The 101,363-nt window shown below is 73.8% G+C and carries 92 protein-coding genes and 1 riboswitch (1 of these 93 only partly in view); of the genes, 51 read left to right on the forward strand and 41 right to left on the reverse strand.

Going from position 1 to position 101,363, the window contains the following annotated elements; translation table 11 throughout:
- Together metE and Cch01nite_RS07840 are read right to left on the reverse strand one after the other, a co-directional pair.
- Window positions 1-902: the beginning of a 5-methyltetrahydropteroyltriglutamate--homocysteine S-methyltransferase gene (metE, locus tag Cch01nite_RS07835; protein ID WP_203750783.1), read on the reverse strand. 1,423 nt of this gene lie to the left of the window's left edge; the window shows 902 of its 2,325 coding nt (coding positions 1-902); its start codon is at window positions 900-902; the stop codon falls past the left edge of the window.
- Between the two features lie 15 nt (window positions 903-917).
- Window positions 918-1,931, reverse strand: a complete 1,014-nt coding sequence (locus tag Cch01nite_RS07840; RefSeq protein WP_239070038.1) for a methylenetetrahydrofolate reductase — start codon at window positions 1,929-1,931, stop codon at window positions 918-920.
- A gap of 49 nt (window positions 1,932-1,980) precedes the next feature.
- Window positions 1,981-2,077: riboswitch (SAM riboswitch) on the reverse strand.
- Between the two features lie 328 nt (window positions 2,078-2,405).
- Between Cch01nite_RS07840 and Cch01nite_RS07845 the strand changes: the two genes are divergently transcribed.
- The 6 genes from Cch01nite_RS07845 (at window position 2,406) to Cch01nite_RS07870 (ending at window position 7,792) form a co-directional block, all read left to right on the forward strand.
- The gene (locus tag Cch01nite_RS07845; RefSeq protein WP_203750786.1) at window positions 2,406-2,648 is read left to right on the forward strand and encodes a lactococcin 972 family bacteriocin; all 243 of its coding nucleotides are present in this window, start codon (window positions 2,406-2,408) and stop codon (window positions 2,646-2,648) included.
- 82 nt (window positions 2,649-2,730) lie between these two features.
- Window positions 2,731-3,360, forward strand: a complete 630-nt coding sequence (locus tag Cch01nite_RS07850) for a hypothetical protein (protein WP_203750789.1) — start codon at window positions 2,731-2,733, stop codon at window positions 3,358-3,360.
- The gene (locus tag Cch01nite_RS07855) at window positions 3,350-4,384 is read left to right on the forward strand and encodes a peptidoglycan-binding domain-containing protein (RefSeq protein WP_203750792.1); all 1,035 of its coding nucleotides are present in this window, start codon (window positions 3,350-3,352) and stop codon (window positions 4,382-4,384) included. The genes Cch01nite_RS07850 and Cch01nite_RS07855 overlap by 11 nt, the downstream gene beginning before the upstream one ends.
- Window positions 4,375-5,001 (forward strand): ATP-binding cassette domain-containing protein, encoded by a 627-nt coding sequence (locus Cch01nite_RS07860; RefSeq protein WP_203750795.1) that lies wholly within the window; start codon window positions 4,375-4,377, stop codon window positions 4,999-5,001. The genes Cch01nite_RS07855 and Cch01nite_RS07860 overlap by 10 nt, the downstream gene beginning before the upstream one ends.
- Window positions 4,998-6,068, forward strand: a complete 1,071-nt coding sequence (locus tag Cch01nite_RS07865; protein WP_203750798.1) for a hypothetical protein — start codon at window positions 4,998-5,000, stop codon at window positions 6,066-6,068. Before Cch01nite_RS07860 ends, Cch01nite_RS07865 begins: the two co-directional genes overlap by 4 nt.
- A 77-nt stretch (window positions 6,069-6,145) precedes the next feature.
- The gene (locus tag Cch01nite_RS07870; RefSeq protein WP_203750801.1) at window positions 6,146-7,792 is read left to right on the forward strand and encodes an ABC-F family ATP-binding cassette domain-containing protein; all 1,647 of its coding nucleotides are present in this window, start codon (window positions 6,146-6,148) and stop codon (window positions 7,790-7,792) included.
- Window positions 7,793-7,807: 15 nt separating this feature from the next.
- Here Cch01nite_RS07870 and Cch01nite_RS07875 read toward each other — a convergent pair whose 3' ends face one another.
- From Cch01nite_RS07875 to Cch01nite_RS07885, 3 genes are all read right to left on the reverse strand, one after another.
- Window positions 7,808-8,026 carry a hypothetical protein gene (locus tag Cch01nite_RS07875; RefSeq protein ID WP_203750804.1) on the reverse strand — a complete coding sequence of 73 codons (219 nt, stop codon included), beginning with the start codon at window positions 8,024-8,026 and terminating at the stop codon, window positions 7,808-7,810.
- A gap of 99 nt (window positions 8,027-8,125) precedes the next feature.
- Entirely contained in the window at window positions 8,126-8,710 is a 585-nt protein-coding gene (locus Cch01nite_RS07880) for a DNA-3-methyladenine glycosylase I (protein WP_203750807.1), read from the reverse strand.
- Window positions 8,707-9,975 (reverse strand): TetR/AcrR family transcriptional regulator C-terminal domain-containing protein, encoded by a 1,269-nt coding sequence (locus Cch01nite_RS07885; protein WP_203750810.1) that lies wholly within the window; start codon window positions 9,973-9,975, stop codon window positions 8,707-8,709. Before Cch01nite_RS07885 ends, Cch01nite_RS07880 begins: the two co-directional genes overlap by 4 nt.
- An 82-nt stretch (window positions 9,976-10,057) precedes the next feature.
- On the opposite strand from Cch01nite_RS07885, the gene Cch01nite_RS07890 reads away from it, so the two are divergent.
- From Cch01nite_RS07890 to Cch01nite_RS07915, 7 genes are all read left to right on the forward strand, one after another.
- Window positions 10,058-10,972 (forward strand): ATP-binding cassette domain-containing protein, encoded by a 915-nt coding sequence (locus tag Cch01nite_RS07890; RefSeq protein ID WP_203750813.1) that lies wholly within the window; start codon window positions 10,058-10,060, stop codon window positions 10,970-10,972.
- Window positions 10,972-11,772 carry an ABC transporter permease gene (locus Cch01nite_RS07895; RefSeq protein ID WP_203750816.1) on the forward strand — a complete coding sequence of 267 codons (801 nt, stop codon included), beginning with the start codon at window positions 10,972-10,974 and terminating at the stop codon, window positions 11,770-11,772. The genes Cch01nite_RS07890 and Cch01nite_RS07895 overlap by 1 nt, the downstream gene beginning before the upstream one ends.
- A gap of 138 nt (window positions 11,773-11,910) precedes the next feature.
- A complete protein-coding gene (locus Cch01nite_RS07900) occupies window positions 11,911-12,513 on the forward strand; it encodes an RNA polymerase sigma factor (RefSeq protein WP_203750818.1) in 603 nt (200 codons plus the stop codon).
- A 92-nt stretch (window positions 12,514-12,605) separates the two neighbouring features.
- On the forward strand, window positions 12,606-13,058 hold the full coding sequence (locus tag Cch01nite_RS07905; protein WP_203750840.1) for a peptidase inhibitor family I36 protein: 453 nt from the start codon (window positions 12,606-12,608) through the stop codon (window positions 13,056-13,058).
- Between the two features lie 93 nt (window positions 13,059-13,151).
- On the forward strand, window positions 13,152-14,024 hold the full coding sequence (locus Cch01nite_RS07910; RefSeq protein ID WP_203750869.1) for a hypothetical protein: 873 nt from the start codon (window positions 13,152-13,154) through the stop codon (window positions 14,022-14,024).
- Between the two features lie 34 nt (window positions 14,025-14,058).
- Window positions 14,059-15,264, forward strand: coding sequence for a peptidoglycan-binding domain-containing protein (locus Cch01nite_RS22695; RefSeq protein ID WP_239070041.1), 1,206 nt, complete (start codon window positions 14,059-14,061; stop codon window positions 15,262-15,264).
- 2 nt (window positions 15,265-15,266) lie between these two features.
- Window positions 15,267-17,162 carry an ABC transporter ATP-binding protein/permease gene (locus tag Cch01nite_RS07915; RefSeq protein ID WP_239070109.1) on the forward strand — a complete coding sequence of 632 codons (1,896 nt, stop codon included), beginning with the start codon at window positions 15,267-15,269 and terminating at the stop codon, window positions 17,160-17,162.
- 61 nt (window positions 17,163-17,223) lie between these two features.
- Here the strand turns inward: Cch01nite_RS07915 and Cch01nite_RS07920 are convergent, their stop codons facing one another.
- Both Cch01nite_RS07920 and hrpA read right to left on the reverse strand, forming a co-directional pair.
- The gene (locus Cch01nite_RS07920) at window positions 17,224-17,853 is read right to left on the reverse strand and encodes an ATP-binding protein (RefSeq protein WP_203750882.1); all 630 of its coding nucleotides are present in this window, start codon (window positions 17,851-17,853) and stop codon (window positions 17,224-17,226) included.
- 52 nt (window positions 17,854-17,905) lie between these two features.
- Window positions 17,906-22,438, reverse strand: coding sequence for an ATP-dependent RNA helicase HrpA (hrpA, locus tag Cch01nite_RS07925; protein ID WP_203750889.1), 4,533 nt, complete (start codon window positions 22,436-22,438; stop codon window positions 17,906-17,908).
- Between hrpA and Cch01nite_RS07930 the strand changes: the two genes are divergently transcribed.
- Complete coding sequence (locus Cch01nite_RS07930; protein ID WP_203750891.1) at window positions 22,437-22,934, forward strand: aminoacyl-tRNA deacylase; 498 nt, start codon at window positions 22,437-22,439, stop codon at window positions 22,932-22,934. The two genes, hrpA and Cch01nite_RS07930, sit on opposite strands and share 2 nt — an antisense overlap.
- 13 nt (window positions 22,935-22,947) lie before the next feature.
- Here Cch01nite_RS07930 and Cch01nite_RS07935 read toward each other — a convergent pair whose 3' ends face one another.
- On the reverse strand, window positions 22,948-23,340 hold the full coding sequence (locus tag Cch01nite_RS07935) for a PPOX class F420-dependent oxidoreductase (protein WP_203750894.1): 393 nt from the start codon (window positions 23,338-23,340) through the stop codon (window positions 22,948-22,950).
- Between the two features lie 161 nt (window positions 23,341-23,501).
- On the opposite strand from Cch01nite_RS07935, the gene Cch01nite_RS07940 reads away from it, so the two are divergent.
- From Cch01nite_RS07940 to Cch01nite_RS07950, 3 genes are all read left to right on the forward strand, one after another.
- Window positions 23,502-23,852: an STAS domain-containing protein gene (locus Cch01nite_RS07940; protein WP_203750897.1), complete on the forward strand. Its 351-nt coding sequence runs from the start codon at window positions 23,502-23,504 to the stop codon at window positions 23,850-23,852.
- Window positions 23,853-23,940: 88 nt separating this feature from the next.
- Window positions 23,941-25,107, forward strand: a complete 1,167-nt coding sequence (locus Cch01nite_RS07945; protein ID WP_203750899.1) for an exonuclease SbcCD subunit D — start codon at window positions 23,941-23,943, stop codon at window positions 25,105-25,107.
- The gene (locus tag Cch01nite_RS07950; protein WP_203750902.1) at window positions 25,107-28,265 is read left to right on the forward strand and encodes an AAA family ATPase; all 3,159 of its coding nucleotides are present in this window, start codon (window positions 25,107-25,109) and stop codon (window positions 28,263-28,265) included. Before Cch01nite_RS07945 ends, Cch01nite_RS07950 begins: the two co-directional genes overlap by 1 nt.
- Window positions 28,266-28,277: 12 nt before the next feature.
- On the opposite strand, the gene Cch01nite_RS07955 is transcribed toward Cch01nite_RS07950, so the two are convergent.
- A complete protein-coding gene (locus Cch01nite_RS07955; protein WP_203750905.1) occupies window positions 28,278-28,694 on the reverse strand; it encodes a hypothetical protein in 417 nt (138 codons plus the stop codon).
- Between the two features lie 261 nt (window positions 28,695-28,955).
- On the opposite strand from Cch01nite_RS07955, the gene Cch01nite_RS07960 reads away from it, so the two are divergent.
- From Cch01nite_RS07960 to Cch01nite_RS07970, 3 genes are read left to right on the forward strand one after another with little or no spacing between them, the layout of a single operon-like run.
- Window positions 28,956-30,056: a GmrSD restriction endonuclease domain-containing protein gene (locus Cch01nite_RS07960; protein ID WP_239070054.1), complete on the forward strand. Its 1,101-nt coding sequence runs from the start codon at window positions 28,956-28,958 to the stop codon at window positions 30,054-30,056.
- Window positions 30,057-30,098: 42 nt separating this feature from the next.
- Window positions 30,099-30,815 (forward strand): LmeA family phospholipid-binding protein, encoded by a 717-nt coding sequence (locus Cch01nite_RS07965; protein WP_239070055.1) that lies wholly within the window; start codon window positions 30,099-30,101, stop codon window positions 30,813-30,815.
- Window positions 30,816-30,864: 49 nt separating this feature from the next.
- Complete coding sequence (locus Cch01nite_RS07970) at window positions 30,865-31,587, forward strand: M50 family metallopeptidase (protein ID WP_203750911.1); 723 nt, start codon at window positions 30,865-30,867, stop codon at window positions 31,585-31,587.
- Between the two features lie 17 nt (window positions 31,588-31,604).
- Here Cch01nite_RS07970 and Cch01nite_RS07975 read toward each other — a convergent pair whose 3' ends face one another.
- Window positions 31,605-32,330: an HNH endonuclease family protein gene (locus Cch01nite_RS07975; protein WP_239070057.1), complete on the reverse strand. Its 726-nt coding sequence runs from the start codon at window positions 32,328-32,330 to the stop codon at window positions 31,605-31,607.
- A gap of 197 nt (window positions 32,331-32,527) precedes the next feature.
- Here Cch01nite_RS07975 and Cch01nite_RS07980 point away from each other — a divergent pair, with 197 nt between their 5' ends.
- From Cch01nite_RS07980 to Cch01nite_RS07995, 4 genes are all read left to right on the forward strand, one after another.
- Entirely contained in the window at window positions 32,528-33,547 is a 1,020-nt protein-coding gene (locus Cch01nite_RS07980; protein WP_203750914.1) for an aldo/keto reductase, read from the forward strand.
- A gap of 67 nt (window positions 33,548-33,614) precedes the next feature.
- Entirely contained in the window at window positions 33,615-34,145 is a 531-nt protein-coding gene (locus Cch01nite_RS07985; protein ID WP_203750922.1) for a MerR family transcriptional regulator, read from the forward strand.
- Complete coding sequence (locus Cch01nite_RS07990) at window positions 34,142-34,564, forward strand: DUF2809 domain-containing protein (RefSeq protein WP_203750925.1); 423 nt, start codon at window positions 34,142-34,144, stop codon at window positions 34,562-34,564. Before Cch01nite_RS07985 ends, Cch01nite_RS07990 begins: the two co-directional genes overlap by 4 nt.
- A 12-nt stretch (window positions 34,565-34,576) precedes the next feature.
- On the forward strand, window positions 34,577-35,314 hold the full coding sequence (locus Cch01nite_RS07995) for an MIP/aquaporin family protein (protein ID WP_203750935.1): 738 nt from the start codon (window positions 34,577-34,579) through the stop codon (window positions 35,312-35,314).
- 7 nt (window positions 35,315-35,321) lie between these two features.
- Here Cch01nite_RS07995 and Cch01nite_RS08000 read toward each other — a convergent pair whose 3' ends face one another.
- On the reverse strand, window positions 35,322-35,762 hold the full coding sequence (locus Cch01nite_RS08000) for a nitroreductase family deazaflavin-dependent oxidoreductase (protein WP_203750937.1): 441 nt from the start codon (window positions 35,760-35,762) through the stop codon (window positions 35,322-35,324).
- A 152-nt stretch (window positions 35,763-35,914) separates the two neighbouring features.
- Here Cch01nite_RS08000 and Cch01nite_RS08005 point away from each other — a divergent pair, with 152 nt between their 5' ends.
- Together Cch01nite_RS08005 and Cch01nite_RS08010 are read left to right on the forward strand one after the other, a co-directional pair.
- Window positions 35,915-36,550 carry an LppU/SCO3897 family protein gene (locus tag Cch01nite_RS08005; RefSeq protein WP_203750939.1) on the forward strand — a complete coding sequence of 212 codons (636 nt, stop codon included), beginning with the start codon at window positions 35,915-35,917 and terminating at the stop codon, window positions 36,548-36,550.
- Window positions 36,551-36,661: 111 nt separating this feature from the next.
- Window positions 36,662-36,853 (forward strand): DUF1918 domain-containing protein, encoded by a 192-nt coding sequence (locus Cch01nite_RS08010; protein ID WP_203750942.1) that lies wholly within the window; start codon window positions 36,662-36,664, stop codon window positions 36,851-36,853.
- A gap of 57 nt (window positions 36,854-36,910) precedes the next feature.
- On the opposite strand, the gene Cch01nite_RS08015 is transcribed toward Cch01nite_RS08010, so the two are convergent.
- A complete protein-coding gene (locus tag Cch01nite_RS08015; protein ID WP_203751180.1) occupies window positions 36,911-38,290 on the reverse strand; it encodes an MDR family MFS transporter in 1,380 nt (459 codons plus the stop codon).
- 129 nt (window positions 38,291-38,419) lie between these two features.
- On the opposite strand from Cch01nite_RS08015, the gene Cch01nite_RS08020 reads away from it, so the two are divergent.
- The 3 genes from Cch01nite_RS08020 (at window position 38,420) to Cch01nite_RS08030 (ending at window position 41,291) form a co-directional block, all read left to right on the forward strand.
- On the forward strand, window positions 38,420-39,718 hold the full coding sequence (locus Cch01nite_RS08020; RefSeq protein ID WP_373309877.1) for an alpha/beta fold hydrolase: 1,299 nt from the start codon (window positions 38,420-38,422) through the stop codon (window positions 39,716-39,718).
- Between the two features lie 78 nt (window positions 39,719-39,796).
- Entirely contained in the window at window positions 39,797-40,180 is a 384-nt protein-coding gene (locus Cch01nite_RS08025) for a VOC family protein (protein WP_203750943.1), read from the forward strand.
- Between the two features lie 82 nt (window positions 40,181-40,262).
- Complete coding sequence (locus Cch01nite_RS08030) at window positions 40,263-41,291, forward strand: DUF2510 domain-containing protein (RefSeq protein ID WP_203750946.1); 1,029 nt, start codon at window positions 40,263-40,265, stop codon at window positions 41,289-41,291.
- Between the two features lie 13 nt (window positions 41,292-41,304).
- On the opposite strand, the gene Cch01nite_RS08035 is transcribed toward Cch01nite_RS08030, so the two are convergent.
- Window positions 41,305-41,715 carry a VOC family protein gene (locus tag Cch01nite_RS08035; RefSeq protein WP_203750949.1) on the reverse strand — a complete coding sequence of 137 codons (411 nt, stop codon included), beginning with the start codon at window positions 41,713-41,715 and terminating at the stop codon, window positions 41,305-41,307.
- 161 nt (window positions 41,716-41,876) lie between these two features.
- Here Cch01nite_RS08035 and Cch01nite_RS08040 point away from each other — a divergent pair, with 161 nt between their 5' ends.
- On the forward strand, window positions 41,877-43,142 hold the full coding sequence (locus Cch01nite_RS08040; RefSeq protein WP_203750952.1) for an LCP family protein: 1,266 nt from the start codon (window positions 41,877-41,879) through the stop codon (window positions 43,140-43,142).
- A gap of 3 nt (window positions 43,143-43,145) precedes the next feature.
- Here Cch01nite_RS08040 and Cch01nite_RS08045 read toward each other — a convergent pair whose 3' ends face one another.
- From Cch01nite_RS08045 to Cch01nite_RS08100, 12 genes are all read right to left on the reverse strand, one after another.
- Window positions 43,146-43,892 carry a uracil-DNA glycosylase gene (locus tag Cch01nite_RS08045; RefSeq protein ID WP_203750955.1) on the reverse strand — a complete coding sequence of 249 codons (747 nt, stop codon included), beginning with the start codon at window positions 43,890-43,892 and terminating at the stop codon, window positions 43,146-43,148.
- Window positions 43,889-44,368 carry a TIGR00725 family protein gene (locus Cch01nite_RS08050; protein WP_203750957.1) on the reverse strand — a complete coding sequence of 160 codons (480 nt, stop codon included), beginning with the start codon at window positions 44,366-44,368 and terminating at the stop codon, window positions 43,889-43,891. Before Cch01nite_RS08050 ends, Cch01nite_RS08045 begins: the two co-directional genes overlap by 4 nt.
- 13 nt (window positions 44,369-44,381) lie before the next feature.
- The gene (locus tag Cch01nite_RS08055) at window positions 44,382-44,999 is read right to left on the reverse strand and encodes an L-threonylcarbamoyladenylate synthase (protein ID WP_203750960.1); all 618 of its coding nucleotides are present in this window, start codon (window positions 44,997-44,999) and stop codon (window positions 44,382-44,384) included.
- Between the two features lie 30 nt (window positions 45,000-45,029).
- Window positions 45,030-47,078, reverse strand: a complete 2,049-nt coding sequence (locus Cch01nite_RS08060; RefSeq protein ID WP_203750963.1) for an elongation factor G — start codon at window positions 47,076-47,078, stop codon at window positions 45,030-45,032.
- Window positions 47,079-47,235: 157 nt separating this feature from the next.
- Entirely contained in the window at window positions 47,236-48,183 is a 948-nt protein-coding gene (locus Cch01nite_RS08065) for an FKBP-type peptidyl-prolyl cis-trans isomerase (RefSeq protein ID WP_203750966.1), read from the reverse strand.
- 120 nt (window positions 48,184-48,303) lie between these two features.
- A complete protein-coding gene (locus Cch01nite_RS08070; protein ID WP_203750968.1) occupies window positions 48,304-49,998 on the reverse strand; it encodes an alpha-amylase family protein in 1,695 nt (564 codons plus the stop codon).
- 84 nt (window positions 49,999-50,082) lie between these two features.
- A complete protein-coding gene (locus Cch01nite_RS08075) occupies window positions 50,083-51,498 on the reverse strand; it encodes an ATP-binding protein (protein ID WP_203750970.1) in 1,416 nt (471 codons plus the stop codon).
- A 70-nt stretch (window positions 51,499-51,568) separates the two neighbouring features.
- Complete coding sequence (locus tag Cch01nite_RS08080; RefSeq protein WP_203750972.1) at window positions 51,569-55,108, reverse strand: TM0106 family RecB-like putative nuclease; 3,540 nt, start codon at window positions 55,106-55,108, stop codon at window positions 51,569-51,571.
- A 122-nt stretch (window positions 55,109-55,230) separates the two neighbouring features.
- Window positions 55,231-56,514: a glycosyltransferase gene (locus Cch01nite_RS08085; RefSeq protein ID WP_239070059.1), complete on the reverse strand. Its 1,284-nt coding sequence runs from the start codon at window positions 56,512-56,514 to the stop codon at window positions 55,231-55,233.
- Complete coding sequence (locus tag Cch01nite_RS08090; protein ID WP_203750976.1) at window positions 56,511-58,712, reverse strand: glycoside hydrolase domain-containing protein; 2,202 nt, start codon at window positions 58,710-58,712, stop codon at window positions 56,511-56,513. The genes Cch01nite_RS08085 and Cch01nite_RS08090 overlap by 4 nt, the downstream gene beginning before the upstream one ends.
- Before the next feature lie 163 nt (window positions 58,713-58,875).
- Complete coding sequence (locus Cch01nite_RS08095; RefSeq protein WP_203750978.1) at window positions 58,876-59,694, reverse strand: SCO4651 family lipoprotein; 819 nt, start codon at window positions 59,692-59,694, stop codon at window positions 58,876-58,878.
- A 118-nt stretch (window positions 59,695-59,812) separates the two neighbouring features.
- On the reverse strand, window positions 59,813-60,535 hold the full coding sequence (locus tag Cch01nite_RS08100; RefSeq protein WP_239070061.1) for a Pr6Pr family membrane protein: 723 nt from the start codon (window positions 60,533-60,535) through the stop codon (window positions 59,813-59,815).
- 241 nt (window positions 60,536-60,776) lie between these two features.
- Between Cch01nite_RS08100 and Cch01nite_RS08105 the strand changes: the two genes are divergently transcribed.
- The 3 genes from Cch01nite_RS08105 (at window position 60,777) to Cch01nite_RS08115 (ending at window position 63,533) form a co-directional block, all read left to right on the forward strand.
- Entirely contained in the window at window positions 60,777-61,883 is a 1,107-nt protein-coding gene (locus Cch01nite_RS08105; RefSeq protein WP_203750984.1) for a Gfo/Idh/MocA family protein, read from the forward strand.
- A 27-nt stretch (window positions 61,884-61,910) separates the two neighbouring features.
- Complete coding sequence (locus Cch01nite_RS08110) at window positions 61,911-63,077, forward strand: FAD-dependent monooxygenase (RefSeq protein ID WP_203750987.1); 1,167 nt, start codon at window positions 61,911-61,913, stop codon at window positions 63,075-63,077.
- A gap of 90 nt (window positions 63,078-63,167) precedes the next feature.
- Window positions 63,168-63,533, forward strand: a complete 366-nt coding sequence (locus Cch01nite_RS08115; RefSeq protein ID WP_203750990.1) for a hypothetical protein — start codon at window positions 63,168-63,170, stop codon at window positions 63,531-63,533.
- A 39-nt stretch (window positions 63,534-63,572) separates the two neighbouring features.
- Here Cch01nite_RS08115 and Cch01nite_RS08120 read toward each other — a convergent pair whose 3' ends face one another.
- Window positions 63,573-63,983 (reverse strand): ATP-binding protein, encoded by a 411-nt coding sequence (locus Cch01nite_RS08120; RefSeq protein WP_203750992.1) that lies wholly within the window; start codon window positions 63,981-63,983, stop codon window positions 63,573-63,575.
- 150 nt (window positions 63,984-64,133) lie between these two features.
- On the opposite strand from Cch01nite_RS08120, the gene Cch01nite_RS08125 reads away from it, so the two are divergent.
- From Cch01nite_RS08125 to Cch01nite_RS08140, 4 genes are all read left to right on the forward strand, one after another.
- Complete coding sequence (locus tag Cch01nite_RS08125) at window positions 64,134-65,252, forward strand: VIT1/CCC1 transporter family protein (RefSeq protein ID WP_239070070.1); 1,119 nt, start codon at window positions 64,134-64,136, stop codon at window positions 65,250-65,252.
- Window positions 65,253-65,312: 60 nt separating this feature from the next.
- Complete coding sequence (locus Cch01nite_RS08130) at window positions 65,313-66,167, forward strand: ABC transporter ATP-binding protein (protein ID WP_203750995.1); 855 nt, start codon at window positions 65,313-65,315, stop codon at window positions 66,165-66,167.
- Window positions 66,168-66,271: 104 nt separating this feature from the next.
- Window positions 66,272-67,264: an ABC transporter substrate-binding protein gene (locus Cch01nite_RS08135; RefSeq protein ID WP_203750998.1), complete on the forward strand. Its 993-nt coding sequence runs from the start codon at window positions 66,272-66,274 to the stop codon at window positions 67,262-67,264.
- A gap of 53 nt (window positions 67,265-67,317) precedes the next feature.
- The gene (locus Cch01nite_RS08140; protein WP_203751000.1) at window positions 67,318-69,375 is read left to right on the forward strand and encodes an iron ABC transporter permease; all 2,058 of its coding nucleotides are present in this window, start codon (window positions 67,318-67,320) and stop codon (window positions 69,373-69,375) included.
- 3 nt (window positions 69,376-69,378) lie between these two features.
- On the opposite strand, the gene Cch01nite_RS08145 is transcribed toward Cch01nite_RS08140, so the two are convergent.
- Window positions 69,379-69,759: a hypothetical protein gene (locus Cch01nite_RS08145; protein ID WP_203751002.1), complete on the reverse strand. Its 381-nt coding sequence runs from the start codon at window positions 69,757-69,759 to the stop codon at window positions 69,379-69,381.
- Window positions 69,760-69,870: 111 nt separating this feature from the next.
- On the opposite strand from Cch01nite_RS08145, the gene Cch01nite_RS08150 reads away from it, so the two are divergent.
- Window positions 69,871-70,845, forward strand: coding sequence for a siderophore-interacting protein (locus Cch01nite_RS08150; protein WP_373309883.1), 975 nt, complete (start codon window positions 69,871-69,873; stop codon window positions 70,843-70,845).
- Between the two features lie 52 nt (window positions 70,846-70,897).
- Here the strand turns inward: Cch01nite_RS08150 and Cch01nite_RS08155 are convergent, their stop codons facing one another.
- A complete protein-coding gene (locus Cch01nite_RS08155; RefSeq protein ID WP_203751007.1) occupies window positions 70,898-71,293 on the reverse strand; it encodes a hypothetical protein in 396 nt (131 codons plus the stop codon).
- A gap of 123 nt (window positions 71,294-71,416) precedes the next feature.
- On the opposite strand from Cch01nite_RS08155, the gene Cch01nite_RS08160 reads away from it, so the two are divergent.
- Both Cch01nite_RS08160 and Cch01nite_RS08165 read left to right on the forward strand, forming a co-directional pair.
- Complete coding sequence (locus Cch01nite_RS08160) at window positions 71,417-71,662, forward strand: helix-turn-helix domain-containing protein (protein WP_203751009.1); 246 nt, start codon at window positions 71,417-71,419, stop codon at window positions 71,660-71,662.
- On the forward strand, window positions 71,659-72,876 hold the full coding sequence (locus Cch01nite_RS08165) for a type II toxin-antitoxin system HipA family toxin (RefSeq protein ID WP_203751011.1): 1,218 nt from the start codon (window positions 71,659-71,661) through the stop codon (window positions 72,874-72,876). Before Cch01nite_RS08160 ends, Cch01nite_RS08165 begins: the two co-directional genes overlap by 4 nt.
- A gap of 257 nt (window positions 72,877-73,133) precedes the next feature.
- On the opposite strand, the gene Cch01nite_RS08170 is transcribed toward Cch01nite_RS08165, so the two are convergent.
- Window positions 73,134-73,751, reverse strand: a complete 618-nt coding sequence (locus Cch01nite_RS08170) for a LysE family transporter (protein ID WP_203751013.1) — start codon at window positions 73,749-73,751, stop codon at window positions 73,134-73,136.
- A 152-nt stretch (window positions 73,752-73,903) separates the two neighbouring features.
- On the opposite strand from Cch01nite_RS08170, the gene Cch01nite_RS08175 reads away from it, so the two are divergent.
- Window positions 73,904-74,713 carry an LppM family (lipo)protein gene (locus tag Cch01nite_RS08175; protein ID WP_203751016.1) on the forward strand — a complete coding sequence of 270 codons (810 nt, stop codon included), beginning with the start codon at window positions 73,904-73,906 and terminating at the stop codon, window positions 74,711-74,713.
- A gap of 18 nt (window positions 74,714-74,731) precedes the next feature.
- Here Cch01nite_RS08175 and Cch01nite_RS08180 read toward each other — a convergent pair whose 3' ends face one another.
- Window positions 74,732-75,895, reverse strand: coding sequence for an ROK family transcriptional regulator (locus tag Cch01nite_RS08180; protein WP_203751019.1), 1,164 nt, complete (start codon window positions 75,893-75,895; stop codon window positions 74,732-74,734).
- Window positions 75,896-76,037: 142 nt separating this feature from the next.
- Between Cch01nite_RS08180 and Cch01nite_RS08185 the strand changes: the two genes are divergently transcribed.
- The 9 genes from Cch01nite_RS08185 to Cch01nite_RS08225 all read left to right on the forward strand — a co-directional run bounded on the left by Cch01nite_RS08185 (window position 76,038) and on the right by Cch01nite_RS08225 (window position 84,492).
- Entirely contained in the window at window positions 76,038-77,096 is a 1,059-nt protein-coding gene (locus Cch01nite_RS08185; protein ID WP_203751022.1) for a substrate-binding domain-containing protein, read from the forward strand.
- A gap of 24 nt (window positions 77,097-77,120) precedes the next feature.
- On the forward strand, window positions 77,121-78,110 hold the full coding sequence (locus tag Cch01nite_RS08190) for an ABC transporter permease (RefSeq protein WP_203751025.1): 990 nt from the start codon (window positions 77,121-77,123) through the stop codon (window positions 78,108-78,110).
- Window positions 78,107-78,871, forward strand: coding sequence for an ATP-binding cassette domain-containing protein (locus Cch01nite_RS08195; protein ID WP_203751028.1), 765 nt, complete (start codon window positions 78,107-78,109; stop codon window positions 78,869-78,871). The genes Cch01nite_RS08190 and Cch01nite_RS08195 overlap by 4 nt, the downstream gene beginning before the upstream one ends.
- Entirely contained in the window at window positions 78,871-79,749 is an 879-nt protein-coding gene (locus tag Cch01nite_RS08200) for a sugar phosphate isomerase/epimerase family protein (RefSeq protein ID WP_203751031.1), read from the forward strand. Before Cch01nite_RS08195 ends, Cch01nite_RS08200 begins: the two co-directional genes overlap by 1 nt.
- 17 nt (window positions 79,750-79,766) lie before the next feature.
- Window positions 79,767-80,633: a sugar phosphate isomerase/epimerase family protein gene (locus tag Cch01nite_RS08205; protein ID WP_203751034.1), complete on the forward strand. Its 867-nt coding sequence runs from the start codon at window positions 79,767-79,769 to the stop codon at window positions 80,631-80,633.
- Entirely contained in the window at window positions 80,623-81,279 is a 657-nt protein-coding gene (locus tag Cch01nite_RS08210; protein WP_203751037.1) for a nucleoside/nucleotide kinase family protein, read from the forward strand. The genes Cch01nite_RS08205 and Cch01nite_RS08210 overlap by 11 nt, the downstream gene beginning before the upstream one ends.
- 77 nt (window positions 81,280-81,356) lie before the next feature.
- Window positions 81,357-82,670, forward strand: coding sequence for a sensor histidine kinase (locus Cch01nite_RS08215; RefSeq protein WP_203751045.1), 1,314 nt, complete (start codon window positions 81,357-81,359; stop codon window positions 82,668-82,670).
- A 32-nt stretch (window positions 82,671-82,702) separates the two neighbouring features.
- Window positions 82,703-83,362, forward strand: coding sequence for a response regulator transcription factor (locus Cch01nite_RS08220; RefSeq protein WP_203751197.1), 660 nt, complete (start codon window positions 82,703-82,705; stop codon window positions 83,360-83,362).
- A gap of 86 nt (window positions 83,363-83,448) precedes the next feature.
- The gene (locus Cch01nite_RS08225; RefSeq protein WP_203751047.1) at window positions 83,449-84,492 is read left to right on the forward strand and encodes a DUF3885 domain-containing protein; all 1,044 of its coding nucleotides are present in this window, start codon (window positions 83,449-83,451) and stop codon (window positions 84,490-84,492) included.
- Between the two features lie 28 nt (window positions 84,493-84,520).
- Here Cch01nite_RS08225 and Cch01nite_RS08230 read toward each other — a convergent pair whose 3' ends face one another.
- From Cch01nite_RS08230 to Cch01nite_RS08240, 3 genes are read right to left on the reverse strand one after another with little or no spacing between them, the layout of a single operon-like run.
- Window positions 84,521-84,967 (reverse strand): TA system VapC family ribonuclease toxin, encoded by a 447-nt coding sequence (locus tag Cch01nite_RS08230; protein ID WP_203751049.1) that lies wholly within the window; start codon window positions 84,965-84,967, stop codon window positions 84,521-84,523.
- Window positions 84,954-85,175 (reverse strand): antitoxin, encoded by a 222-nt coding sequence (locus Cch01nite_RS08235; protein ID WP_203751051.1) that lies wholly within the window; start codon window positions 85,173-85,175, stop codon window positions 84,954-84,956. Before Cch01nite_RS08235 ends, Cch01nite_RS08230 begins: the two co-directional genes overlap by 14 nt.
- A 37-nt stretch (window positions 85,176-85,212) precedes the next feature.
- On the reverse strand, window positions 85,213-86,199 hold the full coding sequence (locus Cch01nite_RS08240; RefSeq protein WP_203751053.1) for an aldo/keto reductase: 987 nt from the start codon (window positions 86,197-86,199) through the stop codon (window positions 85,213-85,215).
- Between the two features lie 160 nt (window positions 86,200-86,359).
- Between Cch01nite_RS08240 and Cch01nite_RS08245 the strand changes: the two genes are divergently transcribed.
- Complete coding sequence (locus tag Cch01nite_RS08245; RefSeq protein WP_203751055.1) at window positions 86,360-88,069, forward strand: GMC family oxidoreductase; 1,710 nt, start codon at window positions 86,360-86,362, stop codon at window positions 88,067-88,069.
- 3 nt (window positions 88,070-88,072) lie between these two features.
- Here Cch01nite_RS08245 and Cch01nite_RS08250 read toward each other — a convergent pair whose 3' ends face one another.
- The 8 genes from Cch01nite_RS08250 to Cch01nite_RS08285 form a co-directional block, all read right to left on the reverse strand.
- Complete coding sequence (locus Cch01nite_RS08250; protein ID WP_239070081.1) at window positions 88,073-89,251, reverse strand: winged helix DNA-binding domain-containing protein; 1,179 nt, start codon at window positions 89,249-89,251, stop codon at window positions 88,073-88,075.
- A gap of 46 nt (window positions 89,252-89,297) precedes the next feature.
- Window positions 89,298-89,762: a hypothetical protein gene (locus Cch01nite_RS08255; protein ID WP_203751057.1), complete on the reverse strand. Its 465-nt coding sequence runs from the start codon at window positions 89,760-89,762 to the stop codon at window positions 89,298-89,300.
- The gene (locus Cch01nite_RS08260; protein ID WP_203751060.1) at window positions 89,759-90,364 is read right to left on the reverse strand and encodes a hypothetical protein; all 606 of its coding nucleotides are present in this window, start codon (window positions 90,362-90,364) and stop codon (window positions 89,759-89,761) included. The genes Cch01nite_RS08255 and Cch01nite_RS08260 overlap by 4 nt, the downstream gene beginning before the upstream one ends.
- Before the next feature lie 214 nt (window positions 90,365-90,578).
- Window positions 90,579-91,265, reverse strand: coding sequence for a VTT domain-containing protein (locus tag Cch01nite_RS08265; RefSeq protein WP_203751063.1), 687 nt, complete (start codon window positions 91,263-91,265; stop codon window positions 90,579-90,581).
- Window positions 91,262-93,532 (reverse strand): PQQ-binding-like beta-propeller repeat protein, encoded by a 2,271-nt coding sequence (locus Cch01nite_RS08270; RefSeq protein WP_203751074.1) that lies wholly within the window; start codon window positions 93,530-93,532, stop codon window positions 91,262-91,264. The genes Cch01nite_RS08265 and Cch01nite_RS08270 overlap by 4 nt, the downstream gene beginning before the upstream one ends.
- Before the next feature lie 21 nt (window positions 93,533-93,553).
- Window positions 93,554-94,816: a PQQ-dependent sugar dehydrogenase gene (locus tag Cch01nite_RS08275; protein ID WP_203751075.1), complete on the reverse strand. Its 1,263-nt coding sequence runs from the start codon at window positions 94,814-94,816 to the stop codon at window positions 93,554-93,556.
- A complete protein-coding gene (locus Cch01nite_RS08280; RefSeq protein ID WP_203751078.1) occupies window positions 94,813-98,085 on the reverse strand; it encodes a non-ribosomal peptide synthetase in 3,273 nt (1,090 codons plus the stop codon). Before Cch01nite_RS08280 ends, Cch01nite_RS08275 begins: the two co-directional genes overlap by 4 nt.
- The coding region (locus tag Cch01nite_RS08285) for a non-ribosomal peptide synthetase (RefSeq protein WP_203751096.1) at window positions 98,082-101,363 on the reverse strand (3,282 nt) is incomplete at its 5' end. The genes Cch01nite_RS08280 and Cch01nite_RS08285, both read right to left, overlap by 4 nt.

Raw genomic sequence — 101,363 nt, forward strand, 5'->3', positions numbered from 1 at the left:
GTCTTCGTCTCCAGGCCCGGGACCGTCTCGGCCGGCGCGTGGCCGCGGACCAGGTCGATGCCGATGGCCTCGACGTCGGTGGACGCGAGCACCGGCAGCGCCGCGCCCAGGTCGCCGTAGGGGGCCGCGACGAAGATCGCCGGGCGGTCCGTGAGGTCGGTCGCGAGCGCGCGGTACGCCTCGACGACGGCGGCGAGCAGCTGGTCGGCCGGCACCTCGATCGAGTCGGACACGAGGGCGGGCTCGTCGAGCTGCACCCACGTCGCACCGGCGGCCTTGAGGTCGCGCAGGAGCTCGGCGTAGACGGGCAGCAGGTCCTGCAGGCGGTCGATGGGCGCGAAGCCCTCCGGCGAGCCCTCGGCGGCCTTCGCGAGCGCGAGGTACGTGACGGGGCCGACGATGACCGGGCGGGTCAGCACGCCGTCGGCCAGCGCCTCGGTGAACTCGCGGACCGGGCGGTCGCTCGCGTAGCGGAACGCGGTGTCCGGGCCGATCTCGGGGACCAGGTAGTGGTAGTTCGTGTCGAACCACTTCGTCATCTCGAGCGGCAGGTCGTCGCCGCGGCCGCGGGCCACCGTCGAGTAGCCCGCGAGGTCCAGGCGGCCGTTCTCGTCGACCAGGTCGGCGAAGCGGGCCGGCACGGCACCGACCACGGCCGACGCGTCGAGCACGTGGTCGTAGAACGAGAACGCGCTCGGGATGGCGGGGACGTCGGTGCGCAGGCCGAGCTCGGCGAGGCGGGTGCGCGTGCGGCGGCGCAGGTCGGCGGCGACGGCCTCGACCTCGTCGGCCGTGGAGCGACCGGCCCAGAACGACTCGATGGCCTTCTTGAGCTCACGGCGCGGCCCGATGCGGGGGTAGCCCAGGACGGAGCCGGCGGGGAACGTGGGGGTGCTGGTCATGGTGGTGTCGGTCCCTCAGAGGTCGGTCGTGATCGGGTTCGTGTGACGCGGGGTCCGGGCCCCGCCGTCGAGGTCGGCGCCCTCGAGCAGGTCGAGCGCGGCGTGGTGCTGGTTGTACGTGTAGATGTGGACGCCCGGCGCGCCTCCGTCGAGGACGCCCTGGACCAGGTCGACGCTGGCGCGGATGCCCCGGCGGTGCCGGTCGAGCTCGTCGTCCGCGGCACCGAGCAGGTCGAGCAGCGTCGCCGGCACCTGCACGCCGGTGAGCTCCTGCACGCGCAGCAGCCGGGCCGGGTCGGTGGTCGGGATGATGCCGGGGATGATCGGGATCGTGACGCCCGCCTCGCGCGCCTCCGCGACGAGCCCGAGGTAGGCGTCGGCTTCGTAGAACACCTGCGTGATGGCGAAGTCGGCCCCGGCCTGCTGCTTGGCGAGCAGGCTGGCCACGTCCTGGGCGCGGGTGCCCCCGGTCGCCGCGTTGCCGCGCGGGAACGCCGCGACGGCCACCGACAGCGGTCGGACCCGGGAGCGCATCGCCTGCGACGGGCTCTGGGCGCAACGCTCCTGCTCGAGCGTCCGGAGCAGCTCGACGAGCTCGCTCGCGGTGTGCAGCCCGTCGGGGTGCGGCTGCCAGGCGGCCTGGTCCGTGGGCGGGTCGCCGCGCAGCGCGAGGAACGAGCGCACGCCCTCGTCGAGGAACTCCTCGACGATCGTCGTGATCTCCGCGCGCGACGTCCCGACGCACGTGAGGTGGGCGATCGGGTTGAGGGACGTCTCGCGCAGCAGCCGCCTGACGAGCTGGCGGGTCGTCGTGCGCGTCTTGCCGGCCGCCCCGTACGTGACGGAGACGAAGTCGGGGTGAGCGGCCTCGAGCGCCTGGATGGTGGCCCACAGCCGCGGTGCGGCGTCGGGGTTGCGCGGGGGGAACAGCTCGAACGAGACGGTCGGCCGGTCCACCGCGGCACGGGGTCGCGGCGACTCGGCGACATGGACGCCGGGCACGCGCTCGCTCGCCGTCGCGGCGCTCACCGGTGACACCGGTGGGTGCAGGGTCGGGGGTCACGCACGAACATGTCTCACTCCATCGACCCTGGCGGAAGCACCCACACCCTCGTCGGGGAGGGGGGTTGCTGCGGCGTCGTCGAGCCAGGTCTCTCGGCCGCTCTGGATGGTTGCGGCGATGCTAATCGCCGGATCACATGGTGGGCAACCGTTCTCGTCTGTCGAGACGAGAACGTCCGCGAGGTGCTCCGCGCCGATCTGGCGCCGTCACAGGTCGTCACCCGGACGGCCTAATCCCACACCACGCCAGTCACTGTCAATATGACTCGCGACACGTCCAAGCCGCTGACGCGTGGTCCGGTTTGCCCCTAGCGTCGAACCGGCCGGAGTGACGGTCAGTCCGCTGGGAGACCCACGGGCCCCAGCCACACAATGAATGGTCGAGGTGGATCTGTGAACAAGGTGTCGAGAGCTGCCGCTGCAACGGTTCTTGCGGCAGGAATGGTGTGGGGTGCGGCTGGCGCAGCGAACGCCACGATCACCAGCCCCGGCGGTGGCACGTGGGATTCCGGCGCAAGCGCGAAGCTCGTCTGGTCCGACTACCACCACCCGAGCAAGACGCACCGGTCTTCTGTCGTGGGTGAGATCTACTACACGAGCGACTGGACGGCGCCCGGGCTGTGGTCCTACGCCGCCACGTACGCGAAGCTCTCCGGGAACAAGGCGTACTGGGACGTCAAGTAGTCACGCCCTCGACGGGTCCGGCGGCACACCACGTGCCGCCGGACCCGTCGGTGCTTCACATCCGCACGAGATCTGGAGACGCATGCGCACCGAACGACGGACGGTCATCGCCGGAGGTCTGATCCTCCTGTCGCTGGTCGTCTCCGCCTGCGGGGGTCCCGGCGACGATCCGGGCGACAGCCAGGCCCCACCCACCTCCGCGACCGTGGACGTGCCGGACTTCTCCGGCCCGTACGCCGCCGAGTTCGCCGAGACCTACCGGTCCGCGTCGTCGGACTTCGTCCGCTCCGCCCTCGAGGACGAGCAGATCTCCGACGCCGAGTTCGCCGAGATGACCGAGCGGTTCCGTCAGTGCCTCGCGGACGAGGGCATCGAGTTCATGGGATTCGACGGTGACGGCTACCAGACGTCCCTCGCTCCCCACGGCGGTGACACGCACGAGATCGTCTCAGGATGCGCCACCGAAAGCGGACAGGACGCCATCGGAATGCTCCGCGACATCATGACCGTCAATCCCGAGCACCGCGACATCCCGGCGGCCATGGCGGAATGTCTGGTCGGTGAGGGTGTGGTTTCCCCGGGATACGGTGCCGACGACTACGACGCCGACATGGCGGGCCGGTTCGCAGACCCTGCCAATATTTCCCAGGAATTGAAGGACGCGCTCATCTCGTGCTCGCGCGATCCGTTGGGAATCCTGGGTGAGAAGTAGGACGATCACGCCCACGCGGGTGGGCCTCACGATCATCGGCGCCGTCGCCCTCGTGGCGACCGGCGTGCTGACGGGCGTCGCCTACACGACGCATGCCGTGCCGACGGGTCTGCAGCCCGCGGTCGACGCCTCGGTGTTCCCGGTCTCCGCGACGGCCTTCGACGACGCGCGACCCGTCAAGCTGTCCGTGACCCGCGGGCCGAAGATCGCCCTGACCGCTCCCGTCGACGGCAGGGTCACGCGGTTCGCGTGCTCCCCGGGGGCGTCCATCACGTCCGGGACCTCACCGCTCGCGCTGGACGGTGCGCCGGTCATCGCCCTGGCGACCTCGACCCCGCTGTGGCGGGACCTGGCGATCGGCGACAAGGGCGACGACGTGACGGCCCTCCAGCAGGAGCTGGCACGGCTCGGCTACACCGCGGCGGTGACGGGGAAGGTCGACAGGGCGACGCTGCGGGCGTTCACCCGGTTGCGGGAGTCCGTCGGCGAGAAGGTGGAGCCGTCGGCCCAGGGGTCGATCGGCGGCGTCCTGTGGCTGCCCGCGGTCACGACCGGCATCGAGTCCTGCCCGGTCGCCGCGGGCAGCACCGTCACCGCCGGCGACGACGTAGCCACGGTGCCCGGCGCCCTGCTGAATGTGTCGATCATCGACCTCCCGCTCGACCTGGTCGACGGCGCACGCGTCCTGACGGTCGACGGGACGAGCGTGCCGTTCGTCCCGTCGACCGCCACCGCCGACCCGGCGACGCTGTCCGCGCTCGACGGTCTTCCGTCCCTCGGGGTGCAGGAGGAGGGCGACGAGCCGGTGAACGCGAAGCTCGTGCTCTCCTCGCCGATCCAGGTCTCCGTCGTCCCGCCCTCGGCGGTCTTCGGGTCGGCCGAGCAGTCCTGCGTCATGTCCGCCGGGCGCCCGACGAAGGTCCAGGTGGTCGGGTCCGAGCTCGGACAGTCATTCGTCCTCGTCGACGGACCGGCCCCGCAGGACGTCGACGTCACCCCGCCCGAGGACGCGGCGTGCGGGTAGACGTCTCAGGACTCGGGCATCGGTTCGGAGACCGGCCGTGGCTCTTCCGAGGTCTCGACCGGACGTTGCACCCGGGACGCGTCTACGCGCTCACCGGCCCCTCCGGCTCGGGGAAGAGCACGCTCCTCGCGATCCTGGCCGGGTGGATGACCGCGCGTGAGGGCAGCGTCGAGCATCGCCACGTCGACGACGTCGGGTGGGTGTTCCAGAATCCGCACGGGACGCCGCGACGCACGGCGATCGATCACGTCATGTTCCCGCTCCTGGCCGGCGGCGCTCGGGTGCGGGAGGCCGAGGCGGTCGCACGAGGTCTCCTGGAGCGGTTCCGGCTCGTCGACGTCGCCGACCAGCAGTTCCGCCGCCTCTCCGGCGGGGAGGGGCAGCGGCTGATGCTGGCCCGGGCCGTCGCCGCGCAACCGCAGCTCCTCCTGGTCGACGAGCCCACCGCGCAGCTCGACCTCTCGACCGCTCGCGAGGTCAACCAGGCGATCTCCCGGCTGGCCTCACCCCGGACCATCATCGTCGTCGCCACGCACAACCCGGAGACCCGGGACTCGTGCACCGACCATGTCGACCTCGGCGAGCACCAGGACGCGACCCGCGCCGGTGGCCGATGAGGGTCGAGGCGATCCTCCGCGAGGCGTGGCGCAACGTCTCCTCCGGCACGGTCCGAGCCGTTGCGCTGTCGCTCGTCCTGACCGCCCTCGGCCTGACGGCGGTCGCCGCAGAGTTCAGCTTCGTCTCCGGGGTCGAGCGGGAGGCCCAGGAGTTCCGGGACTCCGGCGGCTCGATCATCACGGTGCTGGCGCCCGGCCGCGTCGACGGCGCCCGGTGCGACGGCCTCGCGAGCGTCCGTGGTGTGCGGGCGGCCGGGGCGCTCGCTGTGCTCCACGACGAGCGCATCACCGCCGTGGCGCTCCCCGGAGCACCGCTCGCGCACGGCCGCGCCAGCGCAGGGTTCCCGGCTGTTCTCCGTGCCGAGACGGACGGCGGTCCCGGACTCATCCTGTCCGGAGACGCCGAACGCCTGCTGGACGCCACGGTCGGCGACGGTCTGCGGACGACGGACGGCACGACTCGGGTGTCCGGCGTCTACGAGTACCCCAGGGACGGCCGGCGTGACGGATACGGCTACATGGCGCTGGAGACCGACGGCTCCTCGACCGCCTTCGACGAGTGCTGGGTGGACGTGTGGCCGCAGGACGCCGCGATGAGGTCGCTGATCCTCACGACCCTGCGCCCGGGGACCGGGACCGACGACGAGCAGCCTGAGGTCGCGCCGCTGAACCTGACGCACGGCCTCGGGTTCGAGGGGTACACCCGGTACCGCGACAGGATCACTCGCTGGGCGGGGGTCGGGATCGGTGTCCTCACCGCGATCATCAGCTTCGTCGCGCTGCGTGCGCGCCGGGTCGAGATCGCCTCCGCGCTGCACGACCGGGCCTCCCGGATCGACCTGTGGGCCGTCACGTTCACCGAGACGCTGGTGTGGGCGGCGCCCCCGGTCGTCTTCTGCACGGTCGTGAGCGCGACCGTCTTCGCGGCCCGTGGCGAGCTCGTCGTCGGTGTCGTCCTCGGAGCACGCGTCGCGATGCTCATCGCTGCCGGTGCCGTCCTCGGCGTGGCGACCGCGCTGCTCGCGACCCGCGAGCGAGACCTGTTCCTCTACGCGAAGGACAGGTGACCGCGAGATGGCACGGGCCGCCTCACCGACCGGAAACAGGTCGCCGAGGGGTGGGCCGCCCGGGAGAGGATGGGCGCATGTCAGCCACGGTCCAGGTGAAGGGTGTCAGCGCGGGGTTCGGGGACCGGGAGCTGTTCTCCGGTGTCGACCTCGTCGTCGCGCCCGGTGACGTCGTCGGGCTCGTCGGCCCGAACGGCGCCGGCAAGTCGACGCTGCTGCGCATCCTCGGCGGGCATCGGGCTCCCGATGCCGGCGCGGTCGCGGTCTCCCCGCCGCAGGCGCAGCTCGGGTACCTGGCGCAGGAGATCGAGCGGGTCCCCGGGGAGTCGGTGCGGGAGCACCTCGGTCGGCGCACCGGTGTCACACCCGCGCACGAGGCGATGGACGCGGCCGCGCACGCCCTCGCGGCCGGCGAGCCGGGCGCCGACGACACGTACGCGGACGCCCTGGAGCGGTGGCTGGCGCTCGGTGGCGCCGACCTCGACGCGCGGCTGGGCACCGTCGCCGACGACCTCGGCCTGAGCGTCGACCTCGACCTGGAGATGACCGCGCTGTCCGGGGGGCAGGCCGCGCGCGTCGGGCTGGCCGCGCTGCTGCTGTCCCGGTACGACGTGTTCCTGCTCGACGAGCCGACGAACGACCTCGACGCCGACGGGCTGGAGGTCCTGGAGGACTTCGTGCGGCGGGCCGAGGCACCGATCGTGCTGGTCAGCCACGACCGCGAGTTCCTGTCCCGCACGGTCACCGCGGTCGTCGAGATCGACCGCAGTCTGCAGCGGGTGTCCGTGTACGGGGGGTCGTACGACTCCTACCTGGAGGAGCGCTCGATCGCCCGGCGGCGGGCGCGCGAGGCGTACGAGGACTACTCCGGGCGCCTCTCCGAGCTGCAGGCCCGCGCGCGCCGGCAGCGTGCGTGGATGGAGAAGGGCGTCCGCAACGCCCGGCGCAAGGCCACCGACAACGACAAGTTCATCCCGGCGTTCCGGGCCGAGTCGGCCGAGAAGCAGGCGGCGAAGGCACGTCAGACGGACAAGATGATCGACCGGCTCGAGGTCGTCGAGGAGCCGCGCAAGGAGTGGCAGCTGCAGCTGACGATCGCCTCGGGCCCGCGGTCCGGTGACGTGGTCGCGGTGGCCCGGGCGGCGTCGGTGACCCGCGGGGACTTCACGCTCGGGCCCGTCGACCTGCAGCTCGACCGGCAGGACCGCGTCGCCGTCACGGGGCCGAACGGCTCGGGAAAGACGACGCTGCTGGCGCTGCTGCTCGGCCGGCTCGCTCCGACGTCGGGGGCGGTCTCGCTCGGGTCGGGGGTGCTCGTCGGGGAGGTGGACCAGGCCCGTGAGGCCTTCGAGGGGCCGGAGTCCCTGGTCACCGCGTTCGCGCGCGAGGTGCCCGACTGGACGACGGCCGACGTGCGGACGCTGCTCGCGAAGTTCGGGCTCGGCGGCGACCACGTGCACCGGCCGGCCGCCTCGCAGTCGCCCGGTGAGCGGACGCGCGCGGCGCTCGCGCTGCTGCAGGCCCGCGGTGTGAACCTGCTCGTGCTGGACGAGCCGACGAACCACCTGGACCTGCCCGCGATCGAGCAGCTCGAGCAGGCGCTCGACGCCTTCGACGGGACGATCCTGCTGGTCACGCACGACAGGCGCATGCTCGACACGGTCCGGCTGACGCGCCGCTGGCACGTCGAGGACGGCCGCGTCACGGAGGTCACGCCCGACTGACGGCGGGCGGGTGCGTCAGCGGGTGCGGCGGTTGTTGAGGCTGCCCGCGGGACGGGTGCGGTTGCGCTGCGTCGGCACGTCGAACCACGAGTTGGGGTGACCCGCCGGGACGGCGTCCAGCCCCTCCCGGACGGCAGCCAGGATCTGGGCGTCGGGGTCCGTGGGGACCCGCAGGGCGTCCTCGGCCGCACGGATGGCGTCGAGTCGCCCCTCAGGCTCGGGCATCTCGCTCATAGGGGTGGACTGTAGTCGGGGCGTCGTGATCTGCCGATATCCGGCGAGCCGCTTCACCCAACCCGTCACCCCGTGGGAGTAGCCGCCCGGGAGCAGCGGTCATCGGTCGGCGAGGGCGACCGGGCAGCTCGCGAGGTGGTCGTCGACGAGCCCGCAGGCCTGCATCGCGGCGTAGGCGGTCGTGGGCCCGATGAACCGGAACCCGAGGCTCTTGAGCTCCTTGGCGAGCGCCTTCGACTCGGGCGTGGAGGCGGGGACGTCGACCCAGGTCGACGGCCGGACGTGCCCGGCGCGGTCGGGTGCGTGCGACCAGATGACCTCGTCGAGCGTGCGTCCGGACTCGTGCAGCGCGCGCAGCGCCCGGGCGTTCGCGATGGTGGCCTCGATCTTCGCGCGGTTGCGCACGATGCCCGCGTCGGCCATGAGGCGTGCGACGTCGTCGTCCCCGTACTGCGCGACGACGTCGGCGTCGAAGTCCGCAAACGCCGCCCGGAACGCGGGCCGCTTGCGCAGCACGGTGATCCAGGCGAGGCCCGACTGGAACCCCTCGAGGGCCAGCCGCTCGAACAGGGCGTGCTCGCCGTGGACGGGCTTGCCCCACTCCTCGTCGTGGTACTGCTCGTAGAGCGGGTTGCCGTCGCCGAAGCAGCGGCCGGCCGGGTGGTGCGGGAGCGCCGTGGTCATGACGTGAGTGTGCCGGGGCGGTCCGACACGGCAAGGATCTCGGCGGCGTCCGGGGAGCCGGGCGGCAGCGCGGCGGGCTGTGGGTGGCTCGACGCACGGGCGATGAGCTGCTCGATGCCGTCCAGCAGGAGCACGGTGCCGAACCCGAGGGTCTCCTCGTCGTCCGCCACCGGCGCCTCGTCGAACGCGCCGCCGTCGACCGCGCGCAGCAGCGCGGGGTGCGTGCCCCGGTCGGCGAGCATCCGGATCACGTCGCCCATTGCGGCCACCTCGTCCGTCGTCGCCCGCGCGCGCTCGGTCATCGCCGCGACCAGCCGGAGCTCTTCGAGCATGTGGCTCGACAGCGCGCCGACGGCCAGCAGCTTCTCGGCCTCGGTCAGCGGCACATCGTCGAGCGCCGCGAGCATGGCCTCCATCCACGTGAGCCGGTTAGGGCCGAGGGTGTGCAGCACGGACGTCGTCTGCGCCATCCACGGGTGCGCGCGCAGCACCGGCTGCGACAGGGCGACCAGCAGCTCCAGCCGAGCGCGCCAGTCGCCGACCTCGGGCCCGACGGACGGCGCCCGGCCGCCCGCCCGGTCCGTCATGAGGGCGAGCACCTCGTCCTTCGAGGCGACGTACCGGTAGAGCGACATCGTCGTGAAGCCCAGCGACTCCGCCAGCCGAGCCATCGACACCGCGCCGATCCCTTCCGCGTCGGCCAGCGCGATGGCGGCGTCGGCGATCTGCTCGAGCGTGAGGCCGGGGCGCGGCCCGCGTCGGGCGGGCTCGGGGGTGCGCCACAGAACCGCGACGTCGGCGGGGAGCCGGCTCAGGTCCGTCGGCTGGACCGGCGGGGCGCCGTCCTGCTCGGCGCGCTGCGCCTGCCGCCGGGCGTTCTCCGCCTCGCGGGCCGCCCGCTGCTGGGCCAGGGCCGCCGCGCGCTGGGCCTTCTCGGCCTCGCGCAGCGCCCGACCGGCCTCACGGGCCGCGTCGCGGGCGGCGCGCTCGCGCTCGTTCTTGCGCCGCTCGGCCTCCTTGACCTGCTCCTGCTCGGCCCGTTCGCGCTCGCGGAGGATGTTCTGCTCGGCCTTCGCCAGGTCGCGCTCGCGGCGCTCGGCGTCCTGCCGGCGCCGGGCCTCGTCACGCTCGGAGTCTCGCGCGGCCTTCTCCCGGTCCTTCTGGGCCTTCTCGGCCTCTCGACGGGCGAGGCGCTCGGCCTTCTCGCGGTCACGGCGCAGCGCGTCGGCCTCCCGACGGGCGTCCTGGTCCTGCTGCTCGTCCACGCGTACCTCCTTGACGGCCGATCCTATAACTGTGTATGACTTACACACACAGTTTACGTCATACACAGAAGGGGACACCGAGATGACTGCTCCCGTCGTCGTCGCCCGGGGCCTGCGCAAGGCCTACGGCGACGTGACCGTGCTCGACGGCGTCGACCTCGACGTCGGCCGCGGCGAGGTGCTCGCCCTGCTGGGCCCCAACGGCGCCGGCAAGACGACCACCGTCCGGATCCTGTCCACGCTCCTCAAGCCCGACGGCGGCACCGCGCACGTCGCCGGCGCCGACGTGCTCCGCGACCCCGGCCGGGTCCGGGCCGCGATCAGCCTCACCGGGCAGTACGCGGCGGTCGACGAGCTGCTCACCGGAGAGGAGAACCTGCGGCTCATGGCCCGGCTGGCCCACCTGCCGTCGCGGGAGATCCGCACGCGGTCCGCCGACCTGCTCGAGCTGTTCGACCTCACCGACGCCGCCCGCCGCGTCGTCAAGACCTACTCCGGCGGCATGCGTCGCCGGCTCGACCTCGCCGTCAGCCTGCTGAGCCGCCCCCAGGTCGTCTTCCTCGACGAGCCGACCACCGGCCTCGACCCGCGCAGCCGCAACGACCTGTGGGACGTCATCCGCGACGTCGTCGCCGGCGGCGCGACCGTGCTGCTCACCACGCAGTACCTGGAGGAGGCCGACCAGCTCGCCGACCGGATCTCCGTCATCGACCACGGCCGGATGATCGCCGAGGGGACCGCATCCGACCTCAAGCGGTCGGTCGGGTCCGCGCACGTCGAGGTCGTGCTGCGCTCCGGGGCCGCCGAGCAGCTGCCCACCGACGGGTCCGTGCCCGACGTGCGGCGGATCCTCGCCGACATCGAGCGGCGCGGCGTCGACGTCGAGAGCTGGCAGGTCCGCTCCCCCACGCTCGACGACGTCTTCCTCACCCTCACCGGCCGGCCCGCGGACGCGTCCGACGCGCTCGTCGGCGCCTCCACCTCTCGGGAGTCCTGATGACCGCCACCGCGCTCGCCCCTGCACCCCTGACGACCCGCGTCCCGCGCGGGCAGGTCACCCGCGACACCAACGCCCTCATCTGGCGCTGCGTGCGCCGGTCGACCCGGCAGGTCGACTCCGTGTTCATCTCGGTGCTGCTGCCCGTGATGCTGCTGCTGATGTTCGTCTACGTGTTCGGCGGGGCCATCGACTCCGGGGGCGACTACGTCGACTTCGTGGTGCCCGGCATCATCCTGCTCACCGCCGGGTACGCCGCCGCGAACACCGCCGTCGAGGTCGCGACCGACACGACGAACGGCATCATGGACCGCTTCCGGTCGATGCCGATCCGCGCGACCGGCGTCCTCACCGGCCACGTCGTCGCGAGCATGATCCGCAACGCCGTCTCCACCGCGCTCGTCATCGGCGTCGCGTTCCTCGTCGGGTTCAGCCCGCACGCGTCGGCCCTCGAGTGGCTCGGTGCGCTCGGCATGATCGCGTTGTTCGTGCTGGCCCTCACGTGGGTCGGCGTCGCCATCGGGCTCGTCGCGTCCGGGCCCGAGGCGGCCAGCGGGTTCACGTTCGTCATCCTGTTCGTGCCCTACCTGTCCTCGGCGTTCGTGCCGATCGACACCATGCCCTCCGTGCTGTCGACCATCGCCGAGTACAACCCGATCACGCCTGTCACCGACACCGTGCGGGGGCTGCTGCTCGGGATGCCCGTCGGGTCCGCCGCGTGGCAGGCGATCGTGTGGCTCGGCGCGATCTTCGTCGTGGCCCGGGTCGCGTCGGGGGTGCTGTTCCGCCGGGCCGCCTGACACCCGTGCTGGACGACGCCCGCCCGTGGACCCGTGCCGCGGGCGGGCGACCGCGTGTCGGCCGGCCGGTCCGGCGGCTCGCTCACCATCCCGCCCAAACGGTGCATATGCCGCGCTGAGCACGGACATACTCCTCGCGTGGCACCTGAGGTGGGAACGCCAGAGACCGGCGAGAGATCGATACAGCGCGGGTCGGCGCGAGAGTCCGACTCCTGGTTCGACCAGATGGTCGTCGACCTGCGACCCGACCTCGACGCGTATGTGCGCCGACGAAGCGGCCACTGCGACATGGACGACGTGGTCTCCGCGGTCCTGAGCGCTGTGTGGACGGTCGGGGAGCGCATGCCCGCCGATGCCGGCGAGCGTCGGGCATTCGTCTTCGGGGTCGCCAGGAACAAGCTGGTGGACTTGTCGCGGTCCCGTGCTCGTGCGGCCCGAGCAGCGACGATGCTGCGTCCGCTCCGCGCGGGCGTCGTCGACGATCCCGCCGAGCTCGTCGTTCTCACCGACACCGCCGGGCGGATGGTCACGCGGCTGCCCGCAGCCGAGCGTGACGCGATGCGGCTCACCCTCGCCGGGTTCTCGGCCTCTGAGGGGGCAGCGGTGCTCGGGTGCACGCCGTCCGCGTTCTCGAGCAGGGTGGAGAGGGCGCGCCGCAGGATGCGCTCGTGGTGGGACGACGACGGCGTCGCCGAGCCCGGCGCCGGGGCCCGTCGGCGTGAGTGTGAGGCACCTCACTGAATCGTGGGGTGACGGGTGGCCGACCTCCAGCGATGTGTGGGCGAGCCCCGGAGAACCACTGGGGTGCCATCCGCAGGAAGGGGAACGTCGACATGGTTCGACGACTTATCGGCATCGGCGCGGTCTTCGCGACCTTGGCGGGCGCAGGCCTGGTCACGGCCGGCGCTGCCGACGCGGCCTACACCGACTGCCCGGTCGGCCGCGCGTGCATCTGGGGAGACAGCCAGTACCAGACCGGCGGCAACGGAGCGTCGCTCCTCAGCTTCTTGTACTCGTACGAGAACTTCGGTCGCGGCACCTACCCGGGCACGACCAGGAACGGCAACGACTCTGCGTCGTCGGTCGTCAACAGGGGGCGGGGCGACTACGCGCTCTTCTACTACGACAACTACTGCCAGGTGCAGGTCTTCACCCTCCAGCCGAACGGGGAGCGTGACCCGGACCTCAGCAACGGGATCTCGACGAACTCCTTGTACAAGGTCGGCCCCGAGGTGAACGACAACCTCACCGGCGCGAAGTTCTTCGGCCAGGTCTGCAACCCGTGACGTCGTAGTACCGGTGCGCGGGTGCCACCCGAGAGGTGTCACCCGCGCACCTCCCGTAGGCGCAGAACCGAGTGAGTGGACCAAGGAGCAGGCGTGGATCGTCGTATTGCCGTCGTGGCGGCCGCAGCAGCAGTGATGGGCCTCGCGGCCTGTTCGTCCCCCGGCGACGCGGAGCCGCATGCCGACGTCGAGTCGATGTTCACCAAGAACGTGGCTCACTGGGTGATGCCGCTGGACTCCTTCGTGCTGGCGCCCGAGTCGCCGAAGCAGTCCACGGCGCGGTGGGCGCTCGTGCGCACGTGCATGGTCGACAAGGGCCACACCGACTACCCCGCGCCGCCCTACTCCTCCGACGTGGACTCGCAGACCCGCAACTCGTCGTCGCGGATCCTCTTCGACGGGCCGAGAGCGGCGCGCTGGGGCTATCGCGACGAGCCGATCGTCGACCCCGACGTGCTGCAGGCCGCTCACGCCCAGCTCGACGCCATCGCCGACGCGGCGCCGGCCGACTTCGAGTCGTGCGACGACTCGGCGGCGGACGCGATGGGCCCGCCACCGCAGAGCACGCTGGACGTGGCCGCGGTCGGGGTCGGTGCCTACGCCGCAGCCAAGCAGGACCCCGCGGTCCTCGCGGCGGTCGACACGTGGAAGAAGTGCATGGCACCCCAGGGCGTGGTCGACCTGCCCGACGACCCGTACGCCATGCCCTCCGACTCCTTGCGGACGCGTTTCGGCTGGTCGTCCGACGCACGCCCGTCGCAGGCAGGGGCCGACGAGATCGCTGTCGCGACCGCCGACGCGGCCTGCCGCGAGTCGAGCGGGTTCACCCAGGTGCGCTACGACGCCGAGTGGGACCGCCAGCTCGCCCAGGTCGAGGACAACCTTGCTGCGCTCGAGCGGGCGAAGGAGGCCTGGGACGACTACGAGGCACGGCTCGACGGGTTGATCGCCGCCAATGGGGGCTGACGGGACGGCACCGGAGGGTCGCCGACCGCGCCGGGTGAGCGCGACGGCCGCTGGTACTGCGGCCGTCGTCGTCATGGCGATGTGCATCGGCGCCGGATGGGCGCTCGCGCACCGCTTCGAGTCGCCGGAGCAGAGGCAGGCCGCCGCGACGCCGCCGGCCCCGCTCGACGTCGTCGTGCAGGTGCGCGCGGGTGTGCTGGAGGAGCAGACGACCGCCGTGGCAGATGTCGGCGACGCGGCGACCACGTCGGTCCGGGTGACGGGAGCCTCCGGGCTCTCGGTGGTGACGGCCGCACCGCTCGCACCTGGGGCGAGCGTCGTCCCAGGCACGGTGGTGCTCGAGGTCAACGGGCGCCCCGTGTTCGCACTCCCCGGCGCGTTTCCCTTCTACCGCGACCTGTCGACAGGTGACACGGGGCCGGACGTCGAGCAGCTGCAGCGCGCACTGAAGGGCCTGGGCCACCTGCGTGGTCGGACGACGGGCACCTTCGACGCCGCTACCGAGGCTGCCGTCCGGCGGATGTACAAGGCGGCGGGCTACGACCCCGCGCTCGTGGCGGTGACTCCGCCGGCCGTCGAGACACCCGCGCAGGGAGCGGACGGTGCACCGCAGGACGAGGCGTCGGCAGCGGACGGTGCACCCCAGGACGAGGCGCCGACGGGGCAGGAGGTTCCGACGGCCGCCACGCCTGCAGCCACCACGGTGCCGTTGAGCGACCTCACCGTGGTGACGGACCTGCCACAGTCCTTCGTCACGGGACCAGGAGTGGGCGCCGTTCTCACCGCCGAGAGCGTGTACGTGCTCTCGAACGGTGCCCTGACGTCGTCGAGCGCCGTCCCGGCGGGCATCGCGCTGCAGATGAAGCCGGGCAGTGCGGCGACTCTGGTCGACGCCGAGGGCACCACCGTCGTCGGCCGTGTCGGCCCGGCCGTCCAGGACGGGGCCGACGGAGCGATGCGCGTGTCATACCTGACCGAGGCGGCACTCCCCGCGTCGTGGAGGGGAACGCAGGTCATCGCCACGGTCACGCTCGAGACCGTCGGTCAAGAGTCGCTGATCGTGCCCAACCGTGCCGTCGTCACCGCTGGTGGCGGCGCCCTGACGGTGCTTCGGCGCACATCGGGGAACGAGTTCGCCAGCGTCCCTGTGAAGCGCCTGGGTGCGCTGGCGGGCCAGAGCGCCATCACCCCTGTCGAACCAGGTGCGCTCAAGGCGGGCGACGAGGTCCGGGTGCGCTGACGATGGCAGATCTCGAGCTGAGCGACGTCACCCAGACGTTCGGCGGTGACTCTCCCGTGCGCGCCCTCCGAGGGGTGTCGTTGACGATTCGCCAAGGCGAGTTCGTCGCGATCGAAGGGCCCTCGGGCAGCGGGAAGTCGACGCTCCTCAACCAGCTGGCGCTGCTCCAGGCACCGACCAGCGGCGACTACCTCATCGACGGGGTGTCGATGACCCGGGCGAGCGAGCGCCGGCGCGCCCGCGCGCGCAGCAGGCTGTTCGGCTTCGTGTTCCAGTCGTTCCACCTCCTCGACGCCAGGCCCGTCGTGGACAGCGTGGAGCTCGGCCTCTTCTACCGCGGGGTGCCGGCTCGCGAGCGTCGGCGGCGGGCCCTCGAGGCGCTCGCAGCCGTCGGGCTCAGCGACAAGGCGTGGCGCCTCGCTCGTCATCTCTCGGGCGGTGAACGTCAGCGCGCGGCGGTGGCCCGCGCGCTCGCGGTCGGCGCCCCGTTGATCGTCGCGGACGAACCCACAGGCAACCTCGACAGCCGGACGAGCGCATCGGTCATCGGCCTGCTGTCCGCGTTGTCGGAACAGGGACGCACGGTCGTGCTCGTCACTCACGACCATGACGTCGCCGCCGCGACGCCACGCCAGCTGGTCATGCGGGACGGCTGTCTCATCTCGGACTCCGGGCACGCAAGGGTCGACCTGGCTGACGAACCTGCCGGGATCCAGACCGCACCTGGACGTGACAGCCATGTGCGAGCGGTCGACCTGTGGGTGGACGCGCTTCGCTCGCTCGCCGCACGACCGGGGAAGACAGGTGCGCTGGTGGTCGCGGTCGGCGTGGCGGTGGGCCTCGCGATCGCGACGCTGGGCATCTCCGAGACGGCGGCAGGGCAGGTGTCGGACCGCTTCGACGCAGACCGGAACGTCGAGGTGACGGTCGTCGACAAGGGAAGGGCCGTGGATCCGTTCGTCCCTGCGGGTCCTGCCGAGGTCGCGGCGCGGCTCGGGCAGCTCACCGGGGTCCAGGCCGCCGGGGCGCTGGTCGACTACGGCCACCACGTGTCCGCAGGTGCGGGAGACCGAGGGGTCTCGACCGGACAGGTCTACGCGGCCACCGACGGGACCATCGAGGCGGCACGGTTGGAGGTCGACTGGGCGGCCCGCTCGCACGTGCTCGGCCCCGGGCAGGCGCTGCTCGGCACGTATGCAGCCGAGGAGCTGGACATCGGTCCGCTCGACGCCGGCGCGGTGGTCGCCGTCGACGGCCGCGAGCTCGAGGTCGTGGGTGTCATCACCAGGTCGCCGCGCGAGGAGAACCTGCTCGCGGCAGTCGTCCTCACCGACGCCGACGCGAACCGGCTGTTCGCGCCGCACGGCGACGTCGCCCAGCTGATCGTCACCGTGCCCGGAGCCGCACCGCAGGTCGCCCGCCAGGCGCCGCTCGTGGTGCGGCCGACGGATCCCGAGGCGGTGACGGTGGTCCTTCCGCCCGATCCGCAGCGCCTGCGCGCCGGAATCGAGTCGGACCTGCGTACGACGCTCCTCGTGCTCACCGCGGTGGCCGTGCTCGCGTCGGTCGTCGGCCTGGCGAACTCGATGGTGATGTCCGTGATCCATCGGTCGGCCGAGTTCGGGCTTCGCCGCGCGATAGGGGCGCGTCGAAAGCACGTGGTCCTCGGTGTCATCTCCGAAGCCATGCTGATCGGTCTGGCCGGGGCGCTCATCGGCCTGTTCCTCGGGATCGCAGCGGTGCTGGCGACGACCATCGCACAACGGTGGCAACCAGTGCTCGATCTGCGCCTCGTTCCGGTCGCGATCGCGACGGGCGTCGTCGTGGGTGGCGTCTCGGGCGTCGTCTCGGCCTTGCGTGCGGCCCGGATCCAGCCCGCCGACGCGTTGCGCACCTGAGCCGGGCCGACGGTCGGCGCGTTCTCGGCGTTGCGGCGCAGCGCAGGGCGGCGAGCGTGCGTCACCCGTCCGAGTCGGCTCGATCCCCGTGGTCGGCGTCGGCGCGGACATGCACCACGAGCTGCTCGGGCCAGGCGCCGGAGCCGAGGTCGGTCGTCGAGAGGGCGGCCGACCCGAGGAGCTTGGTGTCAGGCATGAAGTGGACCGTCGTGCCGGTGCGGCCGTCTGAGTCGACCGGCACGAGGTCGGTGACCGGGATCCCGTGCTCGTACCGCTGGGTCCAGGCGCCGTCGCGGCGGTGGTTGGTGTGCACGAGCCAGGCGCTGAGCGCGGCGACCACCGACATGCCGCGTCGGGGGTGGCCGTCCGGGAGCGGCGGCGCGTCGGGGGCGTCGAAGAACCGCAGGTCCTTGGTCGCCATGACGGGCTTCCTGATCGGCGTCCCGTCGGGGCCGAGGCGGGTGTCGGTGCCGCGCCCGTCGTCGCCGACGGACACCGAGCCGTCGGCGTGGAGCGTCACGACGCATCGACCGCTGCCCGTCTCGACGGCTTCCTCCGCCGGGTAGGCGATCGTCTCGAGCACGAGGTGCAGCAGCCCGCCCGGGGCGTACCTGGTGGGGTCGGCGCGCACCGTGTCGAGGTGCGCCACGTCCACGGTCGCCGCCCAGTCGTGCGTCGTGTTCTGCCACATCGTCGTGCTCGTCTCATCTCGTCGGGGTCCGGGCAGAGGGCCGAAAGGGCGGTCACGGCAGGGCGGCGAGGGCCTTGCGGATGCGCGTCGGGGAGACCGGGACCGGGGTGCCGAGCTGCTGGGCGAACAGGCTGACGCGCAGCTCCTCGACGAGCCAGCGCACGTCGTCGACCGCGGCCGCGCGGTCCGTGCCCGGGCGGGCCGCGGCCGCCGCGTCGTCGACGAGCTGCTCGACGTCGTGCACCTGCCAGGCGAGGTCGCCGTCCCGCTGCGGGTTGCCCGCCGCCTTCTCCAGCCGGACGCGGGCGGCCCGCAGGTACCGGGCGACGTGGGGGAGCCGGTCGGCGCCGACCTGCGAGACGAACCCGTCGTGCACCAGCCGGACGGACCGCTCGCGCAGGTCCTGGACCGTGGACAGCAGGGCCAGGCTCGCCGAGCGGCGCAGGTCCGCGTCGAGCTCGCGCCAGGCGGACAGGACGGCGACGAGGTCGGTGACGACCGTGTGGACGGCGTCCTCCAGGCCGACGCGGACCGCGGTGCGCAGGGCCGTGTAGGCGTCGGCGTCGCGGACGTCCACCGGGGTGCGGTCGCCGAGGTGCGCGCGCACCAGGCGGTCGATCGCGGCGAGCTGCACATCCGTGACCAGGGCGTCCGTGCTCGGGTACGGGCTCGCGGCGAGCGTGAGGGCCTGCGTGCCGGTCCATCTCGTCGTGATGCGGGCGGGCTGCAGGCCGACATCGAGGAGCAGGAGGCGGCGCAGGCCGAGGCGCGCGGCGGCCGGGCGGGCGCTCTCGTCGGCCAGGGAGCGGACGGCCACCGACGTGCCCTCGTCGACGAGCGACGGGAACGCGCGGACCTGCGGGCCGGCGTCGAGGACCTCGGGCAGGCGGCCGTCCCGGAGGTCGGTGGGCCAGGTGCGCAGTCCGGCGCGTTCGAGGGTGACGAGGGGCGCGGCGTTCGACGATGACGGCGCCGGTGCCGTCGCACGGGGCGTCGTACCGACGGCAGTCGACGGGACCTGCGGGCTCGTCGGCCGGGCGGCCGATCCCGCCGCCCTGGCCTCCTCCATCGCCGCCCGGACCGCCGTCCGCACGGCCGAGTCGACGGCCTCCTGCGTCCGGGCCGCGAGCCGGCGCTGCAGCACCTGCAGGTCCTTGCCCTCGTCGACCACTCCCCCGCGGTCGCCGACCACCCGGAAGGTCATGCGCAGGTGGGCGGGCAGGCGGTCGTCGTCGAACGCGTCGTCGGGCACGTCGACGTCGCGCAGCTCGCGGACGGCCCGGCGGAACATCTCGCGGAACGACGGCGCCGCGTCCCCCGCGCGGACGGTGTCCTCCCACGACGCGGTGTGCGCCGCGAGCCACGCCTCGACGCCGCGGGCGACGTCCGGAGCGGGCACGAGCTGCACGCGCACGGGCTTGGGCAGCGAGCGGATCGTGGCGGTGACGAGCTCCTCGCGCAGGCCCGGGACCATCCACCCGAAGCCGTCGGGCGTGAGCCGCGCGAGCGCCGTCAGCGGGATGTGTACAGTCACGCCGTCCGCTTCTGTACCAGGCTGGAACTGGTAGGTCAGCGGCAGGCTCAGGTCGCCCTGCAGCCAGCGGGACGGGAACGCCGACTCGTCGATCGCGTCCGCGCCGCCGCCGACGATGAGCTCCCGCGTGAACGTGAGCAGGTCCGGGTCGCGACGTCGGGCCGTCTTCCACCACTGGTCGAAGTGCCGGGCGGACACCACGTCGTCGGGCACGCGCTCGTCGTAGAACGCGAACAGCACGTCGTCGTCGACGACCAGGTCGCGGCGGCGGGCGCGGGCCTCCAGGCCCTCGGCCTCGGCGAGGAGCCGGCGGTTCTCGTGGAAGAACGCGTGGTGCGTCGTCCACTCGCCCTGCACGAGGGCGTGCCGCAGGAACAGCTCGCGGGCGTGCTCCGGGTCGACCTTGGCGAACAGCACCCGCCGCTGCGCCACGATCGGCACGCCGTACAGCAGCACCTTCTCGAACGCGACGGCCGCACCCTGCTTCGTCGACCACGCCGGCTCGGAGTAGGTGCGCTTCACGAGGTGCGCGCCGACCTCCTCGGCCCACTCCGGCTGGATGCGTGCCGCGTCGCGGGCCCACAGGCGCGACGTCTCGACGAGCTCGGCGGCCATGACCCATGCCGGGGGGCGCTTCGCGAGGCCGGAGCCCGGGAAGATCGCGAACCTGGCGCCGCGGGCGCCGAGGAACTCGTTGCGGGCGCGCCGGTCGGGCCGGCCACCGGCGCGCGACCCGCCGCGGGCCGGGGCCGCGACCTCCGTCGCCTCCTGCATGCCGATCTGCGACAGCAGCCCGGACAGCACGGCGACGTGGATCCGGTCGGCGTCCCACTCGAGCCGCAACGCGCCACGCACGGGCTGGTCCGCCGGGGCGGGCGCGTCGGCGGCGGGTGCCTGCGGCCGCGGCGGCTCGACCCGGATGCCGAGCGGCTTCGCGAGCTCGCGCAGCTGCGTCACCACGTCCTGCCACTCGCGGATGCGCAGGTAGTTGAGGTGCTCGGACCGGCACAGCCGCCGGAACGCGTTGCCGGACAGGTCCCGCTGCTGCTCGCGCAGGTACATCCAGAGGTTGAGGTACGCGAGCAGGTCGGACGTCGGGTCGGCGAACCGGGCGTGCAGCTGGTCGGCCTTGTCGCGCTCCTCGGCCGGGCGCTCGCGCGGGTCCTGGATGGACAGCGCGGCGGCGATGACCATGACCTCGCGCGCGACGCCGCGGTGGCCGGCCTCGACGATCATCCGGGCCAGGCGAGGGTCCATCGGGAGCTGGGCGAGCGCGCGTCCGGTGTCGGTGAGCCGGGTGGTGCCCTCGACGGTCTCCAGCGCGGCGAGCTCGGTGAGGAGCTGCACGCCGTCGCGGACCGCACGGACGTCCGGCGGGTCGACGAACGGGAAGCCCGTGACGTCGTCCGGCGAGGCCGCGACACCGACCGCGATCATCTGCAGGATCACCGACGCCAGAGATGTACGAAGGATCTCCGGCTCGGTGTACATCGGTCGGGACGCGAAGTCGTCCTCCGAGTACAGCCGGATCGCGATGCCGTCCGCGACACGGCCGCAGCGGCCCGAGCGCTGGTTCGCCGACGCCTGCGAGATGGGCTCGATCGGCAGCCGCTGCACCTTCGTCGCCTTCGAGTACCGGCTGATCCGCGCGGTCCCTGGGTCGACGACGTACCGGATGCCCGGCACCGTGAGCGACGTCTCCGCGACGTTCGTCGACAGCACGACGCGCCGGTGCGGGTGCCGCTCGAACACCCGGTGCTGCTCGGCCGCCGACAACCGGCTGTACAGGGGGAGGAGCTCGACGGCTTGCGGGTGCCGCGGGTCCGTGACCCGCGCGCCCAGCGACGTCCGCAGCGCGTCCTCCGCGTCGCGGATCTCCCGCTCGCCCGAGAGGAACACGAGGATGTCGCCCGGCCCCTCGGCGGCGAGCTCGTCGACCGCCTCCGTCAGCGCCGTCATGAGGTCGCGGTCCTCGGTCGCCTTCTGCCGGGTGCGCCGGGGCGCGTCGCCCTCGGGGACCTCGACGTCCGGGGACAGCGGCCGGTACCGGACCTCCACCGGGTACGTGCGGCCCGTCACCTCGACGACCGGGGCCGGGACGCCGTCGGGGTGCTCGTCCGTCGGCGGCCCCGCGAAGTGGCGGGCGAAGCGGGCCGAGTCGATCGTGGCCGACGTGATGACGACCTTGAGGTCCGGGCGGCGGGGGAGCAGCCGCGTGAGGTACCCGAGGATGAAGTCGATGTTGAGCGACCGCTCGTGCGCCTCGTCGATGATCAGCGTGTCGTACGACAGCAGCAGCGGGTCGCGCTGGATCTGCGCCAGCAGGATGCCGTCCGTCATGACCTTGACGAGGGTGTTCTCGCTCGACTCGTCCGTGAACCGCACCTGGTACCCGACGAGCTCGCCGAGCGTCGTGCCGACCTCCTCGGCGATCCGCTCCGCGACGGACCTCGCCGCGATCCGGCGGGGCTGCGTGTGGCCGATCTGCCCCGCCCGGCCGCGGCCCAGGTCGAGGGCGATCTTCGGGAGCTGCGTCGTCTTGCCCGAGCCCGTCTCACCCGCGACGACGACGACCTGGTGGTCGCGGATCGCGGCGGCGATCTCGTCGCGCCGGGCGCTGACCGGGAGCTGCTCGGGGTAGACGATCGCGGGCAGGACCACCGCCTCGCGATGAGCCGCGGCACGGGCCCGACGGGCGGCGGCGCGGTCGTCGTCCTGGCGCGGCGGGCGCCCCCCGCGTCCAGGCGTGCTCGCACGGGCCGCACGGTCCCCGGCCGGAGCACGGTCGGTCCGTCGTCGCGCGCCGCTGCCTCGTCGTCCGGAGCCCTCCCGCCGAGGCGCACCGGACCGCGCAGCGCCGTCGGGTCGAGGCCCGTCGCCCGGGGTGCGCCCGTCGCCCGAGCCGTGCGGCTCGGCGGGGGAGGCGGCGGAACTGGTCACGACGACCGATTCTCCCAGGTGCCCCGGCGAGGTCGCGCGCGTATTCGCGCCGGGCGCAGTCCCGCGGGCTCCCGTCCGTCCGGGAGAGGGCGCGAATACAGTGGCGCGCATGAGCGACGACGCCCCCGCCCAGGCCGCGACAGACGGTGAACGGCGCGCGCTCGCCGCGCTCGAGGCGTCGTCGATCGCCTTCACCGTCAGCCGCCACGGACCCGTGCGGTCGCTGGCCGAGGCGGCGCAGACACGCGGCATCGAGCCGTCCGGGATCGTCAAGACGATCGTCGTGCGGCGCGGGGACGACGACTTCCTGTTCGTGCTCGTCCCCGGCGACCGGACCATCTCGTGGCCCAAGCTGCGGGCGCTGCTCGGCGTGAGCCGGCTGTCGATGCCCGACGCGGCGACGGCGAAGGACGTCACCGGCTACGAGCGCGGCACCATCACGCCGTTCGGGTCGCTGCGCGACTGGCCCGTCGTCGCCGACTCGCGGATCCCCGGGCGCCCGGTGTCGATCGGGGGCGGGGCGCACGGGGTCGCGGCGACGGTCGACGGAGCCGACCTGGCGAAGGCCCTCGCCGCGACGGTCGCGGACGTGACCGACCCGGAGTGAGGGGTCGGCGCGGTCAGTGCGGGACGAACGCCGTCGGCCGCATCGTGAGGATCACCCGCACCGGTGCGTCCGGCGGGTCGTACGACGTGCCGTACCGGGTCATCAGCGAACGGTAGAACGACGCGTCCTCGTCGTCCGGCTCGATGCTCTCGACGACGCCGCGCACCTCGAGCGAGCGGTACGGGTTCTCCGGGTCGTGGATCGAGAGGGCGACCCGCGGGTCCGCCAGGAGGTTGCGGTACTTCTGCCGCGTCGTCGTGTGCGTGAAGCGCAGGACGTCGCCGTCGCGGACGAACCACATGGTGCTGGACTGCGGCGCGCCGTCGGGTCCGAGGGTGGCGAGGTGCGCGTACAGGGGGCGGTCCAGCAGGTCGGCGTGACTGGCGGGGAGCTCGGTGCGGGCCATCCGGAGACGTTATCGGGACCGACGACATCCGGCCCCCGGATGTGTGGGAAACGGAGGAATCGGGCCGATTCGGGTCGCGCGAGCGATACTTACCGGTACGGTCATGGCGCCGGTCCCGAGAAAGCGGTACCGCACGCGCTGGTGTCACGAGCCGAGGAGCCATGGAGCTGATCGAGCACTCTGCCGCCGCCGGCACGATCACGGTGGAGACGCAGGAGGGCCGGACGGTCGTCGTCCTGGCAGGAGAGATCGACGCGGCGCTCCGTGAGGAGGCGAGCGCGTCGATGGGGCTCGCCCTCATCAACGGCCTGCCGATCGTGGTCGACTCCTCGCCGGCCACGTTCATCGACTCGTCGGGCCTCGCGTTCGTCCTGCAGCTGCACCTCGCGGCCCAGGAGGCCGGGATCCCCGTCACGCTGCGCGACCCCGGCCGGGTCGTGCGCGACGTGCTGGAGATGGTCGGGCTGTCGAGCGAGCTGCCGCACGAGCCGGAGCGCGTCGCGTCCCGCTGAGCGATCCCGCCGGCGTGTCGCGCCGCGGGTCCGGGACAGGCCGGGCGGCCTCTCCGGGACTGTCGGACCCCTCGGTTACGGTCCGGGCATGCGGATGCTCCACACGTCGGACTGGCACCTGGGCCGGTCGCTGCACGGGGTCGACCTGCTCGACCACCAGGCGGCGTACCTGGACCACCTGGTCGACGTCGTGCGCAGCGAGTCCGTGGGCGTCGTCGTGGTCGCGGGGGACGTGTACGACCGGGCGATCCCGCCCGTCGAGGCCGTCACCCTGCTGTCGGACGCGCTCGCGCGGCTGACCGAGCACGCCACGGTCGTCGTGACGTCCGGCAACCACGACTCCGCGACGCGGCTCGGGTTCGGGTCGGCGCTCATGCGCGAGCGGGTACGCCTGCGGACGCGGGTCGCCGAGCTCGCGGAGCCCGTGGTGCTCGCCGACGACGAGGGCGACGTGCTCGTCTACGGCGTCCCCTACCTCGACCCCGACTTCGCGCGGGCGTCCCTCGCGGACGACGGGGAGCCGCCCCTCGCGCGGTCGCACGAGGCCGTGACCGCGGCGGCGATGCGGCGGATCCGGGCCGACGTCGGGCGGCGCCCGGGCGGGTCGCGCTCGGTCGTCGCCGCGCACGCCTTCGTCGTGGGGGGCCTGCCCAGCGAGTCCGAGCGGGACATCCGGGTGGGTGGCGTCGACCACGTGCCCGCCGGGGTGTTCGACGGGGTCGACTACGTCGCGCTCGGCCACCTGCACGGGCCGCAGCGGGTGGGCGGGGCGGACGGCACCGTGCTGCGGTACAGCGGGTCGCCGCTGGCCTACTCGTTCTCCGAGCAGCACCACGCGAAGTCCATGGTCCTCGTCGACCTGGCCGGCACCGGGGCGGTGCGCACCGAGCTCGTCGCCGCGCCCGTGCCCCGGCGGCTCGCGGACGTCACGGGCACGCTCGACGACCTGCTGGGCTCGTCCGGAGAGGCGCACCTCGAGGACTGGGTCCGCGTCACGGTGACCGACACGCACCGGCCGCAGGACCTCGTGCGGCGCGTCCGGCACCGGTTCCCGCACGCGCTCGTCGTGCAGCACCGCGCCGCGGACGGTGGCCCCCGGCCGAGCCGCGCCACCGAGGTGACGGGAGCGCACGACCCGGTCGACGTCGCGGCCGACTTCGTGCACCACGTCACGGGCGTGGCGCCCGCCGACGACGAGCTCGCGGTCCTGCGTCGTGCGTACGAGCAGGTCGCCGACGTGGAGCGGAGCGCCTGATGCAGATCCGTTCCCTGATGCTGCAGGCGATCGGCCCGTTCGCCGACGCGCACACCATCGACTTCGACGCGCTGGGCGCCTCCGGGCTGTTCCTGCTCGACGGGCCGACGGGCTCCGGGAAGTCGACGCTCATCGACGCGATCGTGTTCGCGCTGTACGGCAAGGTCGCCTCGAGCGAGGCCAGCGACGACCGGCTGCGGTCCGCGTTCGCGGCGGACCACGTCGAGAGCGTCGTCGACCTCGTGTTCGAGGTGTCGTCCGGGCTGTACCGGGTGCGCCGGACGCCCGCGTTCCAGCGCGCCAAGAAGCGCGGCAGCGGCACGACGACGGCCCAGGCCACGGTCAAGGCGTGGCGGCTGCCGGCGGACGCCGACGTGCACGGCGGCCCCGCGGTGCTCGACCTGGTCGGAGTGCCGCTCGGCAACCGGCTCGACGAGGTCGGCGCCGAGATCCAGCGGGCCGTCGGCCTCGACCGCATGCAGTTCGTGCAGACCGTCGTGCTGCCCCAGGGGGAGTTCGCGCGGTTCCTGCGCTCCGACCCGGACAAGGAGCGCCGGGTCCTGCTGCAGAAGATCTTCGGCACCGAGGTGTACGAGCGCCTTCAGGTGCGGCTGGGGGAGATGCGTGCCGAGTCGAACCGGGCGGTCGAGGCCGCCCGAGGGGCGCTCGACGAGGCCGTCGCCCACCTCGTCGGCGCCGCTCGGCTCGACGAGGTCGAGGCCGACGAGCTGCGTGCGGCCGTCGACGCGGCAGCGCGACGCGGCGGGCCGACGGAGTCGCTCGCGGCCGACGTGGCGGACGTCGTCGGGCTGTGGGTGGACCGGCTCGCCGGGTCGGCCACGGCCGGACGTGCCGCGGCCGACGAGGCGGAACGCGCCCGGCAGGCGGCCCGGACGGCGCTCGACGCGGCTGCTGCGACGGCCGCGCTGCTCGAACGGCGGGACCGGCTCCGGGCCGAGCGGACCGCGCTCGCGGCGCAGGAGGACATGCAGGCGGAGGCGGTCGCCCGGCTCGCCGCAGGCCGCGCCGCACGGTCCGTCCACCCGCTGCTCGTGGCCGCCGACGCGGCCGAGGTCGAGGCCCAGGCGGCGCGCAAGGCCCTGGCGGCGGCGCTCGACGTGGCGCCCGCCGACCTGGTGCGTCCGGGACCGGACGCGTCGCGAGGCGCCGTCGCAGGCGGCCCGGGTGCGGGGCGCCCCCTGGACGAGGTGGCGCTTCGGCAGGTCGTGCCCGACGCCGAGGAGCTGCGCGGGCGGTTGCACGACGCGCACCGGCAGGCCGTCGCCGATGCAGCCGTGCTCGTGCGGGTCGTGCAGGTCGAGGCCCGCCTGGAGGCGCGGCGGCGCGCGCTGCGCGCGGGGCTCGACGAGCTCGACGACCTGGCCGTCGAGCTCGCGGCGCACGCCGCGTGGCTCGCCGGCCGTCCGGGCGAACGCGAGGCTCTCGCGGGTCGGCTCGACGCGGCGCGGGCGGCGGCGGCGCGGCTCGGCGAGCACGAGGCGGCGCTGCGGTCCGCCGAGGAGCTGCGTGGCGCCGTCGAGGCCCTCGGACGGGCCCGCGACGCGCTGGTGGCCGCCGAGGACGTCCGCGCCGCGGCGGGGCGCACCGCCGTCGTGGCGGTCGAGCGCGAGCGGGACCTGCGGCGGGCCCGCATCGCGGGCCTCGCGGGCGAGATCGCCGCGTCGCTGACCGACGGGCAGGCGTGCCCGGTGTGCGGCGGCGTCGAGCACCCCGACAAGGCGGTGCTCGGGGCCGACCACGTGTCGGCGACGCAGGTCGAGGACGCCGAGCGGGACAGGGTCGCGGCGGAGGCGTCGCTCACCGGGGCCCGTTCGCAGGTGGACGTGCTGACCGAGCGGGTGGCCGCCCTGGCCGCACGGGTCGGCGACGCCACCGAGGCCTCCGCGCTGCGGGCCGTCACCACGGCCACGGCGCAGGTGGACCAGTGCCGCGCGCACGTCGCCGACGCCGCGCGGCTGGCACCCGAGGTCGACGGGTTCGACGAGGCGACCCGTGCCCGGGAGCAGGCCCGCGGGACCGTCGAGCAGGAGCGCACCGCGCGTGCCGCCACGCTCGACGCGGAACGCGCCCTGCTCGGCACGGCCGAGACCGAGGTCATCGACGCGCGTGCCGACCACCCGACGGTGGCCGCCCGGCACGCCGCCCTCGAGGAGCGGGTCGAGGTCACGGCCGACCTCCTCGCGGCGCTCGCCGACCGGGAGACGGCCGCCGAGCACGCCGCCCGGCGGGACGCCGAGCTCACCGCCGGGCTCGCCGACACCGGGTTCGGGTCCGCGTCGGCAGCCCGGGACGCGCTGGTGCCCCCCGAGGTCCTCACCGAGCTGGCGACGCTCGTCGACGCCTACGGGCGGGCGGTCGACCGGGTCGAGGCCGGTCTCGCGGAGCCCGCGCTCGCGGCCCTCGCGGACGACGCCACCGTGGACCTCGCGGCGGTGCAGGACGCCGAGCGTGACGCGCGGGCGGCCGCCGACGCCGCGGCGGCCGTGGCGTCGCTCGCCGCCGACCGGGCCGCGGCCGCCGCGCGTGCCGGCGACTCCGTCCGGTCCGCCGCCGGGACGCTCGTGCGGCGGCTGCGCGACGCCGCGCCGGTCGCCCGGATGGCGGGGCTCGCGGCGGGCAACGGCGGGGACAACGGCAAGGGCCTGTCACTCGCCACGTTCGTGCTGATGCGGCGGTTCGAGGACGTCGTCGCCGCCGCCAACGACCGGCTGCTCGTGATGTCCGACGGGCGGTACGAGCTCGAGCGGTCCGACGAGAAGGAGGACGTCCGCTCCCGAAACACCGGCCTCGCGATGCGGGTCCTCGACCACCACACCGAGCAGGCGCGCGACCCGCGCTCCCTGTCCGGCGGGGAGACGTTCTACGTGTCGCTGTGCCTCGCGCTCGGCATGGCGGACGTCGTGACGGCCGAGGCCGGAGGCGTGGACCTCGGGACGCTCTTCGTCGACGAGGGGTTCGGCTCGCTCGACCCGCACACGCTCGACCAGGTGCTCGCCGAGCTGGGGCGGCTCCGTGCGGGCGGCCGGACCGTGGGGGTCGTCAGCCACGTGGAGGCGCTCAAGCAGTCGATCGCGGACCGCGTGGAGGTCCGACCCACCCCGCAGGGGCCGAGCACGCTCGTCGTCCGTGCCGGCTGACCCGCCCGCTCGTCACCAGGTCCACCCGCGGGACGCGAGCTCGACCTCCTCGCGGAACCGCTCGGCGGGGTCACCCTTCACGCGCTGCTCGACCTCGACGCCCGCGAGGTGGCACGCCTCGGCGAGCAGCTGGTCGTACGCGAGCTGCGAGGCGATGATCCGCTCCGCCCGGGCGAACGTGCGCGGGTCGAGCTCGAGCGCACGGACGTGGTCGGCGACGACCCCCAGCCGTTCCTGCACCCGCAGCGTCGCGAACGGGTCGTACACCGGTTCCTTGTGCCGACGCAGCCGGCCGGCCAGCCGTTCCAGCCGGATCGCGAGCGCGACCCGCCACCTCGGTGGCTCGTCGGCGCTCGGGAACACTGCCCACAGCGCGCTGAAGACGAGCGCCGGGGCGAAGAGGACAACCAGAAGAAGCAGCCACCCCATCGTGCGGTCCCTCGTTCGAACGCTTGTCCCCAGGCTAGGTCTGCGGTGTGACACACGCCACAGAGTTTCGTCTCGGTTGGGCCACAGGTGGGCGGGCCCACGGCGGGGTGCGGATGAGCAGGCCCTGAGCCCCTCGCGGGCGGGCCGGACGTGCCGATGGGTCACACCGTGAGCGCGATGCGGAGGACCCCGACGAGGGCCCGGCAGGCAGTGGGGGCCGGGCAGGCAGTGCGGGCAGGGCAGACGATGCTGGCCGGGCGAGTGGCAGGGGCCGGACACCCGGGCGTGGGGGGCGGCACGACGGTCCCGCTGCGGCTGCGCGCCGCCGTGCTCGGGGTCGCCCTCGTCGCGGTCGCCGGGCTGACCACCGGCTGCGAGGAGATCGCGGCCCCCGACGCGCCCGCCGCGACCGAGGCTGCCGCGACGCTCGCACCGGAGGCACCCGCCGGTGCGACGACACCCGACGTCACGGTCGCCGGCGACGACGCCCAGGCGGCTGCCGCCGCAGCGGCGACCTCCCAGCCGACCTCCGCCCTCGGCACGGTCGCGCTCCTGACCGTGAAGGGTCGTGCCCCCAAGACGGGGTACGACCGCGACCAGTTCGGCCCGGCGTGGCAGGACGTCGACCACAACGGCTGCGACACCCGCAACGACGTCCTGCGGCGCGACCTCACCGGAGCGGTCCTCAAGGCGGGGACGCACGACTGCGTCGTCCTGTCCGGGACGCTGGCCGACCCGTACGGCGGGAAGACGATCGCGTTCGTCCGCGGCCAGGACACGTCGTCCGCGGTGCAGATCGACCACGTGGTCGCGCTGTCCGACGCCTGGCAGAAGGGTGCCCAGCAGTGGGACGCGGGGCGCCGGGCGGCGCTCGGCAACGACCCGCTGAACCTGCTCGCGGTCGACGGCCCGCTCAACGGGCAGAAGGGCGACGGGGACACGGCGACGTGGCTGCCGCCGAACAAGGCGTACCGGTGCGCGTACGTCGCGCGGCAGGTCGCCGTGAAGTACACGTACGGGCTGTGGGTCACGGCCGCCGAGCGCGACGCGATGGTGTCGGTCCTGTCGACGTGCCCCGACGAGCCGCTGCCCGCCGGATCGTCCGTCCCACCGGCCCCGGCCCCGGCTCCCGCCCCGGCGCCGGCAGCCCCCGTCCCCGCCCCGGCACAGGCAGCACCCGCGCCCGCACCGGCGGACCCCCCGGCGGCGATCCCGTCGGCCGTGCCGCCGGTGGTCGTCACGTTCGCGAACTGCACGGAGGCATGGGCCGCCGGCGCGGCCCCGGTGCACGTGGGCGACCCGGGCTACGCGTCGCACCTGGACCGCGACGGCGACGGCATCGGATGTGAGAAGCGCCCCTGACCCCTACCGTGGGCGCGTGACCCCGACGCAGGCAGCGCGACCGTGAGCGCCCGTGGCCCGATCATCGGGCTGGTCGTCGTGGTCGTGCTCGGCGCCGGGGTGGTGGTCGCCGACCGGGTCGCGGCCGCCGAGGCGGAGAACCGGGCGGTCGAGGCGATCGAGCAGAACCTCGACGTCGAGGGGACGCCCGACGTGACGATCGACGGGTTCCCGTTCCTCACGCAGCTGCTGAGGGGGTCGCTCAAGGAGGTCACCGGCACGGTCGACGGCATGACCCTCGACGGGATCGACGCGACGGACGTCGAGGTCGAGGCGCGGGACGTGTCGACGAGCGAGCCGTACACGGTGGGGACGGGCTCGATCGCGGCGACGCTGCCGACGGCGTCGATCGAGAAGGTCGTCGCGGACCGCACGGACCTCGACGTGCAGGTGGCCGTCGAGGGCGGCGCCCTGAAGGCGTCGGGTCAGGTGCTCGGGCTGACCTTGTCGGCGACGCTGACGCCGCGGGTCGAGGACGGGCGGCTGCTCGTCGACGTGGGCGGGCTCCAGCTCGCGGGCCTGACGATCACGGTGGACGACCTCCCGGCGAGCATCCGCACCCGCCTGACCGACCTGGAGGTCCCGGTGAGCGGCCTCCCGGAGGGTCTGGTGCTCAGCGACGCGACCGTGGTGACGGACGGTGTGCGGATCACCGCGACGGGCACCGACGTGACGGTGCCGCTGGAGCAGAGCCCCTCGGGGACCAGCACGAGTCGGTAGGGTCCTCCCACCCGTCACGCGGCGGGTGCCGACCGACGAAGGAACGCCCGTGGACTGGTTGACCGACGCCTGGCACGACGTGACGACCGCGCAGCCGGTGCCGTCGACGACGGTCGTGCTGCTCACCGCCGCGGGGGTGCTCGTGTGCCTGGCGGTCCCGCCGCTGTGGCACGTCACCCGGCACGCGCTGACGATCGTGCACGAGGCGTCCCACGCGGGTGTCGCGGTGCTCGTCGGGCGGCGGCTGTCGGGGATCCGGGTGCACTCGGACACGTCGGGGCTGACGGTGTCCGTCGGCAAGCCGCGCGGGCCGGGCATGGTCGCGACGGCGGCCGCGGGGTACCTCGGGCCGGCCGTGCTGGGCGTGGGGGCGGCGTGGCTGCTGTCGCACGGCTTCGCCGTGGCGCTGCTGTGGTCGCTGCTCGTGGTGGTCGCGCTCGTGCTGGTGCAGATCCGCAACTGGTACGGCCTGTGGTCGGTGCTGGTGAGCGCTGCCGTGGTGGTGGTCGTGACGGTGTGGGGGTCGTCCGCGGTCCAGTCGACGTTCGCGTACGCGGTGACGTGGTTCTTGCTGCTGGGGGCGCCGCGTGCGGTGCTGGAGATGCAGGCGCAGCGCCGCCGTCGCCGGGGTGCCGCGGACACGTCCGACGCGGGTCTGCTCGCCCGGCTCACCCACCTGCCGGCGCTGCTGTGGGTCGGCGTGCTCCTGGTGCTGTGCCTCGCGGCGCTCGCGGTCGGCACGGTGTGGCTGGTGGGGCTGCAGGTCGGCTGAGGCCGTCGCACCGCGGCTCATCGCACGACCACGCACCCGTCGACGGCCCGGCCGAGGGCGTCCCGTTCGGCGGGCGTGACCCACAGGCCGTAGGCGGCTTTCACCCGGACCTGCCGCAGCGCGTACACGCACCGGTACCCGGGGTCGGGAGGGAGCCAGCCGGCGGCGTCGGCGGCGCCCTTGTCCTGGTTGGCGGGCCCGTCGACGGCGAGCAGGTTCGCCGGGTCGTTGGCGAAGGCCTCCCGCCGGGTCGAGCTCCACCGCTGTGCACCGGTCCGCCAGGCGGCGTCGAGCGCGACGACGTGGTCGATCTGCACGTCCGCGGAGCCGGGTCCGCGGGCGAACGGCACGGTCGCGCCGGTGTAGGGGTCGGTGAGCGTGCCGTGCAGGACGACGCAGTCGTGCGTCCCGGCCTCGAGCACCACCCGGGTGAGGTCGCGGCGGAGCACGTCGTTGCGGGTGTCGCACCCGTTGCGGTCGACGTCGGCCCAGGCGGTGCCGAACCGTGCCCGGTCGTAGCCTGCGTCGGACGCGGGGGCCCGGACGGCGAGCGACGCGAGGGCGGCCCTGCCGTCGGCGACGTCCGGGGCGCTCACGGGGTACCGGGCCGACGCCCGCGCGCGGGACCACACGGGTGCACCGAGCCCGACCGCCAGGCAGCCGGCGAGCAGCACCGCCCAACCCGCCGCGGCGCGGCGTGCCGCCGGGCTGCCCGGTCCTTCGTCCTCCCCCTGCCTTGCCACGCACCCTCCCGCGCCCGCCGCCCGCCGCCCACCGGTACCCGGGATCCTCGCTCGGGCGTCGCGGCACGCGCGCCGCCGGGGGACGGGCCAGGGGACGCCGGACGGCAGGCGCGGGCTGTGGTCACCTCGACCGGGAGCGAGCAGCCTGGCCGGCACCGCTTGACTTCGAGCGCACTCGAACGACGAGGCTCGAACCCATGACCCTCCCCACCCGCACCCTCGGCACCGCCGCGCACGGCACGGCACTCGACGTCTCCGCCCTCGGCCTCGGCTGCATGGGCATGTCCGCCTTCTACGGCGCCAGCTCCGACGAGGGCACCCCCGACGAGCAGGAGTCGATCGCGACCCTGCACCGCGCGCTCGACCTCGGCGTCACGTTCTTCGACACGGCCGAGATGTACGGCCCGCACACCAACGAGCGGCTCGTCGGCAAGGGCCTGCGGGGACGGCGCGACGAGGTGGTCCTGGCGACCAAGTTCGGCATCGTCCGCGACCCGGACGACCCGGCGGGGCGCCGCCTCGACGGCACCCCCGACAACGTCCGGTCGTCGGTGGACGGCAGCCTGCAGCGGCTCGGCGTCGACACCATCGACCTCTACTACCAGCACCGGGTCGACCCGAAGGTGCCGGTCGAGGAGACCGTCGGGGCGCTCGCGGAGCTCGTGACCGCGGGCAAGATCCGTGGCTACGGCATGTCGGAGGCGTCGGCCGAGACGATCCGCCGCGCCCACGCGGTGCACCCGGTGACGGCGCTGCAGACCGAGTACTCGCTGTTCACGCGGGACGTCGAGGCGACGATCCTGCCGACGCTGCGCGAGCTCGGCATCGGCCTGGTGCCCTACTCCCCGCTCGGCCGCGGCGTCCTGACCGGTGCGATCACGTCGACCGACGCCCTCGCGGCGGACGACTTCCGGCGCAGCAACCCGCGGTTCCAGGGGGAGGCGTTCGAGGCGAACCTGCGCCTCGTCGACCGGGTCCGGTCGCTCGCGGCCGAGCTCGGGGTCAGCCCGGCGCAGCTCGCGCTGGCGTGGGTCCTGGCGCAGGGCGACGACGTGGTGCCGATCCCCGGGACGCGCCGCGTCGGCCGCCTGGAGGAGAACGTCGGGGCCGCGGCGGTGACGCTCACGGCCGACGACCTCGCGGCCCTCACGGACGCCGTCCCGGCGGGTGCCGCGGCGGGTGCCCGGTACGCCGACATGAGTGCCGTGCAGTCCTGACGCCGCCGGTTCCGCGCGCCGAGACGCCCGTTGACTTCGAGTGCACTCGAAGAGTGATCATCGAGCCATGAGCGTCGCGACCGCCGACACCGCCCTGACCATCGCCGAGGCGGCGGAGGTCACCGGCGTCACGACCCACACGCTGCGCTACTACGAGCGCGACGGGCTGATGCTGGCCGTGGACCGGGCGCCGTCGGGCCACCGCCGGTACACCGAGCAGGACCTCGGCTGGATCCGCCTGGTGACGCGGCTGCGGGCCACGGGCATGCCGATCCGCGAGGTCCGCGCGTACGCCGACCTGGTGCGGGCGGGCGACGGGAACGAGGCGGACCGCCTCGCGCTGCTGCGCGCGCACCGCGACCGGGTGCGCGCGCAGCTGGCCGAGGTGGCGACGCACCTGGACGCGATCGAGCTGAAGATCGCGGTGTACGAGACCCAGGCGCTGGCGTGCGGCGTGGAGGGCGGCGGTCTGACGAAGGTCCCGTCCTCCCGGCCGGCACGCCGCGCCGCGCCCGGTGGGCGGGCGGGCACCTGCGCAGGACCTGCACATGTCGAGGCGGGGGCCGGCACCCGCCGGCGCCTACCGTCGGGGGCGTGAACCCCCGGTCCCGTGCCGTCCTCGCCGGTGTCGCGGCGCTCGTCGTCGTCGCGGGCGTCGCCGTCGCGCGGCTCGGTGACGGGCCGTGGGCCGACCCCGCCGGGGACGCGCTGTACGCGGCGCTCGTGTACCTGCTGGTCCTGCTCGTCGCCCCGCGGGTGTCGCCCTGGGTGGCGGCCGGGGTGGCGACGGCGTTCTGCACGGCGGTCGAGCTGCTGCAGCTCACGGGCGTCCCTGCGGTGCTCGTCGGGCACGTGCCCGTGCTGCGGTACGCGCTCGGCACGACGTTCAACGCCGTCGACCTCGTCGTCTACGCCGCCGCGGCGACCGTGGCGGCCCTCGTCGACCGGGCCGCCACCCGGCACGTGGTCCGAGCGGACTCGCCGCGGCCCGGCGTGGCCCGGCGGGCCGCCGACTGACAGTCTGTCCCCATGGACCCCTCGTACTCGCTCGCCGTGCGGCTGGCCTGCGAGTTCATCGGCACGGCGATCCTGCTCATCCTCGGGAACGGCACCGTCGCCAACGTCCACCTCAAGGGGTCCAAGGGGTACGGCGGCGGCTGGTCGCTCATCGCCATGGGGTACGGGTTCGGCGTGATGATCCCGGCGGTGATGTTCGGGGGGATCAGCGGCAACCAGATCAACCCGGCGTTCACCCTGGGCCTCGCGGCGTGGGGGCTGTTCCCGTGGTCGGAGGTCGCGCCGTACATCGCCGCGCAGATGCTCGGGGCGATGGCCGGCCAGCTCGCGATCGTCGTCACGCACAAGCCGTACTACGACAAGACGACGAACCCGGACGACATCCTCGCGACGTTCTCGACGATCAACGCCGCGCACTCCCGGTCCAACGGGTTCCTCAACGAGCTGCTCGGGTCCGTCGTGCTGTTCTCGTGCGCGCTCGGCATCGTGCACTCGCCGCTCACCGCGAACGAGCCCGGGGTCGCGCACGTCGTGATCGGGTTCCTGGTGTGGGGGCTGGTCGCGGGTCTGGGCGGGCCGACCGGTCCGGCGCTCAACCCGGCGCGCGACCTGGGCCCGCGCATCATGCACGCGCTGCTGCCGCTGCGGCACAAGGGCCCGTCGGATTGGCGCTACTCGTGGGTGCCGGTCGTCGCCCCGATCCTCGGTGGGCTCATCGGGGTGGGCGGCTGGAAGCTGCTGCTCGGCTGACCCTCGGTCAGTCCGCGATCGGCTCCAGCACGAACACGGGGATCAGCCGGTCCGTCTTCGTCTGGTAGCCGGCGTACGCGGGCCACGTGACGAGCGCCCGGTCCCACCAGGTCGCCCGCTCCTCACCCGCGAGCTCGCGCGCCAGGTAGTCCTTCTTGACGGCCCCGTCCTGCAGCTCGACGTGGGGGTGCGCGACGAGGTTGTGGTACCACGCGGGGTGCTGCGGGGCGCCGCCCTTCGACGCGACCACGGCGTAGCTCCCGTCGTGCTCGACGCGCATGAGGGCGGTCTTGTGGAGCTTGCCGCTGCGCGCGCCGACGGTCGTCAGCACGATCACGGGCTTGCCCTGCAAGGTCGCGGCCTCGCGGCCGCCCGTGCGCTCGTAGGTCTCGGCCTGCGTGCGGGCCCAGTCGGAGGTGCTGGGGGCGTACTCACCGGTCAGAGGCATGTCGGTGGCAACCGGTCGCGGGCGACCGGCATTCCCGTCGACGCGGCGCACGAACCTGTCGTCCACAGGCGGCTCAAAGGCCGGACACAGGCCCGCGCCGCCCGCTAACCTCCAGCGACCCGCTCGCCGACCCGCCCCGAGGACCCCCGCGCATGAAGCTGAACCCGCCCCCGAACTGGCCGACCCCCGCCGAGGGCTGGCCCACGGACCCGTCGTGGACGCCCGACCCGTCGCTCCCCGAGCCGCCCCCCGGCTGGCAGCTGTGGGTCGACGACGACGCGCCGGTCGCCGGTGAGGTCGCCGAGGGCACCCGGCACCACAAGCAGGCCGTCGGGGCGTTCTGGTTCGGCGTGCTGCTGTTCCTCGGCGGCGCGATCTCCACGTACATCGCGTCGGGCGCCAGCGGCGGGGTCATCTGGTACGGCGGCATGATCTTCGGCGCGGTGCTGCTGTTCCGCGCGTTCGCCGCGTACCGGTCGTCGCGCAAGGAGGGTGCGCCCGCCCTGGGCGTGCTCGGCAAGGTCGCCGCGGTCGTCGGGGTCGTCGCGTGCCTCGGCACCGGCATCACCGCCGTGAGCGCGCTGATCGGGGCGGAGACCGTCGCGCAGGGTGTCGGCTCGTGCTGGGCGGTCGACGACGAGGACAACGCCCTGCCGGTGTCGTGCGACGACGAGCACCAGTTCAAGGTCGCCGCCGAGCAGGTCGACCCCGAGCAGTGCCCGGAGGAGTCGGCCACCTACCTCGAGAGCGACGACGGCGACAGCGTCCTCTGCCTCGTCCAGGACTGACCGCGCCGGACGGGCCCGTCGCGCACGTGCGACGGGCCCGTCCGTGCGTCCTGCCGCCCGTGTGCGGCCCCGAGGCCACCCGCCTACCCTGGACGGCGGGGGTGAGCGACGATGCACGCTGAGGTCGGTGACAAGGTCGTCATGCACGGCCGGACGGTCGGGACGGTGACCCGGTCGGGGACGGTCGTCGAGGCGCGCGGGCAGGACGGCGCACCGCCGTACCTGGTCCGCTTCGACGACGGGCACGAGGCCCTCGTGTTCCCGGGGCCGGACGTCCACGTGGAGCATCCCGCGGCGTCCTGACGCGCGAGCCACCACAGGAGCTCGAGGGCGAGCCTCACCCGCCGCACCGGTCGTCGGTCAGACGTCGGGCGGTGAGTCCGGGCGCGCGTGGGCCGCCGCCGGCGGGCCGTTCCGTGGCATGGACGCGGCGGCGAGGAGGGTGCCGACCGCCACGACGGCCACCGCGACGAACGCCGCCGTCACCGCCTGCTGGAACAGGTCGGGCGCCTGCGTGGCGTCGAGCCCGTCCATGTGCCCGTTGACGAGCGCGCCGAGCGCCGCGACGCCGACGGCGCTGCCCATCGACCGGGCGAACAGGTTGGCGCCGGTGACGACGCCGCGCTCGCTCCACCCGACGCTCGCCTGCGCCGCGATGAGGCTGGGCGTGGCGACGAGCCCGAGGCCGACCCCGATCAGGAAGCAGCACAGCCCCACGACCCACAGCGTCGGCCGGGCGGACGTGAGCGCCAGCGTCGTGGCTCCCACCACCACGACCGACGTGCCGATGAGCGCGGTCGTCCGGAACCCGAGCCGCAGGTACAGGCGGCCCGACTGGGACGCGCTGATCGGCCAGCCGATCGTGAGGGTCGCGAGCGTCAGCCCGGAGACCAGGGGCGTGACGTGCAGCAGCGCCTCGAGGTAGCTCGGCACGTACGACGTGAGGCCGAGCAGGACGGCCCCGACGCCGACCCCGACGAGGGCGGTGGACCGCAGCAGCGGCCGGGAGAACACCCACAGCGGCAGCACCGGCTCGGTGGCCCGCCGCTCGACGAGCACGAACCCGACCAGCAGCACCGCGGCGACGGACAGGGACACGATCGACGGCGCCGACGCCCACGCCCACGCGTTCCCGCCCTCGAGGAGCCCCAGGATGAGCAGGCTGAGCCCGGCGGTGAGCAGGGCGCCGCCCGTCCAGTCGATGCGGTGCCGGGTGCGTTCCACGGTCTCGTGCAGGTACCGGACGAGCAGCGACGCCGCCGCGACGCACAGCGGGATGTTCACGAAGAAGATCCACCGCCACGACAGGTACTCGGAGAACACCCCGCCGAGCGTCGGCCCGACGACGGACGACACCCCCCACACGCTCGCGATGTACCCCTGGGCCTTGGCCCGCTCGGCGACCGTGTAGATGTCCCCCGCGATCGTCACCGCCATCGGCTGCACCGCACCGGCGCCGAGCCCCTGCACCGCCCGGAACGCGATGAGCGCCGGCATGCTCCACGCGACCCCGCAGAGCACCGACCCGACGAGGAACAGCCCGATGCCCACGAGGATCACGGGCTTGCGGCCGACGGTGTCCGCGAGCTTGGAGTAGATCGGGACGGACACGGCCTGCGTGAGCAGGTAGATCGAGAACAGCCACGGGAAGGACGTGAACCCGCCGAGGTCCCGGACGATCGTCGGCACCGCCGTCGCGAGGATCGTCGCGTCGATGGCGACGAGGCCGGTGGTCGTCATGATGGCGACGAGGATCGGGCCGCGGTCGGACCGGAAGCCGACGCTCGCGCGCGTCACAGGGGCGGTGCTCACTCCACCTCCAGGTCGATGCACCGTGCAGGTATTCCCGCCGACCGTAGGCTGACCGGCGTGGACCAGCAGCGCGAATATCGGATGACCGGGTTCGTCGTGCGGGAGCACCGGGTGCCGGTGCCGGTGGACTGGACGGACCCGGCGCGGTTCGGGTCGATCGACGTGTTCGTCCGGGAGCTCGTCGACCCGCTGCGGGCGTCCGAGGACCTGCCGCTGCTGCTCTTCCTGCAGGGTGGCCCCGGCGGCCAGGGTCCGCGACCGCTCGGCGGCGGGTGGGTCGCGAAGGCGCTCGAGAAGCACCGGCTCGTGCTGCTCGACCAGCGGGGGACCGGCCGCTCGTCCCGGGTCGACGGTCGCAGCATCGCCCGGTTCGACGACGCCGCCACCGCTGCCGACTACCTCGCGTGCTTCCGCGGCGACGCGATCGTCTCCGACGCCGAGCACGTCCGCGCCACCCTGTACGGCGGCCGGACGTGGGCGACGCTCGGCCAGTCCTACGGCGGCTTCCTCACGCTCACCTACCTGTCCCGTCACCCCGAGGCCCTCACGGCCTGCTACGTCACCGGCGGCCTCCCGGGGATCACGGCCGACGCCGAGGCCGTCTACCGGCACACGTTCCGTCGTCAGGCCGCCCGGAACAACGAGCTCGCCCGCCGGCACCCCGGCGACGTCGTCGCGCTCGGCGCGCTCGCGGACCGGCTCGCCGGCGGCGGCGTCGTGCTGCCCAACGGTGACCCGTTCACGCCCGAGCGGCTCCAGACGCTCGGCATGGGGCTCGGCATGAGCACCGGGATCGACGAGGTGCACTGGCTGCTCGACACCGCGCTCGACGACCACGGGGAGCCCGCGCCCGGATTCCTCGCGAACGTCGCGCACCAGACGTCGTTCGACACCAACCCCCTGTACGCGGTGCTGCAGGAGGTCATCTACCACCAGGGCGAGCGGTCCGGCGGCTGGGCCGCGCAGGCGGAGCTCGAACGGTGGGAGTGGTTCGCGTCGTCCGCGCGTCCGCTGCTGCTCACGGGGGAGGCGATGTTCCCGTGGATGTACGAGCAGCACGCCGCCCTGCGGCCGTTCCGGGACGCCGCGCACCGGCTCGCCGAGCGCCGCTGGTGGCCGGACCTGTATGACACCGACCGGCTCGCGGCCAACGAGGTGCCCGTCGCGGCCGTGCAGTACTACGACGACCCGTACGTGGACCTCGACCTGGCCCTCGCGACCGCCGACGCCGTCGGCAACACCCAGGTGTGGATCACGAACGAGTTCCTGCACGACGGGCTGCGGGCGTCCGGGGACGTCATCCTGCCGCGCCTGCTCGACCTCGCCGCCGGGACGTGGTCGGTGACCGGGCGGTAGGCAGGGCGAGGCCGCCCCGATGTCGGTGGTCGGGGCGACGATGGACCGACCACTTGCCGCGCACACGGAGGCATCGTCATGGAGTTCAGGCTGGAGCTCGTGTTCGTCCCGGTCAGCGACGTGGACCGGGCCAAGACGTTCTACGCCGACCAGGTCGGGTTCCACGTCGACCACGACCAGACGGTCAGCGACGACCTGCGGTTCGTCCAGCTCACCGCCCCCGGGTCGGCGTGCTCGATCGCCATCGGCACGGGACTCATCGACACGGTCCCCGGGTCGCTCAAGGGGCTGCAGGTCGTGGTCGACGACGCCGACGCCGCGCGGGAGTTCCTGATCGAGCGGGGCGTCGAGGCGTCGCCGGTGCAGGACCTCGCGTGGGGGCGGTTCACGGGGTTCAAGGACCCCGACGGCAACGAGTGGACGATCCAGCAGCTCCCGGCCTGGCGGGGGTCGGCGGGCTGAACGGTGCGTCCGCAGGACGGGACCGGAGCCCTGACCTGCGCGGCAAGGTCAAGATCGGCCCTCGGCGTGCCGACGGATCGGTGTGGACGGTGAGACGGGCGTGCCCGCCGGGTGGTACGACGACGGCACGACGCCGGGCGTCCGGCGGTGGTACGACGGCTCCACCTGGACCGAGCACGTCCGGCCGGTCGACGGGCCGGTCGCCACGCCGGCGGCCCCGGCCCGGCACGTAGGTCAGGTCGCACCGCAGCCCACGGGGCCGGTCGCGGCGGCGTCGCAGGGGTGGTCGCCCGGGACGCTCGACCCTTCTCTCGACCTGCCCCCGGTCACGCACGACGCCGCCGTGCCCGCGTGGGCCGGCGCGCAGCACACCCCCGTCGAGAGCACCATCCGTACTTATGGCGGTCCCGGTGCGCCGGTCGGGCGCCCCGGCGGGGGCGTGTCACCTGGTGCTGCCGCGCCCGGCGCCCCGGTCGGGTTCGGCACCCCCGTCGGCTTCGGCAGCACCAGCGGGTTCGGCACCCCCGTCGGCTTCGGCAGCCCCGCCGGGATCGGAGGGCTCGGCGACGCCGGGCACCACCGGTCGTGGTCGATCGGCCAGTTCTGGGCCGGTCTCGGGGTCCTGACGCTCGGCGGGGTCACGGGTCTCCTGGCGGGCGGATCCCACGGCGGGGTCGTGTGGACGGGCGGTCTCGTGACCGGGACGGTGCTCCTCGTCCGCGCGGGCCTCTCGTTCCGGTCCGCGAGAGCCGCCGGGGCACCGGCGCCCAGCGGGCCGGGGATGGTGGTGGCGGCCCTCGGGACGCTCGTCGCGGTCGTCGTCGGCGTCAGTGGCCTGCTCCACTCCACGTCAGGCCTCGGCGTCGGTCCGTTCCGTGGGCTGCCGGGGCCGGTCGCGGGGTCGTGCTGGCGGACCGTGTCGGAGGCCGCGTCGCGGGCCGACGTCAGCGAGGTCGTCGAGGTGCGGTGCTCGGGCGTGCACGACTTCACGGCCCGGCTCGCCACCCCTGACCCGGCGGCGTGCCAGCTCCTGACGGAGACCCTGCTGGACCTGGACGACGGCACCTACCTGTGTCTCGTCCCGACGTCGACCGGCGGCTCCCCGACCTGACGGACGTCGCGCGTCAGTGCATCCAGGGCGTGTACGTGACGCCGACGAGCAGTCCCTCGGGGCTGAGCAGGCGGGCCGTCGTCTGGCCCCAGGGCTCCTCGGTGGGGTCCTTGAGCACCCGGTGACCCTGGGCGCGCAGCTCGGCGACGGCGGGCGCGATCTCGTCGACCGAGCCGAGGTCGAGCTCGAGCCACGCCTGCGGCTCGGGGACGTCGGCCGGCCACTGCGGGGTGCCGAACGTGGACTCGGCGGCCTGCGCGAGCGGCCACAGCGCGAACGCCTTGACGCCGTCGAGGGTGTCGTTCGTGAGGTAGCCCGGCGCGGGCTCCTCGAGCTCGATCCCGAGCCCGTCGGACCAGAACGCGCGGGCGGCGGCACCGTCCCGGGTGACCGGGCCGAACCCGGCGACGAACGCGACCTTCATGGCGATCCCTCCTTCGGCTGACGTCCCGACGCTAGCCACGGCCGCCCACAGCCGCACGGACGGGCCGCCGAGCCGACCACAGCACAGCGTGTGCACAGACCTTTCACAACCGGATCTCCGGACCGCCCACGCGCAGGAGCCGTCGTCGATAGCGTGGCGCGATGCCCGTCCGCCACCGGCGTCTGCCCCGTGACCTGCGGCCACGCCACTCCCGGTCCGTCCGGACCCACGGCGTCGCCCGCGGCTTCGCCCTCGTCCTCCTCGGCACGGTCGTCTTCGGCGCGAGCGGGGTGGCGGCGGTCGCGCTGAAGATGACGTCGAACATGGACCACTTCGACATGGACGGGCTCGTCGCGGCGTCGGCACCGGCCGAGACCAAGGCACCGGACCCCGACGACCCGAACGCGGGCACGCCCGTGAACATCCTGCTCATCGGCTCCGACCAGCGCGACGGCGCGAACGCGGCCATCGGCGGGGCCGACAAGACCATGGCGTCGGACACGACGATCGTCGCGCACATCTCCGCGGACCGGACCCGCGTCGAGCTGGTGTCGATCCCCCGCGACTCCATGGTGCGCATCCCGTCGTGCCTGTCGGCGGACGGCAAGACGTCGAAGGCGCGGGCGAGCTCGCAGTTCAACGGTGCCTTCGCCATCGGGTGGCAGCTCGGCGGTGACATGCGGACCGCGGCGGCGTGCACCGTCAGCACGGTGCAGGAGAACACCGGCCTCACGTTCAACCACGTGGTGATCGTCGACATGGCCGGCTTCCAGCAGATGATCGACGCGGTCGGCGGCGTCGACCTCTGCATCCCGGCACCGATGTCGGACAGGTACACCGGCCTCGAGATCCCGACCGCGGGGATCACGCACCTGGACGGCGTCACGGCGCTGCAGTTCGCCCGCGCGCGGCACATCAAGGGCACCGACGGCTCCGACCTCACCCGGATCGGGAACCAGCAGCGGCTGCTCTCGGCCGTGATGTCGACGGTGCTGTCGAAGAACATCGTCACCGACGTGCCGCAGCTGCTGTCCTTCCTCTCGGCGGCGACGGGCTCACTCACCGCCGACAGCGACCTCACGCCGCAGGTCATGCTCGGGCTCGCGTACAGCGCCCGCGGCCTCGGTGCGGGCGGCATCACGTTCATGACGATCCCGAACGCCCCGGACCCGGCGGACGGCAACCGAGTGGTGTGGACGAACGACGCCGCCACGGTCTGGTCGAACCTGGTGCAGGACCTGCCCGCGGTGGCCACGGAGGCCCCCGTGGTGCCGGACACCCCCGTCACAGCCCCGGGGACGGCGCCCGAGGCGCCGACCACGGCGGAGACGACCGCGCCGCCCGTGGTACCCGCCCCGGTGGAGACCAAGAAGGCCGGGCGGGAGCCGTTCTCCGCGGACGACGTCACGGCGACCTGCGCCGCCTGACGGTCAGCCCGCCGACGCTCCCGCGAGGTCATGGGCGCGCAGCAGCACCGCGTCGAGCATCGCCGGGGTCAGCCGGCCGGTGAAGGTGTTCTGCTGGCTCACGTGGAAGCAGCCGAGCAGCACCACGCTCGCGTCGCCCCGGTGCAGCCGGACCTCGGCGCCGTGCCCGAAGCGAGGGCGCGGCCGGGGGACGTCCCAGCCCTGCTCGTCGAGCGTGGCGAGCACCGCCTGCCAGCCGAACCCGCCGAGCACGAGGACGACGCGCGGCGCGACGAGCTCGACCTCCCGTCCGAGGAACGGCCCGCACGTGCGGCGCTCCTGCGGGGTGGGGGCGTTCGCGGGCGGTGCGCACCGCACGGGGGCGGTGATGCGGACGTCGGTGAGGACGAGGCCGTCGCCGTCCCGTACGGACGTGGGCTGCGACGCGAACCCGGTGCGGTGCATCGCGGCGAACAGGAAGTCGCCCGAGCGGTCGCCGGTGAACATCCGGCCGGTGCGGTTCGCACCGTGCGCGGCGGGTGCGAGGCCGACGACGAGCACCCGGGCCGCCGGGTCGCCGAAGCCCGGGACCGGCCGGGCCCAGTACGTGTCGTCGCGGAACGCGGCGCGCTTGGTGACGGCGACGGTCTCGCGCCACTCGACGAGCCGCGGGCACGCGCGGCAGGTCGGGACGACGGCGTCGAGCGCCGCCAGGTCGGGTGCGTCCGCGGCGGCGCGGGCGACGTCGCCCGCGCTCGTGGGTCCTGTCACGTCCCGCCGACGATCTCGTCGACCGCGGCCAGCGCCTCGGCCACGGAGCCCGCCCGGACGGGCGTCGGACCGGGTTCGGACCCGTCGGCGGCGAGCACCCGCCAGCCGTCCAGCGCCACCACCGGGACACCCGTGCGCAGCGCCAGCGCGACCTCGGACAGCGTGCCCCACGAGCCGCCGACGCTCAGCACCACGTCGCTCGAGCGCACGAGCAGCGCGTTGCGCATCTCGCCCATCCCCGTCGGCAGGGCCACCGTGAGGTGCGGCGACCCGTCGGCCCGGTCGTTCCCGGGCAGCAGCCCGACGACGACCCCGTCGCCGTCCCGGACCCCCGCCGCGACCGCGTCCATGACGCCGCCGAGCCCGCCGCACAGCACCACGTGCCCGCGGCCGGCGAGCCCACGGCCGAGCTCCCGGGCGTCCTGCTCGTCACGGGCGCGCGCGGAACCCGGTCCGACGACCCCGACGTAGGCCACGGCACCGGACCTCTCAGAACCGGTCCGGGTCCCCGGCGCCCACCCGGACGACCTCGGGCGCACCCTCGGTCCAGTCGACGACCGTCGTCGGCTCGCGACCGCAGTCGCCCGCGTCGAGCACGGCGTCGAGCTGGAGGTCGAGCTCCTCCTTGATCTGCCAGCCCTCCGTCATCGGGTCCTCCTGGCCCGGCATCAGCAGGGTGCTCGACAGGAGCGGCTCGCCGAGCTCGCGCAGCAGCGCGGCGACGACGGGGTGGTCGGGGATCCGCACGCCGACGGACCGCTTCTTCGGGTGCGCCAGCCGGCGGGGGACCTCGGGCGTCGCGGGGAGGATGAACGTGTACGGCCCGGGGGTCGCGGCCTTGATCGCCCGGAACGCGCTGTTGCTGAGCTGCACGAGCTGGCCGAGCTGGGCGAAGTCGGAGCAGACGAGCGTGAAGTGGTGCCGGTCGTCGAGGTGCCGGATGCGTCGGATGCGCTCGGCGCCGTCGTGGTTGTCGATCGTCGAGCCGAGGGCGTAGCAGGAGTCGGTGGGGTACGCGATGACCCCGTCGGACCGCAGCACGTCCACGACCTGCGAGATCGAGCGGGGCTGCGGGTTCTGGGGATGCACGTCGAAGTAGCGCGCCATGCGCCAGAGCCTAGGCCGACGGCGCGGCCGTCACGCGGGGACGAGGTGGTCCGGGCAGATCTCGTAGTGGTCGGGGACCATGGTCAGCTCGGCGCGGCCGCCGGTGATCGAGCGCAGGTCGAGCACGTACCGGGAGAGCTCCGCCTCGGGGACCGTCGCCTCGATGCGGACGCTGCCGTCGTCGAGCGACGTGGTGGCGCTGATCCGGCCGCGGCGCGCGGACAGGTCGCTCATCACGTCGCCCTGGGCGCTGCTGGGGACGACGACCTCGACGTGGCTGATCGGTTCGAGCACGAGCGTGCCGGCCGCCTGCAGCGCCTCGCGCACCCCCGTGGCGGCGGCCGTGCGGAACGCCATGTCCGAGGAGTCGACGGAGTGGGACTTGCCGTCGTACACCTCGACGCGCAGGTCGACGACGGGGTAGCCGTGCGGGCCGCCCGACGCCATCGCCTCCGTGACGCCCCGCTGGACCGCCGGCAGGTACCCGCGCGGGATCGCGCCGCCGACGACCTTGTCGACGAACTCGAAGCCCGACCCGTGCGGCAGCGGCGACACCCGCAGCTGCACCACGGCGTACTGCCCGTGCCCGCCGGACTGCTTCTTCACCTTGCCCTCGGCCTCGACCTGCTTGCGGATCGTCTCCCGGTACCCGACGGGGACGGGCGACGTGGTCACGTGCACGCCGAACACGCGCGCGAGCCGTTCGAGCGCGACCGCGAGGTGGGTGTCGCCGAGGCCGCGCAGCACCGTGCGGTCCGTCGAGCGGTCGATGCTCAGCGTCGGGTCCTCCGCCGTGAGGCGGGTCAGGGCGGCGGACAGGCGGTCGTCGTCGGACTGCGTGACCGGTTCGAGCGCGAGCGCGTACACCGCGGGCCGGTCGCGCGGCGGCACCGCCGTCATCGAGGCGCCGGGGCCGGTCCGGTCGGCGAGCAGGCTGCCCGACGGCGTGCCGGTGAGCTTCGCGACGGCTGCCACGTGACCCGCGGGCACCGAGTCGACGGGCAGGTGCTCCTTGCCGCGCAGGCGGAACAGCCCGGGGATCCGCTCCTCCGTCTTCGTCGTCGTGTTGACGAGCTTGTCGCCCGGCCGGACCGTCCCGGACAGCACCCGCAGCAGCGTGACCTGCCCGACGAACGGGTCCGCGAGCGTCCGGAACGCGTGCACCAGCACCGGGCCCTTCGGGTCGGGGGCGACGACGACGTCGGTCTTCCCGGCGCGGACGCTCTTCGGGCGGTCGTCGGCCGACGGGCCGAGCTCGCACAGGAGGTCGGCGAGCCGGTCCACGCCGACCCCCGTGACACCGGAGACGACGAGCACGGGGAACGCCTCGCCGTCGCGGACCTCGTGCGCCAGCGTCGTCTCGAGCTCCGCGGTGGTCGGCACCTCGCCCGACAGGTACCGCTCGAGCTGCTCGTCGTCGTGCGCGACGATCTCCTCGGTCACCTCGTCGTGCAGCCGGTGCTCCTCGTCGGCCAGTCCCGCGGGCAGCGCCTCCGTGTGGTGGTGCCCGTCGGGGTCGTACGCGAGACCCTCCTCGCTGAGCACGTCCGCGACCCCGGTGAACGCCTGCTCCTCGCCGAGCGGCAGCTCCAACGGCACCAGCCCGTCGCCGAACGCGGTGCGCAGGTCGTCGAGCACGTGCCGGAAGTCCGCCCGCGCCCGGTCCTCCTTCGTCACGACCACCATGCGCGGCAGCCCCGCGTCGGCGACCTGCCGCCACGCGCTCAGGGTGCCCGCCTGCACGCCGTCCACCGCGCTCACCACGACGAGCGCGAAGTCCGCCGCCGCGACCGCCGCGTCCAGCGCACCCGCGAAGTCGGCCGACCCGGGGGCGTCGAGCAGCGTGACGTCGTACGTCAGCCCGTCCGGTGCCGTCCACGGAAAGGGGGCGACGCCGAGGGACAGGGAGATGCCGCGCGCGATCTCCTCCGGCTCGTGGTCGCTGACCGTCGAGCCCTCCTCCACGCGACCCGGCCGGGAGATCGCCCCGGCCCGGTGCAGGAGGGCCTCGACGAGGGTCGTCTTGCCCGCGCCCGCGGCGCCGACCAGGGCCACGGTGCGGGTCGTCGCCTGGTCCATGCTCGCTCGCTTCGTCGCTCGCTGCTCCCACTGAAGGGACCTTGGCTCACAGTAGCCAGCACTCCGGGGGGACGGCAGGTCGGGAGACGCACGAAGGCCCGGGGCCGGCGTCCCTGCGTGGGACGACGACCCCGGGCCTCCGGGGGAGCGGTGCCGACTACGCGGCGTCGAGGATGTCGACGACGAACACGAGCGTCGAGTTCGGCGGGATCGTGCCCTTGTCCTGGTCGCCGTAGCCCTCGGACGGCGGGACGACGAGGAGCACCTGGCTGCCGACGGTCTGCCCGACGAGGCCCTTGTTCCAGCCGGAGATGACCTGCGCCTGGCCGACGTTCTCGACCGGGAAGGTCGAGTTGCTGTCCCACGACGAGTCGAACTTCGTGCCGTCCCACAGCCAGCCCGTGTACTTCACCGTGACGGTCTGACCCGCCTCGACAGCCGGGCCCGCGCCCTTGATGAGCGGCTGGATGATCAGGTCCGCAGGGGCGTCCCCGGCGACCGGCGTGATCGACGGCGCACCCGTGTCGTCGAGCGTGACGGCGGGCAGGCCGGCGACCGGCGGGACGGCCTCGCCCTCGGCCCGGGCGGGGATGGTCTTCGCGTCGACGATCTCGAGCGAGTACACCTGCGTGGTGTCCTGCGCCGCGAGCGCGAGCAGGATCCGGGCGCCGACGTGCGACCCCTTGATCACGTCGTCGAGCTCCGTGATCGTGGTGGCGCCGGCCGTGAGGGTCTGCGGCTTGCCGTCGGCGTAGGTGGACCCCTGCGTGGAGCCGTCCTTGCCGTCGACGACGAGCATGTCGACCGCGAGGTTCTGGCCGTCCTCGATCGCGGCGCCGTCGCCGTCCTCGACCATCCGCGCGACGAAGCTCGTCACGTTGAACGGCTTGCTCGGCAGCGTGATCGTCGGCTCCTTGCCGGGCTCACCCTCGAGCTTGACCTTGGCGAGCGCGGCCTTGTCGGCGGCCGCGTCGGCGCCGCCGGAGGCCGACGGGGAGGCGGACGGGCTGTCGCTGGAGTCACCCGTGCACGCGGCGAGCGAGAAGGACAGGGCGAGGGCGAGCGTGGCGGCCGCGAGGCCGCGGGCGGTGGTCGTGCGGCGCACGAAGGTCCTCCGTCTGTTCGGGTCCCGCCCGGGGAGGCGGCGGACCCACGCACGGTACGCGAGTTTCCTGGGGATGTGCTGAGCGGTTCATGAGGGGTTCCCGGCGAAACGATTCGGCTCTCAGAGCAGGCGGCGGTCGTCCTCACGGACCACCCGCAGCCAGTGGTAGCCGTAGCCACCGAGCTCGATGTCCGCCCGGCCGTCCTTCGCCACCGTGCACGACCCGTCGCGCAGCAGGTCCACGAGCGCGACGGTGTCGTCGCAGTCGTCGAGGCGCAGCGGGACCATGACGGGCTGGTCGGACAGGTTGTGCAGCGTGATCGTCGAGCCGTCGCCCCACGTGCTGCGGTGCGCGAGGACGCAGCGGTGCGGCTGGTCCAGGACGTCGGCCTCGCGGGCCCAGCCCAGCTCGGGGCTCTCGCGGTAGCGGCGGACGAGGAGCTGCACGAAGTTGAGCAGCGACTCCGGGTCGCGGCGCTGGTCGGCGACGTTGACGTGCTCCGGGCCGTACCCGCCCTCGGTGAGCTGCCGGACCAGGCGGCGCCGGGGCGCCCGCGACCAGCCGCCGTTCGCACCCGACGACCACTGCATCGGCGTGCGGACCGCCAGCCGGTCCTCGGCGGACAGGTTCTCGCCCATGCCGATCTCCTCGCCGTAGTACAGGACCGGCGTGCCGGGCAGGGAGAACAGGAGCGAGTAGACCATCCGGATGCGGCGGGGGTCGCCGCCGAGCATCGTCGGGAGCCGGCGGCGCAGACCGCGGCCGTAGAGCTGCATGTCGGGGTCGGGGCCGAAGGCGGCGAACACCTCGGCGCGCTCGTCGTCCGAGAGCTTGTCGAGCGTGAGCTCGTCGTGGTTGCGCACGAACGTCGCCCACTGCGCGTCGCGCGGGATGACGGGCCGCGCGGTCAGGGCGTCGGCGAGGGGCGTCGCGTCCTGCCGGGCCATCGCGAGGTACAGGTTCTGCATGCCGATGAAGTCGAACTGCAGGTTGAGCTCGTCGCCGTCCGACGTCCCGTCGCCGTCACCGTCGCCGAAGAACAGCGCCTGCTGCTCGTACGGGAGGTTCACCTCGCCCATGAGGATCGCGTCGCCGGCCCGACGGGTGAGGAAGGCCCGCAACGACTTCAGGTAGTCGTGCGGGTGGGCGACGTCGTCGTACGGGGTGTTCGCCGTGTCCGCGAGGAAGAACGGCACCGCGTCGACCCGGAACCCCGACAGGCCGAGCTCCGCCCAGTAGCCGATGTTCTTCGCGATCGCGTCCCTGACCTGCGGGTTCGCCGTGTTGAGGTCGGGTTGCTGGCGGTAGAAGTGGTGCCGGTACCACTCACCGGTGCGGTCGTCCTTCGTCCAGATGCCCTCCTCCTTGTCGGGGAAGACGGCCTCGTTCTTCGTCGACGGCGGCTTGTCCGACCGCCACACGTAGAAGTCGCGGTACCGGTTGTCCGTGCTCTTGCGGGCCTCCTTGAACCACGGGTGGTTCTCCGAGGTGTGGTTGACGACGAGGTCCGCGATGACCCGGATGCCGCGGTCGCGGGCCGTCCGGATCAGCTCGACGAGGTCGCCCGGGGTGCCCAGGCGCGGGTCGACGGCGGAGAAGTCGACGATGTCGTAGCCGTCGTCCACGTCGCCCGTCGGGTAGAACGGCATGAGCCACAGGCACGTGACGCCGAGGTCGGCCAGGTGGTCGAGCCGCTGGATCAGGCCCGGCAGGTCGCCGACGCCGTCGTCGTCCCAGTCCATGTACGTCTCGACGTCCAGGCAGTAGATGACGGCGTTCTTCCACCACAGGTCGCCGGTGTCGGTGATCCTCACGGGGCGCTCCTCGTGGCCGGGGCGGGAGCCTCGTGTCTACCGGTTCGCGCCGCCGTTCGCCCGGCGAGACCCGGGCATCGGACGTCAGCCCCAGGCGTCGAGGAGGTCGGCGGCGCCCCACACCGTCGCGAAGCCCTCGGTGTCCGCGCCACCTGGGCACACCCCGACGAGGGGCGTGCCGGCGCCCACACCGGGTACCGACGTCGCGTCCGTGCTGAGTGCGGCCACGTCGTCGGCCTTCAGCGGGTTCTGGCGCCACTTGATCGTGCCGACGAGCTGGACGTCGCGGTTCCACGTCGTGCCGACGAGGTCGATCTCCGGGATGTTCGTACGCGGCCACCATCCACCGACCTGGTCGACATGAGGCCAGGTGGCATCGGGCAGCAGGCGGGAGAGGGCGTCGCGGACGACGGGTTCGACGGCCCTGCCTCGCCACGCAGCGAACCCGCGGTCCACTCGCGCCAGCGCGAGGTCGGGCCGGCCACGGTCGACCTCGGCGAGTGCGGGTTCGACGAAGGCGAGCCAGAAGCGCAGCGCCGGGTCGGCGATCCGGTAGCGGACGTTCTTCGGGGCCGACCGTGCGGAGAGCGGCTCGTCGGCTGCCACCACCCGTTTGTCCCGAAGCATCCGCAGCGTGGCGGTGAGGGTGCCGGGGTGGAGGACGTCGCTCCCGCCGTCGGACTGGATGGCACTGAAGGTGCGCTCGCCCCGGCCGCCGATCGACGCCAGGACCCGGCGAGCGAGGCTGGTCTCCGGGAACTCGGAGTCGAGCACGCGACCGCCGGAGACGACGAGGGCGCTGGTGGATGTCCCGAAGGAGTGGTCGAGGAAGTCGCGCACAGACCACCCGGCCTCCCACTCCTGCGCGACCAGCGGAAGCCCCCCGGTGACGAGGTAAGCGTCGAAGGCGTCGAACGGGTCGGCGGCGCACATGCGCGCCACGTCAGCCGGCGTGAGCGGGTCGATGACCATCTCGGTCGCGCGTCCGTGGAACGGCTGCTCAGGGCCTGTCAGGTGCTCCATCATCGCGAGGTCCGACCCGAGGAGAAGGAGCAGGACGGGCTTCTTCGACAGGCGGGTGTCCCACACGCGCTGCAGCTCGCCCGCACCGCCGTCCACCTGCTCGAGCAGCCACGGCAGCTCGTCGATGACGACCACTGACGGCTCGTCGTCGGGCAGTGCTGCGGCGAGCAGCGTGAGCGCCGCTGTGAGGGTGCGTGGTGCGGCGTCGGCGGCGACCGTCGCGTCGGGAAGGTCTGACGTCGCGACGGAGTCCGCGAGCGTGGCGAGCTCGTCGGCGAGCGGAGCCTGGCGGGCGGCCTGGAAGTAGACGACCGGCGCACCGCAATGTCGTGTGAACTCGCCCACGAGGCGGGACTTCCCGATCCGTCGGCGACCCCGCAGCATGACGGCGACGCCGCGGTCGGCTCGTCGGCCGGCGCGCACGACGTCGAGCTGCGCGCTCAGCTGGCCCAGCTCCCGCTGTCGACCGACAAACACTTCAGCTCCGATGACTATTGGTAACAATACTATTGTGGACTGTAGTCATCGTCTGGAAGTTCAACAAGCGTCACTCGGGAGTGGTCAGGCCCAGGAACGCACCGAGCTCCGCGAGCTGGGCCGGGCCGGTCGGCAGGTAGTCGGTCAGCGTGTGGGAGCGGACGACGACCGCGCACCACTGGGCCCGGGAGATCGCGACGTTGACCCGGTTCCGGTTGAGCAGGAACTCCATGCCGCGCGGTACGTCCTCCGCGGACGACGCGGTCATCGTCACGATCACCACCGGGGCCTCCTGGCCCTGGAACTTGTCGACCGTGCCGACCCGGACCCCGGCGAGGCCCGCCTTGTCGAGCGTGCGGCGCACCACCCACACCTGCGCGTTGTACGGGGCGACGACGAGCACGTCCTGCGGCGTCAGCAGCCGGTCGGTGCCCGTGTGCGGGTCGTGCCAGCGGCGTCCCACCAGGTCCCGGACCGTCCCGACGACGACCGCCGCCTCCACGGGCGCGGAGACGGCATGGCCCGCGTGGTCGACGAGGACCGTCCGCACGCCCGGCGCGACGCCCTCGAGCGACCGCCGCGAGGTGAGCTCGACGGACGTCAGCCGGTCCTCGTACGACAGCCGCGACACCGCCGACGTCAGCGCCGGGTGCATGCGCCACGTGCGGTCGAGGAAGTAGCCGAGCTCGTCGGGCAGCGTGTCGTGGCCGTGCGCCAGCCACCCCAGCGCCGACCGGTCCACCGGGACGGGGTGGCTGCCCTTGCTGACCTGCGGGAGCTGCTGAGGGTCGCCCAGCAGCAGGAGGTTGCGGCCCGCGACGGACACGGCGACGGTGTTCGCGAGCGAGAACTGGCCGGCCTCGTCGACGACCACGAGGTCGAGGCTGCCCGGCGGGACACGCTTCGCGTTCGTGAAGTCCCAGGTGGTGCCGCCGACGACGAAGCCGCCGGCCTGCCGGTCGTAGAACGCCCCGAACTCGCGGTCCTCCTTGAGCGGCTGCCACACCGGGTCCGCCGGCGGGTGGTCCTTGAACTTCTTGGCGATGCGGGCCGGGTCCAGGCCGGCGCCCGCGACGGACCGCAGCATGTTCTCCACGACGGCGTGCGACTGCGCGACGACGCCGACCTTCCACCCCTGCGCCGCCAGCGCGGCGATGACGTGCCCACCGGTGTACGTCTTGCCGGTGCCGGGCGGGCCCTGGACGGCGACGTACGACCGGTCGAGGTCGAGGACGGCGGACGTGATCGCCTCCGGGGTGCCGATCGTCCCGATCGTGCTGGCTGCCTCGTCCGGGCTGTCGGGGCGGGGGAGCGGAAGCCCGCTGCGGGTGCGCGGCGGCACCCGCCGCAGGATGTCGACCGCCGGGTGGGCCGGGAACACCGGCGCGCTGTCCGCGACCTGCTCGGCGACGCGCCGGATCGCCGCGGCGATGCCGGTCGTCGGCGGCGGCTCGGCCGGGCCCAGCGCCATCGGGAGAGCGTCCGTCGGGGTGTCCGCCGTCCCGATGCCCTCCGTGACGAGCACGACGTCCCGGGTGCCCGACGGTGAGCGAGGGTCCGGCTCGGTCCGCGTCCCGAGCACGTCGACCTTCGACGTCCAGCCGCGGTGGCCGCCCGCCGACGTCTTCGCGAACGGCGGTGCCGGCTCGTACAACGCGTACGCCTTCTCGCCCTCGCGCAGGTCGCTGCCCGGTTCGAGGTGCCCGACGAACCGCAGCTCCCGGCGGTTCGCCTTCCCCCGCGGCGGCACGTACCAGTCCCGCACGACCGTCGGCGGTTCGTCTGCGAGCAGCGTCGAGCGGGCGTCCATCCAGTCCGCCGGGTCCGACTGGAGGCGGTCGAAGTGGGCCCACCAGAACGGCTTGTCCTCGCGGCGGTGGTAGCCGAGCGCCGCGGCGAGGAGGTCGAGGGCGGTGGCGTCGGCCCCGTCCGTCGCGGCAGCGGCCTTCGTCAGGCGTTCGACGAGCTCGTCGGACTCGTCGGACTCGTCGGTCGGCTCGGCCGCCCGCGCGGCGAGGGGGACGGCGCCCCGCTCGGCGCCGCGCGCCACCAACCAGTCCCGCAGCCGCAGCGTCGACACGCAGTCGTACCGGTTGTAGTCCGCGATGGCGTCGAGCCGCTCCTGCCACGCCCGCTCGTCGCCGCGCTCCCGCAGGGCGCACGCCTCCGCGTACTCGACGATCGAGTCGCCCGCCGTCGTCACCTCGCCGTCCCGGCCCTCGTCGCCCATGTACAGCGGTTCGAGCTTCTTCAACGAGTACGAGCTGCTCCCCACCCGCAGCCCACGCCGGACCGTGGCGTACAGGTCGACGAGCACACCCTCGCGCAGCAGCTGGTCGACGGCCTCCTCGCCGACCCCGTGCCGCGCGGCCAGCCGCAGCAGCGCCGACTTCTCGTAGGGGGCGTAGTGGTAGACGTGCATCGCCGGGTGCTTGCGGCGGCGCTCCGCCACGTACGCGAGGAAGTCGACGAGCGCCTGCTTCTCCTGCGCCCGGTCGTGCGCCCAGAACGGCCGGAACACCGGCTCGGCCGCATCGTCCTCCACGACCCCGAACAGGTACTCCAGGCCCCACTGCGCAGGCTCGCCCGGCGGGGTCGTGTCGTCCGTCCAGAGCGGGTCGCCCTCGAAGTCGAAGAACACGTCGCCGTCGTCCGGGGCGGGCAGGTCCGCGACGGCGCCCGGGTCGACGAGGTCGAACACCAGCGGCTCGTCGTGCGGCTCACCCTGCCGGACCTGCAAGGCCGCCTGCGCTCGCAGCCCCGCGAGCGTCCCGGCACCGATGCCGTCGACCGCCCCCGTGCTGCCGGCGAGCGCGTCGATCGTCGTCACGCCCGCGGCATGCAGCCGGACCCGCTGGGTGGAGCGCAGGCCCGCGACGAGCAGCAGGTCGCGGTGCCGCTCGACCTCCGGCGTGCACACGTCGCACCGGCCGCACGCCCGGTACCGCTCGTCACCCCACGCCGCCGCGACGCCTCGCGCCCGGTGCGCGTCGAGCAGCCGCTCCAGCCGGCGTCGACGGTCCCGGTACACCGGCAGCAGGTCCGCGAGCCGGTGCCGCGACGTCGTGCGGTCGCCCAGCACCAGATGCACCTCGTCGGCCGTCTCGATGCCCGCCGCACGCAGCTGGTCCGCGTACGCCGCGAGCTGCAGCAACGCCGTGACCTTCACCGTCCGGGCCAGCTTCGTGTCGTGCACCGCGTAGCGGCCGTCGTCGTCGCGGACCAGGAAGTCCGCGTAGCCGCTGAACCGGCCGTCGAAGAACCCCGCCTGGTACACGACGTCCGCCCCGGCGCGCAGCGCGTCGAGCGTCCGGTCGTGCACCGCGGTCAGCGACTCGCGGTCCCCGTGCGCCCGGCGGATCGTGACGACACCGCGCCCGCTCGCCTCGTCCCACGGCCCGAACCCGTCGAGGTAGCTCCGCAGGACCGTCCGCTCATGCTCCCCGCCGAGCGACGCGACCCGCTCCAGCATCGCGTCCGCGGCCGGGACGACGGCCGGGCCCCAGCCGAGCCGGCCGTCGAGCGCCCGGACCACGGCCAGCTCGCACGCCGCGGCGTGCGACAGGTCGCTCGGGCTGAGCACCAGGACGCCGTCGTCGAGCAGGAGCATGGGCCGAGGGTAGGCCCAGGTGAGGACAGTCCGCCGGGCGACGAACGCTCGGGTTCACTCCGACGAGCCGGAGACCTCCGTCACACCGGTCACCCGACCTGCGCGGGGGCCGCGGACGGTCGTCACCCGATCGAGGTCAGGGCCGCGCCCGACGCCCGCACCGCGTCGACCTGCGCGAGGATCCCGTCGAGCACCACGGCCCGGTCGAACTTCAGAGCGAACTCCCGGCCCCGCGCCTCCCAGTCGGCCCGCTCGGACGGGGACATGCCGAGCGCCCGGTCGAGGGCCGCGGCGATGGCGTCGGGGGCGTCGACCGGGACGATGAGCGCGGTGTCGCCGACGGCCTCGAGGATCCCGCCGGTGTCGGTGGTGATGACGGGCCCGCCGCCCGCGAGCATCTTCTCGGCGAGCGCGATCCCGAACGTCTCGACGAACTCGGGTCGCGGCTTGCTGGGCAGCACGAACGCGGCGCAGCCCGCCATGAGGTGCGGCTTCTCGTCGTCGGAAACATCGTCGAGGAAGCGGATCCGGTCCGCCGCGGGAGACGCGGCCGCGAGTTCCCGCAGCCGGGACGCGTCGGGCCCGTTGCCGGCGATCACCAGCGGGAGGTCGGCGCAGGCCGCGGACCGGGCGAACCCCGAGATGAGGTCGTCGACCCCCTTGGCGTGCGCGAGCCGGGACAGGAACAGCACGTAGCCGTCGCGGGTCAGGCCGCGGGCGCCGAGCACGTCGTCGTCCGAGCGGTCGAGGTAGAGGCCGACGTCGATGGCGGGGTAGGAGACCTGCACGCGCTCGCGAAGGCGCGCGGCGAAGGCGGTGCCGTGCCGGTGGTCCACCTCCTCGGCCTCGGCGATCACCAGGTCCTGCGTGTACCGGGACACCGCGAGGCACACGTCGTGGTCGAGGTACCCGGCGAGCACGTGCGCGGCGGCGCCGAACCGGTCGGCCTCGACGCAGGCCCGCACGACGTTCGTGACGTCGGACCCGACGGCCTCCGCGACGGTCACGACGTTCACGGGCAGGCCCGTGCGCCGGGCGACGTGCACCGCGTCCGCGACCGCCGTGGCGTGCGGCGACAGGTACAGCGACATCGCGACCGTCGGCACGCCGTCGGTGAACAGCTCGACGAGCCGGCCGGTGAGCCCGGCCAGCCAGCGCCCGTCGGGCACCTTGTAGTCGCCGACGGGCTCCGGACGTTCCACGTGGATCCCCGGCGAGTACGGCAGCACCCGGTCCAGCGGCTTGAGCGGCAGCCCGGTCTGCTGCAGCCGGTCGATCGGCCACGTGACGATCCGGACCTCGTCGAACCCGCGGTGCAGCGCCGCCTCGGCGAGGTTGCGCGCCTCGCCCGAGTGGCCGCAGATCACCGGGTCGGCGCGGACCACGATGACGAGCCGCCGGGTCACCACGAGGCACCCGGGGTGGTCGTCGACGGCGGGCGTTCTCCCCAGGCGGCGGGCCCCGGGCCGAGCTCGACGAGCAGCCGCCCGCCGCGGTGCACCTCGGCGCTCGTCAGCCACGTGCGGTCCAGCCGGGTGCCGTCGAGGAACACCTCCTGCACGTGCTGCGCCGGGCCGCCGGGCTCCGGCTCGACGAACCCGGCCGTCTCGATCGTCAGGGGCCGCCCGCCCACGTCGAGCTGCGCCTCCCGCCAGGCGGGTGCGTTCAGCAGGTACAGCCCTTGCCCGGCGACGGGGAACAGCCCGAGCGACGCCCAGACGTACCAGGAGCTCAGCCCGCCGGAGTCGTCGTTCCCGGGCAGGCCGCCGCGGCCCGTGCCGAACTGCTGCTGGACGACGTCGTGCACCACCTCGGCCGTCCGGTCGGGGCGACCGGCGTACATGTAGGCCCACGGCGCCTCCATGTCGGGTTCGTTGTTGAGGCCCTCGAAGCGGTTCAGCGCGTACCCGGCTGCCATCTCGTCGACCGGCGGCCGCACCCCGGGCTGCTTGACGGCGTCGGCGCCGTACCCGAAGAACCGGTCGAGCAGCGCCGTGAACGCGGCGTCCCCGCCGGCCAGAGCGATCCGCCCGGCCATGTCGTGCAGCAGCCGGAAGGAGTAGTTCCACACGCCGCCCTCGTAGAACGTCGAGTCCTTGAGGAGACCGGAGACCGGGTCGAACGCGTGCCGCCACTGCGCCGCGAGCGGCTCGAACTGCTCGACGAGCGTCCGGTCGCCGACGGCCGCCGCGACCACCGACGTGCACCAGTACCCGAACGCGAGGTCGAGCGTGTGGCTGATCGGGTGGGCCAGCCCGCGCAGCAGGAAGTCCTCGCCGTACGTGCGCCGCAGGTCGTTGTGCATGTGCACGAGGGCCCAGTCCCAGTCCATGCCGGGCAGCCCGAGCCGGCACAGGTCGGCGAGGAACGTGTGCGCGAGGGCGCTGCCCTGCCGGGAGAACTGGTCGGCGCCGCGGGCCATCCGGTAGCCGATGGGGAGGTTGCCCTCCTCCTCGCTGATGTGCAGCAACGCCGTCGCGAGCTCCACCGCGCGCTCGGGCATCAGGGCCGTGAGCAGGGGGAGCTGGGTGCGGTAGATGTCCCACATCGTCGCGATGTCGAACGCGAACGGGGTGTCCGTCGGCCAGAACGGGCTCTCGTCGGGCGCCAGGCAGGGCTTGACGAGCGAGTGGTAGACGGCCGTCGAGAGCACGGTCCGCTTGTCGGCCGACGCGGTGTCCACCTGGACCTTGTCGAGCTGCTCGCGCCAGACGGCGGCGGTCCGCGCCCGTCGGGTCGCGAAGCTCGTCGGGCCCTCGCCGCAGTCCTGGTACAGGTTGGCGCGCGCCTGCTCGACGCCGCGCAGGGAGAACCCGATGCGCAGCTCGACGACCTCACCGGGCTCCGACGGGCCCGCCCACATCAGCCCGAACGGCCGCAGCGTGGTCGGGCGGATCCGGTCGAAGTCGAGCCGGGTGCCGCCCGGCATGAGCCGCCGGTCGTACCAGAGCATCTGCCGCCAGTGCCGGGCGTCGCACTCCACGTGCACCGCGAGCGGGGCACCCTCGACGACGATCTCGCCCTGCGCGACGCCCGGCGCGACCGTCTCCAGGTGGGCGCGCAGCGGGACCGTGCGTCCGTGCGGGATCGTCAGGCCGCCCTGCGACAGGTCGATGACCAGCCGGGCGTCCCGGTGGGCGGGGAACGTGTACCGGTGGACCGCGCTCTTCGGGCCGACCGTCAGCTCGCACCGGATCCCGCTGTCGAGCGTCGCCTCGTACCAGCCGGGCTCGGCCTCCTCTTGCTCGATGCCGAACAGGCGGCCCAGGTCGTCGAGCGGCTGCAGCATCGGCGTCACGCGCACGTAGTTGTAGTACTTGCGGATCGCGCCCGTGCCCGACTGCTGGAAGTGCGTGAACCCGCTGGCCACCGCGCTGTCGTACATCTCGACGGGCAGCCCCTCGGTGCCCAGCTCGTACCGGCCGTACCCGGTGGGGTACGCGCCGCTGTACGCGCACGCGCTGACCATGCCCAGCGGGTACTGGGCTCCCGGGTGCGTGTTGCCGACCTGCGGCTTCGGCCACCACCACGTCGACGCGAGCCCCTGCTGCTGCGGGAGGGACGTCGCCTCCGTGCCGATGAACGGGTCGACGTGCTCGAACATCGGCACCGCTCCCTTCCGCTCCGGCGGGGCTCACGTGTGCCCGATTCGCCGGAACGTACGGCAGGAGTGTGTCGGGGAGATTGCGCGGCGGTGAAGGTTCCCCTGAACGCGCGCGCGCGCCGCCACCCTCGGGTGACGGCGCGCGCGGTGCGGTGCGGGAGCGTCAGGCTCCGAACGGGTTCTCCGTCGTGATCTGGTCGGCCGTCGGGGCGACGACCGGGGCGCCGGCGCCCCAGTTCGAGAAGGTCATCTCCGTCTTCGCGCCGATGTCGAAGGCGACCTTGTGGATGAGGTTCGCGGAGTCGACCCAGTACGTGTAGGTCAGCGTCGCCGGGAGCGGGACGCCCGCCGCGGCGGCCTCGTCGAACGGCTTGCGCTGCTCGGCGTCGAGCTTCGACGGGTCGACCACGACCACGTACTGCTGGACCTCCACGCCGTCGAGCTGCTCGGGCTCGCCCGTCTTCGTGACCTCCGTGATGGCCACCTTCTGGGCCGCCATGGTCTTGGCCGGGTCGATGTCGCCGGTGATGTCGCCGAGGCCGGCCGACAGCGGGTTCGTCGCGTCGTTCGGGTCGATCTGCAGGAACTTGCCGCCCGTCAGGTCGCCCATGCTCATGTACATGACGCCGCCGACGATGCGGATGTCGAAGTCGCCGGCGCCCGGGTACGACATGGTCATCGCGACGTCCTGGGCGCCGTCGGCGACGTTCGCCGAGCCGGTCGCGACGATCTCCTGGCCCTCGGCCGTGATCGCCAGGGAGAAGTCGTAGCTGCCCGTGCCGTTCTGGGCGGCGGTCAGCGTGTCGACGAAGTTCGCGAGGGTGAGCTCGGGGGCCTCGGGGGTGGCGGTCGCGGACGCCGTCTCGACGGGGTCCGGCGAGGCGCCCTCGGCGGCACCGCCGGCACCCCCGCCGCAGGCGGTCAGGGTCCACGCGAGACAGGCCGCGACGGGCAGGGCGAGAAGGCGACGGTACGACGGCATGGGGACTCCTGTGGGCGGGGCTGCGACCGGCTGCGCAGTCCGGGTGGGCACGGTAGGAACTGGCACGAAGCCTTCCAGGCTGTGAGGTCCCTGTGTGGCGGTTCGTGGGTGATCGTCCTCACGGTGCCGGCCCGGGACCCGACCCGCGTGCCGGCCCGGGTGCCGGTCCCGGTGCCCGGCCCGCGGTCCCGACGAGCGCGGCGGCGGGGAGCACCCGGTCGATCCCGACCAGCAGGAGCCCGAGCAGCCAGGACGCGCCGCCGAGCAGCGCGACCGTCCGGGCCCACCCGCCCCCGCCGACCTCCCGGACGTCGAGGAACGCGTACGGGAACCCGAGGGTCGGCCGGAGCAGCCCGCGGGCCGTGACGGCCGCGGAGTACGCGACGAGGTAGCCGAGCCAGGCGGCGGCGTGCCGGGGCCGCAGCCGCCGGTGGGCGTCCACCAGGACGAAGTCGACGAACGCCAGCACCGGGTCGAGCCGGTGCTCGGCGAACCCCGACGTGACGCGGAACCCTCCGGCCGCGCCGGGTCCGGGGGGCAGCACGAAGTACGCGACGAGCGCCGTGACCAGCAGGAACAGCGTGACGCCGCCTTTGAGCCAGCCGGGTGGCTGCGGGGTCCCCCGCAGGGTCGCGACACCGGCCCACACCATCACCACCGCCAGGAGCAGGCCGCTCTGGTTGGTGAAGTAGACGAGCCCGCCGAGCCGGCCGTGCCACCAGATGTCCTGCGTCCCGGCCAGCGCCGACCCCGCCAGGGCGAGCCGCAGCACTCCCGCGACGACGTCCGACCGCGTCCGCTCCACGGCGCCCACGACGACGTCCGACCGACTCCGGTCCACGACCATCCGCCCCCTCGCGGCCCGGCCCTGACCTTCAGCCGCCCGCTCCTTACCTTCCCTCCCGGGCCCGGCGGGTGCGACACCAGCGTGGAGGTCGGCGACGCTCAGGTTGGTCTCGCGGTGCCGGAGCCGATGGTCGGGGAGGGCGAGCCGTCGGAGGCGAGGGGCCGGGCGGTGGCTGGTGGCGTGGCGGGCGCGGTTAGGCTCGGACCGGTTCGATCCCCGACGGCGAGGACGGTTCATGGCCGAGCAGCAGCCCATCCGGTTCGGTGTCGTCGGCAGCGGCTGGCGGGCGGAGTTCTTCGTCCGGGTGGCCCGGCTCCTGCCCGACCGGTTCCGTTGCGTCGGCGTGGTGACCCGGACCGCCGAGCGGGGCGCCGAGGTCGAGGCCGCGTGGGGAGTGCCGACGGTACGGACCGTCGAGGAGCTCGTCACGGCCACCGGCCCGACGACGGACCGGCCCGAGCTCGTCGTCGTCTCGGTGCCGTGGCCGGTGACGCCCGAGGTCACCACGGAGCTCGTCGCGCTCGGCATCCCCGTCCTCGCCGAGACCCCGCCCGCGCCCGACGCCGACGGGCTGCGCGAGCTGTGGGCGCAGGTCGGCACGTCGGGCCTCGTGCAGGTCGCCGAGCACAGCCCGTCGATGCCGGCGCACGCCGCCCGGATCGCCGCGGTCGACGCCGGCGTCATCGGCACACCCACACATGTACAGATCTCGTCTACGCATCTGTACCACGCGGTCGGCCTGATCCGGCGCCTGCTGCGCACCGGCCGCGACGAGGTCACCGTCCGCGCGACGACGACCACGGCCCCCCTCCTCGACCCCCGCGGCCGCGACCGCTGGACCGGCGAGACGGAGCCCCAGGACCGGTGGCACATCCTCGCGACGCTCGACTTCGGCGCGGGCCGGAGCGCGTTCTACGACTTCACCGAGAACCAGTGGCACAACCCGCTGCGCACCAACCGGATCGTGGTCCGCGGCTCGCACGGGGAGATCGTCGACGACGCCGTGACGCGCTGGGTCGACGAGCGGACCGTCCTGACGTCGAGGTTCGAGCGACGCGTGTCGGGGATCGAGCAGAATCTCGACGGGTTCGACCTCGAGCACGTCAGCCTCGACGGCCGGGTCCTCTACCGGAACGCGTTCGACGGTGCACGCCTCGCCGACGACGACCTCGCGGTCGCCTCGCTGCTCGCCGCGACCGGGGCGTGGGTGCGCGGCGACGGCCCTGCGCCGTACCCGCTGGCCGACGGCTGCCAGGACCACCTGCTGGGGCTCGCCATCGAGGAGGCGTCCCGCACGGGCGCCCCCGTCCGGACGGCCCGGGAGGCCTGGGCGGACGCCTGACGTCGGCGACGAGGCAGACTGCTCGACATGACGTCCGCCGTGGTGGTCGGTGCCGGGATCGGTGGCCTCGCGGCCGCGGTGGCGCTCGTGCGTCGTGGCTGGTCGGTGACGGTCGCCGAACGGGCGCCCGCCCTCGAACCGGTCGGTGCGGGCATCGCGCTCGCGCCGAACGCCCTGCGTGCGCTCGACGCCCTCGGGGTCGGCGACGGCGTGCGGGGGCGGGCCCGGCTCAGCGGCGAGGTGGGTCTGCGACGGCCCGACGGGCGCTGGGTCGTGCGGGCCGACGCGACCGCCGCCGGGGAACGCCTGGGGGACACCGCCGTCGTGCTGCACCGCGCCCAGCTCGTCGACCTGCTCGCGAGCGCCCTGCCGGCGGGGGCGCTGCGGCTGGGGGTCGACGTCACGTCGGTCGCGCCGGGTGCGGCGGACGGCCCGCGGGCGCTCGTGACGACCGCGCGCGACGGGGAGCTCGCCGCCGACCTGGTCGTCGCCGCCGACGGGATCGACTCCGCCGTCCGCCGGGCCCTGTTCCCCGGCCACCCGGCGCCGGCGTACACCGGCGTGAGCGCGTGGCGGTTCGTCGCCCCCGCCCCGCCCGGCGGCGTCGCGCCCGCCGAGACGTGGGGGCGCGGGTCCATCGTCGGGCTGACGCCGCTCGCCGACGGGCGCGTGTACTGCTACCTCACCGCGGTGCTGCCCGAGGGGACCCGGTTCGACGACGACCCCGACGAGCTGCGCCGGCGCTTCGCGGACTGGCACGCGCCCATCCCCGACCTGCTCGCCACCCTGCAGCCGTCCGCGGTGCTGCACCACGACCTGCGCTGGCTCGCGACGCCGCTGCCACGGTTCGACGTCGGCCGGGTCGCGATCCTCGGCGACGCCGCCCACGCGATGCCGCCGAACCTCGGCCAGGGCGGGTGCCAGGCGCTCGAGGACGCGGTGGTACTGGCCGCGTGCGTCGGGGACGCCGGGTCGTCCGACGTGACCGGCGGGCTCGCCGCGTACACCGCGGCCCGCCTGCCGAGGACGACCCGGATCGCGCGGCTGTCCGCGCAGGTCGGGGCCCCGTCGGCGTGGACGTCGCCCGTCGCGGTGGCGCTGCGGGGACTCGGCGTGCGGCTGGCCGGACGGTTCGCCGGGCCGCTGATGGAGCGCCGGCTCCGCGACGTCGTCGGCTGGCGCCCGCCGGCCTGAGCACCGCGCGGCCGGCTCGGGGGTGGGGATGCCGACGGCCGGGGCGGGTGGCAGCGTCGGACGGACGAGGACGACCGAGAGGAGACACCCATGGCCGTGACCGCGTTCCAGGACCTCCCGCTCGCCGACCGGGACCGCGAGTGGGACGGCGACGCCGCCGAGAAGCGCGTCCGTGCGTGGGCCGACGCGCAGGACGGGCCGAACGAGAAGTACCGCGACGCGCACGTCTGGTACGACGCCGACGCGAAGGAGAACTTCACGGCGTACAAGCTGCTGATCGCGGACGTCGTCGACGGTCGGCTGAAGGCCGTCCCGCGCGGCGTGTTCGCGGCGGCGGCCGTGATGCAGGGCTCCCGGGGCGGTGTCGACCTCCCGGACAAGGACCGCGACCGCGTGAAGAGCCACCTGGCGAAGTACTACGCGAAGCTCGACGACACCCCGCCCTGGGACGACTGACAGGGAGGACCAGGCGGGACGACCGGCCGGGGGCGCGCGTCAGCGGGCGAAGCGGGCCAGGTCGGCGGGGACGTCGTCGTGGCGGAGCTCGAACCACACGGCCTTCACCGCTGCGCCCTCCTCGGGCGTCGTGCCCCAGGCGCTCGCGAGCCGGTCGACGAACATGACGCCGCGCCCGCCGAGAGCCGTCGGCGGCGGGTGCTTGAGCACGGGCACCTCGCGGGCGCCGTCGGTGACCTCGACGCGCGTGCGCTCGTGGTCCACGTCGACGCGCAGCACGACGGGCGGGTCGGCGTGCGCGACCGCGTTCGTCACCAGCTCGCTGACCAGCAGCACGAGCATGTCGAGGCGGTCCTGCTCCACGCCGGCCTCGGTGAGCCGCTCCCGCGCCCAGCGTCGCGCCGGCGCGACCGCCGACAGCTCGGCGGCGACGGGCGTCTCGGCTCGCATGGCAGGTCTCCCGACGGTGGTGCGGGGGTGGGGGGCGCCGCCGACGGGTTCCCGACGGTTCTCGCCACGGTCGTTCACATCCGATGATTCGGCAACTCGAACACGGCTCTGAGGGCCGGGACCGGCCCGATCGGCTGCGACCATGGACGGGTGCCGTCGTCAGCCCCTCTCCCGTCCGGTGACATCTCCGCAGGTCACAGCCCCACGAAGAGCCAGATCCGCCGGTGGCGGCAGTACCTGGCCGACGAGCGGGCCGAGGCCGCCGTCTACCGCGACCTGGCCTCCCGGAGGTCCGGCGAGGAGCGCGCGATCCTGCTCGCGCTCGCGGACGCGGAGGGCCGTCACGAGCAGCACTGGCTGGACCTGCTGGGCGACGAGGTGGGCAGGCCGCTGCGTGGCGACGTCCGCACACGGGTGCTCGGGTTCCTGGCCCGGCGGTTCGGCTCGGTGTTCGTGCTGGCGCTCGCGCAGCGGGCGGAGGCCCGGTCGGAGTACGCGGACGACGCCGACGCGACGCCGACGATGGCGGCCGACGAGCGGATCCACGAGGAGGTCGTCCGCGGGCTGGCGCTGCGTGGCCGCAACCGGATCTCGGGCACGTTCCGGGCGGCGGTGTTCGGGGCGAACGACGGCCTGGTGAGCAACCTCGCGCTGGTGCTCGGCATCGGCGCGAGCGGGGCGTCGAACCAGGCGGTGCTGCTCACCGGCCTGGCGGGGCTCCTCGCGGGGGCGCTGTCGATGGGGGCGGGCGAGTACGTGTCGGTGCGGTCGCAGCGCGAGCTCCTCGAGGCGTCGCGCCCGAGCGACCAGGCGCGGGCCGCGCTGGTGCACCTGGACGTCGACGCGAACGAGCTGGCGCTCGTCTACCGGGCGCGGGGCATGGCGCCGGAGGACGCGCAGGCGCGGGCCGACGCGGTGCTGGGTTCCCCAGGCACGTCGGCGCTCACCCTGCCGCCGCCGGAGGGGGTCGAGGAGGTCGACGAGCACGAGGCGATCGGCACCGCGTGGGGCGCCGCGGGGGCGAGCTTCTGCTTCTTCGCGTCGGGCGCGCTGATCCCGGTGCTGCCGTACCTGCTGGGTGCCGAGGGTCTGACGGCCGTGGTGTGGGCGGCGGTGCTCGTGGGGGTCGCGCTGCTCGGGACGGGGGCGACGGTCGGGGTGCTGTCGGGGGCGTCGCCGGCGAAGCGGGCGCTGCGGCAGCTCGCCATCGGGTACGGGGCGGCGGGGGCGACGTACGTGCTGGGCTTGGCGTTCGGGTCGACGGTCTGACCGTCCGCAGGGTGAACGAAGGTTTGGCAATCCTTACTTAGGTCAGGCTAATGTCGGGCCGTGCCCACGACGACACCTGCCGACGAGCCCGCGCTGCGCGGTGACGACCTGCGCCTCGCGTACCACGGGACCGTCGCCGTGCAGCGGGCGGGCCTGCGCCTGCTGCCCGGCCAGGTGACCGCGCTCGTCGGCCCCAACGGTTCCGGCAAGTCCACGCTCCTGCGTGCGCTGGCGCGGCTGCACAAGCCCGACGACGGCACGGTCGCCCTCGCCGACGTGCCCGACGCGCTCGCCCTGTCCGCCAAGGACTTCGCCCGCCGGGTCACGCTGCTCTCGCAGTCGCGACCGACGCCGTCGGGCATGAGCGTGCGTGACGTCGTCGGCTACGGCCGCCACCCGCACCGCGGCCGCTGGCGGCAGTCCGACCCCGACGGCCCCCGGGCGATCGCGTGGGCCATGACGGTCACCGGTGTCGAGCCCATGGCCGAGCGGGGCGTCGACGAGCTGTCCGGCGGTGAGCTCCAGCGCGTCTGGCTCGCCACCTGCCTGGCCCAGGACACCGGCGTGCTGCTGCTCGACGAGCCCACCAACCACCTCGACCTGCGCTACCAGGTGGAGATCCTCGACCTGGTGCGCGACCTCGCCGACGAGCACGGCGTGGCCGTCGGCGTGGTGCTGCACGACCTGGACCAGGCCGCCGCCGTCGCCGACCACGTGGTGCTGCTGCGCCGCGGCGAGGTCGTCGGCGCCGGTCTGCCGCACGAGGTGCTCACCGCCGACGCGCTCACCGGCACCTACGGGATCCGGATCGACGTGACCGTCGACGACGAGACCGGCCGGGTGCGCACCCGGCCCGTCGGCAGGCACACCCACCGTCCGGCCACCCGGAACCCCCGCGACCTCGCCGTCGTCTGACCTCCCCCGCAGCACCCGGTCCGGCGAGCCGCTCGCCGGTCCGGCCCGGACCGCCCCCGCCCGGGAAGACCGCCCGACACGACCGCCCAGACCCGAGGAAACCCATGCGCTCCCTGCCCGTCGCCGCCGTCACCGGCGCTCTCGCGACCGCCCTGCTGCTCTCCGCGTGCGGCACGACCGAGGACGCCGCCGCGTCCGACCCGACGACCGGTGCGACCGCCGCCGGCGGCCCCGTCACGGTCACCGACGAGCGCGGCGAGGTCACCCTCGACCACCCCGCGACGAGGGTCGTCTCGCTCGAGTGGGGCCTCACCGAGAACCTGCTCACGCTCGGCGTGACCCCGGTCGGCGAGGCCGACGTCAAGGGCTACAACACGTGGGACACCGTGGTGCCGCTCGACCCGTCGACGCCCGACGTCGGCCAGCGCGGCGAGCCGAGCCTCGACGCGATCGCGGCCCTCGACCCCGACCTCGTCGTCACCACGACGGACCTCCCGGAGGAGGTCATCGCGCAGATCGAGGAGCAGGTGCCGGTCATCGCGCTGCGCGGCTCGGACGGCGAGGACCCGATCGGCTACATGAAGCACACCCTCGAGGTGCTGGGTGACGCGACGGGCAACGCCGATGCCGCCGACGCCGCGATCGACGATTTCGACCGGGCCGTCGCCGACGGCAAGGCGAAGCTCGAGGACGCCGGGAAGACCGGCGCGCTGTACACGATGGCCGACGGGTGGGAGTCGGACGGCACGGTGTCGATCCGGATCTACACGGAGGGCTCGTTCCTCGGCGGCGTCGCGTCGCTCATCGGCCTGAAGAACGCGTGGACCGGCGGCGGGGCCGACCCGGACTACGGCCTGGCCAGCACCGACGTCGAGGGCCTCACGGGCCTCGGGGACACCACGTTCATCTACGGCGCCAGCGACACCGACGGGGGCGACGCGTTCCGTGACGTCCTCAAGGACAACGCGATCTGGCAGCAGCTCCCGTTCGTCGTCAATGGGAACGTGGTCCGCCAGCCCGACGGCATCTGGCCGTTCGGCGGCCCGCAGTCGGCCGCCGCGTGGATCGACTCGACGGTCGACGCAGTCACGAAGTGACGCTCCAGCTCGACCCCTCTGCAGGGTCTGTGGCGGGGCCCGCTGCCTCTTCGGTGACGGGCCCCGCGCAGGGGCGTCCGCGCATCGCGGCCGTCACCCTCGTGTTCGTCGTCGGCGTGGCCCTCGTGGTGCTGCTCGGCGCCTGGGACCTCACGCTCGGCACGTCGCACGTCGGCCTCGGTGACCTGCTCGGCCTGCTCACGGGCGGCGGGGACGACGAGACCCTCGCGGTGCTCGTCGCGTCCCGCGCACCGCGGGTGCTCGCCGGGCTGCTCGTCGGCACCGCGCTCGGGGTGTCCGGGGCGGTGCTGCAGTCCGTCGCGCGCAACCCGCTGGCCTCCCCGGACACGCTGGCCGTCAACGCGGGCGCGTACCTGTCGGTGGTGCTCGCGGCCGTCGTCGGGTTCTCGCTGCCGTTCGCGGCGTCCGGGGTGCTCGCGTTCACCGGCGGCCTGCTCGCCGCGGGGCTGGTGCTGCTCATCGCCCGGGCCGGTGCCGCCGGCCCGACCCGGCTGGTGCTCGCGGGGTCCGCGACGATGCTCGCGCTGTCGTCCGTGACGATGCTGCTGATGATCCTGTTCGCGCAGGAGACCCAGGGGATGTTCGCCTGGGGCGAGGGGTCGATCGTGCAGTCCGGCACGACGAAGGTGACGCAGGCGGCGCCCGTCGTCGTGGTCGCCGCCGTCGTCTGCGTGCTGTGGGCACGTCGGCTCGACGTGCTGGCCCTGGGCGACGACACCGCCTCCGTGCTCGGCCTCGACGTGCGCCGCACCCGCGTGGTCGGCGTGCTGCTCGCGGTGCTGCTCGCCGCGGTCGCCGTGACCGTCGCCGGGCCGGTCGGGTTCGTCGGGCTGTCGGCCCCGGTGATCGCGCGGCTCGTCGCCGGGCGGGTCCGCGGGCTGCACCAGCACCGTGCGCTGCTGCCGCTCGCGGCGCTCGCGGGCTGCGCGGTGGTGCTGGCCGCCGACGTGCTGCTACGGCTGCTGGTCCCGGGACGCACCGGGGCGGGCATCCCGACGGGTGTCGTGACGACGCTGCTCGGTGCCGTGCTGATGGTGTGGCTCGCGCGGCGCCTGCGGGACAGCGGGTCGGCGCAGGTCGCCGCCGTCGGTGCCCGACCGGCGTCGCGGCGCCGGGTGGCGGTGGTGCTCGCCGTCCTCGTCGTCGCCCTCGTCGGAGCGCTGGTCGCGGCGGTGCTGCTCGGCGACCGGCTGCTGCTGCTCGGCGACGTGGCGAACTGGTTCGCAGGGACGAGCGGGCGGCAGGTCAGCTTCGTGCTCGACCAGCGGATGCCTCGGGTGATGGCGGCCGTCCTGGCGGGTGCCGCGCTCGGCCTGGCCGGGACGGGTGTGCAGGGCGTCGCCCGCAACCCGCTCGCCGAGCCCGGGCTGCTCGGCATCACCGGCGGCGCCGGGGTCGCGGCGGTCCTCGCGATCGTCGTCCTGCCCGGTGCGTCGATCTGGGTCGTGTCCGCCGCCGCGTGCGTCGGGGCCGTGCTGACGTTCGGGCTGGTCTACGGGCTGTCGTCGCGCCGGGGGCTGAGCTCCGACCGGCTCGTGCTCGTCGGGATCGGGGTGTCGGCGGCGGCCACGTCGCTCATCACGCTGATCGTCGTCGTCACGAGCCCGTGGAACACCACGATGGCGCTCACCTGGCTGTCCGGGTCCACGTACGGGCGGACCGCCGCGCAGGTGTGGCCCGTCGCGGTCGCACTCGTCGTGCTCGTGCCGTTCCTCGTGCGGCACCGGCGGGACCTCGACGTGCTCGCGCTCGACGACGACCTGCCCCGCGTGCTCGGCGTCCGGCTGGAGCGCACCCGGTTCCTGCTGCTCGGCGTGACCGCGCTCCTGACGGCGGTGTCCGTCTCGGCGGTGGGCGTGGTCGGGTTCGTCGGCCTCGTCGCGCCGCACCTGGCCCGGTCGCTCGTCGGGTCGTCGCACGCGCGCGTCGTCCCGGTCGCGGCGCTGCTCGGCGCGGTGCTGCTGAGCGTCGCCGACACCGTCGGCCGGACCCTGCTCGCACCCGTGCAGATCCCCGCCGGGCTGGTCACCTCGGTGATCGGCGCGCCCTACTTCGTCTACCTGCTGTGGCGGACCCGCCGGTCGCTCTGAGGCTCAGGACCGGGTGAGCAGCCACAGGATCGTGTCGTGGACGTGCTTCGCCTTCGCGTCCCCGCGGAACGTCGCCTCGTGGACCACCGAGCCGGCGGTGATGGCGAGCGTGGCGGACGCGACGTGGCGGCCGAACAGCGACTTGTCCGAGACGAACGAGATCGACGAGACCGAGCGGATCGGCAGCGACGTCACCGCGGACTTCCCGCCCGTGAACGAGTTGTCCTGCAGGATCACGCGCAGGTTCGTCACGCCGACGAAACCCGTGCCCGCGCCCGTGCAGTCGTAGACCGCGTAGACGGTCTCGCCGTCGATCAGGCCGTCCTGGATCTGCTCGAGCTGGTCGGCCTTGTCGTGCGGGACCGGGGTGCCCTGCTGCGTCATCGTCGCCTCGCGTCGTCGCCGGGGTGGAGCGTGCGCGCCCATCATCGGGCACGCGGGAGTGTGACGAACACCCTGGTGAGGCAAGCCTCACCTTCCTCTATGCTGGCGGGCGTGACGACGACCGTAGGGACGACCGAGCAGACGGGCCTGCAGGCAGACGCAGAGGCTTCGGCCCTGCCGTTCCGCATGTTCTCCGTGCAGGTCGCCGGCGTGCAGCAGCTCTGCCCCAGCGTGCTCCGCCTGACCTTCACGGGCGACGACCTCGACCGGTTCGCCGACAACGGCTTCGACCAGCGCATCAAGTTCTTCCTGCCGCTCGACTGCGGCTACGAGGGGCTGCTCGACCTGTCCGCGAGCGACGACTGGTACGGCCGCTGGCGTGGCCTGCCCGACGAGCGGCGCCACCCGATCCGCACGTACACGGCCCGCGGCGTGCGCCCATCGCGCCGGGAGGTCGACGTGGACGTCGTCCTGCACGGCGACCTCGGCCCCGCCTCCCGGTGGGCGATGTCGGCGGCGCCCGGCGACGAGCTCGTCATCCTCGGCCCCAACGCCGACGCGGTCGGCCCGCACGGCGGCGTCGACTTCGTCCCGCCCGCCCGCACCGACCGCCTGCTCATCGCCGGCGACGAGACCGCGCTGCCCGCCATCGCCGGCATCCTCGAGCGGCTCCCCGCCGACGCCCGCGGCGAGGCCCTCATCGAGATGCCCAGCTCGGACGACCGGCTCGACCTCGTCGCGCCCGCCGGGGTCACCGTCCGCTGGTACGGCCGCGACGGCCGCGCCCACGGGTCGCTCCTCGTCCCCGCCGTGCAGGCCGCCGCCGCCCGGATGCTGCCCGGCCAGGCGCCCGCGCCGGACGTCGACCTGGAGGACGTCGACATCGACGCCGGGCTGCTGTGGGAGGTGCCGGTCGACGCGTCCGGCGCGCCGCTGCGGTCCGAGGCCGCCATGTACGCGTGGCTCGCGGGGGAGGCCGCCGTCATCAAGACGCTGCGGCGCCACCTCGTCAGCGAGTGCGGCGTGGACCGGAAGGCCGTCGCGTTCATGGGGTACTGGCGCGAAGGGCGCGCCGAGCCGAACTGAGCCCGGGATCCGTGCTCCTCGGAGCAGGAGCAGGAGCAGGAGCCGGTGCGGGTCAGGCGTACATCGACTCGATCCCGGCGCTGTGATCCTTCTCGATGTAGAGGATCGAACCGACGCACGCCGATCCGTCGATGTCCACGTCGGGGTGGCCCTCGGCAGTGACGTGCACCGCCGTGCCCAGGCACTCGGGCATTCGCACGACCTCGCGGTGACCGGGCTCGACGGTCACCTCCGTGAGGCCGTCCACGAACGTCACCGTGACGGCCGTATCGCTTTTGTTGACGATCGCGAAGCCGTCCCGGCTGCGGTCGGCGCAGGCCCCGAGGGTCAACGCGACGGCGACCGCGAGAGCGGAGGCGACCGTGCCGCGTGCTCGTGTCATGACGGCCCTCCAGAGACGGGAAGGCAAGTGTGCCGAGGGGTCGTGCGTCATGGGGCCGGTTTCCACCGGGTGATGGTGGTCGTCGGCGGGCTCCGACGGCCGTGCATCTGGACGGATGCATTTCCACGCTGAGTGCGAACGAATCCACTAGGATTCATTGCCATGATCGGTGCAGATGAATCTCCACGGATGCGGTGGTATCGGGCCCGGACCAAGTTGGCGTTGGGCAGCGCGCTGCAGTCGATCCGTCGCAACGCGCACGACACGCAGGACGACGCCGCAGCCAAGTTCCACTCGTCCCGTCCGCACCTGTCCCGGATCGAACGTGGCACCACGCCTCAGCTCGACACGCTCATGGACTACATGGACGGCTACGGCTACGAGATCGTGCTGGTCCCTCGCGGCTCCACCGTGACCGTCGAGCCGCCGCGATGAGCACGCTCTCCGTGTGGCTGCATGGCGAGCACCTCGCCCAGCTCGAGCAGCTGCGCACCAGCCGGCTTCGCCTGAGGTTCACCGACGCCGCGCTCGACCGGTGGGGTGTCGGTGCGCGCCCGCTGTCGCTGTCGCTGCCGCTCACGGAGAGGCGCGTCCAGGGGGATGCTCTGGAACGGTTCTGCGACAACCTCCTGCCCGAGGGCGGGGTGCGCGCCGTTCTCGAACGCGAGAACGACATCCGCCCCGGTGACACGTTCGCGCTGCTGTCCCGCATCGGACGTGAGTGCGCAGGCGCGATCCAGTTCACGACGGACGAGGCGCCTGCCGGTGCCGGCAGGGTCACGCCACTGACCAGCGACGAGGTCGACGTGCTCGTCAGGGACCTGCCGACGCATCACGTCCCGGACGGGCTCGCAGTCTCCGCGTCGCTCGGTGGTGTGCAGGACAAGGTGCTGCTCACCCGGACGGCCGACGGATGGGCGTGGCCGGCCGACGGTGCGATGTCGAGCCACCTGGTCAAGCCTCAGCCGCAGTCCCCGCAGGCACCGATCCCGGACATCATCCGGTACGAGCACTGGGCCCTGCAGGTGGCTGCCGCCGCGGGACTACGGGCCGCACGCTCGGAGCTGGAGTGGTTCGGTGACCGGCAGGCGCTCGTGGTCGAACGATTCGACCGGCACGGGGGCCGCCGCATCCACCAGGAGGACTTCACGCAGTCCCTCGCGCTCGCGTCCCGGGACAAGCACGAGTCCTCCGTCGGCGAACGACGACTGGCAGCCCTGGCGACGCGCGCGGCCGCCGAAGCGGCCGACCCGCAGCAGCTCCTGACCGAGCTGCTCGCGCAGGTGACGTTCAACGCCGCCATCGGCAACGGGGACGCGCACTCGAAGAACTACAGCATCCAGATCAGCCGGGCCGCGACGGTCTCGATGTCGCCGCTGTACGACGTCGCACCCGTGTTCCTGGTGGCCCCCACGTACCGGCACGCCGGGCATGCCGTGAACGAGCAGGTGTACCTGCCGTACATCACGACGGAGCACCTGGTCGCCGAGGCGTGCGAGTGGGGGCTCGGGGCGGACGTTGCGGCGGTCGTCGTCCGTCAGACGCTCCTGGCGATCGCCGAAGCCGTCGAAAATCTGGGGGAGCCTGCGGACACGCCGGTCGCGGTCGGCAGGGCCGTGCTCGGTCGGGTGAGGGCCTTGGCGGGGTGAGCGCGTGTCAGTGCACGGCGGCGAGCAGGACGCCCACGCCGACGAACAGGCATCCGAGCACCCGGTCGAGCGTCCGCACGACGACGCCGGATCGACACCTCATCTGATCCGGAACGTGCCCCCGGGACCCCGACGTTCGTCGTCCCGACGGAGGACGGCATCCCGGTGACCGGGCGGACGGGCGAGCAGGGTGACGACTGCGTCGTCGCCGCCCGGCTGGCGCAGCCGCCGGGCGGCTGACCCGACCCAGGGCCTGGTCAGTGCACGGTCACGAGCAGGATGCCGACGCCGACGAACAGGCACCCGAACACCCGGTTGAGCGTCCGTCGTCCCGACTCGGTCGAGGTGAGCCGGACGAGCCCGCGCGCGGCGCTCGCGAACAGGAACCACATCACGAGGACGTCGACCACGACGACGGTGGCCCCGACGACGGCGTACTGCGGCACCAACGGCCGGTCGAGCCGCACGAACTGCGGCAGGAACGCGAGGAAGAAGACGATCGCCTTCGGGTTGGTGAGGTTCACGAGCAGCCCGCGGCGGAGCATCGACCACGCGGGCTCGCGGACCTCCTGGGCGACGGCGCCGACGGCGGTGCTCGCCCGGAACTGACGGATGCCGAGGTAGACGAGGTAGCCGGCGCCGACGTAGCGGATCGCGTCGAACGCGACCTGCGAGCGGCTGACCAGGGCCCCCACGCCGGCGGCGACGATCGCGATGTGCACCACGAGCGCGAGCTGCTGCCCGAGGATCCCCCAGATCGACCGCGCCCACCCCGAGCCGAGCGAGTTCGACATCGTGTTGACCGCGCCCGCGCCGGGCGTGCAGGAGATGACGACGCACGCGCCCACCAGGGCGAGCCAGAGGGACACGCTCACGCGCGGGGCACCGGGACGGTCACGGGCTGCATCATGCATCGCCGCCGGGCTCCGGGCGGAATCGGACGGCGCGCTGCTGCAACCGGGCGACGTGGCCCGACGTCGTGGCGTCGTCGCTCCAGCCGCCCGGGAACTGTGCCGATGCTGTGCACATGCTGAGAGCCTCCGCCCCGACGCGCCGCCTCCTGGTGGGCGCCACGACCGCGGTCGTCGCCCTGCTCGCCCTGAGCGGCTGCTACCGCATCGAGATGGCCGTGACGATCCAGGACGACGACACGGTCGACGGGACGGCGATCATCGCGATCGACAAGAGCGTGCTGGGCCTGACGGGCGGCACGATCGACGACGTCATCCCCGACGACACCCTGAGCGGCGAGGGGACCGTCGAGCCGTTCACGGACGGCGACCTCGTCGGGAAGAAGTTCACGTTCGAGAACACGCCGATCAGCACGTTCAGCAAGGAGCAGAGCGACGACGCGGACGAGCTGACGATCGAGCACGTCGGCGACACGTACGTCGTCGACGGCACCCTCGACATGACCTCCGGTGACGAGACGGACGACGCGGGCGCCCCGGCGCTCACCGGTGGGACGGTGAAGTTCACGTTCACGTTCCCCGGCGAGGTCGTCGAGGCGAACGGTGAGATCGACTCCGAGACGCACAGCGTCACCTGGGCTCCGACGGACCTGTCGACGCCGGTCGTGATGCACGCCGTCGGCAAGGACAAGGCAGGCTGGGCGCTGGCTCCGTGGATGCTGTTCGGCGGCGGCGGCCTCGGTCTGCTGGTCGTCCTCGGGGTCGTCCTGCTGGTCGTCCTGCGTTCGCGCCGGAGCGCCGAGGCGGTCGTCGGCCCGGTGTTCTCGTACTACCCCGGGACGGCGGCTCCCGTGGCGGGCGCATACCCGCCCCCGGCGCAGGCGGCCCCTCCCACGGTGACCTCCTGGGGGCCGCCGCAGCACTAGTGCCGTCGACCACGACCGTCAGGTTCCGGCGTTCGCCCCGAGCAGCTCGGTGAGCGGCCCGGGGGCCAGCACGGTGTCGATGGCGATCAGCGCGAGCCCGGTCACGCCGGCGAGCTCGCCGAGCTCGGAGCGGAAGATCTGCAGGTCGCGCGTGGCCAGGGGGAGGGTCTGCTGGTAGACGCGCTCGCGGATGCCGGACATCAGCACCTCGCCGCACTCGGCGAGCTGGCCGGACAGGGCGACGAGCCGGGGGTTGAGGATGCTGACGAGGCCGGCGACGGCCTCGCCGATGGAGCGACCGGCGGCGCGGACCAGGCGGACGGCCTCCATGTCGCCCTGTGCGACGAGCGCGGCGACGTCCGACGTGCGGCGGACGTCCCGGCCGAGGTCGGAGAGCTGCTTCACGAGCGCCCAGCCCGCGGCGTACGTCTCGAGGCAGTCGAGGTTGCCGCACCGGCACGTGCGCGGCTCGGGGTCGGTGTGGCCGGCGCGGGTGTGGCCGATGTCGCCGGCGGCACCCTTGTCGCCCCGGATGATCTGGCCGTTGAGCACGAGCCCGGCGCCGATCCCGGTGCCGAGCTTGAGGGCGACGAGGTTGGGCTGGCCGGTGAGCCGGGACTCGGCGACGGCACGGGCGTTGACGTCGTTCTCGACGACGACGGGCCCGCGGTAGCGGCTGCTGAACGCGGCGGCGATGTCGTAGCCGTCCCAGCCGGTCATGATCGGCGGGTTGACGACCCGGTGGGCGTCGAACTCGACGGGTCCGGGGACGCCGACGGCGACGGCCCACACCTCGTCGGGCCGCGCGAGCGAGTCGAACCCCTCCTGGACCATGCCGAGGACGGTCTCGGGTCCTGACCAGACCTCGACGTCGCGGGACAGGTGGTCGAGCGGCCGTCCGGCGAGGTCGCAGACGGCGAGCGTGAAGCCCATCGCGCCGATGTCGGCGGTGAGCACCTTGGCGCGTCCGGCGTTGAAGTCGAACAGCGTGGACGGGCGGCCGCCGCTGGACTCGGCACCGCCGGCCTCACGGATGAGGTCGGCGCGCTCGAGGGCCGCGAGCCGCTGGTTGACGGTCGACCGGGACAGCCCGGTGCGCTCGATGACGTCGATCCGGCTGAGTGCACCCTCCGACCGGAAGAGGTCGAGGAGGTCCCCTGTGTGCCCTGCTGCCTGCGCCAATGCCGTCTCCTTCGCGTGTGGTTGCCCAGGTTACATGTAGAACCGTCACTTTTGATAGGGACTTTTGGGTTGACGACACACAAAAGTGGATCTAGTTTCGACAACACAGGCACGTGGTGGTGCCTCTGACCGAAGGAACGACATGTCCCACGACTCCAAGCTCAGGACACTGCTCGTCGCGGCGGCAGCCACGACCGCGACGGCCCTCGCACTCGCCGCCTGCAGCGGCGGCACCTCGGGTGACAGCTCCACCGGCGGGCAGAGCAACGCCGCCGGCGGCGCCGGCACCAAGGTCGCCGCCGTCATCAAGGGCCTCGACAACCCGTTCTTCCAGGCCATGGAGCAGGGCATCAAGGACACGGCGAGCACCGCCGGCGTCGACGTGTCCATCCAGGCCGCCGCCGACATCGGCGACACGACCGGCCAGGCCGACAAGCTCTCGGCGCTCGCCGGCCAGGGGTTCGGCTGCTACGTCGTCAACCCGATCTCCGGCACCAACCTCATCCAGGCCCTCGCGCCGATCGCCGCCGCGGGCACGCCCATCGTCAACATCGACAACCCGCTCGACGCCGACGCCGCGAAGGCCGCGAACGTCGAGCCCGCCACGTACATCGGCACCGACAACAAGGCTGCCGGCGGCAAGGCCGGCGACTTCGTCACCAGCAAGGTCGACGCCGGCGCCGACGTCGCGATCATCGGCGGCATCGCCGGCGACGTGACCAGCGCGGCACGCATCGACGGCTTCAAGGCCGCCGTCGGCGACAAGGTCAACGTCGTCCAGGAGGAGGCCGCCGACTGGAAGCGTGACGTCGCGCTCACCAAGGCCACCGACATCATCGCCGCGAACCCCGACATCAAGGCCTTCTTCGCCGCGAACGACGACATGGGCCTGGGCATCGTCAAGGCCGTCGAGAACGCGAGCAAGACCGGCCAGATCGTGGTGGTCAGCGTCGACGGCAACCAGGACGCGCTGCAGTCCGTGCTCGACGGCGGCCTGTCCGCGACCGTCGCCCAGTACCCGTACGCGATCGGGTCGCTCGGCCTGCAGGCCTGCCAGGTCGCCGAGGCCGGCAAGGACCTCCCCGCGAACATCGAGTCGCCGACCGCCCTGGTGACCACCGACAACGCCCAGAACGCGCTCGACTCCTTCCCGCAGCCCTTCGAGGAGTTCGAGAACCCGCTCACCGCCCTGCTCGGCTGACCCCGGAGAGACCCCGTGAACACCATGACCGCGCAGCCAGTCGCTGCGCCCCCCGTCCCCCGCAAGGTCGCCGCCTCGCTCTCGGAGGCCAAGCACCTCAGCTTCTGGGCCGAGAACGCCGCCCCCGTCGGCCTGATCGTCCTCGTGGTCGTCTTCAGCGTCCTGAGCCCGACGTTCCTCACCGTCGGCAACATCACCGCGATGCTCGTGGCCGCCGCGATCCTCGTGGTCCTGGCCGTCGCGCAGTCGTTCGTCATCACCACCGGCGGCATCGACCTGTCGATCTCCGCGACCATGACGATCGGCGCCGTCGGGCTCGGCCTGGCCTACCAGGCGGGCCTGCCGTTCTGGCCGTCGGCGATCATCGCGATCCTCGCCTCGACCGTGATCGGCGTCATCAACGGCCTGCTCATCGCCAAGGGCAAGGTCACCGACTTCATCGCCACGCTGGGCACGCTCGGCGTCGCGACCGGCGCGGCGCTGATCCTCACCGACGGCAAGCCCATCGCCGTCACGAGCACCGAGCTGCTGCGCCTGACGACCGGGAAGCTCGGGTTCGTCCCGTACCCGTTCGTCCTCGCCGCGATCGTCGGGGCCGTCGCCTGGTTCGTCATGTTCCGCACCCGGTACGGCCTGCACGTGCAGGCCGTGGGCGGCAGCGAGGAGGCCGCCGTCGCGAACGGCGTCAAGGCCCCCCGGGTCCGCATCGCCGTCTACGTGTGGGCCGCCGCGCTCGCCGGGCTCGCGTCCCTGCTCCTGGTCGCACGGATCGGCGCCGCCGAGCCCGCGATCAACACGAACTACCTGCTCAACTCGATCGCCGCCGTGGTCCTCGGCGGGGTCAGCCTCACCGGCGGCCGCGCCAAGATCGTCGGCCCGATCCTCGGTGCGCTGCTGCTCACCGCCCTGTCGAACGGGCTCACGCTGCTCGCCGTCTCGCAGTTCTACCAGCCGCTCGCCGTGGGACTCGTCGTCGTCCTCGCGGCCCTTCTGACGAGGTTCCAGAAGCGATGACCACCACAGACACAGCCATCGACACCGTCCTCACCGCCGAGAACATCACCAAGTCCTTCGGCGGGGTGCACGCCCTCAAGGGCGCCTCCATCACGATGCGGCGCGGCGAGGTCACCGCCCTCATCGGCGACAACGGCGCCGGCAAGTCGACGCTCGTGCGGTGCCTGTCCGGCATCCACAAGCCCGACTCCGGCACCATCACGCTCGACGGCGCGGTCGTGCAGATCGACTCGCCCCTCGCCGCGAAGCACCACGGCATCGAGACGGTCCAGCAGAACCTCGCGCTCGTCGAGGACCTCACGGTCTGGCAGAACTTCTTCGTCGGCCGCGAGATCACCAAGGGTGTGGGGCCGTTCCAGATGCTCGACCGCAAGGCGATGCGCGACAAGGCGTCGACCCTGCTGTCCGGCCTCGCGGTCAACGTGCCGCCCGTGACGAGCCGCGTGCGGCGCCTGTCCGGCGGGCAGCGTCAGGCGGTCGCGATCGCCCGGGCCGCCGGCTGGGGCAGCTCCATCGTCATCATGGACGAGCCGACCGCCGCCCTCGGCGTGCAGGAGACCGCCCGCGTCGAGGCCGTCATCCGCCGGCTGCAGGACTCGGGCGTCGCGGTGCTGCTCATCAGCCACAACTTCGACCAGGTCCTGCGCCTCGCCCAGCACGTCTGGGTCATGCGCGGCGGGCTCGCCGTGGCGCAGCGGCGCACGTCCGAGACGACGGGCGACGAGCTCGTCGCGCTCATCACGGGCGCCCAGGCCGTCTGATGACGAACCCGATCGGCGTCCACGCCGGCTGCTGGGGGTTCGACTGGACCCCCGCGGCGGCCGACGCGACCATTGCCGCCGCCGCACGGGCCGGGTACGACCTCATCGAGATCCCGGCGATCGACCTCGCGGTGCTCGACCCCGCGGACACCGCGTCCGCGCTGCACAGGCACGGCATCACCCCCGCCGTGTCGCTGGCCCTCGGGGAGGCGGACGACATCACGTCCCCCGACCCGGCGGTCGTCGGACGCGGGCTGCACCGGCTGCTCGCCGCGGTCCGGTTCGCCGGCGCGATCGGCGCCGGGTACGTCGGCGGCGTGACCCACTCGGCGATGCGCCGCTACCTGGCGGCACCCACCACCGAGGGCAGGGACCGTGCCGTGCGGACGCTGCGGGTCGTCGCGCAGGAGGCGTCGAGGCACGGCGTCGTCGTCGGCGTCGAGTACGTCAACCGCTACGAGTCCAACCTGCTCAACACCGCTGCGCAGGCGCGCGCGTTCGTCGAGGACGTCGGCGAGGAGAACGTCGTCGTGCACCTCGACACGTTCCACGCGGCCCTCGAGGAACGGGACCTCACCGCGGGTGTCCTCGACGCCGGGGAGCTGCTCGGGTACGTCCACGCGAGCGAGAACCACCGCGGCGCGCTGGGCACCGGCTCGACCGACTGGCAGGCCTTCCTGCGGGCGCTGCTCTGGGCCGGGTTCCGCGGCCCGATCACCGTCGAGTCGTTCTCCCGCGACGTCGTCGGCCCGCGCTCCGCGGTCGACATCGCCCTGTGGCGCAGCCAGTGGGACGACCCCGACGTCGTCGCCGCCGAGTCCCTCACCTTCCTGCGCGCCCAGCTCGACGAGGCCCGGCGCGCCCCCGTCCACCACTGATCCCCAGGAGAGAACCCATGACCAACAAGCTCGGTGTGCACGCCCTCGTCTTCGCCGGCGGCACCTCGCCCGACGAGATGACCCAGACCATCCGGCAGACCAAGGAGGCCGGCTTCGACATTCTCGAGCTGTCGCTGCACGACTCACCGGCGCTCGACGTCGCCGCCGCCCGGGCCGAGCTCGACGCCGCGGGTCTCGGCATCGTCTGCTCGCGCGGCCTCGCGTTCGCCGCCGACGTCTCGTCCGACGACCCCGCGGTCGTCGCGAAGGGTGCCGCGCTGCTGCACGAGTCGCTGCAGATCACGCACGACCTCGGCGGCACGCACTTCACCGGCGCCCTCTACAGCGCGCTCGGCAAGTACGGCGCCCCGCTGTCGGCCGCGGGCCGCGCCAACGTCGTCTCGACCCTCCAGGACCTCGCCAAGGAGGCCGCCGACCAGGGCATGACGCTCGGCCTGGAGATCTGCAACCGGTACGAGACGAACGTCATCAACACCGCCGCCGACGCACTGCGTCTCGCCGACGACATCGGGTCCGACAACGTGCTGATCCACCTCGACACGTACCACATGAACATCGAGGAGGACGACTTCGTGCGGCCCGTGCTGCTCGTCGGCGACCGGCTCGGGTACGTCCACATCGGCGAGAACCACCGCGGCTACCTCGGCAGCGGCCACCTCGACTTCACGTCGTTCTTCCACGCGCTCGCGACGATCGACTACCGCGGCCCCATCACGTTCGAGTCGTTCTCGTCGGCCGTCGTCTCCCCGACGCTGTCGAACGACCTCGCCATCTGGCGCAACCTGTGGGACGACGGCCCGGCCCTCGCCGCGCACGCCCGGCAGTACCTGCTCACCCTGCTCGAGGCGAACCGTGGCGCCTGAGCCGCACGCCGACCTCGGCACGCTCGTCTCCCGGGTCCACACGCTCGTCGAGCGGGCAGCCGGGCGCCGCGTCGTCGTCGGGATCACCGGCAGCCCCGGCGCGGGCAAGACGACGCTCGCGCTGCGGCTCGTCGACGCCCTCGGCCCGCAGGCCGTGCACCTGCCGATGGACGGGTTCCACCTCGCCAACGCCACGCTCGACGCGCTCGGTCGGCACGACCGCAAGGGCGCCCTCGACACGTTCGACGGCTGGGGGTTCCTCGCCCTGCTGCGCCGCGTGCACGACGAGCAGGGCCACACCGTGTACGCGCCGAGCTTCCGGCGCGAGGTCGACGAGCCCGTCGCCGGCGAGATCGCGATCGAGCCCTACCACGGGATCGTCGTCGCCGAAGGGAACTACCTCCTCGTCGACGACGGGCCGTGGGCGCAGGTCCGCGACGTCCTCGACGAGGCCTGGTACTGCGACGCCGCGGGCGACGAGCGCGAGCGCCGGCTCGTCGACCGGCACACCCGGCACGGCAGGACCGTCGAGGCCGCCACCGCGTGGGCCACCGAGGTCGACGGGCGCAACGCGGTCGTCATCGAGGCGACGATCACGCGGGCCGACCTCGTCGTCTCGGGGACCATCCCGGAGACGGTCGCCTGAAGGACGGGGGACAACCCCCGTCCGTCCGGCGGTGCGCCCCGTGCTCGTCGGGCCGCCGGACCGCGAGGCTTGTCCCCATGAGCAACACGATCTTCTCCGGCCGGACCTGGCGCGAGTACGTCTACCACTGGGCGGCGCTGTTCCTGGGGTCGTTCGGCCTCGCGTACGTGCTGCTCGTCCCGTCGCTGGCCGCGGGGCTGCTCGTCACCGTCGTCGGCCTGTTCCTCGTCGGCGGCCTGGTGCTGGGTGCACGGGGCTGGGGTGCGGCGTGGCGGGGGCTGGCGGACGGCCTGCTCGACGAGCACGTCGCCGCACCGCCGGCGTTCGTGCGCCCGCGCGGGTTCTGGCGGTCGCTCGGCGCCATGCTGTTCGACAGCACCGGCTGGCGTGCGCTGCTGTTCATGCTCGTGGCGTTCCCGCTGTCGATCGTCACGTTCGTCGTCTCGACGGTGTTCCTCGCGATCGGTCTGGGCGGCGTGACGTACTGGATGTGGTGGCGGTGGCTGCCGGAGCAGACGATGGACGACGGCACCGTGCACCGCGGCTTCTCGATCGCGAACGGCGACTGGTACTGGTTCGCGGACCGGCCGTCACGCGTCGCGCTCGTCGCGCTCGGCGGCGTCGTGTTCCTCGCGATCTGGCCGCTGATCAACCACGGCCTCGCGAGCCTGGCCCGGATGCTGTCGCGCGGGCTGCTCGGCCCGACGTCGGGTGCCGTCCGGGTCGCCCAGCTGCGCGCCTCGCGTGCCGCCGCCGTCGAGGACGCCGACGCCCGCCTGCGCCGCATCGAGCGCGACCTGCACGACGGCACCCAGGCCCGCCTCGTCGCCGTCGCGATGCAGCTCGGCGAGGCACAGGACATCCTCGCCACCGGTGGGGACCCGACCCTCGCCGCCGACCTGGTCGACGTCGCGCACACCTCCACGAAGGAGGCGCTCACCGAGCTCCGGGAGATCGCGCGCGGCATCCACCCGCCGGCCCTCGACGACGGCCTCGCCGTCGCCCTCGAGACGTTCGCGGCGCGCGTGCCGCTGCCCGTCACCGTCCAGGTCGACCCGGCGCTGGAGTCCGACGGCGGGATCTCCCCGGCGGTCCGCTCCATCGCGTACTTCACCGCCGCCGAGCTGCTGACCAACGCGGCCAAGCACGCGGGAGCGACCCGCGCCGTCCTGACGGTCGAGCGGCCGGACGCCGACTCCCTGCACCTACGGGTGCACGACGACGGCCGCGGCGGCGCCGTCGTCGTGCACGGAGGTCAGGACGGGCTGCGCACCGGCCTCGCAGGGTTGACCGAGCGCATCGCGACGGTCGACGGCGACTTCACGCTGACCAGCCCGGCCGGTGGGCCTACGGTCGTCGACGTGACGCTGCCGACCTCCACCCGCCCGTGACGCCGTCCGACCCCGGCGCGGACGCGACACCGCTGCGCATCGTGCTTGCCGAGGACTCGGTGATCCTCCGCGACGGTCTCGTCGCGCTCCTCGCCCGCCGTGGGCACGACGTCGTCGCGGTCGGCGACGGCGACGCGCTCGTCCGGGAGGTCACGCAGCGAGGAGCAGGCGGCCTGCCCGACGTCGTGATCGCCGACATCCGGATGCCACCGACGTTCACGGACGAGGGCATGCGTGCGGCGACCGCGCTCCGCGCCGCACACCCGACGCTCCCCGTGCTGGTGTTCTCGCAGTACGTCGAGACCCGGTACGCCACGCAGCTTCTCGCGGGCGGGGCCGGCGGCGTCGGGTACCTGCTCAAGGACCGGGTCGCCGAGGTGCGGGACTTCCTCGACGCCGTCCGGCGGGTCGCCTCCGGGCAGACCGTGCTCGACCCCGAGGTGGTGACCCAGCTCATGGGCTCGACCTCCGCCACCGCCGACCCCGGCCTCGGCCGCCTGACCCCGCGCGAGCGCGAGGTCCTCGAGCTCATGGCCGAGGGCCGCTCCAACGGCGCGATCGCTGACCGGCTGTTCCTCTCCTACGGGGCCGTGGAGAAGAACGTGGCCCAGATCTTCACGAAGCTCGGCCTCGAGGCCGACTCGGCGGACCACCGCCGCGTCCTCGCGGTCCTGCGCTACCTCGGCGCGTAGCGCCTGCTGCGGAACAACTGCTCCGTTCGGGCGCACCGGCTCGTATCCGCTCGCCGAAGCGGGTGCGCGCGGACATGATCTGCATCGTGCCCACCGCCGACGAGCTGACCGATGCCGAGCTGGCCGCCAGGTTCGCGTCTGTGCTCTCGGAGCTCGCGGCAGAGACTCTCCGCATCGAGGTCCACCTCGGCGCTGCTCATGACACCTATCCGGCACCACTCGATGAGCCGCCGGCGCTCGCGGTCATCGATGACCCGAGCAGCGTCGCCGCTCTCCTCGAAGGTCTCGCGACCGCCGACATGACGCGACGAGTCGTCGCGCAGGCTCTCCCCGCGATCCGGATCTGGTTCTGCGACAAGGACGGCGAGATCGGCTACGTGGACCTCCTCTCACCGAGCTGGGTGCGGGGGCCGTGGCCCTACGACGGGCACCTCGCGCGCCCGGTCCTCGTCGATGTGCTCGACCGCCTGGGCCCGACAGTGTGGCCTCGACGCACGATCGAGGCCGATCTGCTTGAGGCCCCGCCAGCCGAGTCCCTCGACGCGCGTGCGCTCGCCACGCTGTGGGACGCCCGATGGCCCGGCGTGGCACCGATCGCCCACGGCCTGCCCCCGCGCAGCGACCGCTGGGTCCGGTTCCACAGTCTGCCCGGCTCGAAGCGGTACTCCGACGACGAGGGTGAGTACGAGGAGCTCCTGCACCGGCACCATGTGGTTCTCGACGAGCTCGCTTCCTACGAAGACGCGCCGGAACGTGAGGTGCTTGTCGTGACCTGCTCGTGGTCGAGCACCCCGACTCCCGCTCCGCGGGGAGCGCCGATCACCGCGACGTTGCCGGACTCGCGGTACTGGATGAGTGTGCTGACGAGCGAGCCCGACGAGGACGACGTGGGCAGCTGGATGCATCTCTTCTTCGACTTCCTCGACCGGGGTGACCGGCGCATCGAGCGTCTGTTGCGGCTCGTCGCGGACGACATCGCAGCGGAAGTCCTGATCGGAGACCCGAGCATGCGGTGGCTGTACCACCCCTACGACGGCGGAGCCGACGTCTACCCCGCGACCGTCGAGCTCCGCGACGAGCTGCGTGTCCGGCACAGGGACTGGCTCTCGACCCACCCTTCGGGCTATTAGGGCCGATCCCTCGACGGGTCGAGCGGGACTAGGGCGCCACGGGCGACAGCACGTGCACGTGCCGACGGTCATCGGGGTGCAGGGCGTTCGCGAGACGGCTGTCGAACGTCACGAGGACGGCGTCCGAGGTGGCGGCGAGGTTGACGAGGTGCAGGTCGGTGACCTGCTTGTACCCGGCCGGCGTGCTGATGATCGCGGGCGCCGCGAGGCTGGCGCCGTCCGACACCGACCGGTGCGCGGGCAGCGCGCGGATCGCTGAGAGCAGGCCGAGAGCGGCGCTCGGGCTGATCTGCTGCCCGGTGACTGCCGGGTTCATGCTCAGGCGGAGCAGGCCGGTCTCGGTGAGTGCGGTGGTGGCGAACGCCGTCACGGTCGCGAACCACGCGTGAGCGGCCCCGTGGTGGACGTGGCTGGGGTGCGCGAGGGCCATGAGGACGTTGACGTCCAGCAGCCAGAGCGGGTCAGTCGTCGTCACGGTTCTCGGCGACGAGCTCGTCGGTGATGACGTGGCCGGCGACCGGCGAGAACGTCGGGAACCCCGACGGGGCGACGGCGGGCGTGCCGGGGGTCATCCCTCGACGGGCGAGGACGTTGATCGCCCGTCCGACCGAGATGTGGTCGTGCTGGGCGAGGGCGCGCGCGGCCGCGGCGACGTCGTCGTCCAGGTCCGCGGTCGTGCGCATCGCCGCATCATAGCATCGCCGCATCAGGAGCGTGCGGTCAGCGGCCGACCATCGACATCCCGGCGTCGTTGTACCGGTTGCCGGCGACGCCCACGTCGGCCGCGAGCCGGTCGAGGTGCGCGACCTCGTCGGCGGACAGCGGCAGCTCCGCTGCGGCGGCGTTCTCCTCGACCCGCTCGATCCGCCGCGTCCCCGGGATCGGCACGATCCACGGCTGCCGGGCGAGCAGCCAGGCGAGCGCGACCTGCCCGGGCGTCGCGCCCTTGGCGTCGGCCAGCGCACGGGCGTGGTCGACCAGGGCCTGGTTCGCGTCCCGGTTCTCCGCGGTGAACCGGGGGATCGTGCCGCGGATGTCGCCCGCGGTGAACTCCGTCGACGCCGAGACGGTCCCCGTGAGGAACCCCTTGCCGAGCGGGCTGAACGGCACGAACCCGATGCCCAGCTCCCCGCACACGGGCAGGACCTCCGGCTCGGGGTCGCGCGTCCACAGCGAGTACTCGGACTGCACGGCGGTCACGGGGTGCACGGCGTGCGCGCGCCGGATCGTCGCGGCGCCCGCCTCGGACAGCCCGAAGTGGCGCACCTTCCCCGCGGCGACGAGCTCGCCGACGGCACCGGCGACGTCCTCGATGGGCACGTCCGGGTCGACGCGGTGCTGGTAGAAGAGGTCGATCACGTCGGTGCGCAGCCGCTGCAGGGAGGCGTCGGCGACACGGCGGATCTGCTCGGGCCGAGAGTCGGTGCCCTGCATGCGCCCGTCGACGATGTTCCAGCCGAACTTCGTCGCGATCACGACCTGGTCGCGCAGCGGTGCGAGCGCCTCGCCGACGAGCTCCTCGTTGGTGTACGGGCCGTACACCTCGGCGGTGTCGACGAACGTCACCCCGCGCTCCACGGCGCCGCGGAGCACGGCGATCATGTCGTCGCGGGAACCGGGGTTGGGGCCGTAGCTCTGGGACATGCCCATGGCGCCGAGGCCGATCGCGGAGACCTGCAGTCCTTGGCCGAGCGTGCGTGCGTGCATGGTCGTTCCTCCTGCGGGGGTGGGTGAGGCTCGACGGCCTCCTGATCCCGACGCTACGGCCGGGCGACAGGACGAGGGAGGCCCTGCCAGTACCCCCGCGGCCTAGGATCACGGGCGCGGGTCCGTCGGCCCGCGGCGGCGACGAGGCCGGAGGGGCACGATGGCGGAGGACGGGCGCCCGCACGTGGTCGTCGTCGGCTCGGGCTTCGGCGGGTCCGTCGCGGCGCTGCGGCTGTCCGAGAAGGGGTATCGGGTCACCGTCCTCGAGGCCGGCCGGCGCTTCACGCCCGAGACGCTGCCCCGCACGTCGTGGGACGTCCGCCGGTTCCTGTGGGCGCCGCGGCTCGGCTGCCACGGCATCCAGCGCATCCACCTGCTCCCCGACGTCGTCGTGCTCGCGGGTGCCGGGGTCGGCGGCGGGTCGCTCGTGTACGCGAACACCCTGTACGAGCCGCAGTCCGACGTGTTCTACGCCGACCCGCAGTGGGCCGGCCTCACCGACTGGCGCGACGAGCTCGCACCGCACTACGACCAGGCGCGCCGCATGCTCGGCGTCGTCGAGAACCCGACGGACAGCCCGGCCGACGAGGTCGTCAAGGCGGCGGCGCGCGATCTCGGCGTCGAGGGCAGCTACCGGCGGGCACCTGTGGGGGTCGTGTTCGGAGAGCCCGGGGCGGCAGTCCCGGACCCGTTCTTCGGGGGCGTCGGTCCCGAGCGGCGCGGGTGCCTGCAGTGCGGCGAGTGCATGACGGGGTGCCGGCACGGTGCGAAGAACACGCTCGAGACGAACTACCTGTGGCTCGCCGAGCGGGCGGGCGCGCGGATCGTCCCGGACACCACGGCGGACGCCGTCCGGCCGCGCGACGACGGGCGGTACGACGTCGACGTGCGGCGCACCGGCGGGCGCGCGCGGCGGACGTTCGTCGCGGACCAGGTCGTCGTCGCGGCCGGGGCGTGGGGGACGCAGGCGCTGCTCCACCGGATGCGGGCGTCCGGCACCCTGCCACAGCTGTCGCCGCGGCTCGGCCGGCTGACCAGGACGAACTCCGAGGCGCTCGGCGGGGCGGTCCGGCGGCTGCGCGGCGCCCGGCGCGGCACGGACCTGAACAGCGGTGTCGCGATCACGTCGTCCGTGTGGCTCGACGAGCGCACCCACCTGGAACCCGTGCGGTACGGCCGCGGCTCGAACCTCATGGGGCTGCTCGGCACCGTCCTCACCGACGGCGGCGGGCGGGTGCCGCGGCCGCTGCGGTGGCTCGGGCAGGTCGTCCGGCACCCGGGGCAGGTCGCGTCGAACCTCGTCGGCATGCGGTCCTGGTCCGAGCGGACGGTCATCGGGCTCGTCATGCAGACCGGCGACGCGTCGATCACCGTCGCGCCGCGGCGGACCTGGCGCGGGCGGTGGCGGCTCACGTCCACCCCCGGGGACGGCGAGCCGAACCCCACGTGGATCCCGCAGGCGAACGACGCGTACCGCGCGATGGCTCGGCACGTCGGCGGGTTCCCGATGAGCAGCGTCGGCGAGGTCGTCGACATCCCCATGACCGCGCACTTCATCGGCGGCTGCGTCATCGGCGCGACGCCGCGCGACGGTGTCGTGGACGCGTACCACCGGGTGTTCGGGTACCCCGGGCTGCACGTGATGGACGGGTCGACGGTGTCCGCGAACCTCGGCGTGAACCCGTCGCTCACCATCACCGCGCAGGCCGAGCGGGCGTGCTCCCTGTGGCCGAACGCCGGCGACGCCGACCCACGCCCGGCCCTCGGCGAGCCGTACCGGCGGCTCGCGGCCGTCGCGCCGCGCCGACCCGTCGTCCCGGCGGGGGCTCCGGCGTCGCTCCCGCTGACGGTCGTCCGGCGGGAGCGGTAGGGGTCAGCGCCGCGGTTCGCGGACGAGGGGTGCGGGGAACCGGACCCCGACCGTGGTGCCGCCGAGCCAGGCGGTGAGCCGGTCCGCCTCGGCGTCGATCGCGACCCGCGCGTCGTGCCCGACGTCCTCGAGGAGCACCAGCCGGACGTCCCCGGCCGGGGTCACGGTCCAGCCGCCGACGATCCGCCCGTCGACCCAGATCGCCGCACCACCGTTCCCGGTCGAGTCGAACATCTGCGGCTTGTGCGGGCCGAGGTACCAGTCCCGCTCGAACCAGCCCATCGTCGTCGGGTCGAGAGCGGGAAGCAGCGCCACCCACGGGTCCACCGGGTCGACGGGGTCGACGTCGTCGGGCAGCACGTGACCGGTGCGGCCGTCGAGGTCGACCTCCACCGCGCCGACGTCGCGCAGGGCCGCCCGGACGGCGGTGAGGGTCGAGCCGAGCCACCACTTGAGGTCGACCTCGGTGCCGGGGCCGAACGTCCGCAGCCACCGTGCGACGAGCGCGGCCCGGGCTTCAGCCGCCGGCACCGGCTCGACGGCCGCGCCGAGCCAGTCCTCCATCAGTGCCCAGGTCGGCCGGGACGTCCCCCACGACCCCTGGTTGTCCGCCCGGACCACTGTCCCGGCGGCGGACAGGCAGGTCAGCACCCGCCCGACGACCGCGAACCTCCCGGCCCACGACTTGCCGGTCCCGTACTCGATCGAGCCGTCGAGCACCGGCACCCGGGTGCGCAGCTCGGTCGAGGTCATCGCGCCCGACGCGGCCAGCTCCGCGACGGCCGCGGCCGTCGCGTCGGCCAGCCACCGCTCGCCGTCGTCGACGAACCCGGCCGCCGTGACCTCCTTGGCGAGCCGCCGCCGCTCCGCGTCCGCCACGCGGTCGCTCGCCGCCGCCTGCACCACCGGCAGCAGGTCCCGCGGCACGGCGAAGAGGGTCCGGCGCATCGCCAGGTGCTTCACGAGCGACCGCTCCTCGTACAGCGCCCGCTCCAGGTCCTTCACGTGGAACCCGTCGACCCGCGCCCACGCCGACAGGAACAGCCCGGCGGGGTCGGTGCCGTGCAGCACGACCATGCTCTCGGCGGCGTCCTCCACCGTGGTCACCCGGGACGCCGGGGTCACCGCGTGCCGCCGGGCGAGCCGGGCGCGGCGCTCGTCGACGTCGATGAGCCGGGTCACCCCGCGATCGTTCCGGGCGCCGCGCCCCCGCACAACCGGTCGCTCGTCAGTCCTCCTCGGGGACCCGCACGAGCTGCACGACCGACTGCCCCTCGCCGTCGAAGCTGTCGTGCCACTGCGTCAGCCCGGGCTCCGGGACGGTGATCCGTGCACTGACCGCGGGGTCGTCGTCGTCCGAGCACGAGACCTCGACGGGGTCGAAAGCGCCCTTCGGGGTCGACGCCTCGATCCGGTAGGTGCCGGGGGCCTCGCACAGCAGCACGACGGCGTAGTCGCCGGGGGCCAGAGGCACGTTGACCGTGCCCGTCGAGGGCCCCCTCCCACAGCCGCGGCCCTGCGAGCCCCGCACCTCCGGGAGCTTGTCGCAGGTGTCGGCCACCGTCGGGCCGTTCAGCCCGGCGAGGTCCTGCGCGCCGAGGTCGGCGAGCGTCAGGCTGTCGCCCCCCGTGCACCCGGAGAGTCCGGCGGCGAGCAGCGCGGCGAGCGCCACCGTCACCCGTCCTCGGGTCATCCCTCCCACTGCGAGTACCCGATCTGCTCGAAGCAGCTCTGCTCCGGGTCGGTCCCGGGGCCGAACGCGAGGTTCCCGAGCTCCTCGAACGAGGCGTCCTGCGGCCAGTCGACGTCCTGGTCGGTCAGGCACTGCTGCAGGGCGGGCTTCAGCGCGACCGCACGCCGCTCCGCGTAGGCCACCGCGTCGGGCGACGAGACCTGCCAGTACGCGTCGACGTACCGGGCGTGCCGCTCGTAGCAGTCTTCAGCGAGCGCGTCGGCGTGGCCGCCGCCCTCGATCGTGACGTCGAGGATGGTGACGCCGTGGTACGGCTTGACCCCCCGCACGTCGACGTCGACGCCCGCGGCGCGCATGCACTCGTACGCGCGGTTCATCGCGAGCTCGTAGTCCTCGAACCCGACCGAGCCGGACTCGAGGATCGCGAGCTGGGCCTCGTCGACCCCGGCCTCCCGCGCCGAGGCCGCGGACTGCTCCAGCGGCGAGAGCCCGGAGGTCGGGACGGCGTCGGGCGTGCTGGTCGGGCTGCACGCCGACAGCACCGCCACGAGGCCGGTCGCCGTGAGCAGCAGGAGTGCGTCGGGCCACCGTCTCCGGGGCATGCGCCACCTCGTTCCGAGGCAGACGGTGCGTGAGCTCACGCATCGATGTCGGCTGCCGCGCCGCGCCGCAATGTAGTGGCCGCCCCACCGGGCCGACAAGGGTCGGCACCGCGCTGACCAGCCGCGCCGCCCTCCCGCCCCGAGCTGGTCGCCCGGCGAGAACGTGACTTCGGGGTGAGAACGGCACTCTGAACTAGACGTTCTCACCCCGAAGTCACGTTCTCGGCTGCGGGGAGTGGGAGGTGGGGGGAGCGGGGGTGGTGGGGTGGGGGGACCGCGGGCGGCGGCCCACCAGCCACGTCACCCCCGCCAGGGCCAGCACCGCGGCGAACACCAGCGGCAGGTCGGCGCCCCCGGCGGCCGACGCCCCGGCGACCGCGTACGCCACGGCAGGGGCCAGCGCCCCGACGGCGGCCCAGAGGGCGACCCGCGTCACGGTCAGGGCCCGGGTGGTCCCGGCGACGATCGCGGTGGTCTCGGCGAGCAGCGGGAGCGGCCGCGTCACGACGATCGCGAGCGGACCCCACCGGCCGAGCAGCGCCGCGGCACGGTCCTGCTCGGCGGGCGGGGCGACGCGGGCGACGAGCGGGGCGCCGCCCCGCCCGAGGAGGTAGCCGACGACCGTGGCCCCGACCGCCCCGGCCAACGACAGCGCCGCACCCGCCAGAGCGCCGAACAGGGCGCCGTGCAGCACCATGACGACGCTCGACGGCACGGGGAGCACGACGTCGACGACGAGCAGCGTGACGCCGATCGCGGCGGCCGCCGCCAGCGGCATCCGGCCCATGGCGGGCGTCGGGTCGGTGAGCAGCTCGAACCCGGCGGCCTCGACGGCGACGAACGTCCCGGTGAGCAGCACCAGCAGCCCGACGGTGAGCAGGAGGTAGTGGCGGACGGTCACAGCGAGAACGCCAGCAGGCCGAGGTTCGCGCTCCCGGCGACCACCCAGTCCCCGTACACGGCCGGCCCGAGCGTGAAGCTGTTCGGTCGCTGCGGGCCGAAGCCGGGCGCCTGGTAGACGGCCAGGCCGGTGCCGGCGTCGAACCCGTACAGGGCGGGCCGGGACGTCGTCATGAGCACGAGGTCGTTGACGAGCACCGGTGAGCTGAAGCCTGCCTCACCGGGTGTCGTGTAGAGCGGCGGGGTGGCCGTGACGTAGCGGCTGACCCGGTCGGGGCCGACGCGGGTGGCCCAGGCGTCGGTGAGGTCCGCCCAGTCCATCGCCCGCAGGAACGGGGTGGTCGGCGAGTCGATCCCGGGGTGGGCGCCGCCGAACTCGAACCCGCCGAGGCCTACGAAGATCCGCCTCAGCCCGGCGTGCACGACCGGGCAGCTGAACGTCCCGTAGAAGTTCTCGGTGGAGATCTGGCCGTGCTCGACCTCGCGCGGGTCGACGAACCGCAGGCGTCGCCCGCGGTCGCCGGGGAACCCGCCGTTCCCGCCCGCGCGGGGCAGCAGCTGCCGCCGGGCGAGCACCTCCAGGGACGCGGCGTCGAGCACGAAGAACGAGCCGTTCTTGCAGCCGAGGGCCACGACCCGGCGGCCGCCGACGGTGTAGACCAGCGGGCTGGCGGCCATGTCGACGTCGCTGTCGTCGGGCCGGTAGTTGTCCGCGTTGGCGGGCTGGAAGAACCTGGGGGAGCCGCCCGTGGTGGCGTCGAGCGACAGGACGCCGAGCGAGTACTTCGGCTGCGGCAGCGGGTGCTGCGGGAGCACGTTGCCGGTCCCGACGACGACCCGGTCGCTCGCCGCGTCGTACGCGACGCTCGACCACGGCGACCCGCCGCGCACGGGAGGGTCGTCCGCGGCGGCGAACCCCGGGGGCAGCGGGCTCATCCCGACGGCGGTGCGGGGGATCACGTTCGGCACGTTGTCGGTGACGCCGGGGAACAGGGTGGTGCAGAACAGCCAGACGACGTCGCCGGACGCCGCGTCGAGGCAGTAGAAGAACCCGAACGCGTTGCTCTCGCTCTCGCCCCAGCCCACGTACACGCGGCCGTTGACGACGAGCGGCGAGCACCAGCCCTCGGCGTTCACCTGGTGGGTGACGGGCTGGCGGTGCGCGGGGTCGGCGTGCCGCATGTCGGTGACCCAGACCGGCGAGAGGGTCTGCTGGTCGAGGCAGTACAGCTTGCCGTCCTGCCCGGAGAAGTACACACGCCCGTCGACGACCGCCGGGGTGCAGGCGATGCCCGCCAGGCCCTGACGGGAGCCGCCCAGCGGCGGGGTGCTGAACGTGAAGCTGGACCGCAGCGCCCCGGTGATCAGGTCGATCGCGTAGAGCGTGCCGCCGCGCCCGGCGACCGCCCGGCGGCTGTTCCCGACGCCGACGTACACGACGTTGTCGACGACCGCGGGCACGGACACGACGGGCCCGTCGAGCGGGAGCCGGTACCGGGGGCGCAGGCCCCCGACCGTCGTCACGTCGAGGTGGCTGTCCGTGACGACCCCGGTGTGCTCGGGGTCGCGGTGGTACATCCACCAGTTCGCGCTCGCGGGCACGCCGGGCAGCGCGCGGGTGACGCGCGTGCGAGTCTCGGCGTGGCTGACGAGGAGCTGCTGCTCGGGGGTGCGGTCGCGCTCGAGGTCGCGGACGGTGCGCAGGAGCTCGTCGTCGTCGATGTCGCCGGGCAGCGGCAGCGCGACGACCCCGAACCCGTCGCCGCGCTCCATCTGAGCGAACCGGTCGGGGTCCGTCGCCGCGAGGTCCGCGGCCACGGCCTCCCGGAACGCCGGCACGGTCCCGGGCGGCACGGTGTCGACGGCCCGCCCGCCCGCGGCGGCGTCCTCGACGAGCTGCTCGGCGACCGGGTCGAGCGGCAGCCCGAACGCCTCGTAGACGCCCGGCGCGGTGACGATCGCCCACACGTGCCCGAGCCCGGGGACGGCCCCCGACGCGTCGACCACGGCGGACCCGCCGCCGGGGAGCCGGTGCAGCACCCGCACGGAGCCGGGGTCGATGCCGCGCACGTCGTCGTCGTCCACGGGCACCTTCAGCACCACGGGGACGAACCGCACGAGCCCCGCGACCTCGACGGCCGGTCCGACCCGGCCGAGGGCGGCCGCGGCGTCCTCGCGGACGGTCACGGTGAGCGACCCGTCGGGGTCCCAGCCGCTCGCACCGGGGAGCAGCACAGGGGTCAGGTCCTGGTCAGTCGGGGCGCTCATCGTCATCCCTCTCCTCGATCCTCAGGCGTCGGGCACCAGTCGCCACACGCCACCGCTCGACGCGACGGCCTCCACGCCGCCCGCCGGGCCCATCTCGAACCGTCCGAAGTCGACGACGTACGGGGTGCCGTCGACCGGGGAGAACGCCACGTCGATCGGCCGCAGCAGCGGGCCGGTGACGAGCGGGGTCATGGTCCAGGTGCGGGTGTCGACGCTCGTCACGGAACGGCCGACCCGCGGTCCCTCCGGCGCGGTGAGGGGCCGCTCGTCGCCGAACAGGGTGACCAGCACGGTGTCCCGCCACCGGGGGTCGCCGGCGGGGCCGACGGCGAGCTTGGTCGCGGCGGTGTGCGGGGGGAACCGGACGAGGCCGCGTTCGGGCGGCGGCAGGGTGGTGTGGTCGGCGAGCACGAACGTCGGCTTCTCGCCGCGGACAGGCGTGAGCGACGGGTCCGTGACGGGCACGCCGTCGACGTAGTCGGGCCAGCCGTACCAGGCGCCCGGGCGGATCTCGAACAGCACGTCGGGGGCGTCGCCGACCGGACGGCTGCCGCGGTCGTCGGCGCCCTGGTCGACGGCGAGGAGGCGGCCGTCGGGCAGGAACGCGAGCCCGTACGGGTTGCGGGTGCCCCACGCGACGAGCTCGAGGCCGGTGCCGTCGCGGCGGCAGCGCAGGACGGCTGCGGTGCACGGCACCTGGCCGGCCAGCAGAGACCCGGGCGGCAGCCGGGTGCCGAACGGCGCGAACGCCCCGGTCGTCGCGGTCGCCCCGGGGGAGCCGAGCGGGTCGGCGGTCTCGACGGCGACGTCGCCGAGCACCACGTCGAGGCCGGGCACGTCGGCGGGGTGGTCGTGGTTGCGGAGCCACCCCAGGTCGATGCCGTCGAGCCCGACCACGGCGGTGTTCGTCATGGCCCCCTGGCCGAGGTACAGCCAGCCGTCCGGACCGACCGCGACCATGTTCGTGTGGTAGTTCCCGCCGGTCGGCAGCCCGTCGACCACCGTGGACAGCGCCCCGTCGGGGGTCAGCCGCAGGACGGCGCCGGGGACCGACACGAGGACCGTTCCCTGGTCGTACGTCAGCCCGTTGACAGGGGCCGGAAGGCCGTCGACGACGAGCCGCCGCCGCTCGTCGTCGAGCCTGCCCGCCCACACGCGCCCGCCGGGCGCGGCGCCGCCGAACGGCAGCCCCGACTCGGCGACGTACGCGACGCCCTCGTCGTCGAAGGCGAGGCTCGTCGGGAACGTGAGGCGCGACCACGCCGGTTCCGCCACGACGGTCACGACGCGTCCTCCTCGAGGGCCGCGGCGACCTCGTCGTCCGTCATGCTCAGCAGCCCCACGGCGAGCTCCGCGACCCGCTCGACGCGCACCGGGTCGCCCTCCTCGACGATCACGGCGGCGAGGCTCGCGGCCGTCGGCGCCTCGAAGAACCGTTGCAGGGGCAGGTCGACGTCGAGGAGCTGGCGCAGCCGGGACACGATCTGCGTCGCGAGCAGCGAGTGGCCGCCGAGCTCGAAGAAGTTGTCGTCGACGCCTGCGCCGGGGGTGTCGAGGACGTCGACCCACACGGCGAGCACGAGCCGCTCGACGGGGGTGCGGGGCTGCGAGCCGCCCGTGCCGACGGCCTCGGGGGCGGGCAGGGCGCGGCGGTCGAGCTTGCCGCTGGACGTGTGCGGCAGCGCCGGCAGGAAGGTCAGGCGGGTCGGTATCGCCGGTTCGGGGACGCGCTGGGCGAGGTGCCGCCGCACGTCGAGCAGCGTGGGACGCGGGCCGTCGCCGGTGACGAGGTAGGCGGTCAGACCGCCGTCCCCGCCCGGCGCAGCGACGGCGACGTCCACGACTCCCGGCAGCTCGGCGAGGGCCGCCTCGACGTCGCCCGGCTCCAGCCGGACGCCGCGCACCTTGATCTGGTCGTCGAGCCGCCCGAGGAACTCGAGCTCGCCGGTCGGCAGCCAGCGGGCGCGGTCGCCCGTCCGGTAGACCTGCTCGCCCGCGTGCGTGACGAAGCGGCCCTCGGTCAGCGAGGCGTCCCCCAGGTACCCGGCGGTGAGCCCGGCGCCGGCGACGCACAGCTCGCCCGGCATCCCCACACCGGTCGGCACCCCGTGCGGGTCGAGCACGTGGCAGCGCACGTTCGCGATCGGCCGGCCGAGCGGGACGACGGGCTCGGCCGGGCGGCACACGTGCCACGTCGCGTCCCACACCTCGGACGTGCCGTAGCAGTTGTGCAGCTCGGCGCCGGGCATCGCGGCGTGGAACCGGTCGGCGAGCTCGGCGGCGAGCGGCTCGCCGCTGGCGACCCACATCCGCAGGTCGGGCAACCGCCGGGCCAGGTCGGGGTGGGTCGTCAGGAGCGTGCGCAGGAACGACGGGACGAGCCACAGCCGCGTGACGCGGTGCCGTTCGAGCACGTCGACGAGGCGGTCCGTGTCGGCCTTCACGTCGGGCGCGACGACGACGGTCGGGACGCCCTGCAGCAGCGCGCCCCAGATCTCCCACAGGGAGTCGACGAAGCCGGTCGGGGTCCGCAGCGCCGCGACCTCCTCCGGCCCGAACGGGTAGGTGCGCCACATCCAGTGCAACCGGTTGAGCACCTGCCGGTGGGTGCCCGCGACGCCCTTCGGGCGGCCCGTCGACCCGGACGTGAACAGCACGTACGCGGGGTCGACGCCCTCGGCGGGCGTCCCGTCCCACGGCGGGGTGTCCGCGTCGGCGGACAGCACGTCCACCGGCGCGTCCGGCCCGCCGACGACGAGGGTCGCGCCGGCGGTCTGCGTCATGAGCGCGCGCCGGTCGGCGGGGTACGCGGGGTCGAGCGGCAGGTACGTCGCACCGAGGAGCTGCAGGGCGACGGCCGTCGCGACGAGCTCGGGCGAGCGGTCGAGCAGCACCCCGACGACGGTGCCCGGTCCGACACCTGCGGCCGCGAGCCGTGCGGCGACGACCCGGGCCCGGCGGTCGAGGTCGGTGTACGTCCACCGGGTCCCGTCGGCGGCGACGACGGCGGTCGCGGACGGCGTCGACGCGACCTGGCGCGTGAAGAGCGTCGCGAGGCCGTCCTCGGGGACGTCGGCCGCCGTCGCGTTCCAGCCGTCGACGAGCGCACGCTCGGCCTCCGTCGTGAGGTCGAGGCGCGACAGCGCCACGTCGGGCGCGGCGGTCCCGCGGTCCAGGAGCACGGTGAACCGCTCGACCAGCCGCTCGACCGTCGCCCGGTCGAACAGGGCCGTGTCGTACTCCAGCGTGCCGTGCGCGCCGACCTCGCCCCCGGGCTCGTCCAGCGTCGCCGACCACACCATGTCGAAGCTCGCCGTGCCGCGCTCCGCCTCGACGGTGCTCGGGGTCGGTCCCGTCCGCGTCCCCGCCGGCGCCGTGACCAGCTGGAACGCCACCTGGCACAGCGGGTTGCGGGACAGGTCGCGCGGCGGGGCGAGGACCTCGACGAGCTTCTCGAACGGCACCTCCTGGTGGTCGAGGGCGTCGAGCGTGACCTCCCGGACGGCGAGCAGCGCCTCCCGGAACGTCGGGTCGCCGTCGAGCCGCACCCGCAGCGGCAGCGTGTTGACGAAGAACCCGATGAGCGGCTCGAGCTCGACCCGGGTGCGTCCGGCGACGTACGAGCCGACGACGAGGTCGTCCTGCCCGGTCCACCGCGCCAGCAGCGCGCCGAACACGGCGAGCAGCCCCATGAACGGCGTCGCGCCGGCGTTCCCGGCGAGGTCGCGCAGCCGGTCCAGCGGTGCCGCGGGCAGGGTGAACGTGAGCGTCGCGCCGGTGAACGTCTGCATCGCGGGCCGCGGCCGGTCCGTGGGCGCCTCGAGGACGGGGGCCCCTTCCAGCCGGCGCTGCCACGCGGCCAGGGCGCGGTCGAACGACGCCCCGTCGAGCTGCGCGCGCTGCCAGACGGCGTAGTCGGGGTACTGCAGCGTGAGCTCCGGCAGCGGCGACGGCCGCCCGGCGCCGAACGCCGTGTAGAGCGCCGCGAGCTCGGAGAAGAACGTCCGCATCGACCAGCCGTCGGCCACGATGTGGTGGACGGTCACGACGAGGACGCTGCGGGCGGCCTGCTCGCGCAGCAGGGTCGCCCGCACGAGCGGGCCGGTGGCCAGGTCGAACGGCCGCCGGGCCTCCTCGGTCACGGTCCGCGTCACGGCGGCCTGCACCTCGGCGGTCGTCCCCGTGAGGGGCACGACGACGAGCGGGACGTGCAGGTGCTCGGCGACGACCTGCACGGCCGACCCGTCGACCGGCCGGATCGTGGTCCGCAGCGACTCGTGCCGCCGCACCACCTCGTCGAGCGCCCGCTGCAGCACCGCCGCGTCGACCGCGAACTCGAGGCGCAGCGCGACGTCGATGTTCGCGAACGCGCTGTGCGGCACGAGCTGGTCGAGGAACCACAGCCGCTGCTGCTGCGAGGACAGCGGCACGTCGGCGCCCGGCGCGCGTCGCGGGATCGCGACGTGCTGGGACCGGGCGGCGCCGTTGATCCGGCGGGCCAGGAGCGCCTGCCGTTCCGCCGAGATCCGCTCGGCCGCCGACGAGCCCGTCATGACGCGTCCCGCTCGTCCGCGGCGAGCCGCAGCACCTCGTCGTCCGAGAGCCCGGTGATCTCGGCGCGCAGCGCCCCCTCGACCTCGGCCGCGAAGGCGCCGAGCGTGCGTGCCTCGAACAGGGTCTGCACGGGGAGCTCGACGTCGAACTGGCTGCGGACCCGGGCGACGACCTGCGTGGCGAGCAGCGAGTGGCCGCCGACCTGGAAGAAGTCGTCGGCGAGCCCGATGCCGTCCACCCCGAGCACCTGCGACCAGATGTCGGCGACGGCGACCTCCAGCGTCGTCGACGGGGCGAGGTAGGCGGTGCCGACGTCGGGCCGGCCGGAGTCGGGGCGGGGCAGCGCCCGGCGGTCGACCTTGCCGCTCGGCCGCCGCGGCACGGCGTCGAGCAGCAGGATCGCGCCCGGCAGCATCGACTCGGGCAGCCGTGCCTCGAGCCGGGTGCGCAGGTCGGGCACGAGCCGCTGGCGCAGGCTGCCGCGCAGCGGGTCGTTGACGAGCTCCTGCCAGGTGAGGGCGTCGTCCACGCGGCCCGCGAGCGGCCAGGTGGGCGGCGGGTCCGCGCCGACGGCGACGTCGAGGGCGAGGCCGGTGACGTCGAGCTGCACGTCGGCGCCGAGCCGCCACACGTCCTCGGGCTCGACGCCGTCCGGTGCGGGCGGCTCGGCGGCGAGGAGGTCGGCGACGGTCGCGTCCCCGGGCTGGTCCGCGACGCGGGAGTGGGCACCGTCGAGCCGGACGTGGGGCAGGCCCGTGACGAGGGCCGGACCGGTCGCGTCCCGCACGTCGGACAACGCGCGTCCGGGCCTCGTCGGGAGGCCGTCCGACGGCGCGGCGCGGCGGCTGAGCACGACGTCGTACCGGAACCGCGACAGCTCGTTGTCGTACGTGCCGCGCTTGGGCCGGACGCTGACGGACCGCAGGCCGTCCGTCCGGTCCACGAGCAGGCGGAACAGCGCGGGATGCACGACGAGCTCCTGCTCGGACTCGCGGCGGCGGCGCACCCGGTCGCGCAGGCTCGACAGCGGGAGCGCGCCGGCCGCCCGCGTCAGCTCCACGGACGTCGCGAGGGCGTCCAGGGCGGGCAGGCTGCGCACGTCGCCCACGAAGACGGACCCGTCCTCGCACAGCGCCCCGGCGGCGAGAAGCAGCACGTCGACCAGGTACTGCGCGTCGGGGAAGTACTGCACGACGGAGTTCAGCACCACGACGTCGAACGTCGCCGGCTCGTACGGCCCGGGGTCGTGGGCCGCGGACACGCGGGTCTCGACGGAACCCAGGCCGTGCCGGGCGAGCCGGGCGTCGAGGAGGTCCACCGCGGCCGACGAGAGGTCCGTCGCGACGTACCGCTCGCAGTGCGGAGCGACCCGGGACACCAGGAGGCCGGACCCGGCGCCGATCTCCAGGACCCGTCGCGGGCGCAGCTCGAGGATCCGCTCGGCGGTGGTGTCGGCCCAGGCCCGCATCTCGTCGGCGGGCAGCGGCGCGCCCGTGTACGTGCTGTCCCACCCGGCGATGTCGAACCACTCGTCGTCCGGCTCCTGGGCGCCGCGCGCGTAGGCCGTGTCGTACAGGGTGCGCCAGTGCTCGACCTGCGCCGCGGCCTGGTCGGACGAGCGTTCCGGCTCGGGCACGACGTACGCGACGAGCCGGGTCCGCCCCCGGTCGTCCGCCTGGTCGACGACGACGGCGTCCTGCACGCCCGGGTGCTCGGCGAGCACCGCCTCGATCTCGCCGAGCTCGATGCGCACCCCGCGGACCTTCACCTGCGTGTCGACGCGCCCGACGAAGTCGAGCGCCCCGTCGGAACGGCGGCGCACCAGGTCACCGGTGCGGTACAGCCGCTGCCCGCCGTCGACGTCGAGCCCCTCGACGAACCGTTCGGCGGTCAGGTCCGGCCGCCCGACGTACCCCCGGGCCAGGCCGGGACCGCCCAGCCAGAGCTCGCCGACGACGCCGACGGGGACCTGCTGCCGCGCGGCGTCGAGCACGTGGCAGCGGACGTTCGCGATGGGCCGCCCGATCGGCGGCCGCCCCTCGCTCGGCGAGCACACGGCGGCGGTCGCCCAGATCGTCGTCTCCGTCGGGCCGTACAGGTTGAGCATCGCCCGCCCGCCCGTCGCCCACCGGTCCACGAGGTGCGCCGGGCACGCCTCACCCGCGACGGTGACGACGCGCAGCGCGGGCAGGTCGTCGGGGTCGAGCGTCGCCAGCACCGACGGGGTGAGCGTGACGACGCTGACGTCGTGCCGCTGCAGGAACCGGGTGAGCGCCGGGCCAGGGTCGAGGGCCTCGCGCGGCCCCAGGCACAGCGCCGCGCCGGTGCACAGGCCCATCACGGTCTCGAACGTCGCCGCGTCGAAGCTCAGCGACGCGAACTGCAGCACCCGGTCGCCGGGGCCGGCGCCGATCAGCCTGCGCTGCTCGGCGACGAGGTTCGCGAGGCCGCGGCGGGGGACCTCGACGCCCTTGGGCCGGCCGGTCGAGCCGGAGGTGTAGATGACGTAGGCGAGGTCGTCGTCGGTCGCGGTGGGCGGTGGCGGGGTGTCGGGGTCGGCGGTGACGTCGAGCGTGTCGAGGTCGAGCGTCGGCGTGCCGGCGGTCGGGAGGCTGCGGTGCAGGTGCGTCTCGGTGAGCAGGAGGGCCGGGCGGGCGTCGGTGAGGATGTCGCGCAGCCGGTCGGGCGGGTAGGTCGGGTCGAGGGGCAGGTACGCGCCGCCGGCCTTGAGCGTCGCGAGCAGCGCGACGGGCAGGTGCGCGGTGCGTTCGGCGCACACCGCGACGAGGGTGCCCGGGCCGACGCCGAGGCCCCGCAGGTGGTGGGCGAGCCGGTTCGCGGCGGCCTCGGTGCGCGCGTACGTCCACGTCTCCTGGTCGGTGACCAGCGCGGTCGCGTCCGGGGTCGCCGCGGCGTGGCTCGTGACGAGCGCCTCGACGGGTCCGTCGGGCACCGGTGCGGCCGTGCGGTTCCAGGCGGCCAGCGCCGCCCGTTCGTCGTCGGTGAGCAGGTCGAGCGTGCTCAGCGGGCGGTCGGGGTGGCTGGTCGCCGCGGTGAGCAGGGTCGACAGGTGGGCGATGAGCCGGTCGATCGTCGCGGGGTCGAACAGGTCGGTGTTGAACTCGACGCGCCCGGCGACGGTGTCCTCGTCGTCCCAGGTCGTGACGACGAGGTCGAAGACGGCGGTGCCGCGCTCGACCTGCAGGGTGTCGGTGGCCCCGGCGGGTGCCGTGCCCTGGTGGGTGTGCGGGTCGGAGAAGAGCTGGAACGCGAGGGA

The sequence above is a fragment of the Cellulomonas chitinilytica genome, assembly GCF_016862675.1.
GTDB lineage: Bacteria > Actinomycetota > Actinomycetes > Actinomycetales > Cellulomonadaceae > Cellulomonas > Cellulomonas chitinilytica.

Coding starts and splice junctions, on each gene's coding strand:
- Cch01nite_RS07850 (WP_203750789.1), top strand. CDS start 2,731: ATGCGCACCGAACGACGGACGGTCATCGCCGGAGGTCTGATCCTCCTG.
- Cch01nite_RS07920 (WP_203750882.1), bottom strand. CDS start 17,853: ATGTGGCAGAACACGACGCACGACTGGGCGGCGACCGTGGACGTGGCG.
- Cch01nite_RS08115 (WP_203750990.1), top strand. CDS start 63,168: ATGGCCGTGACCGCGTTCCAGGACCTCCCGCTCGCCGACCGGGACCGC.
- Cch01nite_RS07870 (WP_203750801.1), top strand. CDS start 6,146: ATGTCAGCCACGGTCCAGGTGAAGGGTGTCAGCGCGGGGTTCGGGGAC.
- Cch01nite_RS07915 (WP_239070109.1), top strand. CDS start 15,267: ATGGCAGATCTCGAGCTGAGCGACGTCACCCAGACGTTCGGCGGTGAC.
- Cch01nite_RS08255 (WP_203751057.1), bottom strand. CDS start 89,762: ATGACCCGAGGACGGGTGACGGTGGCGCTCGCCGCGCTGCTCGCCGCC.
- Cch01nite_RS07985 (WP_203750922.1), top strand. CDS start 33,615: ATGAGCGTCGCGACCGCCGACACCGCCCTGACCATCGCCGAGGCGGCG.
- Cch01nite_RS08165 (WP_203751011.1), top strand. CDS start 71,659: ATGAGCACGCTCTCCGTGTGGCTGCATGGCGAGCACCTCGCCCAGCTC.
- Cch01nite_RS08270 (WP_203751074.1), bottom strand. CDS start 93,532: ATGAGCGCCCCGACTGACCAGGACCTGACCCCTGTGCTGCTCCCCGGT.
- Cch01nite_RS08185 (WP_203751022.1), top strand. CDS start 76,038: ATGTCCCACGACTCCAAGCTCAGGACACTGCTCGTCGCGGCGGCAGCC.
- Cch01nite_RS08260 (WP_203751060.1), bottom strand. CDS start 90,364: ATGCCCCGGAGACGGTGGCCCGACGCACTCCTGCTGCTCACGGCGACC.
- Cch01nite_RS08090 (WP_203750976.1), bottom strand. CDS start 58,712: ATGTTCGAGCACGTCGACCCGTTCATCGGCACGGAGGCGACGTCCCTC.
- Cch01nite_RS07945 (WP_203750899.1), top strand. CDS start 23,941: ATGCGGATGCTCCACACGTCGGACTGGCACCTGGGCCGGTCGCTGCAC.
- Cch01nite_RS08040 (WP_203750952.1), top strand. CDS start 41,877: ATGCCCGTCCGCCACCGGCGTCTGCCCCGTGACCTGCGGCCACGCCAC.
- Cch01nite_RS08060 (WP_203750963.1), bottom strand. CDS start 47,078: ATGGACCAGGCGACGACCCGCACCGTGGCCCTGGTCGGCGCCGCGGGC.
- Cch01nite_RS08095 (WP_203750978.1), bottom strand. CDS start 59,694: ATGCCGTCGTACCGTCGCCTTCTCGCCCTGCCCGTCGCGGCCTGTCTC.
- Cch01nite_RS08035 (WP_203750949.1), bottom strand. CDS start 41,715: ATGAAGGTCGCGTTCGTCGCCGGGTTCGGCCCGGTCACCCGGGACGGT.
- Cch01nite_RS07845 (WP_203750786.1), top strand. CDS start 2,406: ATGGTGTGGGGTGCGGCTGGCGCAGCGAACGCCACGATCACCAGCCCC.
- Cch01nite_RS08175 (WP_203751016.1), top strand. CDS start 73,904: ATGCTGAGAGCCTCCGCCCCGACGCGCCGCCTCCTGGTGGGCGCCACG.
- Cch01nite_RS08010 (WP_203750942.1), top strand. CDS start 36,662: ATGCACGCTGAGGTCGGTGACAAGGTCGTCATGCACGGCCGGACGGTC.
- Cch01nite_RS07950 (WP_203750902.1), top strand. CDS start 25,107: ATGCAGATCCGTTCCCTGATGCTGCAGGCGATCGGCCCGTTCGCCGAC.
- Cch01nite_RS08280 (WP_203751078.1), bottom strand. CDS start 98,085: ATGACGGGCTCGTCGGCGGCCGAGCGGATCTCGGCGGAACGGCAGGCG.
- Cch01nite_RS08025 (WP_203750943.1), top strand. CDS start 39,797: ATGGAGTTCAGGCTGGAGCTCGTGTTCGTCCCGGTCAGCGACGTGGAC.
- Cch01nite_RS07890 (WP_203750813.1), top strand. CDS start 10,058: ATGACTGCTCCCGTCGTCGTCGCCCGGGGCCTGCGCAAGGCCTACGGC.
- Cch01nite_RS08145 (WP_203751002.1), bottom strand. CDS start 69,759: ATGACGCAGCAGGGCACCCCGGTCCCGCACGACAAGGCCGACCAGCTC.
- Cch01nite_RS07880 (WP_203750807.1), bottom strand. CDS start 8,710: ATGACCACGGCGCTCCCGCACCACCCGGCCGGCCGCTGCTTCGGCGAC.
- Cch01nite_RS07875 (WP_203750804.1), bottom strand. CDS start 8,026: ATGAGCGAGATGCCCGAGCCTGAGGGGCGACTCGACGCCATCCGTGCG.
- Cch01nite_RS08000 (WP_203750937.1), bottom strand. CDS start 35,762: ATGCCTCTGACCGGTGAGTACGCCCCCAGCACCTCCGACTGGGCCCGC.
- Cch01nite_RS08200 (WP_203751031.1), top strand. CDS start 78,871: ATGACGAACCCGATCGGCGTCCACGCCGGCTGCTGGGGGTTCGACTGG.
- Cch01nite_RS08240 (WP_203751053.1), bottom strand. CDS start 86,199: ATGCACGCACGCACGCTCGGCCAAGGACTGCAGGTCTCCGCGATCGGC.
- Cch01nite_RS07935 (WP_203750894.1), bottom strand. CDS start 23,340: ATGGCCCGCACCGAGCTCCCCGCCAGTCACGCCGACCTGCTGGACCGC.
- Cch01nite_RS08015 (WP_203751180.1), bottom strand. CDS start 38,290: ATGACGACCACCGGCCTCGTCGCCATCGACGCGACGATCCTCGCGACG.
- Cch01nite_RS08160 (WP_203751009.1), top strand. CDS start 71,417: ATGCGGTGGTATCGGGCCCGGACCAAGTTGGCGTTGGGCAGCGCGCTG.
- Cch01nite_RS08245 (WP_203751055.1), top strand. CDS start 86,360: ATGGCGGAGGACGGGCGCCCGCACGTGGTCGTCGTCGGCTCGGGCTTC.
- Cch01nite_RS07930 (WP_203750891.1), top strand. CDS start 22,437: ATGAGCGACGACGCCCCCGCCCAGGCCGCGACAGACGGTGAACGGCGC.
- Cch01nite_RS07865 (WP_203750798.1), top strand. CDS start 4,998: ATGAGGGTCGAGGCGATCCTCCGCGAGGCGTGGCGCAACGTCTCCTCC.
- Cch01nite_RS07905 (WP_203750840.1), top strand. CDS start 12,606: ATGGTTCGACGACTTATCGGCATCGGCGCGGTCTTCGCGACCTTGGCG.
- Cch01nite_RS07940 (WP_203750897.1), top strand. CDS start 23,502: ATGGAGCTGATCGAGCACTCTGCCGCCGCCGGCACGATCACGGTGGAG.
- Cch01nite_RS08005 (WP_203750939.1), top strand. CDS start 35,915: ATGAAGCTGAACCCGCCCCCGAACTGGCCGACCCCCGCCGAGGGCTGG.
- Cch01nite_RS08080 (WP_203750972.1), bottom strand. CDS start 55,108: ATGCTCCTGCTCGACGACGGCGTCCTGGTGCTCAGCCCGAGCGACCTG.
- Cch01nite_RS07955 (WP_203750905.1), bottom strand. CDS start 28,694: ATGGGGTGGCTGCTTCTTCTGGTTGTCCTCTTCGCCCCGGCGCTCGTC.
- Cch01nite_RS07995 (WP_203750935.1), top strand. CDS start 34,577: ATGGACCCCTCGTACTCGCTCGCCGTGCGGCTGGCCTGCGAGTTCATC.
- Cch01nite_RS08215 (WP_203751045.1), top strand. CDS start 81,357: ATGAGCAACACGATCTTCTCCGGCCGGACCTGGCGCGAGTACGTCTAC.
- Cch01nite_RS08120 (WP_203750992.1), bottom strand. CDS start 63,983: ATGCGAGCCGAGACGCCCGTCGCCGCCGAGCTGTCGGCGGTCGCGCCG.
- Cch01nite_RS07980 (WP_203750914.1), top strand. CDS start 32,528: ATGACCCTCCCCACCCGCACCCTCGGCACCGCCGCGCACGGCACGGCA.
- Cch01nite_RS08195 (WP_203751028.1), top strand. CDS start 78,107: ATGACCACCACAGACACAGCCATCGACACCGTCCTCACCGCCGAGAAC.
- Cch01nite_RS08235 (WP_203751051.1), bottom strand. CDS start 85,175: ATGCGCACGACCGCGGACCTGGACGACGACGTCGCCGCGGCCGCGCGC.
- Cch01nite_RS08135 (WP_203750998.1), top strand. CDS start 66,272: ATGCGCTCCCTGCCCGTCGCCGCCGTCACCGGCGCTCTCGCGACCGCC.
- Cch01nite_RS08110 (WP_203750987.1), top strand. CDS start 61,911: ATGACGTCCGCCGTGGTGGTCGGTGCCGGGATCGGTGGCCTCGCGGCC.
- Cch01nite_RS07895 (WP_203750816.1), top strand. CDS start 10,972: ATGACCGCCACCGCGCTCGCCCCTGCACCCCTGACGACCCGCGTCCCG.
- Cch01nite_RS08190 (WP_203751025.1), top strand. CDS start 77,121: ATGACCGCGCAGCCAGTCGCTGCGCCCCCCGTCCCCCGCAAGGTCGCC.
- Cch01nite_RS08205 (WP_203751034.1), top strand. CDS start 79,767: ATGACCAACAAGCTCGGTGTGCACGCCCTCGTCTTCGCCGGCGGCACC.
- Cch01nite_RS08105 (WP_203750984.1), top strand. CDS start 60,777: ATGGCCGAGCAGCAGCCCATCCGGTTCGGTGTCGTCGGCAGCGGCTGG.
- Cch01nite_RS08055 (WP_203750960.1), bottom strand. CDS start 44,999: ATGGCGCGCTACTTCGACGTGCATCCCCAGAACCCGCAGCCCCGCTCG.
- hrpA (WP_203750889.1), bottom strand. CDS start 22,438: ATGCGCGCCACTGTATTCGCGCCCTCTCCCGGACGGACGGGAGCCCGC.